The following is a 115,343-nucleotide window of genomic DNA, read 5'->3' on the forward strand; positions in this document are numbered from 1 at the left end:
GTTAATACTTTTGATCATTTTGTTTACGCTAGCCTGCCCGTTAGCGTAATGGTGGGGTTATGTTTAATCTTATTTCAATTATGCTGTCACTTTGCTGCTACGGGTTGATTATTTAAAAGCAACAATTTTTCTCATGAACAGCCGATATAAGAAGTAGCCTGTCCGAATAAGGCATCGAAAATGATATAACCAGGCAGTTGCGAGAGGAGAAACTTATGAAGTTAGTATTTGAATCAGGAAAAGGCCAATTTCGTTTTGGAGTGTTAGTTGTATGTTCTATGCTGATCCTTGCCATATCATGGCCGGCAAGCACACAAGCCAAGAGCAATGTTGCGGCGGCTTCATTTAAATTGATAGCTGCGCCCCAGTCGTTATCTCTCGTCATTGGACAGGAAACCAATCTTCCGAAAGTAAACGCCTTATATAAGGACGGCAAAATCGAGGACGTGACTGGATCCATCACGTGGCAGTCCAGTTCGGATACGTTGATTATCAACGGCGACAAGGTGAGCGGCAAATATGGAGCCACAGCAAAGCTGAAAGGTTCATACAATAATCAGACGGTTACCGTTCCCGTTCAGATCCAAGAGGATTTCGTGAGATATGAAACGGAGCCATCTTCCGTCACGTTAAGTGCAGGTTCCTCTAAGCCGATTAAAGTAACAGGTTATTACGCAAGTGGAAAAAAAGTATCGCTCACAACGAAAATAAAGTGGAGTTCTAGGAATGATCAAGTTGCGAAGGTTAGCGGCACGACGATAAAGGGAATAGCGGAAGGCAGTACGATCGTTACAGGCGTTATGGGCGAGAAAAAGTTCGAATTTCCCGTGCAAATTACGCCGAAGATTTTGAAACTAACCGTAACCCCTGCGAAGCTGGTTCTGACGCCCGGCAAGTCGGCCACATATTCCGTTCAAGCAATTTATGAAGGTGGGCGCACGGTAGATGTCTCCTCCCAGGTGACGGCGAAAGTAGACGGCAAGGGCATTCAAGAGAGCAACCGCACAGTAACGGCGACGGGGCAGTCACAGGGGCGGGCCAGCGTAAAACTGTATTATGGAGGAAAAGGCGTGTCACTTCCAGTCACCATACAGGAGAGTTTGGTGAGCATCGAAGTGCAGCCTGCCTCTCTCGTGATGGAAGCCGGTTCCTCTAAGACCATCAAAGTGATCGGCACCTATTCCAGCGGTAAAAAGGTATCGTTTGCAAGCAAGGTGACATGGTCATCTGGAAACGTGCAAATCGCCAAAGCCACAGGAGAAAGGGTAAAGGGACTGACCGAAGGTACGACGAATATCGTCGGCAGTTACGGTGACCGCACATTTGAAATCCCGGTTCAGGTCACGCCTAAGCTGCAGAGGCTAACGGTCACGGCATCCCAATCAAAGCTTGGTCTAAATCAAACGACGACTTATCAAGTACTGGTTGTGTTCAGCAATGGGAACAGCACCGATGTAACGTCGCTCGCAAAGTCCAAGTCGAATGGTAAGGCGACCGCCAATCAGGGCACGATTACGGCGGTGAGCAAAGGCAAGGCCGTCATCACGTTTACCTATGGCGGCAAAAATGTATCTCTGCGGATAACGATAGAGTAGCAGATATCAAGCAAATGGATCGCCCTAGTGCCATAGCGTGCTAGGGTTTTTCTCGTGTTAACGAGGTGTTCAGGCGGGAAATCCCCGAAGGATGATCCCGAGCATGTAAAAAATTAGTGAGATGGCATCCAACTTGTGTATAATGGATGTGAATATCGTCATATTTCTCACATGCACAGGAGGCTACACAACTTATGAAGATCATACCTTTACAACAACGCGGTATCGCTGCAAGCCGAGTGATTATGGGATGCATGCCGTTCGGTGGCGGATGGAACCGTGACCCACAGTCACGGGAAAATAAAGTCTTAGACTGCCGCTATTTTATTTAGCTATCGTGTCCCGTTAGCGTAACGAACAAGCATGTCATACTGGTTAAGCTTATCCTCTGAATAAGATAATGACCGTACCGAATAGTGATTTTGAATACACTTATATCCACCTTTGAAACGATTTATTGACCATCTTTACATTGTTCATTTCTGCCCAACTCTTTAAATCCAAGATACCTTTATCTTCATCCTTTGAATACCTAAATGCCATATTCAATGGGACGATCTTCCTCCTGTAAGGTAATATCCCAATGAGTGGTTTAAAGTACCCCTGAGTCATGATCACTTTAATATCCCTTGAATTAATTATATTCCCATTTAATATGATTTGCTCATTGGATAGGCATAACTCGGTTGGTTTCTTATAAAATGTTCTGTACAATGCGAATAACAGTACAAATAAACACATAAGAACCGGTATTAACGAAGGGTATCTTATCCCCCTATGGTCCGATAATCTCAATAAAAGAATAGAATGATTCGATATAATACATATCATGATTATAATGGTTCTAATACTTGATGGACTCTTAACTAGATGCTTTATTTCCCCCAACATTATCACCCCCTGTTCAAATTCCTTACCTTATAATAACATATATTGGAACTATCCTGCCAGTTAGTTTAATGAAGCATAGTCAGTCTACAACTTTATCTTTCGGATTAACACTTTATTTCCCCAGAACGTTTATGACCTACTTACTCCACTTAACTGCCCATTACTCTAACAACAAAAAAAGAGACATGACAAAGCATGCTCCTCAAAAATTGTGTCCCGTGATCTTAATAATGCATCCGATCTAATGTATGCAATAACATAAAAGACCTTGCTCGCACTAACACCGACAAGGTCCTTTATGTATTTCCTAAAAACGGCTCTTTATATCAGTAATTGAATCTTAATGGAGATTATATTGATTTTAGAAACGATATAGGCTTCCTTAGCTATATGCCATCGGACCTTTAAGTCTTGAAACAATTACACCTATAGAACATTAGATCCGTAGGCTCAACCACTCGTATTTTTATCGTAATTTATGAATAATTATTCATTAGTGTATTTTTATACAATAAAATGTATGAGGTTAGCTTTTCTCAATTTATGTGATCCACTTTTCGCAACTTTTGTAGATTTTTTCGCAGCTTTCACGATCCATCACAAGCAGCTTTCGCGTTCCACCGCACCGGTACTTACGAACACTTACTATACCCACAATTACTACACGTCTTACATCCTTCGATGTTAATCAATGAAGCTGTACCACACCCTGGACACAGGTCACGAGACGTTTCTTTAGAAACATGTTTATGACCATTATTGCCAATGCCTTGACTCACGATAGCTTCTGTCTCACGCGTCGCAGCAACAGGTGCTGGATCGTGGTCATGGTCTCTACCAAATCCACTTTGCACATGGGATTCTAGAGCTTTCGCTACTGCATCTGCAATGGATTCTACACGATTTACGCCGAAGCCAATCGCGCCGGAGCCACCGATACCTTTGAGATGCTTAATTAAAAGTTCAACCTTATGACCGTGGTCTCCATAACGAAGGAACAGAGAACATACGCGACCCAAGGCCTCTGCCATAGCGAATACATCGGAACCAGCCTTCCCTACATTCAGGAAGATTTCACTAGGAATCCCATCAAGATCATTTATGGTAATATACGCCATTCCGAATGGGGTATTGATCTTGTACGTTGCGCCGCGTAGAACTTGTGGACGACTCTTATACTGTTTGTCTACGACTTTGCTACCTTGTGGTTCAACAACGGTAAGGTTACCACTTAGCGATTCTAGAGCTGCTTCATCACCTGCGAAATGATCGGCTACTTGTTGTTCTACTTCCTCTTCTAGTGCCGCAACATCTTCAGCTTCTTCCTTCTTACCTGTATTCAATACTTGTACATCACGACTACCATCACGGTAGATCGTTACGCCTTTACAACCAAGATCGAATGCCATTTCATAGAGCTCTGCTGTTTCTTCTACTGTAAAGTCAGAAGGACAATTCGCTGTCTTCGAAATGGAGCTATCTACCCAACGTTGAATCGCTGCTTGTACACGAATATGATCTTTCGCAGACAGATCCATCGCAGTCACGAAGTAATCTGGCAATGGCTGACCAGGGTGTGCTTCTAGCCATTCCTGAGCAATCGGTACGAATTGTTCATCATACCCTAGACGACTTTGACGGAAGTATTTGAACGCAAAGTAAGGTTCAATTCCTGTCGAAGTCCCAACCATCGTACCCGTACTACCTGTAGGCGCTTGGGTAATTACAGTAACGTTACGCATTCCCTTATCTTTAATAGCTTCTCCCACTTCTGGGAACTCATCTGTCATGTTCCGCATAAATCCACTCTGCAAGTATTTCTCAGCATCGAATGCTGGGAAGGAACCTTTCTCACTGGCGATATCTGCTGATGCCAAATAAGATTCACGTGCAATAAAAGCATATATTTTATCTAGAAATTCTAATGACTCTGGACTACCATAACGGATGTTCAACTTAATCATTAGCTCCGCAAGCCCCATTGTGCCGAGACCTACACGACGTTCGTTCTTCTGGTTCTTCTCATTCTCTTCAAAGTGATAAGGTGTCTTACTAATGACATTATCCAAGAATCGTACCGAATAGTGAGTCGTTGTAGCTAGATCATCCCAATTCACATCATGATTCTCTTCATCATAGAACTTCGATAAATTAATCGCCGATAAATTACATACACCCCAAGCTGGTAAACCTTGTTCCCCACAAGGGTTCGTACAAATGATCGGGTTGAAATACCAGCTGTTAGACATATCATTGTAATGTTCCATGAAGACAATACCAGGTTCAGCGGATTTCCAAGCTGCCTCAATAATCGTATTCCAAATTTCACGTGCTTTTACTGTGCGATAAGGAATCACCGCGTGCCCAGACTGCTTCCATTTCTCTAGATCGCCATCCCATAACTCATCGTACTCAGGATCTGTTGTATCTGGGAATACCAATTCCCAATCTAAATCTTCCTTAACAGCCTTCATGAACCCGTTACTTATACACACCGAAAGATTAGCATTCGTCACTTGTCCCATGGTCTGCTTCACTGTAATGAAATCAAGCACATCGGGGTGCCAATCGTTGATCATCAACATTAGAGCACCACGTCGGCTGCCGCCTTGTTCGATTAGACCTGTTGTATAGCTGAATAATCCACCCCACGACACCGCACCACTTGAAGATCCATTGACTCCCTTGACAATCGATCTATGCGGACGAAGAGATGATAAGTTAATCCCAACGCCACCACCACGCGCCATAATCTCCGTCATTTCGGTCAATGTGTTCATAATGCCACCACGGCTATCTTTAGGTGAAGGAATAACATAACAATTAAATAAGGTCAGTTCTTCACTCGCACCAGCACCAGCAGCGATCCGCCCCCCGGGAACAAGCTTCCAATCATCCAATAAATAACGGAATTTGTCTTGCCATTCAGATTGAAGTTCAGGAGTAGCTTCTACGGAGGACATCGCTTTTGCTAAACGGTCCCACATCTCCTCAGGGGTTTTCTCAATATTTAATGTAAGTCGCTCAATATCAGATTCAACAAGCTCCCCACTACGTGTCATAACTGTTACAATTCTACCCTCACGTTTGACTATTTCCCCTACCTCTTTCGTAGGGAACTTAGGATCGTCCTTCGTTAGAACGAGGACTACATCGCCAACCTTGGCATGATTACTATCCGCATCTTTCCAAGCATATCTATCCAGAAATATTTTTTCACTTAAACCAACTAATCGGCTTGTACGTTGCAAATCACTCAAAAAAACACCCTCCTAGTATACTACTTCAAGAATTTAAAACCCATTTCCTAAAAACCGAAATACCCTATATATTGTGCTTACGAAAGTATACTACACTGTATCTTGTAATTCCATGTCGCTTCCGTGAAATTTAAGGCAAGAAAGCTCTTCCTTGTTAGACAACCTTTATTTATCTCCAATAATCTCTTTCTTTCAACCCCCGACTTTGAAAAAAATCTGAAAATCACTCATATACATCTAAAAGTGACAATCCAATGGCTTCTATAGTTATGAACTCTGCTACTTACGTGCATACTATTGTTTACACGATTCTAAAAGGAGGGCTGAACCTTGGATACTCCATTCAGTGAACATATGACAACAACGCAAAGCCTACCTGTTCCACTAGTCATAGACCAGAGCTGGCTTGAAAACTTAGAGAGTCGCCTTGATAAAGGGGGCCCTTGGGGAGATTGGCGATTGTTCCAACTGGCCGTACAAGGGGAAGAATCTCGTTTGGTTACAAGTTTTGATGAATTACAGTGTGTAAAATATATTCAGGATCTAACCCCGCTTCCTCATCAAATAGATACCGCTCGCAAAGTTCTATTTGAGATGTCTGGAAGAGCTATTTTGGCAGATGAGGTGGGTCTTGGTAAGACGATTGAAGCTGGACTCATTCTTAAAGAATATATCATTCGAGGACTTGTCTCTAAAGTACTTATTCTCGTTCCTGCGTCTTTGGTTCTTCAGTGGGTTCGTGAGCTAAATAGTAAATTCGGTATTTCAGCCGTTGCTCAGAAAAAAGCCTACTCATGGAGTTCAGATATCGTTGTTGCATCGATAGATACAGCGAAGAGAGATCCTCATAAGGAAATTTTGTTGGACCAAGAATACGACATGCTCATTATTGATGAGGCACATAAACTAAAAAACAAGAAAACATCAAATTATCAGTTCATTCAGAAGCTTCGCAAGAAATATTGCCTGCTTCTCACTGCAACACCCGTGCAGAATGATCTTGGTGAACTATTCAATCTAATTACGCTACTTAAGCCTGGACAGCTCGGTAAGCAAGGGGAATTCTCCTCAAACTTTGTAGTAGATAAACGTATAGCTAAGAATGAAGGGCAATTAAAGGACGAACTATCGAAGGTTATGATCCGAAATCGTCGTGGCGAAGGACCTACCATTTTTACAAAAAGAACGGTTCGTAATGTAAATCTGCAACTATCTCCTGAAGAACAAGCGCTATACGACGGTGTAACCTCTTATGTCAAAGATCAGTATCACGCAGCCGGAGGCAATCTTAGCAGTATGCTATCGTTGGTAACCCTTCAACGCGAAGTCTGTAGTAGCCGTGACGCTGTATTCGTGACGTTGGTCAATCTGACGAAGAAAATGGCTGAGGATTCTCCTCAACGGGCGAAGATTTGGGACCTTGTCTATATGATCAAAGAAATCAATGCCAATACCAAAGCTGAGAAAACGATTGAACTCATTCGTGAAATGAATGAAAAAGTCATCGTATTTACAGAATACCGTGCCACACAAGAATATTTATTACAGTACTTCCGTGCAAATGACATCTCTTGCGTACCCTATCGTGGAGGGATGAATCGAGGCAAGAAAGATTGGATGATGGATTTGTTTCGTGGTCGCATGCAAGTCATGATTGCTACGGAAGCAGGCGGCGAGGGTATTAATCTTCAATTCTGCCATAACATGATCAACTTCGACCTACCATGGAACCCCATGCGTGTAGAACAACGAATTGGAAGAATCCATCGTTTGGGCCAAAAGAATGATGTGAAGATATACAATTTATCCACCATAGGAACGATTGAAGAACATATTCTGAATCTGCTACATGAAAAAATAAATATGTTCGAGATGGTCATTGGCGGCTTGGATGTCATATTAGAACGTTTCGAAAAAAAAGAATCCTTCGAAAAAAGTTTATATAAAATCGTATTAGAGTCACAGTCGGATGAGGAAATTCGTCAGAAAGTTAACTCACTTGGACAATCATTAGATGAAGTAATGAGACAAGTAGAAGATGAAGTCGTTAGAGAGGAAGAAGCATGATATGAATATGTCCGCAGATCAAGTACAACAACATGTCATGACTTATTTGGAGGTCACCGACTGTCAAGTTATCGAGAAATCTCCCTTTCATGTTACCGTGAAGCTTTCACCACAAGCAGATAAGCAGTTAACGAATCGTCCCTATTATTGGGGATTTGTCGAACGAACGGGTGTCGATCCTGAGACCCTCTCCTATACCTTTGTATTTGATCCTGAACGTTACACGGTTCAAGATGTTCCGGCTGCCCCTGCTCCAAATGGAGCTCCTCAGGACGGCATTCTGTCACGGTATTTCGGGGTGGCACCTGTGGTTCCTCGCATAGGTCCGGGACGTATTCAACGTGAAGATGTGAATTATGGCAGTCGGAGACTCCAACAAATCTGGGACGTTGCTCGCCAAGAGGGGTCCTATGTCTATTTATTTGAGCAGCCTGGAGACTTACAGCGCCGAGCTTTATTCTCAGCCGCCTATGAACCTTGGCTTTCCGTCTGCTTCAAAGTAGAAATGACCTGCGATGTGAAGAAAGAACAACTTCATTTCATGGGAATTTCATTATTGAGTGGTCATATTACAGATGACTTTCGTGAATTATTGGTCGGGAAAACATTGAGTCCTAGACTTCCAGAGAATGTCCATATTAACCCAGCAGAATTATCAATAAGAATAGCTGCTGATCTCTTACAATCACATCTAACGTCTATGCTCAGCCATATTGACTACAAATGGGCAGATCAGGCACAGGAGCGTTTGAAAGACGAGCTTGCGATCATCGATGCCTATTATGAGAACATGATGAATGAGCCAGAAGAAGAGAAGAACGACCTTATTCGTGAACAATACAATCGTAGACGCAGTGAAATGACATGGCAATATGAGCCTAAAGTGAATGTGTCCGCCATAACCTGCGGTCTATTTCACCTGAGACCAATCCAATAGAGGTAGTATGACCTTCATCGCTAAAAGAGTGCAAAAAAAGACCTTCATATAAGTTGGTCCTCATGACAGTTTGTAACACCCTTTTCAATGCTTGTCCGTTACACTGGGATAAGTTCACAATACAGAAAGGTGGATTGTATGAAATCCTTGCCTTCAGCATCCAAGTTATTAGTTGTCCTAATCAGTTTACATTTATTAATGCCAGCAGTTCATACATCGTCTCCTGTATCCGCTGAGGGTGTTACAACAGCTGTTCTAATGAATGATAATCGATCCGAGGATTGGGCTCTTACGATGGATAAGAGTATAAGCCCTGCTCCTTCCTCCTTAAAGACTTTTTCTGAGGCTGTTGTGAAACAGCTCTCCGAACAAAAAGTATTTAGTTCTTGGACCCACTCTGAGCTTCAATATTTCCCGCTCGGTCCTGGGACGCATAGCTGGCTCGTAATGGTATCTCAGGATCAGAAGGAGCTTGGCTATCTTATTTTTACAGCAAAAAACACAAACACACAAGAATATATACTTAGCGAATATGGGACTTCCCCCTCCGTACCCTATGATTTAATGGCTCTGCACCAGACCTTGGCAGAGTTAGACATGATCTCTACATCTTCTTCTAAACATGCGCATCCCACGAATATAGAACCTCTATATGCACCTCTCCTGCCCTTATGGAAAGTATCATTTGGTCATCAGGAGACCTTGTATCTCAATGCGCTAACGATGGATGTTCTCCCTTGGGACGAGTCCCACTTAAAGAAACTCAATCAACAGACCACTGAACTTACTGATGCCCGCTTTTCTTCAAAGGATGACTCTTTCACTTCCTCACAAGTTGTATCACGCAAAGGCCAGAAAGACCCCTTAGATAATCTCATGTGGATCACAACAACACCATTATCTGTGTTTTCAGATTTAGATTTTGAGTCCTACATCAATAAACATCATTCCTTAATCTTCACTTCACCGAATCGCAATGATGATGTTGGGGGACCTTTTGCAATATCTGGTTTTCAGAAGTGGAATTCAAGTCAAGGGGAAACACATCCAATGGTTTACGCTGGTACGGGCCTCACTGGACACCGATATGTCCCTTTTTCCATCTTACTTAATAAAGGTGAATTTCATGCTTTTCCTACTGTAGCAAAATAACATCCATAGATACACGAATGGGGCTGATCCATTAGGTCTGTAACTTGACCTGATGGATCAGCCCCTTTGATTGGTTCTCTCACATTCATGTCTCTAATTTGCTCTAATTCACATGTTCTTTCAGGTTCGGATCTTCCCATTGAACCTCACGTGAGGTTCGTGTATTGCTTCTCCACAAACTCAGACTAATCGGAATCATACCGAACCATTTCGTAGACCATGGTTCTTTGAACCCCGTATGACGTTCCTGCCGCGGTGTTTCAATGTATGTCACCACTTGTTCTGTAATGTATTTCACTAATTTCAGTTCGTCTCCCATGACCGTCCATCTCCTTTTTTAATTTGAGATCAGTTATGTCTTTCTATATCTAGGTTGCGCAATTTACAGCAAAATTAAACTTCTGAACGGATGTATGAATCATTTTCCGATTTTTGCACATTCTAACATTCAGTTGCTTCAACACAATAAACGATAAATGACATAGGGAGGCACATTGCTTTCATGATTACGAAACCTTGGAAGAAATATTTACTAGTCCTAATATTAGCGCTCGGATCCTTTTGCAGTCCTCACATCAATTCAAGTCCTGTATTCGCAGACCCTATAGATTCAGAACACCCAGCCTTTCCTAAAGAAATCCTTCTCATTGACGCTGGTCATGGTGGAATTGACGGTGGAACATCTTTTCAAGAAATCCTCGAGAAAGATATCAATCTAATTATCGCCAGGAAAGTATTCCTACTCCTTAGAAGCAAAGGCTTTGAAGCTGTATTGAATCGTTCAGGTGATTATGCGCTCAGTGATGATAATCATTGGCTGAACAATTCTTCACGCCATACACGTGATCTGGCACAACGTAAGGAGTTAAGTCGTACCATTCCCACGAAGGTTGTAGTAAGCCTACATGTGAATTGGGGAAAGAGAACCAGCAATCAAGGAGCTCTCGTGCTATACCAGAATGAAGGACGTAGTTTCCTTCTTGCCAATGAGATTCAAGCGCAATTAAATCCTTTGTATGCTACCCAACATCAGCCGGTATATGGTAAACCATATTATATTCTCAACTATGTTAAAGATCCGGCTGTTATTGTGGAGATGGGCTTCCTAAGTAATGCAGAAGACCGGGCCATGTTGTGTAATCCTCGTAAGCAACTCGCGATAGCAGAAGCCATCGTGGTAGGTATTATCGGTTATTTGACGGTAACATAGGGGGAGGATTCCAACCCCATTCTTCTCTCACAAGATCACTTATTCCAACGAATTCCACACTCGACTGCATTTGTGGAATTCGAGTTCTGAGTGTCTCTGCTGTTTTCTTACCTGCTGCACTTACATGACCGATCGTGACACAATATCGATTCTTAGTTGCATACAGTTCTACCTCTTGTAATTGCTTGCTGATGTGACTGGTCGTGTGCGCATCATCTAAGAAAATATGATTCGTTACAGGAGGCATGCCCTTTTGAATTGCAAGTTGACCTACGATAGAATGATAATTAGTCTTGCTATCCACAAAAAATAATCCTCTTTCCTCACATATCGCAAGCACGATAGACATAATTCTTTTGTCGCCTGTTATTTTGGAACCCATATGATTATTCATCCCAATCGCATAAGGAATATCATCAATAGCAGCTTCCACTTTCTTGCGGACTTCCGAATCACTAAGGTCAGATGTGATGGCCCCAGGGCCAAGCCAATTGGATTTACCCGTCTTTGCCTCCATCGGCATATGAACAATCACATCATACCCCCGCTTATGAGCTAGCTCTGCATCGCGATGACTTGTAGGCAAGAATGGCATAATCGCGACTGTTAATTTAACTGGCATTTGGAACATCTCTTCCGTCCCCTTTTGCCCGTTACCAAAGTCATCAATGATTACAACCACTTTAGGTTTACCTTGCGATGATGAATCTGCGTCTACTCTCGAAGCGTCCGCATATCCTAAGTTCATGTTATAGAGCATGCTCAGACCAAGACAACCAACTGCCAATATGCGAAACTTCAGAAGATGACTACCTCTAAACCAACGACTAAATATGGTACTCATAACGATCATCCTTTCTCACTTCTGCTTTCATTGTTTGAGTAAGAGGGACTAAATATGTATGAGCACGACAAAAAAGACATGAGCGTGATGCTCCCTGTCTTGTAGTTTTCCTGTTTTTCCCTTCACATTCCTGAACATCATATATTTGATATCCGCTACAACATAACGTATCCCACTTTTGATTACAATTCTTTCACAGCGACCAACATCAATCTGTAAAGAAAATACACGCCAAGGTAAGCTCCCGTTATTAGAAACAGTGGATTCAAAAAAATAGCATGAATGTTCGTCATAAACACTGTATTATCTTTGATTATTTCATAAATCGCTAGCGCAGCAATATCACCAAATATAAAGGCACACAGCACAGATGCGACGTTGAAAAATATCCGCCACTTCATCCATATCTCTTGGATCACCAACATCGCAATGGGTACGACAATACTGCCCAGAATGATAATTAACTTCATAAAGGTTCACCTCATTATCATTCTTGACGTAATTTGGTGGATCAATACTGAGAGGGCGCGATGAATTTAATATCATGATAATGAAGTGGATATATATTCCCTTTCATTTATGACCGCGTATAATCTTGAATTTGACCAGGGGAAAGCTCCTTGAAATCTGGTAACCCGGTCAGCCCTTTCTCTGCTCCACCTGGATTGTAGAAGGCCAACAATCTCAGTGGCTCCCATCCATTATTGTGAGTCGAGTGAAAAGCGGCTGTAGGAATATGAATGATATCTCCTGCTTTTACGGGAAAAGGAGCGTCATCGTTGAGCGTCTGTATACCATCACCGGAAAGAACATAAAGGATCTCTTCGGACTCCGGATGATTATGGCGATCATGACCCTTGCCTGGCAACAATACAACCTCTCCAAACGTCACTGATGCACCTTCCGTGCGGTCAGGAGTTACGAACCACTTAATCAGACCCCAATCAAAAGAATGTGTTGGAATTGTATTTTTATCAATATTTGTCATGTGTGATTCCCTCCAATAATGGATTTGAATGTGACCATATTTGAGGTCATTGCAATCTCCGTCGGAAGGCGCTCCATACTCGATGCTCCGAAGAAACCCACAACGCCACTTGTATGCTTAAGTACGTAGGCTGCATCCTCTGCCGTAGCAATCGGACCCCCATGACAGAGGACGATGATATCTGGATTTACCGATGTCGCTACGTCATGCATAGCCTGTACACGTTGGGCTGCTTCTTCCAGTGTAATCGCCGTTTGTGCTCCAATCGTTCCGTTGGTGGTAAGCCCCATATGCGGCACGAGGATATCAGCTCCTGCTTCAGCCATTTGGATAGCCTGTGTTTCGTCAAATACATACGGTGCTGTCAGTAGATCCATTTCGTGAGCTAGCCGAATCATTTCGACTTCCAAGTCGAAACCCATGCCCGTTTCCTCCAAGTTGGCGCGGAACACACCATCAATGAGTCCCACTGTCGGGAAGTTCTGTACCCCTGCGAAACCCATTTCCTTGATTTGCTTCAAGAATACGGACATGCTTCGGAAAGGGTCTGTTCCGCATACGCCTGCCAACACAGGTGTCTTCTCAACAATAGGAAGAACCTCACTTGCCATGTCTACAACGATCGCATTCGCATCCCCATAAGGCATAAGTCCAGCAAGAGAACCTCTCCCTGCCATTCTGTAACGACCCGAGTTATAAATAATGATAAGATCCGCACCCCCGGCTTCAGCGCATTTCGCCGAAAGACCGGTTCCAGCACCAGATCCGATAATGGGACAACCTGCTGCAATTTCATTACGCATACGTTCAAGTGATTCTTGTCGAGTAACCATGTGATTCCTATCCCCCCTTGATCAATACACAATTAGTCTATCTTCTTTACACCTTTATCGGTTGACCTCCTAGCCATGACCGTCCAACGTTAGTTTAACGATCCCATCTTTTGTATTTTCTAAATCTCAATAGCTATTGCTGGGACTTTGTTTGGTAAAGCTCATGTAATCGATCAGCCATGGCTTCTGCAAATTGGGGATTATTTATATCGGCATCCACTTGAATGATTTCCACAACATTCTGATCAAGATGTTCCTTTAATGCATCGATTAGAGCATGATCAGCTTCCACATCATAGAAAAGTTGCCCTTCTGTTGCGATCAAAGAGAACCCCTTGAGTGGAATAAAAAGTGTAGTTGGACCCTTCGAAGCATTAAGTTTACGCGCGATGCTTCGACCTAATTCCGCGCACTCATCAGGCGTTATACGCATTAAAGTAATCGTTTCGTTATGTTTATAGAGCAGTCTATCTTTAAACTTCGGCGGTACCGTCTCCATTGGTCCGAAATTGACCATATCAAGCGCACCAAGCGAAACGACTTGTGGAATACCCGCTTCACCTGCTGAGCGTAGACGATCTGGCCCTGCGGAAAGCACGCCACCAACAAGCTCATCGGCCAATTCCGTCGTAGTCACATCCAGCGTTGCCGTGATGAACCCATCCTTGATCAAAGACTCCATAGACTGACCACCGGTACCGGTAGCATGAAAGACCAGAACCTCATACCCAAGTTGTTCAAGTCTTTCTCGTGCCACATTTACGGAAGGCGTCGTAACTCCAAACATGGTAGCACCGATAAGTGGCTTTCTACTTGTCAACGTCGGTACTGCCATCTTAACCATTCCCGATATCGCTCCAGCTGCATTGGTTAGAATTGTGGCTGACAACCGGTTGATTCCAGCAATGTCCACAACGGAATACATCATCGTAATATCGGTCGAACCTACATATGGACGGGTCTCGCCTGAAGCCATCGTCGATACCATCAGCTTGGGCAAACCTATTGGCAATGCTCGCATGACCTGTGTGACGAGCGCAGTACCGCCTGAGCCCCCGAGCCCCATAATTCCATCCATTCGACCCTCTTTATACAATTGTTGAACAATAATTCCGGATCCTCGCGCCATTGTCGTGATGGAGGCTCCTCGATCACCGGAGGCAATCAATTCCGATATGCTGGTGCCCGCAGCCTCAGCAACATCATGATGAGAGAAATCCGTTGTTATATGCGCTTCTCCCAACACTCCAGAGTCAACAAGAATGGTATCGACCCCGCTCTCCTGCAGACGCTCTCTGATATAATCATATTCCGTTCCTTTCGTGTCAAACGTACCGAGTAACACGATCGTAGGTTTTGTCTGGAAGTCCACATTTTCCATTTAGGATTCACTCCTGTTTCTCTTTTACTTAGGCACTCCTGTTGAACAGCCATGCACGGATGTAAGCACTTTCAAATATTGATGTCTTTAAAAAATAATCATTCAAGGATAAGAATCTGAACTCTATTAATTACTATATTGTTCTATGATTCCTAATATTCCATTTATACTGATATTTGAAGTATCTATGCACGATATCCCTTTACAGTACAAAGTATGGGAGTTTCCCTGCTAAAAACAAAAGTGCACCCCAGCAATCTAAGGGTGCACTTCCATTGAAATCTGACATTGGATAAGTTCCTGTTACTCAATCACGAGTATCTGTGGAGATGTTGTTGCTACTACTCTTGAGGAAGCCCAAGATCCAAGCCCTGCTGAAATCACAGTCACACAAGCCAAGGCAATGATCCCTTCCCAATTCAGTACCAAAGGTAATTCAGCTATGCCGTAACCAGTGAGAATACTTCCTAGTATCATAGGCAGAATATACACTCCCACAAACATACCTATGACAGCTCCGATCGTAGAAAGAACTACGATCCCCAGCGTAATAGACCATCTGATTTTAGTTGAAGTCAGTCCTATGGATTTATATATGCCGTAGGTTTTACTTTCTTTTCTGATATTAATACGACTAATACTGTATACGATAATCATTGTTACCCCAGTGAATAACAAACCCATGATACTCATTGGCAGAATTAAAGATGCAACTGCTTGTTTTACACTGCTATCCAATAACGTTTGCATCGATACTGCTAATACCGAGTCCTTATACTTCACATTCATTTCATTAACTACACGATCAGTATCTCGAATATCTTTCAATTTAATAAAAACTCCAAAATAATCGTTATAATCAGGACGATTCACCTTCACTGCATCAACCGTAATTCTTGCTGAAAGAGACTTATTAGCAATCGATTGGTATATTCCGGTAATCGTAAGCTTATGTTTGTAGCCTTCTATATAGGCTTCTACAATATCCCCTACATCTTTGTTCAGTTGTTTAGCTACCTTAATTCCAATTGAGATTTCATTTTTATAACGGGGATTCTCCCCTCTTAATGTGGTATAACCCGTCTCATCATAACTTCCATCCATAACATGTAGATTCAGATTCATGGGTTGGGACGTTAATTGATCAGAATTCAAGCTCTTTTCTGAGGAGAGAATTCCACTTACAGCCCCCAACCATCCTATACTTTTAATCCTCGAGTCAGATAATATCGCATTATCAAACTCTTCTCGATCAAACACTGATGTATTAAGTACACTTAATGAAATGTCAGATGAGTCATATCCCCACGAGGCTGATGTTTCCTTCATAGAACTGATACTATTTATTAGAATAAATCCCAGAACGAGCACTGCTGAAAGGGTACTGGCTAGAAGCGTCATTAGAATGGACGCTTTCCTATTCTTCAACATATTCCTAAACCCAATAACGACAAGGAGCGGCGCTCTATCGAAAGAATTTCTATGATTTTCTTTCGCAGCGAATCGTTTCGTCATTGTGCTATTGTCACTTTCAGACATGCCATATCGAATGGCTTGCATAGGCTCTACAAGTCGAGCTTTATTAGCATATAAAAACACACACAATACAACAACTATAAACACAATAACTCCAACAGATAAGGAAATAAGATTACCTTCCAAACTGACTTGATTCGCTGCAGTCTTCAGGGACGAAAGTGTACTTTCTATAATAACGTTAGATATGAATTGACTAGCTATTAACCCAGGAATAATCGTGACTATAGCAAGCAATACATATTGAGCTAAATAGACTCCTATCAACCGCCTTGAGGATAACCCTAATGCTTTAATCACACCAATCGTTTTATAATTGGATAAGATATCATCTGAAATCGTAAATCCAATTGTAAATAACGCCACAAGTATCATCACGATGCCTAAAAAAATCATAATAAATCCAATTATTTTATTCATAATCAGATAAAAAGCAGACATTTCGTCAAAATTAGTTTTTATATCAAGATAAGGTGTACCCATGTCATTCTCAAATTGCTCCCAATACCTTGGACTCTGACTATAATCATCAAATCTAAGCCCCATCATATACTTATCTTTACCCTGTATAGCATGAAGTTGTTCATTGTAGTCCTGATGATTCATCCATATACGTGCATTTGTGGGAAATGGACCACCATAAGGGATATCCACAATAACAGCAGATACTTTCAATTCGAAGTTTTTCTCACCTGCTGTAAATTCAAGTGTATCTCCCACTGAGATATCATACAAATAGGCAATGGCTGAGGGAACCCATACATTCCCTTTATCTGGATTCGAACTCTCAATCCCTTCTGCAAACATAAGCTCATCCACTGCATAAGGACGCGGAGATGTATCCATCATATATACACTTTTGGATGAGAGCCCTACTGATGATTTTTCTCCCTGATGCTTGGTAATTCCAGCTAAAATTTTAAACGGAATCAATTCTGATGTTGTTACCCCTGTTTGTTCACTCCACCATTGATGTACCTTTTGAGGATCATGTAGCTCATCTCCTAACTCCAACATCTCATGAGAGCCATGTGTTTTATTGTGCATGTCGGTAAACAAATTATTAGTATTCAATATAACGGTTACCGAGGTAGCTAGGAGCAATGTCGATAAGAGGATAAGTAACCCAATCAGTCCATTGTGTACCTTCTTTTTTCTTAGATTAGCAATACAAAGAGAGTAAACTGCATACATAAGACCTTACCCCTTTCCTGAGACGCAAGAGAATATGATCGCTTCTCTGTCTTGGATATGGGTATTCTCAAACTTATCAAACTCCAGCACATCCGCTATTTTTCCATCTTTTATCAATATAAGCCGGTCGGCTCTGCAAGCCGCTTTAATATCATGGGTTACCATGACTACGGATTGCCCTTTTCGATTCATATCCGTAAGAATATCTAGGACAGCCACCCCTTGATCATAATTCAGGCTTCCTGTCGGCTCATCCGCAAATATAACATCTGGAGAATTGATTAATGCTCTAGCAATTGCCGCTCGTTGTTGCTGACCACCCGAGGTCTGAGATGGTAGGCGATGCTGCTGGCCCTCGATTTCCATAGCTTTCATTAGTGAGAGCGCTTTTCGCTTCACTTCCTTCTTAGAGTGCCCGGCTATATACCCAGGCAATGAGATATTCTCACGAAAGGTCAGGTCAGGTACCAGATTAATACTTTGATAAATATATCCAATTTTATTTGCCCTGAAATCAGCTAATTGCTTCTCTTTGTAGCTGTCGATACGCTCTTCTTTGAAGTACACCTCACCAACCGTTACGGAATCAAGTCCACTTAGAAGATACAACAGCGTAGACTTCCCTGAGCCTGAATTTCCCATAATAACCGTGAAATCACCTTCATAAACTTCTAAATCCAGATTTTTGATGGCATGGAATTGTTCGCTGCCTGTGGAATACGTCTTGCAAAGGTTCGTTGCTCTAATAATCGCTTTCGTTGCCAATGGTAAGCCCTCCTGAAATAATGTCATATTCTCATTCTAAAGGGCACTTATGTATAGAATCTTATCTAAATATTAATGAAATATTACAACCACAACCTAGCATAACGGAATCCAACAATGAAATACCGTTCCTTGACCATGCACACTTTTGAAAGAAATAGTCCCTTGATGAGCTTCAACAATATGTTTACAAATGGAGAGACCTAATCCTGTTCCTTCATTCCTAGAATTGGCATTCAACTTCCCTTTGAAATAACGGTCAAAGACAAAAGGCATATCCTGTAGAAGGATCCCTTTGCCTGTATCCGCTATCGTTATTTTCAGCTGACCCAGAGAAAGCTCTATATTCACAGTAATGGAATCTCCCGCAGATGTATGTTTCAAAGCATTAGCAATGAGATTAGATAAGACCTGTTCCAAACGGTTGGCATCCGCGCGAATGAGCACATTAGGGATGTCCGGCGGTGCTATGAAAATAACTCCTGTTGTGCGAACATAATGACCCATTGGTTGGATAATTCGAAGTAACATATCCCTACTGTATTGCTCGGTAAGCATCACTGAGATCTGCCCTAGTTCTTGTAATGCATGCAGCAATAGATCCTCCGTCAATCTCGTCATCGTATCCGCATTGTTATGCATGACCTCAACATATTCCATAACCGATGCCATATCTGGACAGACCCCCTCACGTATAGCTTCAATATAAGCCTTCAGCGTTGTCAGAGGCGTCTTGATTTCATGCGAAATATTAGTAATCAGTTCTTTTTGTGCTTTCTCTTGTTCATCTCTCCGAAGGTTAAGATGCATAATTTCCAGTCTCATTTGATCAAACACAGCATAGACCTCACCGATCTCGTCCATGATTTCGTATGTGGCTCGTTGCTCATAGTTTCCTTTCAGAATAGCTTCTGAGTAATCTTTTAAGTGATGAATGGGTTGGATGATATCTCTTTTGACTTTGTTCTTAAGAAGAAACATCAACAGGCTTAGGAGAAGTAGCAACGAAGTGATCATAGTAAATAGGAATAGAGGTGTAGCGTAGGATTTCTCAGGAATGACCCTACTTGCAGACATAGCAAATATAGCATTTCCAACTTGAACTTGTGTTGCCTCGTCCACCACCGGAAAAGCGATGCTATAGGTATCCTTCTCTACTCTTGCATGATATAAATCATAGTGAAGCGACGTCTTTAAATCGATGTGTTGAATGGTTGGGTTGGGTGAGGAATTAAACATAACACTGCCATCTAGTAGGGCAAATATTACGCTTACTTGGTGATCTTGAGACATCGCTTGGAGCGTGTCTTGCAACTTGGAATCATCATAAATATTCTGATTATTTTGTTCTAGATATAGCATCATATCATTCACTTGAAGTCGTACCTGATTAATGACATATCGAGAATTATCCTGGGACTCACTTTTATAGTTATCCCAGAGCAACCCTGCCCCACAACCGATAATTAAGAGTAGACAAATAAGAACGACTTTAAACCATTTGCGAATCCAATCAGTCAAATACATATGTATCTCCAATCTTACGTGTCATTCAGCGAAGCTAAATTTGTATCCAATCCCCCATACGGTCTTAATGTACTCAGGGTTGGATGCATCAACTTCCAACTTCTCTCGTATTCTTCGAATATACACAGTTATCGTACTTTCATCTCCATACGCAGTGTAGCCCCATACAGCGTCTAATAGCTGACTTTTTGTGAATACTTGGTTTCTATGCTTGGATAGAAAAAATAGCAACTCTATTTCTTTCGCAGATAGTGAAATTTCGCTACCAGCCTTCGTTACTTTGTATCCCTTTTTATCAATGGTGATCTTTCCAAAATGTAGAATATCCTCATTCTCCGATTGCTTTGGAGGTGGAATTATCATGCTCTCAACTCTTCGTAAATTAGATTTAATTCTTGCCAGTAATTCACTTAATGAGAATGGCTTCGTCATATAATCATCCGCACCAAATCCAAGTCCAAGCACTTTATCGGTATCGCTACCTCGGGCACTAAGAATTAGAATAGGAACATTATTCTTCTCACGAATTTGACGACAGAGTTCGATGCCATCAATATCAGGAAGCATTATATCCAGAATAACGAACTCCGGATTTAAAATTCCAATCAACTGCAAGGCATCTTTACCATTGTTAGCAATGGTAGCCTCGTATCCGTTCTTGTTAATGTAGTCCTTAATAATTCGTGCAATATCTTGTTCATCTTCGATAATAAGGATTTTTCTTAGTCGGTTCATATCTATTCTCCTGGACTTATAGTAATAGTAGATTATGACTAATTCGATTCTTCTCCCTTAAACCCTTCAATAGATTTCACCAGTCAAACAACCTGATGATTATTAACTGCTTGATAAGTAAGAAGCAACAGCAGTATCGTAACAATTATTGTAAATCCTGCCCTTGCTTTGCACTACGGCCAACATCTATCCCGTCGCACAAGTGATGAGTAATACTCTAAACCTCTTGAACAAAAAAATAGGAACTGAAATTGGCTAATGAAGCCATTCAGACCCTACTGATTGTTAGGAAAAGTGCATCCAAGAGGACTCGAACCTCCTCCGTTGTTACACCACTAGAACCTGAATCTAGCGCGTCTAGCAATTCCGCCGCGACCGCTTACCCTCTCCGTTAACCCTTGGAAAAATGGAGAGCACAACGTGAGAGAACTTGAACCCACTATTTCAATAAAACCAATATCCTACATCCTACAAATCCGCATTGTCCCTGAGAATTCTATAGTAGTACTCCCCTTATTATGTACTAACTAACCAGCTAGATATGTAATACTCCTTAAACGTAATTTCCACCACTCACTTACTAGTTGGCTTCTTGCTGCTTCGAGTAATTTGTAACGACAAGACATGTACTAAATGCAATTATTGTAAGGAATATTCCGAAAACAAAGCCCATACCGCTCATAAAAGTGTCTTCACCTGAATAGGCAGGTTTAAGTGTTGCCCACAAATACACTACCACAAGCGTCAACAAAGCATAAAAACTACTCCCAACCAACCCCATCTTCATCCGATTACGTTTAGTACCTTGCCATGCATTATTAAGTATTAACCATGAATAGATACTTCCGATTACACCCAACAATATCACAATCAAAAGAACGAACGATTTTGAAAAATATATTGCTAAGTAAAGTCCAAATATCGTAAAAGTAAATAGAACCGCATTAACCAGAAACAAGAACACTCCGCCTGCCCAAGGATTTTGATACCACTTCGCATTTTGTAGTAGTTGAACTACTTTATTATCCTTAGAAATTATCTTTGAAATTGGTTTTTTATTAAATTTAAACACGATTGCACCCAGAATTGCGATTAACAAGATTATCGACATACTGTTCTGTTCTCTCCTCTCTAAACTTCATTTCTTTCTATCATCCTCTACCCTTCATTCATCCATATTAACTCATGAATAGAAATATGTGAATCTAGTACTCTCAACTGGTGAATTGTTAATATCCGTTTATACAAAAAAGGGAATTCTTACTCCTGAGAAATATTGACTGCACTTCCATACACATGTTATTATTTTCCTTACAAAGCATTGGTTTTCTAAATTTGCGGTCATGGCGGAATTGGCAGACGCGCTAGATTCAGGTTCTAGTGGTGTAACAACCGTGGAGGTTCGAGTCCTCTTGGCCGCATCATGCCGTGCAAGACAAAGAAGCCTTGAGTTATAAGGCTTCTTTTCTCTTGGTTCCATGTTGAATCCTTGAACATGATAAGAAAACTTGTCATTATACAATCAAAAAAGAACCGCCCAAATTCGGACGGCTCCTGTATCTATTTACTCAATCTCAAGATATTAAAATCCCAACTGATATCTAATAATATGCTCGTCCATTATTCGAATAGCTCAGGACGTGGCTCACTTGATAATTGATAGAAGTAATTTCGATCTAGCTTAACCACATTACGATTAGGGCGTCGAATCAGTACCTGTTCTGCATCCCATGCAACCACAATTCCTCTGATATCATTACTCGCAATGGAATCACGTACGACTCGAACCTTCTCTCCACCTACACGGAACGCATTCAATTGCTCATCACTAATCATTTCTTGCAGCACTCCCCTTGGCATGTGTCTCACAAGAAGAAACGGCTACCTCGTCCCTTAAGGGCGGGTATCCGTCTCTTCGGAAATATAAGAAGTAGAGTATCAAGTGAAACTAATACTTCCTTATATTTTAAAAAAAGGACCTAAACAGTTACATTTAGGCCATATCGTTAGATCTCTATAATGAAGAAAAAAGTAGATTATTATCCATGACTAACGTTGTGCGTGTTCTTTACTATCGTTCTTCTCGAACCAGAAATCTAACACTTTAGCTGACATCACTCGACTATTCAGATAAGCCACTTGTTTAGGGGTGAACAATTCCTTCCACGAGAAGGTGAGTTCCTCACATAAGCTCACAATGGTCAATAACTCCGACCAAGCGACATAACGTTTGTACCAAAAAAATTGAGGGTGTTCAAGCATATAGGGATATAGATCATCAAACTCTGTGTGCTTACAATCTAATGCACGTTCGAAATGATCCTTCGATGCGGCCAACTTATCAATAAAGAATTGTTCTGATACCGGTTCTTTCCCCATTGTGTTGCCTCCTCTCTCCTTCTTATACTTTATATTATAAATCATAAACAACATGCTGGAAAGTCATTGTCTGAAATTGGGCTAAGCATTGCCCAACTATTCACCAAAGGTTATGGTACCATTTGTAAGCGATTCAATCTTTACAAGTGATTCTAGAGTAATGCCTTGTTCACGTATTGTTCTTGCACCTGCTTGAAAGCATTTCTCGATCACGATTCCGAGTCCTACTAATTCAGCTCCAGAGCGTTCAATAATCTTGATCAACCCCCTAGCCGCATCTCCATTAGCAATAATATCATCGATAAATAGGACACGATCTTCACTTTTCAAATACTGACGTGATAACATGATGTCTGTCACAATTCCCTTTGTAAAAGAGGGAACGCGTTCACAGTATGCATCTTCTTCAGCAAGTAATGTTTTTTTGCGGCGTGCAAATACGAGAGGTACTCCCAGTTCATACGCAGTAGCAAAAGCGACGGCAATCCCTGAAGATTCTACCGTAAGCACTCGCGTTATACCGGATTCCTTAAATCTAGCTGCAAACTCACGTCCCATCTCCATCGTGAGTTGTGGATCCACCTGGTGATTCAATAACCCATCTAACTTCAACACCTGATCAGATAAGATAACGCCTTCTTCTATAATTCGTTGTTTTAGTAATTCCATCATATTATTTGCCCTCCTAAGCCAATCCTTTGACGTTAAAGTACCATATTTCAAGCACATACATCAAGTAATTTGGACATGTTACAGTCATGTCCTTCTCTTATCCAACATACCTTGTACTAATGCGAGTATACGTTCAAGGAGGAAAAGGATGAAAAACGCAGTCCGGATTATGCAAATTGCATTCACTTACATAGGTACTGTTGTTGGCGCAGGATTTGCCACTGGTCAGGAAATTCTCCAGTTCTTCACCCAATATGGCAAATGGGCTACGCTGACAATACTCCTATCTACCATCCTCTTTATTTGGTTAGGTACGAAAATGATGATTATCTCACGCAAAATTCGTGCCAAATCATATGAGGATCTTAACAAACATCTTTTTGGACCTAAATCAGGGGGCTACATCAGCATTATCATGCTATTCATCCTTATCGGAGTAAATAGCATCATGCTAGCGGGAGCCGGTTCTGTATTTGTCCAACACCTCAATTTACATTACCAGACAGGTCTCATCCTAACCGTTATTGCCTCGTACTTTCTACTCAATCGAGGAATGAATTCCATTATGTACATGAACAGTATTGTTGTGCCCATGATGTTGACTCTCTCACTTCTCATTATCTCCAATACATGGCAAATGCCTAATGCCGATCGATTTTTAACTTTAGCTACAGATCGTACTCTAACCATGGCATGGTTATCACCCATTCTATATACTGCGTTCAATCTCGTTATGGCTCAAGCTGTACTCGTCCCACTTGGTAGCCATACAGAGAGTATCTCAGCCATTAAATGGGGTGGCATACTAGGTGGACTCGGTGTCGGTTTTATGTTAATGGCCGCTCATTTCGCGATGGCAGCTCAAATGCCCGGAATCATGCAATATGAAATTCCAATGGGTAGCATCGCCTTTGAATTGGGCGTTATCGTACAAATGATCTACGTATTACTCATTTTCTTAGAGATATTTACGACATTTGTTGCAGACGTATACGGAGTCACCTTACAGCTACAACAACATTTACATGTTTCACCTAAATTGATCGCTATTGCCGTCATGATGTTATGTTTTCTATTCAGCCAATTTGGATTCAGTAATTTATTATCTATCCTATATCCACTGTTCGGTTTCCTTAGTTTATTATGGGTCGTCAAACTGATGGCTGTAAAGAGATAACATTTACGGTTGGATCAATGCTACGAATGTGCTTGACCACAAAGGGATGACAAGTCATCATAATAATCTGACGAGTTGAAGAGATCTCCTGAAGTAGAGATAATGCAGCAATCATTCTCTCCTCATCGAAATTGACGAAGATATCGTCAAAGAGCAACGGAACCGCTGTCTTAGTGTTCATCGTACTTGCAAGAGCAAATCGCATAGCTAGATACATTTGTTCAGCTGTGCCCCGACTTAATTTACCACTATCGATCAGACCTAAATTACGATGTTCAGCAAGAAGTTCCTTCGCACCTAATTTCATAACAATTCGGGTATAGGCCCCTTTTGTTAATCGTTCGAAATAAATAGAAGCCATCTTCAAAACTTCCGGTTGCTTCTCTTCTTCATAGATACGCCGAGTTCTGGAGATGAGTTCTGCACAAATAGACATCACAGCATAATTCGCAGTCAGTTCTTTCAGCACCGCTTTTTGCTCTTCCAGTTGCTGGAGTGCAGTATCATGAAGACATAATAACTCTAATTGATCTTTCTCCTGTAATAACCTTCCATGCTGTTGCTGTAATTCATTCCAACGAGCTTCAACCTCATTCATCTTCAACTCACAGTTATGACATGCAATTTCTAGTTCCGATTCATCCTGCGTATTCAACATATTCAGAATGTCTTCTTTACGTCGATCATCTGAGCCACTAAACATGATAATCCCTAACTGACGAATTTCAGCCGATAATTGTTCGCGACGATTGTATATTCCTCCGTATCGCAAGAAATCCTCACCACTATCCGCCTCTCCCTCCGTCATCAGTTCTTGCATGAGAATGGAGATTCGTTCTAACTCATCCGTAACAAGCTTTGCCTCTTCTTCGATTGAATCTATTCTAGAAAGCACTATATTTCGTTTACGGGCTGTTTCCTGATACTCGACCCATTCCTTCTTCTTCAGCTCGATCCACGCCACCGAAGATAAGTCCTTACGATCTGTTTCCTCCGACAATAGACTTAAACATTCTAATTCATAGTCATGACATTCCTGATACATCAGACGCTCTTTCCGACGCAGTTTATCAAGGTTGTCTATATTCTCTAAACCTTGCTCTGCAAGCCCAAACATATCGAGCACGGCTTCCGGTGAGAGATGTTCATGTAACTCACGTTCCAGTAACCAGCTCTCCCAACTTTTCTCAAGATCTTCAAAAGTACTTTCTTCCTTAGCCATACTCTCTCCAACTCGCATAAGTTCACGAGACAAGACATGTTCACGTTCTTGACAGGCTTTCTGTTCAGCATACAATTTATCCAATTTTTGCTGCCATAGTTGCCATACATCCATCATTTTACGCAACTCACGCACACTGGATTCCAACTCACCCGCATCTACAGGATTCTTCTTATACCCCTCATTTCCAGCTGCATCCAAAGGATCTGAAATGAGCAAAGACATAATCTTAGTGATACGTTCGAGCTCATTTCTTTCATCCGAAGCAAGATTTAATTCAGAGCGCTTAACATGCTGTCGTGGGAACTTCATAACCCCATTCCACAATAGAATGACATCTACCAGCAATAATAGAGAGCCAAGAGAAACTGCCGCCTTAACGGATCCCATACTCCACAATAATAGAATTGGAATGACAATCGTTAAGATTCCGCTTCCCCACAGAAGATTAAGGTATAACTTCTTCATCCGTCGTTGTACAGCTATTTCACTATCTACTTGTCCTTTAGCCGACAACCTTAGTATTCGATTCTCACGCCACCGTTCCACAGCTCCCTGAAGTTCATTCCAGAGCGTAGCCATTTCTTGTGGACTATGAGGGACCATCATAGCAAATCGGCTCCGTCCAATCTCTGTCTCTTCCTTAGTTGCCTGTTGAGCATTACGGTAATTGTCTTCTGCTATATCCATTTGTCTCCGTAGTTGATGTGTCTCTTGCGCGAGACTTTCTATTCTACGATCATAAGCCGCGAACCCCACGGCATATCGTCGGACCGATTCACGTTCACCCACTGAAGTAGAGAATTTCTGAAGTTCAGACCTTGTCCAACCCGGATTAATCTGACGCAAAATATGAGTTAACCGCGTATCCAATGCTTGCGCTTCAGCTTCAGCCTCTTGCCAATCTCTTTTTCTAACTTCATAAGATTCTCGACGATTGCTTAGACGCTCTATAACAGCACCTTGTTCCTCAAGTTGCTTATCATAAGGCAGGTTATCCAATTGTGTATGTAGTTCTTCTTTACTCCGGAACAGTTGAGTATGTCTTAGTGAGGCTGCATCCTCTTCTCCTTGAAGTGACTCCCATCTTCGCAATCCGTCCGCCGGAAATGTTGCGACTATCGGAAGAGCGGACTGTTCCAACATCGCCTCGCTCCACTTCAACCACATCGGTCTAATTTCCTTAGCCTTTCGTAGAAGTTGTAGCTGCGCCGATTGGATGTGACGCATATGCTCCTGTTGATGTAGTAACTCAACCGTTTGATTCAGAGTTAGAGCATTCACGTTATATTGTTGAAGGAATCCTCGACTTTCCGTTATTTCTCTGTCAAGTTGCTCCATTGATTGCAGCACTTTCGCTATTTCTTGAACACGACCTTTTGGCTTATAGAGTTTCTCCATATCCTGACCAAGCTTTCGCTCCGCCTGAATAATCTCGCCTCCTCCGCCAATTCCTGCATGGAATAAGTAGCTACTCATTTCATCGGATTGCAGTGTACGTATTTCCTGTAATTCACTTAGAGAAATCGCAAATAGCTGATTGAATATTTCCCGGGACATACCCCCTAGAAGCTCACGTTCCATATCCTGTTGAGTACAGTCACGGACTTGTCCATGTTCATCCATTTTGACAATCTTAAGTTTCTCCAATCGGTTTCCTGATCCGCTCCCTACTTCTCCAGATGTTGCATACCGTGAAATAGTCCATTTCGCCCCATCTTCATCAATCAACTTCAATATGCCACCATGAACTCCACCGGCGAGTGGCTCATATCTTTCCGTAGGATATGTACGACTAGGAATTCCAAAGAGCATCGCTCTAACAAATTGCATAAGCGTGCTTTTCCCCGCTTCGTTAGGTCCCATAAATACCGTAATTCCTGACTTTATCGTAATATCCTGTTCCTTCATGCGTCCAAATCCATGAATCTGAAGCCGTTCAATTCTCATCACTTTCTGCCCCCATCAGCAGCCCTTTCGAGCAGTAACACTGCGCCAAGCTCTCCAGCACGGTATAGCCACTCCTGTCTTTCTTGTTCGCTAGACTCGCTAATCATTCGTCTGATTTCTCTATTACTCATGAGTTGAGTCATTGCTGTCTCTATTAGTTCATTTCCGAACTCTCCGTCTTGCTCTGCTTGAGACTCAAGACGCATCATTTCACCTAAGAAACTGTCTTCACGCATCATGTCAGCCCGATCAATTTCAATCCCCGATTGAAGAGAAATACTTTCAGTCCACACCAATCCTCCGAAGTGCCCATTCTCTGCTCTCTCTATTTCTCTACGTCGTAGCTCCTGTTCTAGCTCGTCTGCTATATGTCCACCTTCTAGCGCACGATGTAACGAACTACGACCTGTGATAATCCATCGAACGATACTCATTTGGCCTGGGCGAAGTCGTCGAATTGTATCGACATGATCCTCAACTCGAATTATCCATTCATCCTCATTATGAATACCTTCAATCGATATCTCTTCACGAAACCAACGTACACTGTCCAATTCATGAAAGGTCATATGTAGCGAAGCATCTTCTAATACTTCCACGACATAACATCCCTTAGGCCCAGTCTCCTTCACACTTCTTCCTTGAATGTTACCTGCATAAACAATATGCGGATATTCCTGAATTACGCGACGTTGATGAATATGTCCTAACGCCCAATAATCATAACCCGATGCTTCTAACTCTTTGCGAGTGCAAGGAGAATAGGTCTCATGCGCGGGGTCTCCATCCACATTGGCATGATGAATCGCAATATGAAACAAGCTCGAATCTGGGTCTCTAAGAAACTTCATTGCCGTATTCTCCGTAACCTTGGACGTAGGATAAGAGATTCCACTTATGACGGCAACCTCTTGCTGATCCCCCCGACGTCTAGCGATATAGCTCTCAACCTCAGCTCCGAACACATGTACATGCTCTGCATTCTGTATTTGAAGCCGAGGACCATCTAAGGGATCATGATTTCCGTGGATAATATACACGTGAATTCCGTGAGTTCCTAATTCTTCGAATGCGGCTTGCAATGACAGATGAGCTCTCAACGAACTATCCGCTGCATCATATATATCGCCACTGATCAGAATAAAGTCCACTTGTTCAGCTACCGCAAGCGTCATCAAATGACGTAACGCCGAGAAGGTTGATTCTCTTAAATGCTGGCGTACAGATTCCGACAACCCTTTCATTCCAGCAAATTTGCTGTCTAGATGAAGATCAGCGGTATGAATGAAGCGAAAAGGAGTCATTATTCCTCACTCTTTCTTGAGTCGAATTGTAAATACATTTTTTTGAGTTCGTTGACCACATGAGTTAATGAATAATGGCTCTTTGCTTTCTCCCATGCAGACCGTGCTAATTCATATCGATAGGATGGATCACTAATGACTTTCTCAAGTGCTTCACTGAGTGCAACATAATCTTCTACAGGAACTAGTAATCCATTAACTCCGTCTTCTATTTGTTCAGAAATTCCCCCTACATCGCTTCCAACAAGCGCAAGGCAACTTAGAGCCGCTTCTGCAAATACCGATCCGAATGCCTCCGCTCTTGATGGCAATACGAATATATCAAAGAATGGAACGAATTCTTCCGGATGTAGTGTGTACCCATAAAATATCGTTTCATTATAAATACCTAATTCCTGAGCCAGCGCTTCCAATTCCTCACGGAATGGTCCATCACCGATAATATGCAGCACATAATCATGGCCTCGTTTTTTAAGTTCAGCACAGGCCTTAAATAGAATGTCTAATCCTTTAGCCGGAACTAGACGACAGACGCATACGAGCTGGGGCACCTCATTCTCATGAGGAACCGGCTTGAACCGCTTCTCATCAAATCCATTTGGAATGACGTTAATAAGTTCAGGGTGATCCACAAAAGATGAAATGTATCCCGCAAAAGACTGAGATACCGTTATTAATCGTTCACTTTTCAATTCTAATTCTCGATATAGGGACACTAGAAACTGATGCTCTAGTCCATTTTCTTCAATACGCTCATTGAGAACAAGCTCTCGCTCATAACTTGAGTGAATGGTTTGGATGAGTGGAACATTCGGGAACACATGCTTTAATGCAAGTCCAGCAATCGGATGATGCGCATGAATGAGATCATGTGGCTGTTGAATACGCATGCGAGTCCACCAGATATAATCTCGATAAGTCTGAATATATTTCTGTACAATATCACTCTGTGCATATTGAGTCCAGTCGAACGTATCAAAAACAATATCCTCCCGCCCTTTATTGCGAAGTCTTCTAGGAAGCCAGAACATTTCCATCTCCCAACGTGAAGAGCTGAAACGATCCTGCATATAAGGAATCATGGAAGAAACACCACCCGGCTGTTCAGGTGGAAAAAAAAGTGCTTGTAGTAATCTCATTGAGTTTCCCTCTTTCTATCATGCCTTAACTATTCATAATCTGAGGATATATGGTATATTTAGAACATATGTTTCAAATTTCAATACATAGAAAAAGTTGCATCATCTCTATACATATTAGCTGTACAAAACTCCACTTCAGGAACGAGGAATAATGATGTCATCTTCACCATGGTCCTCCCCTATCCTTCCAGGGATCGCCGCATCAATCGGTCTATACATAGTACTCATTATGACGGTAATGTGTCTCATTATGTATAGCAAACAACGCAAGAAAGCGTACCTTTATATGGTGCTTGCCTTTCTCTTTATTATGACATATGAAGGGATGAACATCCATTTTTACCTTTCACACGAAAAACCCGAATATTCCATTTGGCCTGCAAGAATGCAAGTCTTCTCCTTTCTCATTTTAAATGTCTCCGTCTATCTTCTGTATAGAAAAATGAACAAGAAGACCAATGTCATTCTTGGATTGATGTTGTTACTATTTCTTCTTCCTATCTTTTCTCCAGGCCTATCACTATTTCATATAAACTCAGGGCAGATGCTCTATCTCAGTCTTTATCAAGGGCTAATTGCTATCTTAGGTTTCTGCATGATATCTCCACGTATTGGTCAACGATATAAATATAATTTGGGCATTCTAATTATTCTAATCTGGGCTGTGATGAACCTTATTTATCGATATACCGACGATTGTGGTACCACTTTCAATTCCGTGCGATTATTTCTTCCACTGATGTATTACACCGTTATCTTTTTTATATTGTTTGAACGAATTGTAGAGCAATTACAATCCATCTATCGTTCTTCTATTACCGATGGTTTAACCAACCTTTATAACCGTAGATTTTTCATGAAGAATGTAAACCGGTATGTGGATCAAGGTCTAAAGATCTCTGTTATCTTTTGTGATATCGATAATTTCAAGAAGTTGAATGACACGCAGGGGCATGGCAAGGCTGACCAAGTGCTTCAACAGGTATCTGCCATTCTAGAAGAAGAAGTATCTGGCGTTGGCCTGACTGGTCGATATGGAGGAGAAGAACTCGTAGCGGCAATCGTAGACAAACGAGCTAAAGTTAATCAGATAGCTGAGAATGTGCGCTCACGTGTAGAACACGAGACCATCGTAACGATAAGCATTGGATATAGTAGTCTCAGAAAGAATGTAACGGCTGATGAATTGGTATCACAGGCAGATCAAGCCATGTATCGCTCCAAGACAACGGGTAAGAATAAGGTCAGTCCTTTTTATACATCTTCTTCTAAAGAACCCAAACAAGCCTCTTCTTGATTTTAAAAATGGATAATACTTGAGGGAGACAACAAAGAGGTATAAACCGCTGGTCTATCATGATTCATCTGACCGAGAACATTTCTAACAAGAAAGACAAAAAAACCTCCAGTAAGAAGAAAGTCGTTTGTTATTTCGACCTAATTTTCTAGGTATACGATTTGCGTGATTTCAGAACTTTTATTTCTGCTCGATAGCAAGAGAGCATTAGGATTTGTGGAATGCACCTTACTGTTGCTACGCAAACATTTTGGGAGTGGCCTAGATAGGGGCAGATACAACAGGAACATGGTTCATAATTAAAAGGCTATTGAAAATTACTCCAATAGCCTTTTTCTATTATGAAATTAATAAATCAATTAATGATGTAACGCTTATAAAAATTATAATAATTAAATAAGCATAAAATAAAAAAATAGCAATTTTTTTTCCTACTACAGAAAATTTATGATTAGGATAACTTTTAGATAACATGTAAGATAAGACAATCAATCCTATTCCTAATAAACTTTTTATACTTGAAAATGCTTGAAAAAGTGCTTCTAGTTGAGACAGTGATTTTGTTTGGATGGTACAAACATATAAGCCTGAAATAGAGATAACGGATGATAAACTACCCACTCCCCATGTTTGTTTAGCCTTTTCACCACTGTCTGACAAGTTCCCAACATCTACGTTAGAATCGTTAACAATCGGCTTAGCCCCACTATTACTAACCATTTATCCAACTCCTAAGATTGATGTTATTTTACTATGCTAGTTACACCTTGTTAATTCTCATTAGATGTGACAATTAAACTCCGTCATGTCGACATTCTCGTAATCAGCTAAATGAATTATCAGGAGGGACTTCTGCGTTTCCCTTTACACATTGTTCCATATATTTCCTAACTAATTTATTATTGTTTACTTTTAAAAAAAGGTCAATATAAATAAGCGCGTGACCTTGTCCGATTGTTGCTGATTAATTTACCGGTGAAATCTCCAGTTAAATAGTTATAAGAGCCCCTCAAACCCTGATTTCAAACATATCCAGAAAATAGTTCACGCAAAATAAGACTACCCCAGCCCGCTTGTTTACGGAGATAAGGTAGTCTTACTTTATTGTTACATGTCCCTCAGTGCACTTTGGCAGTTCTGCCCGAGGATTACAATTTCTCTATTATGAAAGGCAATATTTAAGCAGCGCAACATGTACTCCGTCTTCATTATTTGTTAGCGTTATTTCATCAGCAGCTGCTTTAACTTCTATTGGAGAATTATCCATAGCAATACCTTTACCTGCATAGGTAAGCATCGTAATGTCGTTATGATAATTTCCTATAGCTAGAATTTCTTCTTGCTGAATTCCTCGCTTTATTGCAAACTGTTTCAACGCATTTCCTTTCGATGCTTCTTGATCCATGAGATCAATGAAATATTCTCCGCTACGAAGCATATTAAGTTCAGAGTTCCACGTGCCAAATTCCTTATACGCCTCATCTAATTGTGCTGGTTCACCGAACATCGTAAATTTAACGATAGGATCCTTTAAGTCAGACCATTCTGGCAAATTAAAAGGTAAAGTCAAAAAGTTCTCATACATATTACGAACCTCTACCTTCAGATTCTCCACACTTTCAACGAACATTTCAAACGCTGTATTTACATCAAAATGAATATCCTTCTCCCTGCAATACTCAATATAAGGGGTTAACAACAGCGGATCCATAGAGAATTGATGAATAATTTCTCTTGTCTCAACTTTTGCAGTAGCTGCGCCATTATGGCTGATAACATATCCCATCAACCCCATTTTTTCCATAAAGGGAATTGAGTTTTGCGGACCTCGGCCCGTACATACAATAATCTCTGCCCCTTGCTTAGATACTGCCTTTACAGTCTCCATCGTCTGTTCACTGATGTCATGATCATCATTCAAAAGTGTCCCGTCTAGATCCAGTGCAATTAGTTTGTATTTCATTTCTCCATCCATCCTTTTCTATCTCTATATTTATCTACATTTATCTATTATGATTCCTTAACTAACAAGGATAACTCCTCTGGGGTCAATTCTCGATATGTCCCAATTTCTAGCGTAGGATCAAGATGGAGTTGTCCCATCTGAACTCGTTTGAGATAGATCACCTTTTTGCCTACTGCTTCAAACATCCGCTTCACCTGATGAAACTTACCTTCATGAATCGTAAGTGAAATCTTTGAAATTACCCGATCTCCATGTTCTTGGCTTAGCACTACCAACTCGCCTGGCAACGTCTTGTACCCGTCATCAAGTGTAACTCCAGCAACAAACTGCTTAACATCATCCAGCCCAACATCCCCATCCACAAATGCTTCATACGTCTTGGGTACATGTCTTCGTGGAGACAACAGGCTATGTGCAAGCTTCCCATCATTCGTTAGCAACAGTAAGCCCTCTGTGTCTTTATCTAATCTTCCCACAGGAAAGAGTTCAAACACGGCATGCGTAGGATCTATTAGATCTAGTACAGTAGCTTCCCGCTTGTCCTCCGTAGCAGACACGACTCCAGGAGGCTTGTGCAACATAAGATAGATAAACTCCTTATATTCAATTCTCTCACCATTTAGCTCAATAGTATCGTTGTAGGGATCCACGTGCAACCCTCTATCTTTCACAATGATCCCATTTACCTTAATACAGCCCTGCTTCACCATGATTTTGATATCATTTCGTGAACCATGGCCTAGATGGGCCAAAATTCTATCAATTCTTTGCGTCGTGCGTCTTCCACCACTCATCGTGATGCCCACCTCCCTCATATCTATGTCTCCTCGTCTAACCGTTCTCTTATCAAAAGACGAATTCAGACAAGATTAATTTCAAACCATAACTTCCATATTACGTCAGCAACCCGCTATGAAATCCATAGCGGGTTGTTTCATACAATATACCACAGGCAACAATGTCCACTAACGGTTATTTATCAACATGTGTCTGTCTATTCCGTGGACGATCCGGCGGCTCCGGTCCTCGACGCTGCGGAATATTAGGTATAATTGTTCTTTCGACTCGTTCTACCGCAAGTTGCAATTCTGGATCAACGATAATAATGGTTAGGTCGTAATAAGGAAACGGAGACTCCTCATATTCCTCTAATGCCTTGGCATAATGGCGGACCTGACTTACTAATGAACCCATCTCGATACCAAGTGTGAGCGATGGGTACTTCTCCAATTGATCAGCAGCACTATGCAACATCTTCCTGCCACCTATTATATTGTTATTACGGAAATGATACAGCCCTACAGCAACCTGAAGAAGACCTTTATATAGTGGATCACGATTATTATGAAGCCACAGCTCTTCTAGTACCTCATGACATTCGAAGTAGTCTTGGTCTCGATTGAAATAAATGAGATACGAGAGATATAATTCCTCATATTTCATCAGGGTTCTGACCCTTTTTTGTTAAAGCAATCAGTTGCTTCACCTCATCCAATAACAACTTCATCTCATCCATCTCATGTCTTCGCCAGATGTCATTGAATCGGTCTTGGAACCCAATAGCTTCATTAACCAGATGGTAAAAATACAACTGGTGGATAAGTGAAAGAACCTGTGTTGTAACATTGGAATCTTCCTCAAATTGCATCTGCGCTTCCAATATATCTTCACGGATACTCGACATCTCATTATCCAGTATAGATGCCGCCTCCCCTGCCTTCGTCAATCGTTTGCGAATATTATCAGGTAAGCTCTCTCGGTATTTATAACTAAGGGAATGTTCAATGGTAGCCCAGAAGTTCATCGCTAATGTACGAATTTGAATTTCGGCTAGAACAATTTTCTGTCCAAGAGCGGTTTGTACTGGATATTCAATAATCATATGAAAGCTACGATAACCACTTTCCTTATAATTCGTAATATAATCTTTTTCATACAATACTTTCAGATCTTTGCGATTACGAATATATTCAGCTACTCGCCGTATATCTTCAACGAATTGGCACATGATCCTAATTCCCGCAATATCCTCAATCCCACTCTCAAGTTGGTCCATGGGAACATTAAGGCGCTTTGCCTTATTGAGAATGCTAGATATTTTCTTGACTCTACCTGTTACAAACTCAATGGGAGCATATTCTTCACGCTTCTTCAATTCAGAACGCATCGTTTTAAACTTAACTTTAAGTTCCTCTACTGACTGTTCATATGGGAGCAAAAACATGCTCCAATCCCTGTTGTCTATCCCCATATTCTACCGAGCCTCCTGTCTGTTCACCTTCAGTTATGATCTACACCTACCGCTTCTGATATATGATTGAATCCATCCTGCTGTAGGCATTTTCTTAACTCTGCATGTATTTTCCGATTCACATCCGGCCCTTCGTAAATAAGGGCTGTATAGATTTCAACCAGACTCGCCCCTGCCTTAATTTTCTCATAGGCATCCTTACCAGTAAAAATTCCCCCTGAACCGATAATCGGTAGGCGGCCACGACTCTGTTTATAAATGCGAGATATAATTTCTGTAGATCGATTGCGTAGCGGTATGCCACTCAGTCCTCCACTTTCCTTGGCGTTGGGATGATTCAATCCTTCACGAGATAAGGTTGTATTCGTCGCAATGACTCCTGATACGCCACTTGATTCAAGAACATCTATCATAGACTCAAGTTCTATATCACTCACATCTGGAGCAATTTTTACCAATATATGCTTAGAAGCATCATGCTTAATGGACTGTTCCTTCATTTCTTCCATGATAAAGCCAAGAAGAGAAGATAGTTCACTACCATATTGCAGATTACGCAAGTCCGGTGTATTCGGTGAACTAATGTTTACAACAAAAAAATCACCATAAGGGTATAAGGTACGAATACATTTCTGATAATCCATATAAGCTTCTTCGTTTGGCGTAACTTTATTCTTCCCAATATTAATGGCCACGGGAATTCGTCGACTTTGACTTGCAGAAAGCCTCCTAGCCATAGCTTCCGCACCTTCATTATTGAAGCCCATTCGATTGATGAGTGCTTCATCTGATGGAAGTCTGAACAGACGTGGTTGATCATTCCCAGGTTGTCCCTTAGGTGTGACCGTTCCTACTTCCATAAATCCAAACCCAATCGATGAGAACCCATCTACAGCTGCCGCGTTCTTATCTAAGCCTGCTGCAAGGCCAACTGGCGTAGGGAAATGCAATCCGAACAAATCAACAGCCAAATCTGAAGTTTCTTCTACGCCCCATATACTATGCAATGCTTTAGCTGCACCTGGTATGGACCCCGCAGTATGTAATCCTCCAACGACTAGATGATGCGCCTTCTCTGCATCTATTTTAAATAATAACGGCTTAGCAATATTTCTGTATAGCACAGGTTTATCTTCAACTCCATCCACATTTTTCTCTATACTTCATTTTAGCCTTTTACGGACTAAAAAGAAAGTAATACAACCCTTTAATGTTCCACAATATCTCCAAAATAGCGCTATAGCAATTTACAAACAAACCTATTACAATTGGGATAGCCACTGAAAATGATAGAGAGAGGGTTGATCTTTATGACAGCCAAACGCAAACCACCGACACGCCATCAAAACAAACAGGAAGTAAACAAGAAAGCGGTTTTATGGGTTGGTCTCAGTGTATCTCTGATCATCGTAGTTATGATCGTCTTACTTATTGTTAACAATTAAAGCCAGCGGTAAGTTTTATGGGGGTTAGTCTGATCTTGTCTATTCTGTGTTTGATAACGTTCAGTTGGAATTAGCAAGTCAAGCGGCAAGCCCCCCTTACCAATCCGCACTTTCGTACCCATAGGGATAAGATCGAATAACTCCTCTACATCTTCCTTCAACATACGAACACAACCATTCGACTCATCCCTGCCAATACTTTCAGGTTCATCCGTTCCATGAATGGCATACCTACTATCGGATAACTGCATCCCACGGCTACCAAACTCTCCATTAGCACTCCCATTCGGGTTTACTACTTTGTCCGAAATGACAAATTCATCCTCAGGGGTCTTAGCTCCACCCAATCCCACTTTATAATTACGTAACATAATATTCCCACTAACGACAGCTAAGCGATGATTTTTTGTATCAACAATCACTTCTATAGGTTCTTTGAAATAGACATCCGCTTCTGAGGCTTGTGTAGATGATGGCGGTTCATTCCCTTTCTTCTGCTCCATATCTAAAGAATCTTTCCCTGTTGCCTTGCCAGCATAAGCTGCTCTTAACTCACCGAAATGGCTCTTCATAATCTCTGTATTTCCAGAGAGCACATTACGTGGGAATGGTTGTACCAGTTCACTAAGATTTACTGGCGCTCTACCCTCTTGTTGCGTGAAAGTTTGGATAGCTCTTGAGAGAACTAATAGATCTTCCTGCTCCTTAATCCATGCATAAGCAGAAGATTTAACCTTCGGATCTTCAGTAGGTTTACAATCACATTCATTCGGATTATAGGATTTATAAGTCACTGTCGAATCTTCATTTTTCTTAAGCGTAAAGGCAATCGGCATCATGCGTTTCCATAACAACCATTTGTCTTGTCGCTCCATCCCTAGTACAACCATGTTCACTGGTAGTGATCCCGGATGGGACAGCATATTAGATAACGTACGCGCTCTCTCCTCAGATGAGCCAGCAGCTTGGGCAGTAAATAACGGAGTGGTATCATCACCTACTTGTTTGTGAGCCACACCTGTGACTAACTCAGTTTGTTGTTCTTTATCCAGCTCCTTCACTGTAACTGCTGCACGGTCACTTGGGGCATTGATTGTTGGTGTAAAGATTAGAAGCATCATCACTAAGGTCAGTAAAATAACACGAATTTTGTTCAATCGTCTTTCTTTATCACGCGTTAACTGCAACATTCTATATTGGTAATCCACCAAAAGATCATTAGGCACCTTACTCAGTTCGAACGCTTCATATACTTCGCCCGATTGGTTGAAACAGTAATTGGCCTTGCCCTCCTGACCGTTCTTTTCATATTCCTTGCCTAATAAGTACCATCCCATCTTATTGTCAGAATGCAACTCTACATATTTTTTGAGGTATAACAAATCCTTCATTTGGACCTCCAAAAGAAATATTGTTTTATTTCTTATATCGGCAGAAATAGACAAAAAAAATAGACACCGCACACGATAAACCTACCAAGTGTGAAATGTCTATACTTATTAAGAACTTTGATTATCCCTCTTTATTAAAAGGTTCATCTGCAATCTTGATGGAATCTGTTGGGCAGCCATCACTAGCATCATCTAGATCGTCATACAAATCTTCTGGAATTGCTGTATTACCACGATTACAGTCACTCTTATAGATAACCTCAGCTATTCCTTCATCATCATAATCATAAATATCTGGTGCTGTTGCACCACAAGCTCCACATGCAATGCATGTATCTTTCTCAACCCATGTATATTTAGCCATAGTTCTCTCTTCCTCCTATATACCCATTCATTACTGTCGATAAGTAAAAGATCATTAGCCATAATATTAAACCAAAAAAAATGAATTTTCAATTGATTTAAAACATAATTCCAAATCATTTACTCATTTATGACAAATTTTCATCCTCTTTATCCCTGAAATCCATCTGCAATGAAGTCCCTCTGATCTTATGATTCCTAATTAATACAGACGGATCATCACCTAACATGCCAGCTGTCAAAACCGCATTCTCCCCGAACTTATTGCGAAGTAAATCCATGGCCTTAGTTAAAGATTCTTTTTTGGGATGCTGTTCATAATTAAATAGATCTAACTGAATCGCTGAGTCTTCCTTTGGCATAAGTTGTTGCAACGTCACACCCAATAACCGGACAGGCTTATCCCAACTCCAGTGTTCATTATATAATTGGCATGCTTTCGCATAAATATCCTCTGTATTTTCTGTCGGTGCACTGAGTGTATGTGTGCGTGTGATTGTCTTCATATCAGGTGTACGAATCGTAATCTGGATCGCACTCGCAACCATTTGCTTACGGCGAAGCCTGCGAGCCACCTGATCGCTTAGATTTAACAGAACACGGTGCACATCTTCTTTCAAATAAATATCCGAAGGAAGCGTCGTCGTATGTCCGATGGACTTACTCTGTTCACGATTCTCTAACACAGGAGAGTGATCGACCCCATTGGCTGCCTGTTTCATCCACGTACCTAGCACACCAAATGTCTGTTTCAATAGCATTTCTTCACATTTAGCCAACTGCCCTATTGTATAAATATTTAATTTCTTCAGCTTTTCTGCCGTTCTGCCACCAATGCCAAATAATTGATCACACGGCTTATCCCACAAAATCTTTGGTACATCTCGAATACGAAGAACGGTCAACCCATTAGGCTTGAACATATCTGAAGCCATCTTAGCTAGTAATTTATTCGGGGCGATACCCACGGAGCACGGAAGAGACAATTCCATATAAATTCTCTTCTGAATGATCGTGGCAATCTCCTGCGGTGTTCCAAATTGTTTGGAGCCTGTGATGTCTAAATAACATTCATCTATAGACGTTGCTTCCATACAAGGTGTATATTCGTAGGCTATTTTCATAAAAGCATTAGAATATTTACGATACGCAGTGAAGTCTGGTGGTATTACAATCAAATTAGGACATTTCTTTAATGCTTGATTCACAAGCATCCCTGTAGATATACCTAAACGTCTTGCAGCATATGAGCAAGTCACGATAATCCCTTTACGAAGTTCAACACTTCCCGCTACGGCTGTTGGCTTGCCACGATATTTATCGGGTTCTTCCGCTTCATGAACTGAGCAGTAGAAAGCATTCATATCGACATGAAGTATAACCCTGCCTTTCGCTGGATAATATTCATCGATGTTTCTCACGCTAAAACCCCTTCTTCATTATATAAATGAACTCAAGTGTCAGCATAACCCTCGTCTATCTATAGGTCAAGATCAAGACATATTACGAAATATCTAATTCTTTGTTACATTCCAGTGTAGAAGTGATATAATTATGAACTATAAAAATCACGTTAAGTAAGACTTCCAAAGGAGGGCTACCATTGTCTACATCTATTTCTATATTCGATACAACTTTACGAGACGGCACCCAAGGTGAAGGGGTCAGTTTATCAGCGGATGACAAATTAAAAATCGCCAAAAAACTAAATGATCTGGGTGTCCAATATATTGAAGGTGGTATTCCAGGAAGCAATAGTAAAGATATTGAATTCTTCAAAAGAGTTCAAACCCTAGGGCTTAGCTCAAAGATTACAGCATTTGGAAATACACGACGTAAAAATACGGAAGCATCACAAGATCGAAATTTACAATCTATTATTGATTCAGGCGCGCAGGCTGCGACCTTAGTAGGTAAGTCATGGGACTTCCATGTGTATACTGCATTGCAGACAACACTAGATGAGAACTTAGCCATGATATACGATTCCATTTCGTTTCTCAAACAGAATGGACTTGAAGTGGTATTTGACGCTGAACATTTCTTCGACGGCTACAAGAATAACCCGGAATATGCACTTGCAGTTCTTAGTAAAGCAAAAGATGCAGGCGCGGATTGGCTGACGATGTGTGATACGAATGGCGGAACTCTTCCACACGAAATTCACGATATTGTCTCTACGCTAACCTCAAATCTACCTCAAGCTAATCTGAGTATTCATACACATAACGACTGTGAACTTGCTGTAGCCAATACATTAAGCGCTATCCAAGCAGGAGCACGCCAAGTTCAAGGGACGATCAATGGGTATGGAGAACGATGCGGGAATGCTAATCTATGCTCAATCATTCCAACCCTTCAACTGAAGATGGGATATGATTGTATCGAACCCGCATCATTATCTCAACTAGCCAACACCGCTCGTTATGTGAGTGAAATAGCAAACGTCCATATGCCTGTGAATCAACCCTATGTTGGTAGTGCGGCATTTGCTCATAAGGGAGGCATTCATGTCTCCGCAATTCTTAGGGATTCACGTACCTATGAGCATATTGCACCCGAACTTGTAGGTAATAAACAGCGAATTCTTGTTTCTGAGTTAGCAGGTCAGAGCAACATTCTGTCCAAAGCTCAGGAGATGGGCCTAGAATTCGATCCAAGCAATGAGCAATCTGGGAAAGTCATTGATAAGATAAAGGACTTAGAACATCAAGGATATCAATTTGAAGCGGCAGACGCTTCATTAGAACTGATACTACGTGAAGCCAATGGAGAAATTTCTGAATTATTCAGTTTCGAATCGTTCAAGATGCTTGTTGAGAAGAGCGCAGGCAATCCAGTTATTTCTGAAGCCTTTGTTAAATTGAAGATTGACGGCCAAAGCGTATATACCGCAGCTGAAGGGAATGGACCTGTTAACGCACTCGACAATGCGCTTCGGAAGGCTCTTTCTCAATCTTTTCCAATTCTCAAGGAAATGCATCTATCTGACTATAAGGTCCGTGTCTTAGATGAAAAAGATGCAACTGCCGCTAAAGTACGTGTACTTATTGAATCTAAAAATGTGGAGAGTACATGGACTACCGTTGGAGTTTCTGGCAATGTGATTGAAGCCAGTTGGGAAGCATTAGTCGACAGTATTCGATATGCTCTTTTAGGTCAGAGCGCACAGAATGAGAAGGAACTTAATATCAATGGACAACACGGTCTAATAAATCATTAAATGTAAACAACAAAACCTCGATGGCCATAAAGTCTGGCTATCGAGGTTTTGTTGTATCTTTACGATTGAATTAACTTTTTCACTTTCTTCTCTAAATCTTTCTCCGACACCGTTCCAAGAATAATTTCCTGAATAACCCCGTGCTTATCAATCAATACATTCGTTGGAAATACAGCACCTTTATATTGATCAAATATGGTCGCCTCCGGGTCAAGCATGACTGGAAAGTCTATGTGATATTTGTTGACGAATTTCTGGGCATTTTTCTTATTATCATATTTTGTTACATTCACACCATAGATGGTAAGATCATTGTGATACTTATCAGCAATTTTAATTAATTCAGGAGCTTCTTCCTGACAGGGATCGCACCACGAAGCCCAGAAATTCACAAGAATAGCTTTCTCCTGCTTCCCACCTACTTGATACGTCTTCCCATCCAAGCCAGATGCTGTGAATGGAGGAGCTAGCTTACCCGCTTCAGGGCCCGTCTCTGTAGGAAGAGGTTTATCCATTTGAAATACAGCTTGAACCCCTGATCCTGTATTCTGAGAAATAGCTATCACTACCAGAATTAATGTTGCAATTACAATATATAAGTTACGTTTCATCTGTATCGTTTCCTTTACATTTAAGTTGTTATCTATTATTCTACCCTCTTTCTTTAAGAACTTACAATTGAATCATCTTAGTCAAAAAAAAGGACTTCTGCGTGAACGCAGAAGCCAAAGAAGAGAGAGGTACAGATTAATGACCAACCTTCAAGTAAGCGATGAGGAAATGTTATTACATGCTACAGCAGCTCGTGAACTTACAGCGCATACACTTCTTCATCTACCACACGAAGCCTGTGGGGTCTTACTGGGTACTGACGCAGCGGGTAGCATACAGATCGAGCAATTCCATCCCATCCGTAACGTAGCGCCTGACCCGCTGCATGCTTTCATGTTTCACCCTGAGGAATGGGTCAAGTTCTGTTTACAACCTGACAGACTAATAGGAATCGTACATTCCCACCCCCATTCGCAACCCTTCCCATCTCAAGATGATTTAACTAATTTGAATGGCTACGGACAATTATTCGATGCTTATTTGATCTGTTCACCTAATAAGAGTAGAACTTCCATCATCATCCAATCCTATCGCATCGTACATTCTACATCCCTTATCAATCCTGTAATCACAAATCGCTATAGTCTTCAACAAACACAATTAACGATTACTTAAGTGAGTATATAGATCCCCTAGCGTGTCTACCCTACGTTCTGAAATATCACTAAGGAATGATTTCCACAGCTTGGCTGTCATTAACGAATCACCTAATGCATGATGTCGTCCTTTAATAGGAATATCACGATCCAGCAGTAATTCATCAAGACCATATCCTCCACGTTGTGGTTCAAGCCAGCGAGCAATCATCATCGTATCGATCACACGATGTCCTAAATTAACCTTTGATGTTTTCCATAGCGCTGCATTCAAGAACGCTTTGTCGTGAGCGCTACCATGCGCTATTAACACCCTTCCCCCGACAAATGCCATAAAGTCATGTAAACCATTCATGAGCGTAGGAGCTCCATCTGTCATCTCCTGTGTGATACCCGTCAATTCGGTGATACGATCTGGAACAATCTTACGGCAGTTCACCAGTGAATAGAACTGTTCTTCTTCAACTATCTCTTCACCCACCATCCTTACAGCACCGAATGATAATATTTCATCACCATATAGATGGGCAAACCCTGTCGTTTCAAGATCGAATACAACGGTCTCAAGTTTAGTTAAAGGAACACTAAGAACCTCAGGTCTTCGTTGCTCTCTCATTAGCGAACGAATAAATGCCATATGTTGAGCGGTAGGGGCTCCCATGACGGAAGCAATAGCCGACGGCATACCTCCCTGACGAAAGGTGCTCCATAATCCATTGATACCCCGTACCGATTCCTTCATGTCTTTCTCCTTTCCGCAAAACGCAACAACCTCTGCAATGCTCTGTGTGTTCTTCTTACGACACCCAAGCTTTCTCGAAGCTCTAGCATGATCGGTTTCTTCTTAAGCTCTTGTTCAGAGATATAGTTACTGCTGATTAACAATCCATCAGATACTGTAACTGGAGTACTCACCCTAAGTTGTATAGCCATATCGAAGGCTTTTTGACAACTCTCAAGTAACATATTATTACTATCCAAAGAAATTAATTTCTCCAACCTATTCTTCGTTGTCGTTTCTTTCACATCCAGCTGCAACGCCATAAATCTCACAAAATTCACCAATGGTATGTAAACACCATATTTGATATCAAAACCACCTGCATGCTCTCCAAAACGCTCAGTCACAACTTGCCCTAAAAGATTTAATGTTGCCTTATGTCTAACTGTATTACGCAATATTGCATATTGCAGTTCAGGAACTTCTTTAAACCCTCGATAGAACAGGTCTTTGAATGCTTCCGCCAATCTTTGATCTCCGGCAATATGACGCATATCTGCGGCAATTATCAAATAACGAATCGGCTCCCAACCCATATCTCTTTGCCATTCAGATATGGTTGCTCCCCATTCCTTCAAGGACTTTCTCCAGAGCGGTTCTGAGCACATCACCTTCCCCAGACATTTGTCATATCCTAAATACGCCAATTGGTCGCAAAGACGCTTTGTAAATCGTTCAAAGTATTGTTCTTTATGTTCATTAAACAAATCACTTATGATAAGTCCATTATCTTGATCACTCCACAATGTGGATTCCATACGTCCTGCGCTACCGAACACGATAAAGGAATATGGAACAGGAGGCGGACCATAGCCCGCTTCCTTCATTTCCTTCTCACAGATGTCCAAAGCCTTAGTAGTTAATAAATCATGCATGTGGTTAACAAGAGTCATCCACTCTGAGATCGACAGCGTAAGTCGTAATGGTTGCAAGTGAGTCTGACATTCCACACGTCGTTCCTTTAATTGGTTCCAGGAGCTTGCAACTGCAATTCCTGAAAAGTCCATATTACAATCCGCTAAATTCATCGATTTCATGCTGCCCCCTCTCTTGCCGAGCATTCTGGTGTCCACCTCAACCAGAATGTCAGAATCTCATGTCCCCTTAATTAACAGGGGGAGTCGATTTATGAAGACGGGATAAAGCTTCAGCATCCGTAAGTAACTTCATTTGTTCTGGGTATCCATAGGTTCCATGTTCGCTAATATCCAAACCCATCATCTCTTCTTCTTCAGTTACACGAAGTCCCATGGTAACTTTCATAGCACCAAGAATTATGAATGAGATCACCAGTACAAATACGAAGGTACCCGCTACACCCAGAGCTTGAATTCCTAATTGATGTATTCCACCACCATAGAATAATCCCGCTTGACCTACCCCAGTCGTTTCAGCTAATTCAGGTGTTGCAAACAGTCCTGTTGAGAGAGCTCCCCAGACACCCGCAATACCATGAACAGATACAGCATAGATTGGATCATCCAATCCAGCACGTTCTAACCATTGACCAGCCAAGAAAGCGACCGTACCGGCAACCGCACCGATGACAACAGCGGCCCACGGTTCAACGAAGGCACAAGAACCTGTTATAGCAACAAGAGCAGCAAGTACACCATTTAACATACTTGGAATATCTCCTTTTCCAAATACCATCCAAGAGATCGCAAGTGCTGCTAATGCACCACCCGCAGCCGCAATATTCGTTGTAAGTGATACATATCCGAAGAAATCACCTAATCCCGATAGTCCACTACCTGGGTTAAAGCCAAACCAACCAATCCAGAGAATAACAACACCGAGTACAGTATATACTTGATTATGTCCTGGAATAACGTTCGGTTTACCATCTTTATTATACTTTCCTAGACGAGGCTTCAATAAGAAGGTTGCTACAAGCGCTGCTGTTGCACCTGTCAAATGAACTACAGTAGACCCAGCATAATCTTGCATACCTAATTGCCCAAGCCATCCGCCACCCCAAACCCAGTGAGCAACGGCAGGATAGATCACAACCATGAACAATGTTCCAAATATAATGTAAACACTCAGTTTGGCACGTTCTGCCATACCTCCTGAGGCAATTGCTAACGAGATCGCTGCGAATGATAATTGAAATAAGAACTTAACTGTTAATGATACGTCTGAGAAGGCTAGGGAATCAAATGAACTTGCCATGTTCCCTCCACTTAAGAAGAAACCGGTTTGACCAATAATGCCATTACCATTTCCAAATCCTAGACCGAATCCAACAGCCCAGAAAACGATGACGGAAATCCCTAAAGTTAATACCGTCTTACCAGCAACGTGACCCGCATTCTTCATACGAACCGTTCCTGCTTCTAATAAAACAAACCCAGCTTGCATAAAAAATACAAGCATGACAGCTAGAAAGACGAAAACCGAGTTAATACCTGCTTGCAATTGCAAATTTGTAGCACCATCATCTGCAAAAGCACTTAACGGAAAAACCAATAGAGCCAGCATCCCCAAAGCAATCCCTAACATTCTCTTTTTCATCTTCATCACTCCTTTTATGTTATATATTCTTACACTAGTTAAAATGTTAATGTCATTATAAGCAATGAGGTTAACTTTTGACAACATTTTTTCATAAATAACCAAATAACTAACAATTAGAGTCACTAAATATAACATTGGATATCTTTGTAAAAGTAAGACGTTTGACTGTATGGTTATCCTTCGAGTATCATATTTTAAATAGTTAATATTAAGTGATTCATCATTAAATGGATAAGTTGTCTTATTGATTCATATTTATGTAAGTGGGGTGATTCGCATTGGGGATATGACGTTGTACAAAATTGGAGAATTAGCTAAAGTTGCTGGTGTCAGCGAGAGAACGATCGATTATTACACAAAATTGGGATTAATAGTTCCTGAAAGTCGAACAGAGAAAAACTACCGCCTTTATAGCTATGAAACCTCTGCCCGTCTGGTGCGTATTAATCTACTAAAACAAGAGAAGTATACTTTGGAGGAAATAAAGGAAAAGCTAGACAAGTGGAACATGATCACAGAGGAAGCACAAGTTTCAGACAAACTGACCCATCTAGAACTTCATATGTTGCAGTTAGAGAAGGAAGTTAGGGAACTCAGCCCTTTAATTGAACAAATGAAACCAGGGCAGGCTAGACGCATGCTGACGCAATTACTCCCTCAGGGAGCAGCTGTTATAGAAGCATTAAAGATCTTGCTCAATCATGGACCATTAATGTAAATCTTTTCGCACAATTCAAGGTATAACTATTACTAGGAGGTAAGGAAATGAACTCTAATTCCATGTTTATTCTCATCATTATTGCATTCATATTCTCACTATGGGCACAATTTCGCGTTAAGGGCACATTTAAAAAATGGGCTCAAGTAGAAAATCATAATGGACTAACCGGCTATGAAGCTGCTCGACGTATGTTAGACGCAAACGGCCTGCAACACATCCCAATTGAGCCAGTAAGAGGATCACTAACCGATCATTACGATCCTATTCATAAAGTCGTTCGTTTATCGGAACCCGTGTACTACGAAAGTACAATTTCAGCCGTTTCTGTAGCCTGTCATGAGATCGGCCATGCTATTCAACACAAAGAAAACTATCCGATGCTAGTTATGCGACACCGTATGTTCCCAGTTGTTAACTTCGCTTCAGGAGTAGCGCCATTCTTACTCATTGCAGGTATTTTATTTTCTTTCACTAATCTACTCGGCCTAGGAATCATCTTCTTCTCCGCTGCGGTAGCTTTCCAACTCGTAACATTACCAGTTGAATTCAATGCCAGCAGTCGTGCACGTAACATTATGGTGGAGCAAGGCTTCATAACAAATGACGAAGAACGTGGCGTCGCTAAAGTATTGAATGCCGCTGCACTCACGTACGTAGCTGCTGCACTCATCTCCATTCTCGAATTGATTCGTTATGTCATGATGTTCAATAACAGTCGTGATTAATATTTCCGAAACAGTATAAACAAGTATAGCAATACAACGAAAAGAACCCCGATCGGTTAAGTACCGAACGGGGTTTTGTTATTTATGCTCATAAGTTCGAAATAATTAAGTAAAAAATTGCGAAATGCTTGAGCAACTAACGGCAACTTATCATCTGATCTATGAATCAATCCAATCGTTCGCGTGACTCTTGGTTCGGATATTCTAACACGTGCAGGTTGAAGTGGATTACTTTGGAAGAATGCCATTTCAGGTAAAAGACTGACGCCCATCCCCGCTGCGACTAACCCTCGAATTGTATCGGTTTCCTCTCCCTCAAAGGCGATTTGAGGAGTGAACCCCGCTTCAAGACAGGCTTGCCAGACAATCGGGCGTAAGGAATACCCCTTACTAAACAAAATGAATTTATCTGCGCTCAGTTGATCTAACGTAATAGATTCTTCCTGCGCGAGTGCATGATTCGGAGGCAGAATAGCATACATTTCTTCAGTCAGCACCACATCACCTTCTACTTGATCATGCCCCTCCGGAAAAGGAGAGATGAAGGCCAGATCAACTTCAGCAGATACAACATCCCGAATCAGTGAAGGATACATCCCCTGCTTAAACCGGAATTTCACATTCGGGTAGCGCTTTCTAAATTCAGCAACAACCGTTGGAATCAAGTGAATGCCGAGACTATGAGGAAATCCAATTCGAATCTCTCCTCGCTCAGGATCCAGAAATTCATGAACTTCAGCAACCGCTTTGTCTAGATCCTTCATAAGACTCTCTACCCGCTTACAGAACAGATGACCTACCGGTGTTAATTGTAGATTCCTTCCTTTTTGCATAAATAAATCAACGCCTAGTTCCTGTTCCAATTGATGTATCTGCCTACTTACGGCAGACTGGGCTACATGAAGCTCTTCGGCTGCTTGGGTTACATGCTCTTTCTGTGCTACTTTCATGAAATAGTGCAACTGTCTCAGTTCCACGCGGGTGATCGCTCCAATCTAGAATGTATGATCAAATCCTTAATTTATCGTCGCTTACCTATCAACCTAATGATGAGTCCATATACAAAGAATCCACCAATTAAACCACCGAAATGAGCCATCCAATTCACATTTGCCACAATGACTGAGGATATAATCCCAAACACTAGCATAGCATACAACGTCTTACGAGAGGATTCATCTAATAATTTTTGTTGGAATACAGCGATGTATAAGTACGCACCGTATATCCCATAGATCGCGCCTGAAGCCCCTACCGATATAACCATCCTATCCATTTGAATATTATAAGCAGATGATAGTACATTCCCCACAATACCACTCAAGAGGTACAGCAAAGTGTATTTCCATGAACCCATGAGCCGTTCTAGAGGCGGAGCAAATACTAGTAATCCGAAACAATTAAATAATAAATGATCAAATCCACTATGAAGGAACATAGCTGTCACATACCTCCAGCTTTCTCCTTCATTAATCAACGCACCAAATCTATAGAGCGTTTCATTATTTGCAGATCCACCATTAAACATTAATATCAAGAACATGATGATGTTTATTAATAGTAACAATGACGTTACAGGATACAATCTCAAATAACTTTTCCAATTCTCAGTTCGGATAAATATCATAAGAACCTTCCTTTACTCTATACTAACAACATCAGTATTGGTAATGTTATTCCAAAAAGATTATAATTACCATGACAGTCTTTACTAAATCTAAATTATTCAAGGAGGAAAATCACAATGGCACAAGAACGTACTGGTATTGCAACTTTCAAAAGTAACCCTATTACATTGATTGGACCAAAACTGAAAGCAGGTGATTCCGCTCCTGATTTCACTGTTAGCAAAAACTTACTTGAAGACGTATCCTTAAAGGATTACGCTGGTAAAATTAAATTGATCAGTGTCGTCCCTTCCCTAGATACAGGCGTTTGTGATACACAAACACGTCGTTTCAACGAAGAAGCTGATAAGCTAGGCGATGATGTTATCATCCTTACCGTTAGTATGGATCTTCCATTTGCACAAGCACGTTGGTGTGGTGCAGCTGGTGTGGAACGTGTCATTACATTATCTGACCACAAGTCATCCTCTTTCGGAGAAGCCTACGGCGTATTAATTAAGGAATTCCGCCTTGATATGCGCTCGATCTTTGTAATCGACAAAGACGATAAGATCACTTACGTGGAATATCTCAGCGAAATGACTGAACATCCAAACTATGAAAATGCTGTAGCTGCAGTTAAATCCTTACTGTAATTTATGCTTAAAAAAGCGGGAGAAAGAGCTAATCCTTCTCTCGCTTTTTTAAAAAAATAATTCGAATCCTTACTCAAATGATTTATATTTAGCCAACTTCTTATCTAGTGCTGCAAACAAATGAATAATAATTCGATAATTAGCTCCTAGATCACCCAACGAACCTCTTGATGCAGAATATATATCCACTGCACTGCGAACAGGACCGGTCGAAAGAACAGACACTGTAATGTCTACCGTACGCCCAAAGGAAGTCTTCTTCTCAAGAATAATTTCCCCAACCGATGGAACTTCATGTAGAACTTTGTAACCCGGAATTTTTTTCAGCGTGGACGAGACTTCCTCCCATGCTTTGTCTTTCGATAAATTGTAATAGCGCGTTTTCATTTCAGGATCTTTTACTCTGTCTCCCGTTCCTTCTTGACTACGTATGATCCCCACTAGAACTCTCTTTAACGACAAGACCTTTCCCCCTTTAAAATAACCATCAATACATAATAGTTTAACATTGAACTCCTCAGAACAAAAGAGGTTGGCCCATATAATCTCATAGTCTCAACAAAAAAAGCACTCCAGCATCGATGTTATATCGACAGTGGAATGCTTTAACATTACAATCCATTAGATAAGAAAAGAAAAGAATCCCGCTTATGCCGTTCGGTCAAATTGTCTTCTGAACCTGCAGTAGCAGGTGGGTGATCGCAGAAATGCTTTTGAAGTCCCCATGTCATATAGACAGGGCGTTTCAGCTACGCTCCTTATAGATCTCCCTAGACATCATCATTGGTTCAAAATAACGATTAACCGTGTCGAACATCGCAGGATTTGTTACTATTATAATCCTAACGATTAGAAATGTAAACTCAAATGAAGTTATTTAACAACTCCAATTTCTTACAACTAAATTACTATTTCTAATTTTTAGTTGAAGCAGTTTCTTCTAAAGAAGATGAGTCGGCTAATGCTTTCTCTTCTTCTAAAAGTCTTAACCTTTCTGCTTTCTCTTGCATTTTGAGGAATGACCCATAGAAGTTAAAGAACGACCACATCGCCATTAATGTTATGATGAAGAATATAATTAATACAGGATATAGTGACGTTATATACAATAACAGCCCACAACCCGCTACAGTAGCAACCATTTTCATAGGACGAATTAGCGTTAGTAGAATTGCATTTTTTATGATTAAGAATATACTCATATGATAATGGACAACCATAGAGAAGAAATTAAACAAAGAAACAAACAGCATTATAAGTAATACGAGCATCACTCCACCCACAAGTTGTAGGTTATCCATAGTCATATACACCTTATAATCAACAAACATAATTACAAATAATAACGTATAGAAGATCCCACCAATCATGGACTGTTTGTAATTATCCTTATATCCTTTAAAAAAGGTACGAAAAATAGGTACATCTGTATCACCCATAATCCACTTCCGTACAGTAGCAAATAAAGCTGAAATAGCAGGAAACAATGTAAACGGTGCCAAAATACCCATAGCCCAATTTAATAATAATTGATCATTTGCCGTCGCATCTGTTTGATATAACAAAAATTTGAGTAATAACATAAATAGAAATGGCGAAGAACAGATCACCCATAATATGTTACTGTACGCTATTCGCGTAACCCATTCCGTTAATTTATAAAGTCCTCCCATTGCGCCTCTAAATTCCAAGACCTCTCCTCCTCTGTAAACATGCATGTACATAATAATATACCGTATTTGCTGTATACAATGCCAGTCTATAATTTTGATACTATGTAATCCGATACTTTTTACATAAAGAAAAGACGAAGTGTAGATACACTTCGTCTTTTAGTTGTATTGATACTATTCGAAAGAACTGTCAGGACGTTTCGCCGGACGGCTACTGCTACTAGTGCTGCTACTTGGGCGTGGTTTGTTCGTACGTGCTGAAGAATCACGACCAGCTCCGCCATCTTTGTTGTAACTGCTCTTACCTGCGTATCCACCACGACTTCCTCCGCCACTACTATCACGATCACGACGATAGTTGCTACCGCCTGTGCTTGATCCAGAAGTGCTGCCGTTACGTGAACCGTAGCTGCCTGAAGGTTTGCGACCACTGCGAATGTCTGGTTTACGACGTTTAGCACGCATTGGATCTTCTGGTGTCAAATGGATATCACTATCCTTTTTCTCACCTGTCAGCAATTTCATCGCTGCAGTTAACAATTGAACTGAATCATATTGTTCCAACAACTGGATAGCAATTCCCTTGTACTCGTTCAACTCACCCTTTTCCAACGTTTCAAGCAATCTTTCAGCTGTAATACGTTGTTTACCTTCAATAGCCTCAGCCATCGTCGGAAGTGGTTTACGTGTAATACGGTGACGAGTAACACGCTCGATAAAGTGGAAATGATCCATTTCACGTGGAGTTACGAACGACCAAGCCGTACCTTCTTTACCTGCACGACCTGTACGACCAATACGGTGTACATAGCTCTCAGGATCTTGAGGTAGATCGAAGTTGATAACATGTGTTACACCAGAAACATCAAGCCCACGAGCGGCTACATCCGTTGCAACTAGTACATCAATACTTCCATCGCGGAATTTACGCATAACTGCATCACGTTGATTCTGTGACAAATCTCCGTGTAGTCCATCAGCTGAATATCCACGTTTCTGCAAAGCTTCAGACAATTCATCTACACGACGTTTAGTACGTCCAAATACGATGGCAAGATCTGGCGATTCCATGTCAATAAGACGGCTAAGTGCTTCGAATTTTTGACGTTCTGGAACTTCAATGTAAGCTTGATCAATCAGAGGAGCACTTACATGCTTAGGAATAACCGATACATGTTCAGGGTTATTCAAGAACTGATGTGCAAGCTTCTGGATGTTTGCTGGCATCGTTGCGGAGAACAACATAGTCTGACGTTCTTCTGGTACCAACTTCAGAATGGATTGAATATCTTCCATGAAGCCCATATCAAGCATTTCGTCTGCTTCATCTAATACAACTGTTTGAACATCAGTCAAACGGATCGTTTTGCGGTTAATATGATCCAAAAGACGTCCAGGTGTACCAATGATAACCTGAGGTTTGTTTTTAAGGGATCGAATCTGACGGCTAATATCTTGACCACCATAAATAGCCAATGAACGAATTCCTTTGAAACGAGAAAGCTTACCGATTTCTTCTGCTACTTGGATAGCAAGCTCACGAGTCGGGGTCATGATCAAAGCCATAATTCTGTCTTCTTCTTTGCTGATTTTAGAAATCAACGGCAAACCAAATGCTGCTGTTTTACCAGTACCTGTCTGCGCTTGACCGATCAAATCTCTTCCTGACATAGCGATAGGAATAGCTTGGTCTTGAATTGGCGTGGATTCTTCAAATCCTAGCTCCGTAATCGCCTGGAGGATCTTAGGCTCCAAGCCAAATTCTGCAAATGTTTTCAAATATATTCATGCTCCTTCTATATAGTGGACATACCACATTCTTGTCAGTGGACATTCCACATTCTTCTCTGTATTCTTAAGTAGCGGCATACGTGTATAGGGTAGCCATACATGCCGTAAAATATTGCATGAACAAAAGTTCATAGCGTTATCCGGATTTTTTTAAACCATCTAAATGACTATTCGGTTATTATTAAGCCGAAATAATGCAAAAATAATACTATTGTACAACCCTACTCAAGAACATCCAATACATTATATCACAAAACAAATTATATTTACTACTAAGTTACTCTGAATAAAAAAATATTTAGTTACAACAAGAATTACTACAACATTAAAGGTGGGTTTATTTTGTTAAAAGATGTTTGGAATGCATTAGCTGTGATACTCGGCGCCGCTATCATAGCATGTGGCTTTAATTTATTTCTTATTCCACACCAACTGCTGAGTGGCGGTGTTTCTGGTGTATCCTTACTAATTAGTTATTTCAGTGATTTCAGTCTTAGTGCTATGTACTTCATTATCAATATCCCTATTCTTCTTGCTGGTTGGTTCAAATTGGGGAAACGATTCATTAGTCTCAGTATACTCTCTGTCGTTGCAACCACATGGTTTCTAACACTTATTCCAGTTAAACTAATCATAACGGATTTTCTTCTCGCTAGTGTGTTTGGAGGAGTACTCGTTGGAATAGGTAGTGGAATTTCCTTCCGTGTAGGTGGATCTTCAGGAGGATTTGACATCATCGGCTCATTGATTACACGTTATCGTGATTTTCCTGTAGGAAATATTATCGTTGTCATGAATGGCTTGGTTATTCTTGCGGCAGGATACTTAAATAACAATTGGAATATCGCCTTAGCCTCCATGGCTTCAATATACATTACTGGAAGGGTACTAGATCTTATACATATCAGTCACATTAAAGTAACGGTGTACATTGTGACCAATAAGACGGATGACCTGCTTGCTGAACTACTTCAAATTCCACGTGGTGTTACCAAAATCAAAACAGAAGGCGCTTATTCCCATGAGCCCAGAGATATGTTGATGACGGTCACGACACAATATGAGCTAGCAGAACTTAAACGAATCATTAAAAAAACGGACCCCCATGCCTTCGTCAATATTGTGGAAACGGTAGGCATTATGGGATCATTCCGCAGGAGATGATTTTTGATAAACAAAGTGTTATGTCCTCAATTATGTGGTATATTATAGATGCGCTATTTCCGTTACAAAGAGGTTTCCGATTCATCCTTAATGCCCATGCACGAAAGATTTTTCCTATTCGCTACTCAAGAACTTTTGACGGTAAAGAATTTAAAGGAGAAAGGGTGATTTTTGTGGAAATGGAATCGGTAACACTGTCTCAGATTGTTAAGCGCTGGTATCCTGATATGATGCCTTTCTTAAAACAAAAAGAACTTAACTCCCTTATCATGTTACGTGACGGACTAAGTATTCTTGAACCGCAGGACGCCATGGAGATTATCCAAATTAGTATTTGTGAACATCAGAACCTTGCTCATCTTCATTAAAGAGAAGTAAGCTTGATTACCATGCCGTCTCCTCCCCAATTCTGGCGGAATAGACGGCATTTTATATGCACCGGATTGTTTAATTTCTTTCATTTAGGGTTACAAACAACAATCAGATTATTTGAAATTCGGATTGTTACAAAGCTGTTGTTTTTAGATGCTATTGCTTCTATATAATCATACAATGAGAGCGCATACGCTATAGGGGAGAGAGAATATGAATATCATTTGGGCATTAATGCTATTAGTATTGGGAAATACGTCAGGACAGCCAACAGACAATCCAGGCACGATCAGCACGTTGCAATCATCTATTCATTCGGTAATGACTAATGCGCAAGGCAAAGACTCACAAACGACATTGGGTACTGTGGACGCAGACCAACCTCCTGTCAAAGTAGACCCTCAAACAGATGCACCTATCGTTAAAGGGATTTATGTCACAGCTCATAGTGCTGGAGGATCACGGATGACCGAGTTACTGAATCTTATTGATTCAACAGAACTTAATGCAATGGTTATTGATCTTAAGGATGATGCTGGATACATAACGTACAAGTCCGATAATCCAATTCTTCAAAAACTGGGTAAAACGCAACCTTACATTGGAAATATCGGATTACTAATGGAGCGTCTACAAAAACATAATGTATACCCCATTGCACGAATTGTTGTATTTAAAGACACTATCCTAGCTACCAAGAATCCCAAACTGTCATTTGTTAAAAAGGATGGAACGTTGTGGAAGAATGGAAATGGCGACGGGTTTGTGAATCCTTATAGTAAGGAAGTATGGGATTACAATATTGAACTCGCTAAAGAAGCTGCCAAACTTGGTTTCAAGGAAATCCAATTTGACTATGTTCGGTTTCCAGAAGGATTTGAGAAGCGAGCGGATTCAATGACATATGTTAAAAATGAAAAATCTCGTGTCGATATTGTTACTGAATTCGTTCAATATGCACGCAAAGAGTTGGCTCCACTTGGACTTCGCGTATCCGTCGATATCTTCGGATACGCTGCATCCGTTCCAGCTGCTGAAGGCATTGGACAAGATATGGTCAAAATTTCTGAGAATGTAGATGTTATTGCTCCTATGGTATATCCAAGTCATTACTCTACAGGTTGGTTTGGAGCGACAAATCCAGATAAAGAACCTTATGCAGTAATCAAAGGTTCTATGGTCGACACTCACAAAAAACTAGATCCACTTGGTGAGCAGAAACCTATCATACGTCCTTGGATTCAAGATTTCACCGCCAGTTGGCTAGGTAGTGGACACTACACGAAATATGGTAAAAATGAAGTAGAAGAACAAATCCGTGCGATGAAAGATATGAAAGTGGATGAGTATCTACTCTGGAATGCTAATAATCGGTACAGTAAGGGTGTTACTTACAAATAATTAATCATAATATAATTAGGCCACAAAAGGCCCGGTTAAATACCGGGCCTTTTGCATATGAGATGCTATCGGTCATCATATGGGTAATTAAGAAAGGGATACGAATGAAACCTACAACAACAATCCGAGAAAAATTTAAACAATTTCTAGTTATCTTATTTCCTATTCTTATTACACAAATCACGTTATCAGCGATAACTTTTTTCGATACAAACATGTCTGGTAAGTCAAGCTCCATTGATCTTGCAGGGGTTGCCATAGGGTCTAGCCTTTGGGTTCCCATCCAAGTAGGACTTAGTGGAATTCTAATGGGACTCACCCCCATCGTGTCACAGTTAATTGGAAATAACCAAAAAAATAAAGTCTCTTATCAGGTCATACAAGCACTTTGGCTTTCTCTTCTTCTCGCAATAATGGTTCTAATCATCGGAGGATTCGTTATATCTCCAATTCTAGATATCATGAATTTGGATTCTAATGTGCGGCAGATTGCTTTCCAATTCCTACTAGGTATTTCCATCGGAATTATTCCTTTGTTTGGATACATGGTGCTACGTAGCTTAATTGATGCACTCGGCGAAACACGAACATCCATGACGATAACACTCCTCTCCCTGCCTATTAACGTCACCCTTAATTATTTATTAATCTTCGGTAAGTTCGGTTTCCCACGTCTTGGTGGAGCTGGTGCCGGCATCGCCTCAGGTATAACGTACTGGTGCATTTTCTTAACTGCTATTTGGTTTATTCAACGTCGACAACAATTTGCCGGTTTGGGTATATTTCAGAAATTTCATAAGATTTCCTTAAATGCATGGAAAGATCTACTTAAGATCGGCGTACCCATCGGTTTTTCCATCTTTTTCGAAACAGCCGTTTTTGCTGCAGTAACCTTGCTAATGAGTCAATTTAACACCGCTACCATCGCAGCACATCAAGCAGCTTTGAACTTTGCCACAACACTATATATGATTCCTTTGAGTATCTGTATGAGCCTTACGATATTAGTGGGATTCGAAAAGGGCGCTGGACGTATTAAAGATGCAAGACAGTACGCATTCCTTGGGATAGGTAGTGCTATTACCCTTTCACTCCTAACGGCCGTTGTACTTATCTTCGCTAGTAGACAAGTAGCGTTCCTCTATTCAGATGAAAATCACATCATTGAACTCATTCAGCATTTTCTAGTATATGCTATTTTCTTCCAAATATCCGATGCTATTGCAACGCCAATTCAAGGCGTGCTGCGTGGGTATAAAGATGTAACTCCGGCATTTATCATTGCTTTCATATCCTTTTGGGTTATTGGACTTCCTGTAGGTTATTTGTTAGCTAATTTCACTACACTCGGAGCGGATGGGTATTGGATCGGATTAATTACCGGATTAGCCATAGGGGCGATCCTTCTTCTTAGACGTCTCGTATATATTCAGAAACGCTATGGCATAGTACATGATAACCATCCCCAATTCTAGCCGCTGACTTCAGTAATTGTTAGAACCAAGAAGAAGAACCAACTACACCGTCTCTTAAGGATGGGGTAGCCGTCTCTTGGAAATAGCAAGAAGTAGAGTATCAAGTGAAACTTATACTTTCTTGTAATCAAAAAAAGTAGGTCAAGGAAATTATCCTTGACCTACTTTTTTTGAAACTACCCGAGAAAGTTGCTTAGAAAACACGTTTGGAAAAGCCTTGTATTATAAACAAAAAGCTAGACTATTGAGATAGGCGTGCTGCTAGTTCATACAATTCCACATTAAATTCTTTCTTACTGTTAACGACCTTGTCAATATCCGTAAGAACTAATTCATTTCTAATAATTCCGCAAGCTTTATCCGATTCTCCTGAAATAAGCATACGTACTGCGAAATCACCCAAACGACTTGCAAGATTTCTATCTGCCGGGGTTGGGGTACCTCCACGTTGAATGTGACCCAGTACTGTAACTCTCGGTTCCAACGTTGCGCAGCGCTCAACTAGTTGTTTCGCTACATCTTCACCAGTACCTGCTCCTTCAGCAACGATAACAATACTATGACGTTTACCATGCGCGAAATTCTGCTCCATGCGTTCTGCAATTTCGTCCATATCGAACGGTACCTCAGGTACAATAATCGTCTCTGCTCCGGAAGCAAGACCTGCGTATAACGCGATATCGCCACAATGTCTACCCATAACTTCTACAATGGATGAACGTTCATGAGATGACATGGTATCTCTTAGTTTATTAATCGCATCCACAACAATACTTACGGATGTATCGAAACCTATTGTGAAATCTGTATAAGAAATATCGTTATCAATGGTACCAGGAAGTGCCATTGTGTTAATTCCCAACTTACTTAACTTATTAGCACCGTGATAAGAACCGTCTCCACCGATGACCACTAGACCATCGATGCCACGTTTGCGTAGAATATCCGCTCCCTTTTGCTGACCTTCAGGGGTCATAAATTCTTTACATCGTGCAGACTGAAGTACAGTTCCTCCACGTTGAATGATGTCACCTACGCTTCTTAGATCCATAGAGAATATATCATCATTGAGAAGTCCTTGATACCCTCGTTGAATACCATATACCTCTAAGCCATAATATAATCCACTACGAACAACCGCGCGTACAGCTGCATTCATTCCTTGAGAATCTCCACCACTTGTTAATACTGCTATTTTTTTTATTGTCATGATTTCTTTCTCCTCCTATTTTATTACTTATAGTTGCTTATACAAACGTTTACGAATCCAGCGACTATTCATGAAGAAGAATATCCTGGTAAGCGGACTTCCTTTCATCAATTGCCTTGATGCTAAAACAACTTCCTGTTGCTCGCTAACTTTGGGATCGGATAAATAGATAGCCAATAGACCCTCAATAATCATACGATGAAAAGGAGTTGACGGGATTGTAGTAACGTCCTTTCTTGCAGACGCTACAATAAGGGTGATTCTTTCTAGCATCATTTCTGTATCCTTGTAATAGTTACAGAAATTAAGATCCCCACCTGACCGATCCTCTTCCTGATCAATTAAGTAATCCAACATGATATGCAGACAGCACACATGAGGAAAATAAGATGTATGAATGGAAGCTGCTCCATCATCGGACAATCCGGCATCAGTTGCAGCAAGAAACAGCATAAAAACAGCTAATGTAGACCCCGTAGCAGCAGCGAATTCCTGCCATTCCAAATGAGGAGTTCGGTGTTTATGCAATGACCACCAATTCAGAAGAGCTTCTTCTCTGAGATCTGGATGGATATGCTTGTACACTTGTAAGTCGGTATATAGACTTACTAGATCTCTTATATAGGGTAAGGCGGCCGTATAACCCGGAAGAAGTCGAATGCAGCTCTGAGCAGTCTGTACTAGGTCAGATAAGTAACCACCATCATTCAATTCCTTGTGCAAAGCATAATAATCATGTTGCAACGCATCAGGATCAATAGCATCTAACATGGCCTGATGTAACATTCTGAAATCCTCAGCGTCCATCGATGTACTACGGTCACATAAGTTATCAAGATAATCACTAATCGTCTGATAAGACACAATGAGACGTATTAATACATTTCTATCCGGCGAATCAATTGTTGCATAAACAGCACCACCCTGACAATGAAACTGTTTCGTATCAATGCTGGAGAGTGCCTGCATACGGAGCTCAGGATCAGGTATTTGGCTTGCTAACTTGCGCCAAGCGCTTAGTTCCTTCCGTACATCAGGCAAAATATGCTTATATACACGACTCATTAGACTCAATGGATTACGAGGAACTTGGTTTAGGCGTTGCTCATTCTCTTTCAATGACGGTGCCTCCGCATGATTGTCTAATTATTTCCTAATTCAAATCATCATTATTATAATATGTACCATCATTTTGTACAAATAAACAAAGTCACTATCCGACATTTTATTATTTAGATTCAGAAGTTTGTCGAAATCTAGTAAATCACATCCATATTTCATTAACTATGATATACTATCGACCCTATTCCGATACGTACAATACCGAAAGAATCATAGGTAGTCGCAAAAAATGCACTATCCCTTGGGCTTATACCAAGGTCAGTGCATTTTTTATGATGGTAAGACAAGATGGTTACCCAATTCGTTCAATCTCTGCTTCACTAATCTCAAAGTTAGTATATACATCTTGAACATCATCATTATCTTCAAAAAGATCCATCATACGTAGCAATTTCTCTGCATTCTCGCCTTCCACTTCGATCGTGTTCTGCGGAATCCAACGTACTTCAGAGCTACTGAATACAAGTTTAGCTTCTTCCAAAACACTTTTGATCGCTTCGAATTCATGAGGATGAGTTATGACTTCAAAAGACTCTTCGTTCGTAATGACATCATCAGCACCAGCTTCAATCGCTTGTAACATGAGTGTATCTTCATCCAAATCTTCATACTTCTCACGATCGATAACAAGCATACCCTTCTGATCGAACATGTAAGATACGCAACCAGACTCGCCCATGTTACCACCACGCTTATTAAAAATCGATCTTACATCCGCAGCTGTACGATTGCGATTATCTGTCAGACATTTCACCATGATAGCTACGCCACCGGGACCGTAACCTTCATAATAGATTTCGTCATATTCTACGTTCTCACCATTGCCTGCCGCTTTCTTTATAGCACGTTCAATGTTATCAACTGGCATATTAATCTGACGTGCATTAGCGATGGCTGTCTTCAAACCAAAGTTCGCATCAGGATTAGGTCCACCTTTACGAGCTTGCACATAGATTTCGCGACCAAGCTTCACGAATTTATTATTCTTAGCCTGATCTGCTTTCCCTTTGCGATCTTTAAACAATTTAAACTTCATAACGGTAGCGCTCCCTATAAAATTGTATGTTTCATCCCTTCTAGTGTATCATTTCGTTGTTGAATCGGTCAAAGGCATTACAGACACAACTTACATCAAAGTAACCAAGTAGAAATATAAGGAATAGAGTATCAAGTGAAACTTATACTTGCTTATATTTAAAAAAAGCACAATCCTCACTCAAGAGAATTGCGCCTAAATGTATGTTTAAATTCTTAAATACGGAGCTGTTTCTTATAATTTGACTACGTTAGCTGCTTGGGGTCCACGATTACCTTCCACGACTTCGAATTCAACCGCTTGACCTTCATCTAACGTCTTGAATCCCTCTCCTTGAATGGCAGAAAAATGAACAAATACATCTTCGCCACCTTCAACATGAATAAAACCATACCCCTTTTCCGCATTAAACCATTTAACCGTTCCCTTCAAATGAACAACCTCCTAAAAATACCGCCATTACAGCGACTTTCAAATATAACATGACATGAATTTCACCAATGCAACGCAAGCCAATATCTTCATATCTCCGTTTTTATTTGCTTTTATAAGTGTGTCTGCGTTATCATTTTATCAAAAGAGCAAACGGAGATATGTGCATATGATTAAAAAACATGAAATATACAAAAAAGACAATTGGAATATGATGACCATCGAAGTTCAAGGAAAATACCTCGTTCTTCGTGAAATCTCTGATCAATGGGGAGAAGAAACTCAGACGTTTCTTAGTCGGCCCGCGCTAATGCATTGGGCAAACAATAGGTTTCCTAAAGAAGAATTTATTGATAAAGAAGATGAATGGCGCGAGTTAATGGCTGCCTTCAAAGGAGTATAATCACTCATGGATGCTAATAGCACTCTCATCTTTATCATCTTAGCTTTTGCTTTAGGTGGTGTTCTAATCATGGGTAAGAACTCCATCCCGCCTTCTTTGAAGCGTTGGATGGCTCTTACCGCCATCGTTATGATCCTCATTGCCTTTATCTTAATCCTATTCAGCTTTCTAAACATGGGTTCCTAAGTTTGATGAGAGAATAATAATAATTTTGTGTAGGACTGGATATAATATGGGTTGATTGTATATGTAAAGGAGGTACAACTCTGGTGATCTTAACCAAGACTGTATCACTCATCATCGCCCTTAGTATTGTGTCCAGTCCTTATTCTCTACCTATCAAAGCCTCAGCCGGAACCCAACCTTTACTCACACAACAATTAAGGAGGATTCCCATGGATCAATTATTGAAACGCTCAGAAGTATCCAAGGACAATCAATGGAACCTGCAAGATTTATTTAAAGACCAATCGGCTTGGGACAACACATACAAAGAAGTTCTGAAGAAAATTTCCAAAGCAACTGACTTTCAAGGTAAATTAGATACGGTTCAATCTGTGAAGGAATGTTTTACGCTAGACGATGATATTTCCTCCGATGTTGAACGTCTTTACGTATATGCCCATATGCATCTTGATGAGGATACAACTAACCCTACATACCAAGCACTAACTGAAAAAGGAAAGAAATTAAGCGTTGACGCAGGTGAAGCATTGTCGTTCGTAACACCTGAACTTCTAGCTCTTCCAGATGATAAATTAGACGCTTTCATCGCTGATCCAGTCTTAAGTGACTATAAATTTACACTTCAAGAAATGAAACGTGAGAAGGCTCATGTTCTCTCGAAGACAGAAGAAGCCCTACTTGCACAAGTAGGTAATTTATCTCAAGCACCACAAACCATCTTTGGTATGCTCAACAATGCCGATATGAAGTTCCCTAAGATTAAAGATGAGAATGGCAAAGAAGTTGAGCTAACTCATGGTAGTTATATTAAGTACCTAGAAAGTCCTAATCGTGAAGTTCGTAGTCGTGCATTCAAAGCGGTATATGAAACTTATGGCAAACAAAAAAACACGATTGCTGCAACGTTAAGTGCAAACGTAAATAAAAATATTTTCTACTCACGTGTTCGTAAGTATCCTTCTGTTCTTGAAATGTCTCTATACGGCGACAACATTCAGAAAGAAGTCTATACCAATCTAATTGATACCATTCATGAGAGCTTACCTTTACTACATCGCTACATGAAACTACGCAAAAAACTTTTAGGCGTTGATGAATTACATATGTACGATCTCTTCGCTCCACTTGTGGATGAATACAAAATGGACATCACCTATGAAGAAGCTAAGAAGACCATTAAAGAAGGCTTACAACCACTTGGAGAAGATTATCTAAGTGCGCTACAGGAAGGTTACGATAACGGATGGATTGATGTATACGAGAATGAAGGTAAACGAACTGGTGCTTATAGCTGGGGCGCTTATGGTACTCATCCTTATGTGCTATTGAACCACAATGAAAATCTTAATAGTATGTTCACGTTAGCTCATGAAATGGGTCACGCGTTACATTCTTACTATTCAGATAATGCGTTGAAATATCGTGATGCTCAATACACTATTTTCTTAGCGGAAGTGGCATCAACTACGAATGAAGCACTGTTGATGGATTACTTATTGAAGAAATCAACGGATCCTAAAGAAAAAATGTATCTACTAACCTACTATGCTGACCAATTCCGCACAACTGTATTTAGACAAACCATGTTTGCAGAGTTCGAGAAACTCATACATGAACATGCAGAGCAAGGTGATTCCCTAACTCCTCAAGCACTCTCCGATATCTACTATGATCTGAATGTTAAATATCATGGTTCAGATATGGCAGTGGATAAAGAGATCGCTATGGAATGGGCTCGTATTCCTCACTTCTATAACAGTTTCTATGTATACAAATATGCTACCGGCTTCTCAGCAGCGACTAGCTTCTCTAAACAAATCCTTGAAGAAGGCCAGCCAGCCGTTGATCGTTACCTTGGATTCCTAAAAAGTGGAGGTAGTGACTACTCCATCAACATTCTGAGTAAAGCAGGTGTGGATATGTCCTCACCACAACCTATTCGAGAAGCTATGAGCGTATTCGGAGAATTGATTACACAGATGGAGCAATTAACCAAATAATATTACAAGTAGAAACGGCTGTACGGTCCTTTTTCAAAGACGGCGCCCGTTTCATCGGAAATATAAGGAATAGAGTATCAAGTGAAACTTATACTTTCTGATATTTTGAACATTGTTATAAAATCCCTTGTCCATTTGGTCAAGGGATTTTATACTATCATTGAAGCCTATGCATCCGATGCAAGTTTTTTACAACGGACTGATTGGAAGCGACGCTACAAAAAACGTTTAGGAGGTGCCTATATGAAAATACAATGGTCATTAATTGCTGGACTTGTTTTTGCTCTATTAACAGCCTTATTCGCTGTCATTAATGTGAATCCCGTCGAGGTTAATTTTTATTTCAATGTGATCAGTCTTCCCCTTATTCTACTAATAATAGGATGTACGCTCATCGGAGGAATCATCGTCGGTTCATACGGAATTTACAGACAGTATAAGTTACAAAAAGAAATTAAACGTTTGTCTAATGAACTTAATCATGTTATGAAAGAAACTGGATATTCACAGTCTCCTATCCATGCAACAACCACCCATGAAGATCTTAAGGAGGAACCATCCCTTGTCAATCCAACCGAATGAGAATTACATACTGAGCTTTCTTCAGAAATTACTAAATACACCTAGTCCGAGTGGATTCACTGCTCAAGTTATGAAACATATTGAAGAAGAAGCCACAGCCCTTGAAGTGCCTCTTACATGGAATCATAAAGGTGGGGCTATATTAACCGTCCAAGGTCATGATAATAGCCATACGATAGGACTGAGCGGCCATGTTGACACGTTAGGCGCAATGGTTCGTGCTATCAAGTCTGAAGGCACACTTCGTCTTACGTTGGTTGGTGGATTCATGCTACAGGCTATTGAGAACGAATACTGTACGATACATACACGTAGCGGTAAAACCTATACTGGAACTATCTTAAGTACCCATCCTTCTGTACATGTCTACAGTGATGCTCGTGATTTCAAACGACAAGAGAATCATATGGAAGTTCGTATTGATGAACTTGTAGAATCGAAAGATGATGTGTTGAAATTAGGCATTTCTGTAGGTGACTTCGTATCATTCGATCCTAGGAGTATTATCACGGACAGTGGATACATTAAATCTCGTCATCTCGATGACAAAGCTAGTGTAGCAGCTCTATTCGGTCTCCTTGAATCCATGAAACGTGAGAACTGGAAACCACGTACAACAGTAAAAATTCTCATCTCCAATTATGAAGAGGTTGGGCATGGAGCGGCGTCCATTCCAGACGATATCGTTGAAATGATTGCGGTCGATATGGGCTGTATCGGTGATGATCTGAGTTGTAAAGAAACCGATGTATCCATTTGTGCGAAAGACTCTTCAGGTCCTTACGACTATGAAATGACAAGCCGTCTTATTGCGTTAGCCGAATCAGAGAACATTCCATATGCTGTCGACGTGTATCCGCATTATGGATCTGATGCCTCTGCAGCACTCGGCGCTGGCAACAATATCCGTGCTGCTCTGATCGGTCCAGGTGTTCATGCTTCTCATGCCATGGAGCGCACACATAAACAAGCCATCCTCAATACAACCAAGTTGCTTGCAGCGTACATAAAGTAATGAGGATTTAAGTTGCTTGGACATCTTTTTCGTATGACACAAACAAAAGGGACTATACCATTACGTCAGATTACGACGTAATGGTATAGTCCCTCTTTGTTGCATTTATTTAAGATTTCTCTTTACATTTTGTCTGCTAATTCATTTAGATACGTCCAACGCTCCATTAGATGTTCGAGCTCTTGTTGCGCTTCCTGTAGCTTAAGCATAAGCTCCTGAAGACGAGCAGAATCACTATAGGAATTTTCCATCTGAGTGTTTAGAGCCACTATATTCTGTTCAGCTGCCTGAATTAGGCTATCAATCTGATCAAATTCTCGTTGTTCTTTGAAGCTGAACTTGACTTTTTCGGTTGATGAGACCGGTTTAACAGGCTCTTTGGGTTCAGGAGTAGGTTTGGATACAGGTTCAGAAGGTTGATCTACACGTTTACGATCCGATCCTTTGGTAACATTCTTACTCATCCATTCCTCATACTCACTATATGAACCAACATGAACTCTAAGAACTCCGTTCCCTTCAAAAGCAACAATCTTATCTACCGTACGGTCTAGGAAGTACCGATCATGCGACACTGTAAATACGACACCAGGGAACTCGTCTAAATATTGTTCCAAGACCGCTAGTGTCTGGATATCAAGATCATTCGTCGGTTCATCAAGAAGAAGAACGTTAGGTGCTCCCATGAGTACTCTTAGTAAGTATAGACGTCTCTTCTCACCACCAGATAACTTCGCGATCGGTGTCCATTGAAGAACTGGAGGGAACAGAAAGCGTTCTAACATGGCTCCCGCAGTAATGGTACTTCCATCTGACGTAGTGATGATTTCCGCCACTTCTTTGATGTATTCAATAACACGTTGTTTCTCATTCATCTCTTGATGCTCTTGTGTGAAGTAACCAATCTTCACTGTGGAACCCAGACTAATCTCTCCTCCATCCGGTTCGAGTCTACCGGCTATAAGATTAAGTAGCGTTGACTTCCCGCTTCCGTTTGGACCCACAATTCCTACTCTATCTTCTGGAACAGCAATATAAGTAAGATCCTTAATAAGAGTGACATCATTATTGGTTTTGTGTAAATGATCAATCTCTAGAATTTTGCGACCGAGACGGCTCGAAGCTACAGACATATCCATCGATCCTGCGCGTTGTACAACTTGCTGATCTTTTAGCTCTTCATAGCGATCAATCCTTGCCTTTTGTTTGGTAGATCTCGCTTTGGGTCCCTTACGCATCCAAGCAAGCTCTGAGCGAAGTAGATTCTGCCTCTTGTGCTCTGTAGAAGCCTCTCTATCTTCACGATCTGCTTTCAATTCCAAGAAAGCTGAATAATTGGCTTGATATCGAAATAACCGTCCATAATCAAGCTCCAACATAACATTGGCAACGCGATCAAGGAAATACCGGTCATGGGTAATCATAAGTAATGCACCACGACGCTTCTGTAAATATTGCTCTAACCATGCCACCGAATCCGTATCAATATGGTTCGTAGGCTCATCCAGAATCAATAACTCGCAGGGTTGAATCAGGGCGTTAGCCAATGCTACACGCTTCCGTTGTCCACCAGACAGCGTTCCCATCAGGGCTTCAAACTGTGTAAGTCCGAGTTTATTCAGAATGATCTTCGCTTCACTTTCAAGATTCCAAGCCTGTAGAGCATCCATCTCTTGATTTAGATCCAACAACCGTTCGAGAACTTCTTCATTTGAAGGATCAAGATCTAATAAATCCATCGTTTCTGTATAGTCACGCACGACTTTCATTTGCGGATCATTACCTTGGAATACTTGCTGTAAAACGGTCATTTCCGGATCATAATCAGGATTCTGCGCTAGTGTCCTGATTCTAACACCATTCCCACTAGAGATTTGGCCTTCATCTGGCTTTTCTAAACCTGCTATAATACGTAAGAACGTTGATTTCCCCGTTCCATTCACACCAACAATACCAATCTTATCCTGATCTTCCATACCGAAGGAAGCATCTTTAAACAGTACCTTTTCCCCATAACTTTTACTTATATGTTCTACAGTCAATATATTCATCTCTATTTTTCCCTACTAACTTATCATATTTGAATGACAATCATTCGATGTTCTAGATCACCCTCGAATCATTCCATTTCATTGTAACACTTATTATCAGCCTATTATAATCCCACATATATACCAATTACACAAGCAACCACGCCGCCAACGACAGAACTCCACATATTGACGGCATCGTTATTCATTCTGAGCCAACCTCGAATTTGTACGGTAGGTTGATCACAATGATGTACTACTTCTACCTCTTTACCACATACAGGACACTTATACATCACTTGAATGGATGCTCCTAGCAATGAATCTGTAAAGGCTCCTACGAGTCCTGCGACAAGCCCGATTAGTACCCATATCAGAAGTGCAGACCATTGAATGTCTTCCCATGAGCCAGATAAGCTTCCCAATATCCATGCAAGCCCCCCAATCATGGCTCCACCTGCAGCCGCAGCAACGCTTCCTAAGAGGGATACACCACCCGATGTTCCAACTGTCAATACCTTACCATTCAATACTGAACGTGGAGGCTTGGTACTTAAGCTCCCTATCTCCGTAGCCCATGTGTCTGCAGTCACCGTTGCCATAATACCTATGAATAAGTATGACCATTCAGGATGAGGCCAGATACCATTCAGAACACACAACAACATACCCAATCCGCCATTTGCTAATACTTGTCCAGCATCTCGCCGCCCAGTCTTCGCATAGGATTTCTCCGCCTCAGCCTTAACACTTTGACGGAACTTGGATATCACAGAAGAGGAGACAAAGAATGCAAGTAAAATACCGAACCAGAACAAGCTGCCTGCCGCAAAATAAATGGTCCCCATGATCGTAGCTGCAGTTGCACCTGACAACGAGAGGGACTTCTTCCTGTAAGCTGCAGTTGATACCATTAATGCGCAGAGACTACCCACAATCCACATCATACGTTATTTAATGAGACAGCTGCCAAGCTGTCTATCTCCCCACAAGAGCTCGAATTCGTCCCCCGAAGATACAGGTCCAACACCTGCTGGTGTACCCGTAAAGATCAAATCACCTTTACCCAATCCGTAATGCAAGCCTATGTAATCTACAATCTCTTGCAGTGAGAAGATCATGTCGCTCGCATTACCGCGCTGTACTTCCACTTTATTCTTAATAACCATGAAATCTTGTTCACTCAGTTTTTCCGTCCCTGGAAAAGTAACGAATGGCGTAAGTGGTGCAGATGATCTAAACCCTTTAGCCGCTGTCCATGGATAACCTTTTTCCTTAATGACCTGCTGAACATCACGTAACGTGAAATCAATGCCTAATGCCATGACATCAACTAACTCATTTATAGAAACCCCTTGTTCATAATCCCGAGCAATGAGAATAACAATTTCCCCTTCATAATGCACTTCACCTTGATCTTTCGGCAATGCAATGACACTCTGATCAAGCGGAATCACGGCATGAGAAGGTTTCATGAATATCATCGGTTCTTGCGGTACAGCATTACCAAGTTCTGCTGCATGTAATCTGTAATTACGCCCAACGCAATAGACATTACGAATCATAGAATCCATGAGTATATCATTCCTTATTTTATAAATTTCCATTACCAAAATGAATGTTTACGTTCTAGGAAAGTTGCGCCCCATACATCTGGACGGTTGGTACAAATCATAATCTCCGAATTCATGTTCGCCAGACGTTTCATACCCGTAGCATCATCCACAGTCCACGCCATGACTGTAATTCCTTGAGAGACGAGTGTCGAAGTCAGTGTTGAATCTAAGTGAGAAGCTCCAATCGATAGGAAGGAGCATTTTAGTTCTTTAAGTCGCTCTAGTAAATCCAGAGGTCTAGCATCAATGATTAGTCCTGTTGCGAAATTAGAATTTAGTTCTTTCACTTTTCTTAGTGCATCACTGTCAAATGAAGTCAGGATCACATCATTCTCCATACGATAATATAGAATTCGCTCCATAACAGCTTGCTCTAGACCAGGGTACATATCCCCCTTCGTTTTAAGCTCAATGTTAAGGCGAAGTCTCCCACAACTAGACTTAAGAACATCATCCAGAGTAGGAATCCTTTCTCCTTTAAAAACACGGCCCTTCCAGCTCCCCGCATCCAATTGCTGAAGTTGTGCCCATGTATGATCCTTCACTAACCCCTTGCCGTTCGTGGTCCGATTAAGAGTGAAGTCATGAATGACAACGGGTATGCCATCCATCGATAGTTGTGTATCTATCTCAACCCACGGCACAAAAGGCTCTTTCATCGCCATTTGTATCGCTGCTATGGTATTCTCAGGTGCTTTGTACGAAAACCCTCTATGGGCTACGCATAAATTATTCACAAATCTTCAACCTCCTTAAGGTTAGACGAAATCATGATTTAGGTTTGATGACCGTACCGTCTTTATTTATGGTCACACCACCAATAGACAATTTCTGTATTTCCTTAAATAGTTTTTGACCTTCCTCATCTGACATCGGCACTGGTTGACCTATTTCAGCGTGGAAAGGAATAAGTTTTATCTTGCATTCTCCCTTCGGCGTACAGGTAGTTGCGAAGACAGCCGTCTTCCAAGTCGATGGAGTTGCGGATTTAGTGAATATGAAATTACCCGTACTATAAGCAATCCACTTACCTTTGTATTGTTCAAGGCCTTGAAGTACATGAGGATGAGATCCAATGACAAGGTCCGCACCAGCATCTACAAATTTATGAGCAAGCTGCGTCTGATTCGCATTCGGATTCAACGCTCGTTCTGCTCCCCAATGTGCCATAACGATGACGATATCTGCATTCTTGCGAGCCTTGGCAATGGATTGTAGAGCCGCAGTAGGATCATATGCTGAAGCTACACCCGGTCTCCCTTTTACAGCAAACCAATCGGTATCTGGTACAACACGACTAACGGCCACAAGCGCAATCTTTACACCTTGACGTGTGAAATATTCCGGAGCATATGCTTCATCCGCGTTTTTACCCGCACCCGCATACTGAAGTTTACTCTCTTCCAAGTGTTTCAACGTATCCAGGAGTCCAGGAACGCCTTGATCCAGGATATGATTATTAGCAAGACCTACCGCATCCATTCCCGCCTTCTTCAGGGCATCTAACGCCTTAGGTGATGACTTGAATACATATTGTTTATTAGTGGCTCCTACTCCCGCTATCGTTACTGGTGTTTCTAGGTTTGCAATCGTTAAGTCATCTTTTTGAAAAATGTCTCCTAAATGTTTGAAGGGATAATCATACCCTTCCTTCTTCAGTTTACCCTCTACTTTACCGGAGAATATCATGTCCCCAGCAAAGTGAAAATTAAGGATTGTATCTGCGTTTGCTAAAATCTCGTTAGGGTCATTCGATTCATCCGTTTTACCGGCGAATTTGGGTTCTTCAGATATTTTGTGTTCATCCATTACATCGGAATCTTTAGGTGCTTTAAGTTTAACGGTTTCTGTTTCCTTAGGTGTTTCTGTTTCCTTTGTTGCATCCTTAGTTGGATCATTCGTTATAGGTTGATCCTTCTCTAAAGTTACCGTAGGTGAACTATCCGTATCGAGATTAGGACTATCAGCTGTAGGTGGAAGCTCTGAGGAAGTATTAGTTGATGATTCCAAAGGTTGAGCCGATTTAGTATCTTGGGTTATTAACCAGAAATAAGAAATTGACATCACAATCATCGTAACCAGAAATAAATTAAGTAGCACCCATGACTTACTTAAGCGCCTCTTCTTCACTCTTCTTGTAGCTTTACCTTTATTAGAACGTGGTGGGTACATTATTCACTCCTTCTTAAAACTTAAAAATGTTCAAACCATATCGCTATTCATTATATCAGGTTCAGCTAAACAAATAGAACCCCCGAAATATTTCGGGAGTCCCCATTTGGATGCATTCATTGATCTTAAAGATAAGATCTTTAGAGTTATGATACATTGCCTTTTTCTAAGGCTGCCAGTACCTCGGCACGAAGGGTCTCCATATAGAGAGGGTCACTGTTCAGCGAATCAATACGCATTAAACGCATATCTAGTTCCTTCGAGATGGCTTGAGCCTCAATATCCAGATCGTACAACACTTCCAAATGGTCTGATACGAAGCCTACAGGCGCAACAAGTACATTCTCGATCTGTTCTACACTAAGTTCTTGCAGTGTATCCAGAATGTCAGGTCCTAGCCATGGCTCAGCCGTCCGCCCAGCACTTTGCCAAGAGAACTGCCACGAAGTAACTCCTGTCGCCTCAGCAATCGCACGAGAGGTCTCCAGTAATTGCTCTGGATAAGGATCTCCCATCTCGATGATCCGTTTAGGTAGACTATGCGCACTGAATAATACCCTTACATCCTCACGAATAGCTCCCGCTTCCTCGAATTGATCCAGCTTAGCACTTACACGCTCGCTAAGTGCCTGAATCAACTTAGGATGGAGATGATAACTTTCTACAAAGGACATATCTAGACCGAGTTCCGTTGCTTTCTCTTGTGCACGTTTGATGTAGCCACCAACGCTCATGATGGAATAATGCGGTGCCAGTACGATTCCTACAGCACGCTTAATACCATCCTTGGTCATTTGCTCCACACCGTCTTCGATGAATGGTGAAGCATGCTTTAACCCTTGATAACATACAAACTCGATCCCCGATTGGTCTTGATTTCGGTTAAGAGCTGCTTGTAGTTCAGTTACCTGTAGGTTCGTATTCTCGCGTAAGGGAAACACTCCGCCAACAATAGCTTCATAACGATCCGTTAAATCCTGGAGCTGCTCCTGCGTTGGAGCCTTGCCTCTGCGGATATGCGTATAATAAGCTTCAATGCCTTCTAGGCTTTCCGGTGTTCCGTATGACATAACCAACACGCCAACTTTAGATTTCACGAGCTAACCACCTCTGAGTCAGTATAGGTTTACATAAATTTATCTTTAAGATTTCAACTTGGAAGCTGAATATTCATGAACATATTCTGTCAATTCCCGCAGCTTATCAAGTGATGCTTCAGGGAATAACCCATGTCCTAGATTGAAAATAAATCCAGGCTCTTGAATACCATCATCAATGATTTCTTTCGCATATTGTTTAATAACATCTATAGGCGCAGTCAAAATAAATGGATCCAAATTTCCTTGCATAGCAAATCGACCACCTGTTCTTCTACGTCCTTCTGAGATCGATAATCTCCAATCCAGACCAATCACATCAGATTGCAAGTTACTAAGCCCGGGTAAGAGTTCTCCAGAACTTACACCTGGAAAATAAATTTTGGGTACATTCAAATCCGAAAGTTCGGCAAAGATACGAGTAACCGTTGGAAGCACAAACTTCTCGAAATCCTTCGGAGCAAGTGCACCTACCCAACTGTCGAATAGTTGAATTGCTTTGCCACCATTGGCAACATGAGATCGCACATAGGTAATGACCATATCACCAAGCTTGTCCATTAAAGAGAACCAAAGATGCGGCTCGCTATACATCATGGTCTTCGTAAGAATATAGTTCCTGGACGGGCGACCTTCAATCAAATAACTAGCAATCGTGAAAGGTGCTCCTGCAAAAGTGATAAGCGGAACATTCAGCTCTTTATCTAGAATACGGATCGTCTCCAAAATGTGACTCAGATCCTTATCCACATCGATCGGGCGGAGACGTTCAATATCTGCAGCAGAACGAATCGGATTATCGATCACCGGTCCTATGTTCTTGACGATATCGAAATCAATGCCAAGGGAAGCTACAGGATTCATAATATCAGAGTAAAGAATAGCTGCATCCACACCTAGCTTATGTACGGGCATCATCGTGATTTGAGCTGCAAGCTCGGGTTGACGACATATTTCGAGTAAACTATATTTTTCTTTGATTTTACGGTATTCAGGATCATAACGACCCGCTTGTCTCATATACCAGACGGGTACATGTTTAACATCCTGTTTAAAGCAAGCGCGTATAAAAGTATCATTGTAGGTCATTCATTAGCCTCCAGTATAGTAAGATTTCCATTAATATATTATGCCCTTTTTAAAAGTAAGTAACAACTATAACACCGTAAGATGTCATGGCAATACTATGACATTCCTATCATTTGAGATAATCCCTCGTATGTTATACTGAAATATTGTTCTTAATGAGGGGTGTAATGGCAGCTTAGAAGGGACGTGCATCGCATTTGAAAACTTGGAAAGTAAACCTTATTGTACTTTGGATTGGCCAATTCCTCATTAATGCTGGAATGACTATGATTACACCATTCTTAGCTTTATATCTCGCCAAAGATTTAGGAGTACAGGACGAGCATGCAATTGGCATATGGGCTGGACTCATTTTCGCTGCGAACTTCTTGACATCATTTTTATTCCAACCCCTTTGGGGTAAGCTTGCAGACCGATATGGACGTAAAATTATGTTATTACGGTCCGGTTTTGGTATGGCCATTGTCATCGTACTTATGGGGTTTGCAAGAAATCCGTGGGAATTATTGTTGCTCCGTCTATTGAACGGTACCATATCAGGGTTCAATCCAGCCGCAATCTCACTCGTATCAGGTACCACACCTAAAGATCGTATAGGATTTGCCATGGGAATGATGCAATCTGGTGTTGTAGCTGGCACCATTCTTGGGCCTCTAATTGGTGGTATTCTCGCCGATATCATAGGGTTCCGTCCTATTTTCTATATTACAGGGGTTCTAATACTTCTCGCTTCTTTCCTTGCACTATTCTTAGTCAAAGAAACCTTTGATCGCAAAGAAGCATCGCAAATCCCTCAAGTATCGGTCATCCAAGGTTTTAAAGATCTAGCACACATTCCTCAATTGCCAGCCCTATTTGCCGTGACATTCCTCTTACAATTCGCCATGGTGAGTCCAATGTCATTGCTTCCGCTGTATGTACAAAAGCTTCATACCTCTTCGGGAGACATTGCTTTTTGGGCAGGTGTAGTTATAGCTGTAACAGGAGTCTCTAATATGATTTCTTCACCCTTGCTTGGTAAGTTAAGTGATAAATTAGGTGCCCATCGAATCCTTACGTATGCCTTAATTGGTACCTCACTTACACTAATTCCTCAAGCCTTTGTACATAATGTTTGGCAACTCATCATTGTTCGATTCCTAATGGGTATCTTTATGGGGGGCTTATTACCGAGCGTCAATGCTCTCATCCGTTCCTATACACCCGATGGTATGGAGAGCAGATCGTTTGGATTTAACAGCAGTACGCTCGCCCTCGGTAGTATGATGGGTGCCGCTGTTGGAGGACTATTATCTGGTATTATCGGAATCGAAGGTTTATTTATCATCTCAGGCTGCTTGATGCTGTTGAACATGTTATGGGTAAGACTAAAGCTATATGCTCGTATCGATGAACACCGTACATTTCGCTAAATATAAGGAGTGTCAAAAAAGAGACTGATCCCTCAGGTCGATTTAGACCTTGGAATAGCCCCTTGATATCACTACGATTACTATTATGATCAATTAACCTGTTACTTCACCCATGAGATGGACAATCCATCGTAGTCTGGAAGTAATGTGCTTACCAGTCGATCATCGGTGGCAACTTTCTCATTGAAATGACGCATTCCGAGTACCGCTGGTCCATTCTTCTCCGAGTTCAAGGTGCGTCCACGCAAGAAGCAGTTATCCCCTACAATCAATGATCCAGGCTTGGATAACGCAATAGCATATTCTAAATACAATGGGTAGTTCTCTTTGTCAGCATCAATAAAAAAGAAATCAAACGTTCTACCTGCTTGCTTGAGTTCTTCTAGACTGTCGAGTGCCTGCCCAATCATATAATCTACTTGGGAACCGAAGCCTGCGGATTCCAGATTCCCCTTCGCAAGCTTCGCATACTCTTCCTTTAACTCTAAAGAGAGTAGTTGTCCATCCGCTGGAAGGCCCTTAGCAATGCAAATGCCGCTATAACCACCGAGTGCTCCTATTTCAAGAGCACTCTGCGCACGGGCTGTCTGAACAAGTAATGTTAGAAGCCTGCCATATGCAGGAGCCACTGACACTTCTGGCATTCCCTGCTCGATAATACTTTTTTTCACTTGCTGTAATTGCTCATCTTCTTCATACAATTGGTTAACATATTCATCAGGGGTTAGATTCAACGCCGTTTCCTCCTTAAGACTAACTTTCCATATAAGCCTATTTGTTTTATAATAAATGTTTGGTTGTACGTTCAAGTGTTACTAAGTCATTATTGTATGTGTTTTGTCGGTAATCGGCAAGACTGCTTTAAATTTATAGGTCTCTAAGTGCTGCCGTGTTGCAGTACAGATGGCCGGATGGAGTTGAATTGTATACCGTGGCTAACTTGCAACTTATTGCTACCGCACCAATGGGCTTAGAGTCAATCGTGGCTCGCGAATTGAAAGAACTAGGTTACCATGATATGACGGTCGAGAATGGACGTGTCATCTTTAGTGGGGACTTAATCGATATATGTCGTTGTAATTTATGGCTTCGTACCTCGGACCGTATTTTGATATTGATGGGCGAATTCCCTGCCACCACTTTTGACGAATTGTTCGAAGGTGTCAAAGCTTTACCCTGGCAGGATGTGATTCCTCAGAATGGTGAATTTCCAGTTGAGGGACGTTCTCTTAAGTCACAACTGAGTAGCGTTCCGGCATGTCAAAGTATCGTTAAGAAAGCGATCGTAGACAAATTAAATCAGACTTACCATACTGAATGGTTCCCTGAAGATGGACCACGTTATGTCGTTGAGGTTATTATGTTAAATGATACTGCCTTGATCACGCTTGATACAACCGGCTCTGGTCTTCATAAGCGTGGGTATCGTAAGCTCGTAACCGAAGCTCCATTGAAGGAGACGATGGCTGCGGCACTTATCCAATTAAGCCGTTGGAATCCTAATAGACCTTTCTACGATCCATGTTGCGGTTCGGGTACACTCTTAGTTGAGGCAGCGATGATTGGATGGAACATTGCTCCTGGACTACGTCGTACCTTTAACTCGGAAGAATGGCCTATCATCCCTGAGCATCTATGGACTGAAGCAAGGGAAGAAGCATTTGATTCCGTTCGCGATGATGTTCCTTTGCAGATTTCCGGAAGTGATATCGATCCAGCAGCAATTGAAGTTGCTCAAGCCGCAGTAAACGCCGCTGGATTTGCCAAAGATATTAAGTTAGAAGTTCTACCGATCAGCAAAGCAAGACCTCAAGGAGATTTCGGTTGTATGATTACCAACCCTCCTTATGGAGAGCGTTTAAGTGAAATAACGGAGGTAGAGCAACTTATTCGTGATTTAAAGAGACTAACTGTAAGTCTACCTTCTTGGTCATTTTTCGCGATTAGTTCCACTAAACGTTTCGAAACCATCTTCAACAAGAAAGCTGACAAACGTCGCAAATTATACAACGGAACCATCGAATGTCAGTACTATCAATACCTTGGACCCCTTCCACCTCGTGGCCGTGGGGAATCACAGTTACACATTGAATAACCATCAATTTCCCGCTTGAACAATAGGAGCGAATTCAGTAATTCTACTGAATTCGCTCCTATTGTATGTTAAAGTCTATATCCTTGTCATCCTTCTCAGTTGAAAACGAACAATGGAGTGATATGATAGAAAAAGCCTATCATTTTTACATTCCGTTAACAAAAAGGGGAGACTATTCGTGTATTTCCAAAGAGGAAGCACCCTCGGTAATAGTAGCTGGAGCCAACACAACAAGCTTCGTTTGTTCCGATACATCAGTTATTCGTTATTTATTGTTCTGATACTTTGCAAAATAACTCTGATCGATCATCGCCTTAACATTCCTTATATCGATCTAAGTTTTCTGGATTATATCATTGCCACAGGATCAATCATGATCGTGTCATTCTGGGCATTATGGCTACCACGCCGAGGCTATCTCGTATCGCTTATGCTATTGAATCTCTTTCTAACGGCAATCATGTATTCAGATCTGGTTTATTATCGGTATTTCGGAGACTTTATTACAATCCCTGTTCTTCTTCAGACTGGGCAAATCAGTTCGTTAGGGGAAAGCATACAGTCGCTTTTAGAATGGAATGATCTATACTTCTTCATTGATTGGGTAATCATCTTCGCTTATGTCATCATGAAGTTCGTCCAACGACTTAGAAGAAATACCAGTTGGCATATTCACCAGACACATTCAACCCACCGCAGAAGTGACAAACTTATCCGCCGATTCATTACAGGACTTCTAATATTAGCAATTGGCTCCGTTCTCACCTTCGCTCCCATTAAATACTATAGTGAAACTTGGGCCAAAGGAGTATTGGAAAGCAATTGGTGGAACATCACTCTCTACAATGTCACAGGCTTACTCGGATTTCATGGCTACGACATTTATCGGTATGCACAAGATCATCTAGGACCCAAACCTACCCTTCCTCAAGAAGAAATGGATGCTATCAAGAATTTATTTCAACACAAGAGCGATCAAAGATCCGTACAGAACGAATCGTTCGGAAAGTACAAGAACAGTAATGTCGTTGTCGTTCAAGTTGAAGCCTTCATGAATTTTATGATCGGTAAAAGCATCAATGGTGAAGAAATCACTCCGAACTTCAACAAGCTAATGAAAGAAAGTATGTATTTCAGCAATTATTATCACCAGACAGGACAAGGAAGAACATCTGATGCAGACTTTAGTTCTCACAGTTCACTGCATCCGCTGCCTTCTGGTTCTGTATTCGTTCGTTATCCCGAACATAAGTACGATATGTTACCAACGATCTTGAAGGATCACGGATATTCGCCAAACGTATTCCACGCGTACGATAGTAGCTTTTGGAATCGGACCATCATGTATAACCATATGGGATATAACCGCTTTTTTAGCAAAAAAGACTATACGCTCGATGAGGTACTCGGCTGGTCACTTAGTGACAACTCATTCTTCAAACAATCCTTAAATGAGATGAAATCGATCAAGCAGCCTTTCTATTCTTTCCTTATTACACTTTCCAGCCATCATCCCTATACGATCCCCAAAGACAAACAAGAATTAGATGTGGGTGAATTCAGTGATACTATATTCGGAGATTATCTACAATCGATCCATTATGTTGATGATGCACTTGGGAACTTTACTGAACAGATGAAAGAACAGGGGCTTTGGGATAATACCATCCTTGTTGTATATGGAGATCACGATAATTCAATTAAAGACAAGCCCTATTACGAACAATTTCTAGGTAAAAAGTTGAATGATCTCGATATGGAGCAAATTATGAATCAAGTTCCTTTACTGATTCATCTACCCGATGGCAGCCGAGCAGGAGAATATTCTGAAGCTTCTGGACAACTCGATATGACGCCATCTCTCCTCCATCTGCTTGGAATTTCAACGGATTCCTATCACATGTTAGGTAACAATCTATTCGTTGAAGATGATCGGTTTGTAGTTCTTCGTTCCGGGGCTTTCTCAGACAGAAAGGTATTCTATATTCCATCCCCAAATGGCATATTCGAGAACGGTAGTTGCTATGATCTCAACTCACGTGTTACGACTACTGTCAGTAGCTGCCGTGTCGGCTTTGATCAAGCCAAGTTTCAACTCAGCAGCTCTGATCAAGTTATTCAATATGATTTGCTAAGTAAACTGAATGAGAAATAGTGCTCGATGACGGATTGTCCTTCTGATCTCTGTTGCTTCTTCAGAACAGTTTCGACTCTGAAGCTTAGTTACAGTACATGAAAAAACCTCCACAAATGAGTATTAATCATTGTGGAGGTTTTTAACATTTGTAAACACTTAGTCATTTACCTCTGAAACGTTAACTGCTGCTAGCCTACTTTTCTCTTCGACAAGCCAAGCTTCCGTTTGTTCAGCAGCTAGTTCATTCTCACTGCCTTGAAGGGCCTGAACAGCATGCTCCGCGTGAGCCAAGGAATTCTGCGCTTGATCCACCAATTGCTCTGTTGGATGGCTTACAGCTTGCGTTATCGACTGATGGAGCCGATCTACGGCGTTATTCGCTTGGGAAATGGGTGTGTTCGTTTGCATACTAGAAAAATCACGTTTAGACATTCACATGCTCCCCCTTTTAGTACATATTCCTTATCAGTCACCATCATTAGCTTGGTTTTAACAGAAAGGAACTATGCACTAAAGAGAAACATCATCATTTACCATTTGTCTACTTAATGAACGGAGCCGCTTTAGCTAGTACCTCATCTTCTGTCGGTGCACTTATATAACGTCCATTAATATAGATAAATGCTCTTTTTCCGCAAGGACCACAGTAAGATTTACACACGACCTGAATTTCAGCGTCAGGTGCCATCTTTTGAAGCTTAGGTACAATACTTTTGAGCCGTATATGCTTACATTTGTCACATACGCGTATATCGTTTGCCATAGTCATTCCAACCTTCTTTACTATTCTAACCTTAGTGGTCTCCGTGATTACCCTTAGATGGATTCGTTATAACAAACCCTTCCTCAGGAAGGTACAAATAATCAATTTTCACACCATCAAGTAATGGCTCGTTAGTATTCAAGATCACATCAATATCTTTATCTGTCGACACAACTTCATCGTTCTCCGTTGCCACATCTAAATCCAAACCGTAATGTGCATGGTCTCCATGAGCGTGCGTGATGAGTACACGAATTTTCAATTCTTTATTGTCTTCTTTACTTAGTTCTTTAGATAATACTTTCGCCGCGTTACGAGTAATTTTACATTTCATCTGCTACATCTCCTAATAGATGTGATGGCTAATTCCTTTATTTATTGTAAAGAAACAGAACCAAATTGACAAGACATGACATGACTTGTCCTTATTTATGTGAAGAAACAACTAACTGTTGTGGAATCGATACATCTATAGGGTTGGATACTTCCGTTGTACCCGTGTTGTGAACCATCCCATCAATAACATCGTTACTCCGATATCATCTATAGGTAGACCAGGTAATAAATCAAAAGGAAAAATCCAATAAAAAATCACAGGCACTAAAAATAACAACTTGTCTATTAACTTAACTTGTGATGACATCACATATCTCCGTACGTTATTAAACATGAGAGACCAATGCTTAAATGATAGTAGTCTTCTACGTTTCATGATTCCTACCTCCATTATTAGACCTATGAAAAAGAGGAAGCAACCGCTAGATGGAATAGAATCTTGCTCAAGCGGTCGGCCCCCTCTAGTATATAATACGACTTGATGTTGAAAATGTTTCATAATGTTTTCAAAAGCCCATCAATTCCCCGACAATTAACCCTACTTCCAGACTCATATTTCGATAATCCTGAATTGGAAGAGGATTCACACCGTGACCTATTTCCACGGTAAATCCTGGCCGTTTGAAATGTTGAATGAACCAATCTTTGTATCCCGCATCACTACCCTGTAATTTCACAGAACGATATCCGCTTACTTGTGCTAACCTTTGACTCCATTTCTCGCTCACTTCAGGTTCATAGTCACGATAATTCCAATATATTTCTTGGCCTTGGCTGTGTAGTGAAATGACACTATCAGGGGATATATCTAATGTAAAAGCAGCAAGCGCTCTAGATTCCGGTTCACTCAATGGACTTGTACCTGCATAATCGCGGGGGGAAGGGAGTTTCTTACCTCTGCGATTCACTTCCTCTTCCCAATGTGCAGGAAACTGATCACCTAGGTCTACTCCTCGAATATTTGCTTTCCAATGTTTGAAATCTCTACGGTAGCTATTGTATTCCATTAGTTCAGTACAAAAAGGGTTATCGTACGTAATGCCTTCTTGAACCAATTCTACACCGTCTGGATTAGCCATAGGTAGCACCCATAGGGTGCAATTGGCGAACCACTCTTGTGGATTATACCCATTCCACATTTGCTGATTGTGATAAGCCTCTGCGTATTCCTCCACGAATCGCATCAAGCATAACGTTGTGATCCATTCATTGGCATGAATGGATGCATTCACATGTATTACCCTCTTACCCGTACCTATTTTTAATATTTCAAGTGATTTACCCATCACACTTTCACCAATCGAATGTGCCTCAATAAACTTATATTTACCCAATAACTCTTTAATATGCTTCATCATATCCTTGTATCCGTATTCACCTTGAGGCTCAACAACAGCCATCCTTTCCGATGAAGGAAGTACAAGAATGCGTCCAATCGGAAACCGATCACGTGAGATACCAGGATTAAATCCTTCTAGCGCCTGTTCTGTAATTGAAAATTGTTCCAATACACGATCGAGTGTATCCCCTATTTGTATTGCATATCTCCGTCGAGGTGTTGAAGGAATAAATAAAATCTGTCCAGGAATAAGGTAGGGTTGATCTGTTGCCCAAGGATTGGCATTCACAATATTCTCTGGTTTAAGGCCTCTTGCAGTCGCGATGCGCTGAAGTGTATCTCCTTGACGAACGATATATTCTAGCATACATACCATCCTTTCTTTATGACTTGGTGTGAGCCACAAACAACAAAGATTTGGTGGTTAGATTGTATGCCTATACCTTTGTCCTACATTCGTAATCACGAAATAATTATTTGGTTCTACATGATATGGATATGGTAAAGACCGAAGTTCAATTGAACTTCGGTCTAGTCTACTCACGAACATGACTTTCTTAATTCTTCCTTTATTCTTCAAACGTAGACACTTGCCAGACTACAGGAGTCCGCCGTATCTGTTCGCCTAACCATTCATTCGCAATCTTCTTAAATATTTCGCCATCACCACTACAGAAAAATTGATGCACTGGGCTTTCATCACTCTTCGCAAGTTGGCCCTTCTCGTATAATATCGTACTAATTTCCCGCGCTGTCTCATCTGCCGAACTAATGAGCTTCACCTTATCTCCCATGACTTCTTGAATGGAATCCATGAGAAAAGGATAGTGTGTACACCCGAGGATAAGACAGTCTATTGAGGTATCACGGATGTTCTCGAGCGACCGCTCCACTATATTCCTCGTCTCTGCTGCTCGAAATAATCCTTGCTCAACAAGTGGTACAAGGAGTGGACAAGCTTCACTTATCACATTCACATATGGAGAGAGTTCTTTTAACGCAGCTGTATAGGCTCCGCTTCCAATCGTACCAACCGTCCCTATGACACCAACGTCCCCCGTCTTCGTTGCACTGATCGCAGCACGAGCACCTGGATGAATGACACCAATAACAGGTATAGTTAACTTTTCCGAAATATATGTGAGTGCTGCTGCCGTTGCAGTATTACAAGCGATAACAATCATCTTAGGTTCGAATTGGATAAGATAGTCTACGATTTGTTCTGTGAATACTCTGACTTGATCCGATGACCTTGGTCCATATGGCGTACGGGCAGTATCTCCAAAATATATAATTTTCTCTCGCGGAAGCTGTCTCATCACTTCTTTAGCTACCGTTAGCCCCCCTACACCTGAGTCTAATATTGCAATTGCATGTTGCACAAACACACCGCTTCTTTCTGTATCGAATTCTGTTTCCTACTTTGCTACCATATGTCAGTGAATATTATAACGTACCTTAAATTTTAACCCAATTCATTTCGACCTTCAAGAAAAGGTTCTATTCTGCTTGCGGATTCACTTATTGGTGCTTCCGTTTCGTGTAAATACAAGTGAAAATACCCGCTTTATTTTATGGAGTACTTTCCTTCAATCTGGACACTCTATATCATAATTGTGCATAAAACCAATTCATCGATGATTTAACATGGAGTGTGACGAAAAAATGACTACATCTAACATAAACGGATACTCGATGCATTATATCGATCGCGGAAAAGGAACCGCCATCCTCTTTATTCACCCTCCGGTACTTACAAGCTTAAATTTCATATACCAAATCCAAGGACTGTCGCCTCATTTTCGAACCATTGCTATCGACATCAGAGGACACGGCAAAAGTCAGCCTTCCGAACAAGCGGTTACTTATCCTTTAATTGTTGAGGATATCAAACAGTTGATAGACCAGTTAAGCATCGAAAAAATATTCTTGTGCGGTTATTCTACTGGGGGTTCGGTTGTGCTTGAGTTTCTCTTGACTTATCCAGATCGGGCATGGGGAGGTATCGTCATCGGCGGAATGTCGGAAGTGAACGAAAGGCGTCTAAGAAACAAAATATCCTTAGGTATTGGTTTCTCTAAAATCGGAGCAGTAGGCACGATCGCGTTGTCCAATGCTTGGTCGCAAACTAAAAATCTTTCATTATTCAGAGAGTTATTCAACGATGCAAAAAAAGGAAATGCCAGAAATGCGGAACAGTATTACCGATATAGCTTGAATTATAATTGTACATCGCAACTTCGGGATATCCATCTTCCCGTCCTGCTCATTTATGGGGAAAAGGACAAGCACTTCCATCCTTACGCTCAAATGCTGCATCAGCGATTACCGAAGAATGAGCTGATTTTCATTAAAAAAGTCGATCACCGGATTCCAACGAAAGCCCCTGGACCATTGAACGAACGGATCGAGCAATTCGTACGCCGCTTCAGCCACTGACCGCCGCCAGATGAATGTCCGACGTGGAGATCCATTTATCGCATCCAAGTGAGCGACTAATTCTATAAGAAGATGAGTCCATGTCTTGAGCAAGGAAGTAACGGGAAGGTATTAAAAGGCGAAGCAAATACGCGAAGCTCACGATAGTAATCATTCAATCTAATACAACAGTGTCACAAGTAATAAATATGTTTCGTTAACACACTAAAGCCCCGCAGGATAATCACCGGCGGGGCCTTACCTTATACATCATAAAATAAGAGGTGCCTTTATAGTAGGCGATGAACCTTAAATGGAGATTATATTGAGGTTAGAAGTAGATAAAAGCTACATTATCTATATATTATTCTGCTATTCACCTATTTTTAGATTCTTAATTATATAGAAATCAAAGAAGACCACTTTGGCGCTATGAACTGTGATCATATAGGCTTTAAACGGTACAGTAACTTTTGATGTACTCATACGGCAGTATTTCTGCGGGTAGTCGCTTCTGATTAATCCAAAAGCTACCCAAATTGCTTAATGAGTTTTCTTGAAATTTTGATTTAATAATAAACATCACAAGAAAAAGACCTCCTTATAAAAAGGCGGCCTACATGGAGCATACAATTTCATCGTTTATATATTCGTTACTTCCACATCACCTTTTTTACAATACCCAATCTCTTTAGTCCTTCTGTGCCAACCCATCCTCCCGCGCTTGCTAAGACGACATTATGAAATAGTTTCATAGCGATTGAATAAGTCATCGCTCCAATTATTATTTCCATAATAAAGAACCGTTTTATATCCGAGAAGGTTATTACATAAATTTTAAACTCATAATTATTAAGCATTGGTTTCATTGTTCACCTCTATAGCGTTTATGTAACCAATATGCTTCTGTTAGATTGTCTGATTCCTACTTCACTCGATGGATTCACACCTCTTAAGCCATATCATCCGGAAATTTTTCTAAAAAATCGAAATCCATTGCAGTACCGGACAAAGTAATATCGAAACCGTTATTGTCATCTATCCTTGCAACCATGATGTTCATCTCCTCATGGATATGAATACCCGTAATCAGCACCCGCTCGGTATTACCTGTCTTAAACACATTTATCCTCACCTACCTCGACATCACAATTCGACATCAGAAAGGATTTGCCTTCTTAACACACTTCAGCGCCTGCTTACTACAAAATTGTTTCGTCCCGGTCCATTCGCCCCACATACAGCCTTTGCACTTATTCGGCTGCTTATATTCGGGTGGATCCTTAATTTGCTTTTTGATCATCATTGATCCTCCGTTTTAAAGTGACCATCTGGCCTTCGCTCATAGGAATTTGATCGAGCTTCTTATTCAGAGATGGTGCGTCTTGTAGAGAAGTGTCCTCGCTGTGGTCTTCAGAGCCTTACACACGTCGCTGATCTTCCTGCTATTATCGTCATCCAGTAAATAGGCAAGTAATCGTTGCACTTTCTTTGTGATCCCATACGGGTCTGTCAAAATCTGAGCAACCTCAGTACAAGTCATTTCAACCTCTTCCAAGATCACTGTTTTCACCTTTCTAAATAAAAATGAACATTAAAAAAGCCGCTCCATAAGGAACGACTTCGTTTAATATGTACGATTTCCAATTTTTTATTACGATATTCGATAATTTCGTTACGTTTCTAAAGAATTGCTTCCGTAACATGCAGCAAAAACGCTTTGCTCTTTTCTTTAAAGGCAATAAGTTTTTTAAGTGCTGACTAATCCTGAGAAAAACCAAAAAACTTGCTAAGTGGTATTACGTTATATTCCTGATATCCTTTAATTCGTAATAAACCATTTAAAGCAACATCATAATCATTCTCTTTTTTAAAGAGAACCGTTACATTACAATGTGCTAATGCAACATGATCTGCAAGATGTTCGGCAATTTGGTAAAATATCTTTTCGTCAATCTCTTCTAAATCATAAGAAGAATACACGTAAGCTGTTATGTGGTTTTCCTTTCTGTCCTCTCCAATTCCATCTTCCAGCCAAGGAAAATCATCATCGGTACTTGGACGATGTTCATCAACAAGGATGATCCGGCATTCCTTATCATTAAACTTAATATCCCATGCCTCCAAATCCTTTAATCTTATAATTCTTTGTAATCCACTTAAAAAACCAATATCCATATAACATTCCTTTCGAAAAACGGAATTAAAGTTGCTGTATACTTTCCCCAACATCAAACCCAATATTTTCCGTTAAGTATTACATATAGATAAATATTGGTATATAGTATTTAATTACTTGGTTTATGTATTTTCTATTTCGACAAACAATATCGCAATCTTCAATATTGGTAGAACGATTTTGTTAAGGCAATCCAATAAAAGGATGCCCCTAAGCAACTCTTCGAAGATTATCATGATAAAGATTTTTTATTTTCGCTACGATGACGGTTATCCATTTAACACACACACGTTACAGAAAAGATGCAACAAAATGCGGAGGATAAAATCAATAATCATTATGCGGACATCAACTCATTGGAGAAAATGTGATTGTTTCGTGATTTTATAATAAATAAGAGACTCCAAATGGAGTCTCTTATCCTTGATACATCAATGTTTTTTAGTTCTCCGAGCTTAAGTTAACTAGATCAAATGCATCTAACTCTGGATCCTCTTGTATGGATGAAACTTCAACCTTCTTATCTAATATTTCATTCTTACCATGCCGCCATGATTGAATATCTTGAACAATATCACTGGCTTTAGTCTTCACGATTCCATATATATTGGCACTCTGCTCACCAGCCACACTCACCAGCTCTTGCGTCTTACTACTTACCTGACGTGTTTTGTCTACAATATCCTTACGCAATTCCGTTCCTTGTTTCGGTGCTAATAGTAATGCTGTAACCGACCCAACGACACTACCTACTAAAGCCCCCCATAAGAAGCCTTTGTTATTATCATTCATCGTTCATCTCTCCTTCTTCCTTAGCTTTAGACTCGCTGTCTTGATAGAGCATCTTGTATGGCTCTTATCATAAGAACGGGCGAATGCCTATTTGTTAATTGCATTATAGTCAGAAGGAGCATGTCTTGACACTCGGGACAACGTAAAAATGATTCTTTCACTTATGATAGGTTGTTAAGTTGATTCGCATCATGAGCATTAAGATCCAGAACGACACGTGGCGGAACAACTAATGCATGTTGGTGCTCACATAAATAAGCCTTATTAGAAGATGTTCCGATGGATTCTCCATCATGAATAATATCACCCTGATCATATAAGTATTTGGATATCACGAGTAAATCACGTCCTACTCCACTAGGATCCAAATCATAGAAGTGACATTGTAAATCTGGAATACCTAATGCAGATAATCCAAGTGTATCCATAATCATTTCCTTTTCTTTACCTGTACTATACAGACGAAGATTTACGGCACCATACAACTTCTCACCTTGCTCAACAGCTTTCAAATAAGCATTGGGTTCAACTAGTTTATCACTAGTATGCCAGAATATGGCCTTGCAAGGTGTACATTCTAGAATGGCTTGTACTACCCCTAGTATGAGTTCGAAACGTTCCTTATAGGGTAGTTCTTCCGCAAATAGATCATGGACACGAACACTATATTTACAATTACTTATCGTTGCGCTTGCATTCTGCCAATGAAAAGATTGCTGAAGTGCGCTATCGAAACGATTGGTTTCTTGAATGTTATGTGGTTCGTAAATGCAGCTTTGAGCGGTCACAACATCTCCATCATCATAAGTAACTTTATGATTCAGATGGAAAAAGATCAAAGGCTGTGACTCAACGGCTTCCAGTTCAAAAGAAGTAGGTCCATGTTTGGCTGCGTCTGAAACTTTAACAGCCCCAGTGTAGGTTTCCATAGCCGTAAGAAGTTTCTCACTTGATAAATTGGGTAGTTCTTCATATAAGAATTCAACTGTATATAGTGGCTCAAATCCAGAAACTTCACTGTCATTTATTTCTTCTTGATTTTCGTTCATGTTTTCTTCAGAGGTCATACATTAACGCGCTCCTTTATGATCGTACAGCACCCAATTCCTGATTCAAATACCCTCTTACAGAAGAGGCGAATTCATTCAGAATGGCTGGAAGTACGCTTGTGAGAGGGTGAAGAGACGATCGATCCCATTCGTAATAACTCTGTACCAATGGTTTGCGAAGCTGGACTAACTGAACCAAGGAAGCATGTATTGTGCTATTAAACACTTTTTCCTGATGCGTAATATCAAGAATATCTTCATAACTGCTAGCATCACGCATGATAAATCCATCAATAAGATAGCTACCGATATCCGTTACGACCTCGATGGCTAAATGTAAAGCTCTCTCTTGCACAAACCCCAAGATGAGACCTCCATCCCATTCTTCTGTTACTGTGTGCAAACCCGCTACAATATCAGGAATCGCATGTAATCGTCTCTCGATCTGTTCTCTATTGACATAGTACACAGCTTTACCCCCATTAAATATGTGTTAACGGTCATGTTCTTTTATTTTATAACTCATAGTCTACTGCGATAGAACTTTCCTTAAACTCGTTCATATGTTTGATGACTTCTTGATGTACTGGATGAACTTGATAGGCTTGAAGATCTTCTAACGATTGTACTTCTGTGAGGAGAGATATATCATATGATCGTTCCGAACGAATAACATCTATCCCAACTTCCAAAGATATAAGCTGAGGTATTCTACCTTCCATATCGCGTAGTACATTTGCCATCCTAAGAACACTTTCCGGAGAACTATCCTTTAATTTAAAGAATACAATATGTTTTATCATCGAATACCCCTGTCTTCTTAATTAATATAGGTTCACCAAAAATATAACATACCACATGCTATTGGGAAAGAAGCTTGTCATCTAAGAATTGTCTTTGTCATCATCTTGATTTTCCTTATTCTTCAGGATTTTAATAATTCGTGTTACTTTATTAGGGAGCGGTAAGCCCAAGCGACCGTAATTCTCGGTTATAGATATCAACTCATTCGCCATGTAGAAGTAGATAGCTCCGCTTTTTACAACACCCAAATCCTGACCCAGTATGATGTCGATCTGATGAGCTAGAAGGATGACAAGGAACATTAAAGCTTTCCGAGTTATACCCCAGAACCCAATTTTACTATTAAGCCCAGTTTTATCCTTAATGGCTGCTAATACTCCTGTGATATAATCGATAATAATAATGACTAGGAAAATATTCAGTAAGTCACTCCAACCTCCAAAGGTAAATGCAAGCACAACGCCAGCAAAACCACTTGCACTTTGTAGTACTAGTATGTTCATTTCCACCACTCCTCCCTAAAAAACATCTCATGCTGTATCATATGAAGAGTATTCCTAGGTTGGGAAGCCGTTTGTCATTGATTTACTAGATTTATAGAGTCATTTGAGTTGATTTATGCGATAGGTCTGTTTTACTATTGATACTTCCTCTATAAATAGAGTAAAATTTATAATAAAAAAAAATATCGGAGGAAATATGCCTACACAACCAGAAAAACATTCAATCCAGGCGTGGTCCCTGATCAATCGCAAGTATTTAGGAAAAGGCGTTCGTGTCAAACGTTTCCGTAAACCAACACGTTGCCAAATACGTAATCGTGTTCTACTCGCAATATTAATGGCTAATGACATCAAGCTGTCTTATTTGGCTGAGAAGCTCTCTGTTTCATCAAGAAGTGTAAGTGCTTGGGTATATGAAGGAAGGGTTCCCGGCAAGAAAAACATGGAAAAAGTATGTGAGTACTTGGGATATCCTCGACATATTCTATTTAATGAAGCTCTCCTTGAGAAAAGTCCCATCATCTGCCAGCCTGAACGTTCCAGATTTATGCGCAGAACGCTGACTCGTTCTCCTGTGAGCAACAAGATACTAACAGGACTTTGCATGGTTCATGACCTATCCGTAAGTGATGTGAGTGAATGGATTAGCGTTCATCCTGGCACTTTCCGTAAGTGGTTACATCAAGGAGCATTACCATCATTGACATTCCAAGAAAAAACAGAAGACTTCTTCCGCATTCCTAAAACCATCCTCTTCGCAGACGTCGTGTTGAAGGATAAATCCCTTTAACACGGCTGCGCCGTCCTTCTCTAAGGGCGGCACCCGTTTCAGCAGGAATATAAGGAATAGAGTATCAATCAAAGTGAAACTTATACTGTCTTATATTTTAAATATCTAAACAAATAACCTCTGAATACCCTTAATGGAATATGGTATTCAGAGGTTTTTCAAGTATATCCATAAAGATACTGCAATTTCATAAAAGCTGTGCTAACATTACTCATTGTTTAGAGTATTCAAAGCAAAAATTATACATACATAAGAAGGAGTACTATGACACACACAAAACACCAAGAATTCAATCTCCTCAAGTTAACTTGGCCGATATTTCTAGAACTGTTCTTATTCATGCTCATGGGTAGCGTAGATACATTTATGATCAGTTCTGTGTCTGACAATGCTGTATCCGGCGTTGGTGCAGCGAATCAGATCATTTCCATTGCTATTCTGGTACTTAGTGTGATTGGAAATGGTGCAGCCATTGTTATATCCCAATTTCTCGGATCAAGGAAGCCACTTGAGGCTGCTCAAGTAACAGGGAATTCAATCACACTCAATCTGTTAATAGGATTTATTCTAAGTGCCGTACTACTGCTCTTTGGTGGAAGTTTATTGTCTGCGCTAAATGTGAAAGGTGATATGTACCTTTATGCACAGTCGTATCTGAACATTGTCGGAGGTTTTATTTTCTTACAGGCATTAATAAATGCATTGGCAGCAACCATCCGTACACACGGCTTTACTAAACAGACGATGATCGTCTCATTGCTGATGAACCTCATTCATGTCGTAGGTAATTATGCGTTAATCTTTGGTCACTTTGGCCTTCCTGCGTTAGGTGTCCAAGGTGCAGCCATTTCTACAGTAGTAAGTCGATTTATCTGCCTTATCTTATTCTTTCTACTGCTTAATAGAATTATGGATGTGCGTGTAAAGTGGTCCTATTACATTCGTCTTTCCAAACAACATGTGCAAAAAATACTCAAAATCGGCATCCCGTCCGGTTTTGAACAAATTACCTATCAGTCCTGCCAGCTCGTATTTACACTCTATGTAACCTATTTGGGCGCTGAAGCTATGGCTACCCGCCAGTATGCGGTAAATATCTCTAGCTATATCTTTTTATTCAGTTTAGCCGTGTCCATGGGGACCTCCATTATCGTTGGGCACCTCGTTGGTGCAAAACGGACAGAGGAAGCATATAGGCGTGTATTTACAAGCGTCAAATGGGCACTGCTAGTTACGGTCATTATCGATGGGATAATCATCTTCTTCCGCGTACCACTATTTGGCCTCTTTACGAATAACGAGAGTATTATCATGATGGGCGCCCAAGTGATTCTGCTCAGCATCTTCCTAGAGACTGGGAGAACGTGTAATCTGGTCATTATCAACTCATTGCGTGCATCTGGCGATGCTAAGTTCCCCGTGTACATGGGCCTGATTTCGATGGTCTGCATGAGCTTACCGCTCGGTTATGTGTTAGTGTTCCAACTTCATCTTGGCCTTGCTGGGGTGTGGATCGCCATCTCCTGCGACGAATGGCTACGAGCCATCATTATGTTCTTCCGCTGGAAGAGCAGAGCTTGGGAAAAGCATGGACTCATTCAACACGAGACTGTGGAGAGTAACGATTCTACCGTAGCGACTGTGAATTAATTAACTTTAGCGATTTAGCCTACGGTTAAATGATAACTCTATAACAAAAGAGACGAAATCCTTATTAAAGGTTTCGTCTCTTTTGTATATGCAGCAGCATCATCCAAACCGACCTGATATATATTCTTGTGTATTTGGATTCGTTGGATTGGTAAAAATGATATCTGTCTTATCATATTCCATAACGCTTCCTAAATAGAAATATGCTGAATAATCAGATATTCTTGCAGCCTGCTGCATGTTATGTGTAACAATAACCACACTTAATTCTTTCTTCAATTCTACAATTAATTCTTCTACCTTCGCAGTGGACACAGGATCAAGTGCAGATGCTGGTTCATCCAGTAACAGAATACGAGGACTAACGGATAATGCCCGCGCAATACATAGACGTTGTTGTTGACCTCCAGATAGTGATAAAGCAGATTGCTTCAAACGATCCTTCACTTCATCCCACAATGCCGCTTTCCTTAAGCTGCTTTCAACGATTTCATCTAATTTCTTTCTATCCTTAATCCCGTGATATTTCGGTCCAAAAGCAATATTATCATAAATTGATTTATAAAAAGGATTCGGACGCTGCCATACCATCCCTATCTTTTGTCTTAATTCAATCACGTCGGTGCCTGGCGCATTGATATCTTGACCATCAATCCATATTTGCCCGGTAATTCTGGAGCCTTCGATATTATCATTCATGCGGTTCAACGAGCGTAGGAATGTGGATTTACCACATCCAGAAGGACCGATCAAAGCCGTAACACTTTGTTCGGGGAAATTCATATCTATATTCTTTACAGCTTCATATTTTCCATAAAAAACACTTAAGTTCTCCGTTCGAAAGGTAGATTGCATCATTAAGTCCCCCCTATTCCACTACTTTAGATGCTGTGAAAGCTCGATATAATACTCTTCCTAGCCATCTAGCTGATAAATTAAAGATAAGTACTAGGATTACCAATACAGCTGAAGCTCCGGCGGCAATCGCCATTGCATCTGGTGCAAGACCTTCACTATTAATTTTCCAGATATGAACGGCCAATGTCTCGGCTGGACGGAATGGATTAATCGGTGACGTAGGACTGAGTGGATTCCAATTCGTGAAGTCTAGTCTTGGTGTAGACATTCCTGCCGTAAACAGAAGCGCTGCAGCTTCTCCAAATACTCTACCTGCGGCGAGGACGGTCCCTGTCACAAGATTAGGTATAGCGACTGGCAATAGTATTGACACTATAATTTTCCACTTCGATAGACCCAAGGCAAGACCTGCCTCTTTCTGTTCCTTTGGAACCCCTCGAAAAGCTTGTTCCGTGATACGTACCATGAGCGGAAGATTGAAAATCGTCAGCACAAGTGCACCCGAGAATAGTGAGAATCCGAATCCAAATGTATTTACGATAAGTAACAAACCAAACAAACCAACTACGATGGAAGGAAAAGAAGAAAGCACCTCAACCACGAGTCGAATTCCGCTAGTAATCTTCCCTGGCTTCGCATATTCCGCCATATATATACCCGCTCCCAGACCAAGTGGAATGGTAATAATGAGCGTTAGAACGAGTAAGAAGAGTGAGTTAAATAATTGTGGTCCAATCCCACCACCTGCTCTGATCGTCTGAGGAACAGAAGTTAGGAACGACCAACTAATATGACTAAGTCCCCGAAATAGGATAAACCCTAACAATCCCAGTAATACGGCAACAATAATTGAGGCAAAAGTTACGATAACGCCTGTGGCAATCTTATCTGCTGTTCTTGGTTTCATAACTGATGTCTCCTTTCCAAGAGCCTAACAACAATGACGAATATGAAGGTCATAACCATGAGTGCAAGAGCCATGCTCCATAGCGCATTATTTTGGACAGATCCCATAACCGTATTTCCCATATTCAACGTAATGACACTCGTAAGTGTGGATGCTGATTCAAATAAGGAACGAGGTACATGTGGCGCATTACCTATAACCATTTGAACGGCTAACGCCTCACCAAATGCACGCGCCATTCCTAGGACTACCCCAGTCAATAAAGAGGGCATAACCGTTGGTATAATCACGCTGTAGATCGTCTGCCATCTTGTAGCACCTAACGCATAAGAAGACTCCTTCAATCCTTTAGGAAGTGAACTAAGTGCGTCACTTGCAATACTCGTGATCGTCGGTAGAATCATAACCGAAAGTACGAGTGAACCTGCTGCAATCCCGATTCCTTGACCAGGAAATACATCACGAAATAATGGTACAATAACGCTTAATCCCACGAAACCATACACGACCGAAGGAATTCCTGCTAATAGTTCAATAACAGGTTGCAAAAGTCTCTTTCCCCAAGATGGAACGATTTCGTTCATGAAAAGCGCAGCACATATGCTTAATGGACTTGCAATGAGAGCAGCTAATAGTGACGTGGCAAAGGAACCCACAATAAACGGAAGTGCCCCAAATACAGGGTTATCGCCATTGGGATCCCACTTCGTACCAAATAAGAAATCACCCACATTAACGCCATCTTTAATAAAGGTTGTAAGTCCCTTGGATGCTACGAAATACATCATAGAAACGATAACAATCACTAAGAGAGATACACAAAAGGTTGTATAAATTCGTCCAATCCAATCTTCCAAATGATGCTTCTTGATGAGGACAGGCGATCCATTATTTGATTTCATAATTGTCCTACTTTCTTAAAGTGAAAATAGAGGCAGATGAATCCGCCTCTTTTTTGAGTATTTGGTGGTCATAACTCTTTATCATTCAATTATTTCTTTGTCACATTTCCGTCTACGTCACGTGTTACTTGCATTTGGGATGCTGGAATATATCCTAGTTCAACGACATCTTCATTTTGAACCTCATCGGAAACCATGTAATCCAAGAATGCTTTTACGACTTCATTTGGTTCACCTTTTGTGTACATATGCTCATAAGCCCATACTGGATATTCCCCAGTGATTACATTTTCCACTTTCGCTTCAACACCATCGTACTTAATAGATTTAATGGAATCGTCTAGGTAAGAGAAGGCAAGGTAACCAATCGCACCTGGTGTTTCACCAACAAGTTTTCTAACCGTACCTGATGATTCTTCTAGAATAGCACCTGACAAATCTTCAACCTTCGTACCTAATGCATATTTCTCAAAAGTACTACGTGTTCCTGAACTACTTGGACGGTTTACGATAACAATCTTCTGATCAATCCCGCCAACTTCTTTCCAGTTCGTTACTTTACCAGTGAAAATGTCTACCATTTGTTGCTTCGTTAATGTATCCACACCTGTATCTTTATTAGACACAATGGACATCGCAACGACTGCTACTTGATGATCAATGAGTTCTTTTGCTTTGTCAGCATCTGCATCTTTCAATTTCTCTTCTGCAAATACATCCGAGTTACCGATATCCGCCTGTCCACCTGACACTTGTGTGAGACCTGTTCCACTTCCGCCACCTTGAACCTGTACTTGAACCCCTGCATATTTAGAATCAGCCATAAATTTCTGTCCAACTTGCTCCACCAATGGCTGTAATGCCGTTGATCCAACTGCAAGAATAGAACCACTTAAAGCTTTATTAGTATCTGTCGAATTACTCGCACCTTTATTTTCCCCATTGTTTCCGCAAGCAGCTAATGTAAGTACTAGTGCTAGCGCACCCATTAAAAGTACTGGTTTTTTCAATTTCATTTTTTATTCTCTCCTCCTAATATCTCTGTGTTTTTCGCGTCGCAGTAACTCTCTGTGTTTCTTACTTACAAATCTATTTTAATTCTCGAACATTTTTGCAAAATCGTTAGTTTGTAAACTTAAAAATAAATATCGCCATATAAACTTTATATAGTTATAGATTTTATCTATAATGAATTAATAACATACAAACAAAAAGGCGGGGTTACCAATCAACATTTTAAAATTAATGATCCTTGTGTACATAGAGAAATATAAAAAAGTCACCGATGTTGCAAAAGAACTCAATATGAAGCAGCCTTCCGTAACCTTTCATATGAAGAGTCTTGAAGAAGAAATGGGGACCGTGCTTTTTGAATCCAAAAGGGGCCGAATGATTCTAACTGAAGCAGGAAAGGCACTCTATCCCTATGCCTTAAAGATAACCGGACTTGCCGCTGAGGCAAAAAAGGTCGTTCGCGATTATACAACATTAGATAAAGGGTCGCTACATATCGGGGCTGACTGCATTACTGGTACTTATCTTTTGCCAGAGTTAATAAGTCTATTCTCAGATAAGTATCCTGGAACACGACTTCAATTGACGATTAAACCTACCCATACGATTCATCAAATGCTCGTTAATCAAGATATCGATGTTGCATTCTGTCAATCCAAACAAAGCCGTCAGGGGATATTTGATGGATTTCAACATGAAGAGCTCTGGGTGGATGACTTGGTTGTCATCTTTGGCCCTACGCACCCTTTTACCAAACTTGAACATCTTAGTCCCCAACTCATCGCCAAACAATTCTTCATTCAGCATGCGGAAGGATCTTTTATCAAGGAATTCTCCCTAGCGTGGTCAAATATAAATGTCGTCCATCTATGGGAACGAATTCAGATGGATTCACCCGAAGCCGTGAAACTAGCTGTAGCGCACAATGATCATATTTCCTTTTTCACACGAAAAGGTATTCAACAGGAACTTGCTCAAGGTCATCTCATGTGTTTACCCATTCCCGAACAAACAAAGTCCACATTAACCTCATATATGGCCTATTCAGCTGATTCATCCCAATCTTCTTTGCGGAGTGAGTTTGTGGCGTTTATTAAAGATCAGATGTAATTGCCATGCAAAGTAATGTAACTCGCTAAGGCTACCTATTTAGGAATCGGAGGCATTATTGAGAGTATATTCTCTCTAGATTCAGTGATTTGGATAGAAGTGATTGGTAATATTTATTACAGAACACCAAAAAGCTGACCCTAAAACACAGATCCAGCTTTTTGGTTCCATTTTTAATTTAATATCTTAAATTACTTTCCCTTCTTCTCTAACATAGTCAGAATTATGGCAACCGCTTCAGCTCTTGTCGCTGTCTGATTCGGTGCAAAGTGATTCTGACCAATACCCTTGACAATACCTTTCTCTACCGCTGCTGCAATATACGGTACTGCCCATGCCGGAACATCCTTAGCATCCGCAAAGGATAATGTGGCTTTGGTATCCACTGTGATCCCCAGAGAGCGTACAACCATAACCGTTAATTCTGCACGGCTCAGCTTCTGCATTGGACGGAAAGTACCGTCATCATAACCGCTAATAATGCCTAATGATACCGCTTGTTGAACGAAGGACTTGCCCCACGCTGGAATTTTAGTTGAATCTTTAAAGCTTGTAGTCGTTCCGCTGTTCGGCAATTGTAAAGCGCGAGCCAGCATTGTCATGAATTCTATACGATTAACTTTCTGATTAGGTCGGAATGTGTTATCCGGATAACCATCCACGAAATTAGATTCAGCGGCTTTCTGAATGACAGCAGCTGCCCAATGACTTCCTATATCCTTAAAGTTCACGTTCGCTTTTGTTCCATTGTTGTTTCCACTATTCCCATTTTGGGAGTCTTCACCCGTACTTGTATTACCTCCGACCGTTCCGCTAGTGTTACTACCTCCTGTATTACCAGGATTCCCTGTGTTTCCGCTACTACCATTGTTACCAGTATTTCCGTTACCTCCTGTGTTACCATTTCCATTATCAGTACTTGTCTTCTTAACAATTCCGAATTGCTCAATAATGAAAGGCTCCGCATTATTCTTGTTCTGATCAATCTCATAAGAAACGGCTGTCAGTTTGTCTCCATCGACAGTAATGCCCACAAAGTTCTGAACTTGACCACGCTTAGGACGTTTGTTATCACTCGGATCCGGACCGTATGGAGCTGCATGACTCTCATCAGCTACCTCAAAGAGATTATAATAAGCGTCTCCAAGCTCAGGCTTTTGATTCTTGTAATATACCTTCGCCCCCGCTGTAGCAGGAATGAGATAAATCGAACCATCTGGATTTACGGTGTATTCAACCTTTTTACCGTTAAGAGTTTCAGTAATCTTCTCAGGTATTGCTGCTGTACCATTAGCTTTAATCGGCTTAGTACGTGCATAAATGTGATCGTGACCCTGAACTACAAAGTCTATGCCTAGCTGCGCCATAATTGGAGCAATTCTCGTTCTTACACCATTGGTGCCCTTAATGTCTTTATCCGTAGCATGGTTGGATGTGGTGTATGGACCTTTATGAATATTGACAATGATCCATTTATAACCGGCTGCCTTAGCTGCTTTTACATCTGATTTGAGCCATTCTACTTGATCCTTACTAAAATTAGCGTATTCATCCGAGTCTTCATTACTGTTCAATACTACGAAGTGCGCGTTGCTGTAATTATAGGAGTAATAAGCACCGGTTACTGTTGCAGACCCTGGCGCTTCCTTGATATTGAAATGCTCATAGAATGCATTTGCTTCATCCTCATGGTTACCCGCAGATGGAACAATTGTAGTGTTCAGTAGACTATCCTGCGAGTTACCCAGAAGCCAATCCCATTGAACCTCTTTCGTTCCTGTATCTACAATATCTCCATTGTGAACTACGAATTTAGCATCAGGTACTGTAGTCAGAGCCTTAGCTAGTGTTTGTCCAGATAGAATAGCCTCGTCTTCTGATTTCGCCTGAGTATCAGCTAAATCTATAAATGTAAATTTACCGGATGCAGACGCTGTTTGGAAAGTACCTGTTGCACTCCAAATACCAAGTGCTTCGTCACCTACTCTGAAGAAGTAAGTGGTATCTGGCTGTAGCCCAGTGGCTTCTGCCTTATGCACCAACTGATCCTTCGCATTCGTAGAGATGGAAGAACGTCCAGTAAATTTCGTTGCCTTATTATAATCTGGCGTTCCATCTGTCTTCTTAACTACTTGCAAGTCATTCCCCATAGAAGCCAGTGGTGTGTACCATGTGAATCCTTTAGAACTAACAGAGTCACCATTGAACGTCACGGTCACTTTGCTAATCGAAGCATTCGATGCAGTCGAGACAATGACAGCTTCTGAGTTCGTTCTGCCGCTAACAGCTTTTATGACGAACTGATAGGTTTTACTTGGATCGACATTATCCAGCGTGTAACTGTAAGAATTTACTCCCGCTTGATTAGGAACATTTACATTCCAATTTGCTGCTACCAAATCATTCTTCTCATAAATTCTATAACCGGATACCGCAGAGTTTGATGCCGGTGCATCCCACGTTAACGTTAATTTACCATCTGCCGTTTTATTTACTTGTGCCTGTTGGACAGGATTGGATACCTCATTTGACTTGACGATAGTATACTGATCATAGAGGTCTGTCGTTCCCGATGTCGTCGTTGTGTATGTCTCGAAGGATAACTCATCGTCAGTCACAGTTACGCCCGTAAACATTTCCTTACCCGGCTGAGCATATTTAGCAGCAAATGGGAATGGTCCTTTGCCGACATTATATCTCTTGTTTCCTGCTGCATTGGTAATCAGATACAGTGTTCCTTTAGGATTTGTTACTATCCCGTTAGCGTCAAGCGTGTCTGTCTGAACCTCATTGTTATACATTTGGTAACTTCTTGCGAAGGTATGATCATGACCACCAACAACCATATCAATTCCAAGTTCATCAAACACCTTCGTTAATTCTGCTCTATAAAAGAGAACATCCTTGTCATCCGAATGATTAGCAACAGAATAAGGGGATTTATGTAGGAAGACTACCTTCCACTTCTTATCTGTCTTAGCAACTTCACTACGAAGCCACTCTACTTGTTTATTATAGATTTCTACAATTTCTGCTGTTGGACTTGCACCATAGTACTCTGTATTAAGCACCATGAAATGTGCTGAACCGTAATCTAAAGAATATACCGATCCATCTGGTTTAGCACCTGTGTTCGAAACATTTGGCAAATTAAAGTGTGAAGTAAAGTTACTGAAGTTCTTACTTTCATGGTTACCTACTACAGGAACCATTGGCGTTTGCGTCAATATATCCTTCGCTTTATTAAAAAACCATGACCATTGCTCTTCTATATCACCATTATCCACCAAATCTCCAGCATTCAGAATGAATTTAGTGGCTGGGAACTTGCTCATTCCTTCTTGAAGTGTATGATTCCAAATCTCAAAATCGCTTTCTGAGGTTCCTTGCGAATCAGTTGTATATAGGAATTGGAATGCGTTATTGCCAGAGCTTTCCGTTTTAAAAGTACCCACAGTACTCCAATTATCAGCTTGGCCATCCCCAGCACGGTAAGCATATGCAGTCCCAGGCTGTAAGCCATCAGCGATTACCTTATGGCTGGTCACAACAATCGGTTTATTGGATGATTTATCTGCCTTTGTCTTAAACACACTGATCGTATCTGAAGTACCATCATACGATTGAATCCCTGTAGTTGGAAATTCACCGTTAATCAATCTAGAAGCATCAACCACTTCCAACTTAGTACCTTTTACAGACTCCGGTGCATACCAAGAAAATGCCATACTGGTTTGTGGATTCCCATTAAAGGTCAATGCTATGGAATCAGGTTTCCCTATTCCCGGAACCCCTGGATCTGGTTCGTCTGCTAAAGGATAGGCTATGAGATTCATATCAAAGTAGAGATCCGAGCTACTATCGTTATTTTGGTGAACCTCAGCAGCAAGTATATTATTTCCATCCTTGAGATTGGCTTTTAATATAGTTGTAAGATCAACTGCTGAATAAATAACCGGGCTACTTTTATTACTAGTACTTTTGGTAAAGAAGTTTATTTCTCCTTCAGGCATACCGGCACGGTAAATTTCATTACCATTCAAATAGAGCACAGCTCCATCATCAACACCCAATGTAGCCATAATTCGGTCGTAACTGACCACCTGAGCCAAATCTACATTCAGATTCGTTCGGAAATATGTAGTACGGTATTTAGTCTTACTATTAGATCCGTATTGTACGGTTGTATTCAAACCTCCAAATTCTGAAGTACTAACTCCTTTTCCGTCATCCTTATATCCCAAAGGAGCCGAACCTATTTCCCAACTTGTATCATCATATACGGCACGCCATACTGTCATTTGATCTGTACCATGATCTAGATATTTCCACATGGAGTTCTTTTCTAATAAAGGCATTGGAACATTGGGTAGAACCGATTTGAGCTGAGGCGAACCCTCGTCTGTGTTCTGTGCCGCAAATGCTGGTGTTCCTGTAGCGATAAGACTTAATACCATGATTAGGGCAAGAGTGGTAGAAACTATCTGTCTAACTAACTTATTCATTAGGTATCTCCCTTATATATATTATGATTACACCTACACCAAATCATAATAACAAAGGATTGTTTTCGTAATGTTTGAATCAAGGTGAATATATGTAAACTCACTTTAAAACTTGAATCCCATTGCTCGTAACCTAGCAACAATTCAAACATCCAATGCTAAAATCACGGAGAACTCACCTGCATCACTTGTGTAGCTCAAATCATAATGATGATATCGAAGTTGTTCCTCTGCCACTGTAAAACTGACTTCTTTACATTCCCCAGCCTGAAGCAGAACTTTGGCGTTGTTGTGATCTGAAGAAAGAGGAGTCTGCCGTTTTGTGACCTACACTTGCATCTGGATCATTACAGAGTTGAAGGTGGTCTTGGTGATCTTCCACTATTTCTCTTAAATAGTTCAGCTTCTCTTTAACGAAGTTTACGAAACTTCGTTAAAGAACTCGGATTGATGACGCCATCTTCTGGCGCCATATCTAAAAAGTATTTGAAAGACATGTCATTTTGATCGTTCCACGATGATATCCACATCTGATACATCGAAAATGGATTTCAACAATAAATATTTGAACATACGAATAGGTGGCACTGCATTGCGACCGTTATCGAGGCAATATTTATTCTGTAATTCTTCTTGAACAAAGGAAGAATCTACGAGGTCATTGATTTTGACGTAGCATATTATCTTTAGGCATGACTATATCGTAAATGGCTATGTATGGACTTAGAGTAAGAGATTTGCCCATAAATGAACAATCGCATACAGACAACAAACAGGTGGTGCACAAGATCCATAAAATGGTTTCTTGGGCACCCCCTGTTGTTGGAGTAAGATAGACGTAAGTGAATGAGGACGCTTCGTGAACGGAGCGTTGCATTAAATAATGCAGGATGTCCTGAAGAACTGTCTAGGCAAAGGAAAAGCTGGAACCTATAAAGTAGCCAATTGAAACAAAGAGCAGTGACCAGGTCAGAGCACCTGTAATGGATACAAGTACATATTTTTTAAAGGGCATGGCACTGATGCCGGAAATATAACTCGCAACATGTCTGACCCCCGGAATAAAATAGGCAAATAAAACCGTCCAAATTCCAAAACGCGAAAACCATCCCTTAACTCTGGCAAACCTCTTCGGGGTAAGTCCAATCCACTTGCCGTATTTATTCACTACTGGTTGTCCCAGTCGCAAACCGATGGAGTAGCTGATGATCATTCCTGTTATGGAGCCTAAACAGCCGATCAGTACCGAAAGTGAAAAATTCAGAACCATAACGGAGGACAAATACCCTACCAACAACATTAAAGCCTCGTCAGGTACGGGAAGTCCAAGAATACCAAGAGCCAAAAGAGCAAAAATTGCTAAATAGCCGTACTGTGAAATTAACTCCGTGATCCAAGACATTGATAGCTCACTTCCTGTTGATGTTTTTTTTGAACGATGGGAATGGAATACGGCTGATCATCATTACGGACAGCAGTCCCATTAATACTAATATGAATTCCGGTTTCATCCGTTCATCCAGCAAAGAGATCATCGAAAGAATCACTCCTGCAGCTGTAATAGGCATCCCTACGAAACTCCTGGAGGGAGCTGATATATTAAATCTGGCCAACCGCAGTGCGCCGCAGATCAAGAAGGCAACCGCAGCCACGGAACCTAGCCACGGAACCTAGCCACGGAACATTTTCCAGCTTATACAACAAAATCAGGAACGTCGGAGCCAAACCAAACGATATGATATCTGCCAGTGAGTCCAATTGCTTACCGAATTCACTGGTACAATGCAGCCATCGGGCCAGCAAACCGTCCATTACATCACATACGGCAGCCAGCAATATCATTATTAATGCCAGACTATATCGTTCTTGAATCGTGAAGAGCAGAGATAATGATCCAACTCCTAAGTTTGCCAAGGTAAACATTGAAGGCAGCCAGTTCCATTTCATGCCGTCTCACTCCTTTCCCTACAGTATGTATATTTGTGTTTAGCCTTCAAATCTAACACGAAAACTGACGCCCTCCTCCACATTATCCACTGCATAGCGACAGCCGTGCATATCTAATATTCGCTTCGAAATGGAAGGCCCCAGTCCAGTTCCACGCATCATTCGACTCCGGGAAGGCTCAGCCCTGTAGAACCGCTCCCAGATCTGCTCATTCATTAGCAGGAATACCATCACTTGCGGGTGCTTCTCTTTTTAGAAAGTGAATCAGCCTGTCCGTTACCTTTTCCGTTAGTCCTCCGGATTGAGATGTTGCCCCGGGTTGCCGTCTCCTGTCTGGACATATTGGTCAAGCTTCTTCACCCGGTCCCAATCTTCATCCATCACCAGATTCGTAAAACCCAGCTTGCTGGCTGCAAGAATGACTCGAATCCACTGTTTGCTCAAGTGTTCTGATTCTCCTTAAGATGAAGATTCATCTCATCTGTTTTTCCATTTCTCTTGACTCACTTCAGTATGGCAAAGGCATTGTCATACTGGGTAGTGTTCTTTTGTCATCTCTTTATTTGCCAGCTAAACTTTCAACCATACGACGCGTATAACCGTCGATCATCTTTACCAGGCCATTACCTAGATAAGGAACGATCCATATAAGTGCTGCACCTGCAAGCATGATGAGGAGTAAGGCACCGAACGTTTTGATTTCAATCCCACAAAATTCAAAAAATCTAACGGGTACAAGATGGACGCTAACAGGAAGATAAGGGGTGCCACATAGAAAAGAGTGGCACAAATGATACTGACAAGTCCGATAACGAATTTCAGCAGCAAGAAAATTACTTTCCAATTACTCGCATCCAACAGGTCAACTTTAACCTGTTCCCATAAGCCTTCTTCCGCTCTTGTCCGGCTTGAAATCGGGTCAATGGAGATATCTGTGTAGACTTTGGCTTGGCTCCGTTCGTACTGCACAAACACGCTGGTGGAACGCAAAATATAATAGAGGATCGGAAGCCCTACTAAAGTGAAAGCCATACCCCCAATGTGATGCCAACCAAATAAAAACAAAAGTAAAACAGCCCTGTCGCAAAAGTAAGCAGCAAAAAGCAAAAGTTTCTCATGTGTTTTTGTTTCTTTGATAGCTTTTTTATTATAAAAACCCATATATGTACAGTGTATTTCTAGGTTCTCGAGTGCTATCAATTTGTCATAAAAGATAGGATACTCAATAGACGATTGTGTTAGGGTTTCTCCGAAGATTTCTATGTCACCACAGGTCGGCTTAACCAGATTAAGTAACAACTTCATCACTGTTGTCTTCCCTGACCCCTTCGGACCTAGGAATCCGTAAATCTATCCTTGGCTGACGCTCATACTTACATCAGATACGGCTTCTTTCCCTTGAAATGCTTTGGTTAGAAGGCTCGTTCTTATGATATTACTTATTTATTTGACTCCTTCAACTGTTATTATCTATAGATTAGAGCATAGCCTTTTCTTTTTCCTTTCTTAATTCTTAAGAAAATCTTACGATCGCTGTTGCCCTCGGACTTCTTCAGTAATCAATAGTAGCTCGTGGAAGTTTTACGGTAAAGATTGTCTTTTCAAAAGGTTTACTATGAAATGGATTTCCCCACCTAATTGTTCTACCCATCTTTTCGTTATCGTGAGACCCAGCCCGCTTCCCTGAAATAATTTATTCCTTGAGTCTTCGAGCGTGTACATTCTTTCAAAAACATGATCATGTGTTGCTCACTAATTCCTTTCCCTTGATCCCACACATCAATATATACATAGGCTTCGTCACTTCTTAACGTGTAATACCAATGACTTTACCATCGGCTCCGTATGAGATCGCGTTATCTATTAAGTTATTCCAAGGCAGAGATCCACTTTCACTCTAGCAGAAAGCTCTATCATAGAGAATGGCTTGGGAATATAGTCATCCGCCCCGAAACCAAGTCCTAATGCTTTGTCCGCTTCAACATCTTTAGCAGATACAATCAGAATCGGAATCGGAATCAGACTCTTCTCTCTAATTATTCTTAAGAAGTCTATTCCACTTAACTTAGCCTTAATTACCTTTAGCAATTTGTCTACGACATACTGCATTCCGACAATACCGATCTTGATATACATGTTGTATCACCTTTCCCTGTTGTTCGAACTATAGTATACGTTTTCTCCCAGTTACCGGCAATATTTAAGCCATAGCACAGAAATGCACCCCCTAGAACTAGTCATTGGATTAACCTGAGGGGGTTTCCAATGTCTATTCTAAGGGGTGCACTTCTGATTGTGATGCTTAGCCTATATAGATTTCCACAATGTTCGTCCCCGCTGAACGCACACGATCGAACTCTTCACGATCAATCCGTAATCCACCGGTGCGGTAACGATTCGCCGTTGCCTCTGTGGCAACATCCTGACCATTTACACGAACACAATTTTCACCACTATTTAAATGATACACAAACTGTACTGGTGCTCCGGCATATTCGAAATCAAAACGTAGACCATCTAGCGATTGCGGTAGCACCGGATCAATGATCAAGTTCCCTGCCTCTTGGCGGATACCCAGAGCGTTAGAGATCAATTGATTCATATAGATCCCAGGTCCACTAGAATAAATCTTCCAGCCACCTTTCACAGGTACCTCTCCGCTACGTAATTCATCAAATCTCTCTTGCGCTTCATAACGCGTATTAAATTTACCATCAGAGCTACTGAAATACGCATTACTTTGACGAAGTTCAGCATTAGGAACAACATCTTTCAGCCCAATTGGATTGATTCGCGCAAGCCCGCTCCATACTTCATCTTCTTTACCGAGTTTAGCCATGGCTTCCACATAACGAATATGAGCATGCACATATTGCAGTCCAACCTCACGTCCGAAGTTCGAAGCTTGTTCAGCACGTTTAAAGTGGGTGCTCACGCCTCCATCATATTGTGCAGGACGGTTCATTAACCTTACCCCGTCTGGACAAAACAATTGTTCACGAATGATGTCATAATGCGATGCTGCTTGTTCAGGGGTCAATAGTTCACTAATCATGCTTCGTGTCATCGGTAACAAACGATATTGTATACCTGTCTCCGCATCACTTGGGTGAACCATCAATTTCACCTGTTCAGGATTCTCCATATACAAGAAACCTGGGATAACTTCAGTTTGCAGCATGTATTTGTTGAAATCACTTTGGATTCCATCAGCCAGACTCCGTAAACTTGCGGCTGAAGTTGAATCAAAAGCTTCCATCACGCGCGAGAATTGATTCAACGTCTGATACGTTAGCGCTACTGTCCAACTACTTACCATATACTGCTTCAACTGAGCATTAGCCGGCTGTAAAGTATCGTCCCAATCGCCATCTCCATATGAAGATAAGTGCGTACCATGTAGAAAATGATTCTTGATATAATCAATTTCCTTATAAGCATGCTCTAATACTGTCGCCGTCTTAGTTGTGAAATCAAAGCTATGTTTACTTGTATAGGGAACTTGCTGTTCCAGTATGCTATAATCACGAGTCACATTCAAATAATCGCCAAGTACTTTCAGCGGCCATACGATGATGTCGCCATGGCTCTCTTCTTGTTGAATCTTCGTATATTTATCGAACATGAACCATTGAGGCCAATTGCCGTCATCTTCGAACTGATGAGAATATATGGTTAATACTGTCTCACGTACCTGCTCATATTTCTGAGTTGCCATGAAATATTCGACAGGTCCCTGACAGACATCACGTGTTCCCCATGCAGCTCCACCATATTGCTCAAGACCATGCGGTACGGAATAGTGAACAAGCATATTATGCGTGTACCACCATGCGAGTCCGTTCACCTTAAACAGATCTGCTTCATCCCCATTACCTGATGACAAATGGAATCCATTCATCACAGAACGGAAGAATTCCCGATAACGCTCAATTTCTTCCGTAGCCTGTCGCTCCACTAATGGTAATTCCCCACCATTCAGTAGTCCTTGAAAGGTCATCGTCCATTCACTGCTTGCATCTAACGCAAGCACAGTCAGCGAGGCTTCTCCAGGTACAACATGACTAACGAGCTTACGCTCATCTGAAACTGTCATGCTCGCCCCTGTAATATGAATCCGATACTCCAAGTCCGGATAAATATCAGCGCTTAAACATGCCGTGTCTGCATGAAATGACAGATATTCGCCATGGTCACGCATATGAGAAGAAACCTCATATTCATTGACATTCATCGTAATCTGATTACTCACTAGGAAACGATAGGATATACCACGTTCTGAACGTACATTCAATCGAACTTCTGGTGAATCTACTGACGTGAAGTTAGTAATAATCAATAGATCTTCTTTCGTTTTATAATACCAACGTACGTAGTTGAAACCCATCTCGAATAGTGATGGCATCGTCAGTAGTCGATATGTACCCTCTATCTCTATATAGATCCGCTGACCTGATGTTTTGGGTACATTCAGTGCGTTTCTCGCATTTGTCGTCATTTTATTAAAATTGGTATTCCCTACAACAACCTGAGAGTTAAAGATCCCATACATATACGAAGTTGTTGTGATAACCGGATTCTCAAGACTCACATTATTGCCACTCATCAGAATATGTCCGTGAGGACGCTCCACTCTTAGCTCTTTTTCCTTCAGAACCACATGATCATAACCTTCTGTGAAAAAAGCGAGTAAGTCATCCCCTTCCATTTCCTCTTGCTGGCGATTAGGGAATAAACGATTTATTTCTGCCTCACTCATAACCTCCGTATGCAACGGCGTTCCTATGGAAGGTAATAGGGATACCTGATCCAGAAGTTCTCCTCCCTCAAAACTCAGCGTCTCAACAGCCTTACGTGCCTGTGATACTTCTTCACTGAACTCTAATGTAGAAATCGCTGCAGGGTGGTCTTCTTTACATAATCCGTAGAATACGAACCTAGCTTCTCCATCTAGCTGAATACGTTCAGACTGTAATGCTGTATACGCGAATTCATATTGATAGACTTCATTAGCTAGTGTATCTTCTATTAAACAAGCCGGTTCATTCGTTTCTTTGTATGACAATCCATAGAATTGAAAGCCATCTGTTGAATAGGATACCGACTTCGTTAAAGAACCCTGCTGGATGTATGGGAATGCTCCGCCTTGCGGCTGATTCTGGCGGGAGCATACGACGTATCCATTACGCTCGTCTTCAAATACCGTATGATCAATATATTGAGATAAATAAGCCTCGTTACTACGAACAGTACCTGGATCAGCAATCCCAATATCTTGTCCATAAATCAAGTCAACTTCTCTTTGATGCCCCTCGACCTTAACATCCCAGAACCATATACCCTGCTCCGTAGGCGTAAACATCACTTGATAACGGACAGATTCAACGATGCCTTCAAATACAACCCGATTATCAAATTTACGGACAAGACTCTGAGATCGAACTCCGAGTAACGGATAAGCTTTAATTCCCTCTTCATGATGTAACCGTAGATAGATATTATTCATTGATCCATCGATTGAATTGGATAACCATTGATTGATCATCGTTCTACCACTCGTCGCTTGAAACAAATCTCCACTTGGCAAGAATCTAAACGTCAGACTTCCCGCTTCCAAAGTAAACAGTTCGTCATTCTTCCATCCCATGTCTTCTCACTCCTACTTTCTCTGTAAGGTTCATTAGGTCCTATGTTGTTATTCTTATTTATTTCAAAAGACGAAATCTGCGCTCTACCACGTCTCGACTATTCGACCCTACAAACACGGCGAACTCACCTGCATCACTTGTATAGCTCAAATCGTAATGATGATATCGAAGTTGCTCCTCTGTCACTGTAAAACTGACTTCTTTACATTCCCCAGCCTGAAGCAGAACTTTGGAGTAAGCCTTCAACTCCTTCATCGGTCTAACAACCTCTCCCGTGATATCACGAACATAGAGTTGTACGACTTCTTCTCCTGCCTTATAGCCTGTGTTCGTGATCGTCGTTGTGATCTGTAGTGGACGGTCTGACGTCATTTCCTCTGCTGAGAGCACCATTTCACCGTATTTAAATTCCGTATAACTTAATCCGTAACCAAATGGAAATAAAGGTTCATTCGGGATATCTAAAAATTGTGATGCGTAGCGATTATCTGGTTCTGATTCCTTCTTCGGACGACCTGTATTGTAGTGGTTATAATATACAGGTATTTGTCCCACTGCCTGTGGGAACGACATCGATAGACGTCCTGAAGGATTCACATCACCATATAAAATATCCGTGATCGCACTAGCTCCCTCACTTCCTGGGAACCAAGCTTCCAGAACAGCATCTACTTGATCATGGACACCGCGAAGATCTAACGGACGTCCGTTAAATAAGACAACTACCATAGGCTTGTTCAACGTTTGTAAGTGAGCAATGAGTTGAAGCTGGGCTTCCGGTAAAGTAATATCTGAACGACTTCCACCTTCTCCGCTCATAGGTGAGCTTTCTCCCAGAGCAAGAACGATAACATCCGAATGAGAAGCAATGTCCAATGCTTCTTGCATTTGCTCCTCTGTCATCGCATCAATCCCTGAACCCTCTGTAACGAATACATTAGAAGAAGTGATCTTCTCCTGAATTGCCTTATCCAGAGGCATAATATCCTCTTCCGCACCTAGCCACGACCATGGACCTAGAATATCTTTGCTCTGCGCAAACGGACCAATTAAAGCGACACGTTGCTCTGGTTGAAGTGGAAGAACACCTGTATTTTTAAGAAGAACACATGATTTGGATGCAAGTTCACGTGAGACAGCTCTATGCTCATCACAGAATACGATCTCTTCTTCAGCCAATGGATCTGCCCCACGTAACGGATTCTCGAATAGCCCCAACTTGTTCTTCAAATTCAATATACGAAGTACAGCTTCGTCAATGAGAGACTCATCCACCTTGCCGCTTCTTACGAGTTCTGGTAGATACTTAACATAACATGAGGTCATCATCTCAATATCAACGCCTGCTTGAACGGCTAAGTACGCCGCTTGCTCTTCATCTTCTGCAACCCCATGAGCAATGAGCTCAATCACTGCGCCCCAGTCCGAAATAAGTACCCCATCAAATCCCCACTCCGTACGTAATAAATCACGCATCAAAGCTCGATTTCCTGTAGCGGGGGAACCATGGACCGTATTAAAGGATGTCATTACGAGCTCACAGCCCTCATCCAAAGCAGCCTTATAGGAAGGTAAATAATACTCTCTTAATTGTCGCTCGGATAGATCAACCGTGTTATATTCACGTCCGGCTTCTCCAGCACCATATGCTGCAAAATGCTTCACACAAGCAGCCACACGGTTGACATCACTTGTTAAATCGTCCCCTTGGAATCCACGGACAAATGAACGCGCAAATAAACTATTAAGGTACGGGTCTTCCCCTGTTGATTCCATCACACGTCCCCAACGTGGATCGCGAACTAAATCAACCATCGGTGCAAACGTTACATGAAGACCAGATACTGCGGCTTCCTTAGCAGCAATGATGGCACTTTGTTCTGCCAGTTCCTGATCCCAAGAACATCCTATAGCTAAAGGTATTGGAAAAATAGTCTTGTACCCATGGATAATATCCGCCATGAATAACATCGGAATGCCTAATCTATCATTCTTCAAATGGGTTTGTTGCACTTGAATTACTTTAGCTGCCCCGCCAAGTCCTAATGCAGAACCGACTTGATCCACCGTTTCTTCAGAAATTCCAAGCGATTCCATCGGTCCAGTAATCTGACCATCCTCTTCCGATCCTACGAAATAAGACACGACCAATTGCAGCATCTGTGCTATTTTCTCTTCGAGCGTCATCTTTTCTAGTAGCACCGTCAGTTGTTTGTTATCCATTTAAGCATTTCCTCCATAAAAGTTCTTCTGTTTCCCGATTATCCTATCGGTAGCCAATCCAATACACGCTGAATTTGGGGGTCCCAGTAATCCCAATCATGCTCACCAGGGCCTTCGTCATACGTCACTTCTATACCCAAATCTAATGCATATTTTCTAAAGGTCTGATTATCTGCGTACAGAAAGTCTTCCGTTCCACAGCATTGATATAACATAGGCTTATCCCCGTCATATGCCTTCAATTTATCCAATAAATAGAACAGATCATTTGTGCTCCCCTTCAACTCTGCCACATCACCAAAAATAGCGATCAATTCATGGGGTTGAAAATTGTTAGCACCGTTCATACGACTGACAATATCTAATCCGCCAGATAGACTTGCAGCAGCCGCATACCTTTCTGGGAAGGAAAGCGCAAGTTTCAATGCGCCATACCCCCCCATAGACATGCCTGCTACAAAAGTATCTTCCCTACGCTCTGAAACAGGAAATAAAGCACGTACAATCTCGGGTAATTCTTCACTTAAAAATGTAAAGTAAGGTGACCCATACTTCATATCTGTATAGTAGCTGCGTCCTACACTCGGCATAACCACAACGATTCCTTTATTCTCAGCATATCTTTCGATGAAAGAATGCCTTATCCAATCTGTATGATCCGCACTCAATCCATGTAACAGATATAGGACAGGAAGTTTTGCAGAACCACTTGCCTGAATCGCAGCATTTTGAGGAATAATCACATGGATACCCATAGATAAATTGATTGCTTCTGAATAGAACTGACATTGAATCACAGCCAATTCATGTCACCTCCTGCTCAACTGAACTTCAAGTTTGAGTATTATTCTTTTACCGCACCAACAACAATCCCTGTCACGAAAAAACGTTGCAGGAAAGGATACACTAACAATATTGGCAAGGCACTGATAAAGATCTGAGAAGCTCGAATCGTTCGTTGAGATAAACTTGCAACGACAGCCGCATCTAGCGACGACATATCTGCCTTAACGATAATCGTTTGCATGAAACTCGCAAGTGGCAGCTTCGCAGAATCTTTCATATAGATAATCCCGTCAAAATATGCGTTCCAATGTCCTACCATGATGAATAACGAAACCGTCGCAATAACTGGCATGGAGAGTGGTAAATAAATACTAAAGAACGTTCGGAATTGACCCGCTCCATCGATAAAAGCAGCTTCCTCGAGATCTTTAGGCACACCGCGGAAGAAATTCAGAAGCAGAATAATGTTAAAGACCGCAACTAACCCTGGAAGGATAAGTGCCATTAAGGAATTCATCAATCCAAGCTTAAGAATAAGGATGTAGCCCGGAATCAACCCACCGGTGAACAGCATCGTAAAGACAAAATACCAAAGATAGATGTTGCGTGCACGAAAGACACGGGTTTCTTTGGAGAGCGCATAAGCGGCAATGGTGTTAACGACCAACGCAAGTCCTGTTCCAAGTATTGTTCGTTGTACAGATACCCACAAGGAAGTCAGGAAACTGCTGTTAGCAAACGTTTGTGCATAGGCTTCCAATGTGAATCCAATCGGCCAAAATGTAACCAAGCCAGCATTAGCAGGCGCGGCTGAGCTCATGGATACCATCAGTAAGTGATACAAGGGTAACAAGCAAAGAACGGACAGCGTAGCTAAAAATACATTGTTGCATATGCTGAATATTCTATAAGACAGTGTTTTATGGTACATAAGTAGTCATCCTTTCTAGAATATTCGATACCCGGCAAATTTATAGGCGAGACGATAAGAGATAACGATTAAGATTAAGCTAATGACAGATTTGATTAGACTGACCGCAGTTGCAAAGCTGAACTGCCCGCTAAGAAGACCTTCTCTGTACACGAATGTATCAATAATATCTCCTTGTTGATAAACCAAAGGACTATACAAGTTGAATACCTGATCGAAGTTCGCATTCAACACATTACCTAATGCTAAGGTTGCGATAACGATAGCGATGGGTATAAGGGAAGGGATCGTAATATGCATCGTCTGCTTCCAACGGGTAGCTCCATCGACCTCGGCTGCTTCGTATAGCGATGGATTAATACCAGAGAGTGCTGCCAGAAAGATGATTGTATTGAACCCGAATTCTTTCCAGACATCACTAAAGATAATGGTAAATCGGAACCAATTACCGTCTCCTAAAAAGAAAATCGGCTTTATACCGAACACATTTGAAATAAACTGGTTGACGATCCCCGTCTGGGCGAGCATATCAATTAGAATTCCTGAAAGGGTTACCCATGAAAGAAAATGTGGCAAGTAGACAAGCGTTTGAATGGTTCTTTTGAGCGCCATCTTCCTTACCTCATTCAATAATAATGCGAAAAGGAATGGAATAATTAAATTCATGATCATCTTCGAACAAGCAAAAAACAAGGTATTCCACGCTATTTGCATGAAATAGTCATTTTCAAACATGTATCTAAAATGTTTCAGGCCGACCCACGGAGAATCGACTATGCCTAATGCGGGTTTATAATCTTTAAATGCCATAATGATACCTGTCATAGGAATATAAGAAAAAATAAATACTAAAATGGCCGCTGGTAATACCATAAAATGCAGCATCCATGGTTGCTTATAAGTTCTTTTTCTTTTTATACTTCGGGTAGTTTCAAGGTTCACCGGCTGTACAGTTTTCGCTTCCATAGCTCTCTCCCCTTTAAAAATTATTTTGTATGTCATAAGAATCTCTGATATATATAGTATCAAGCATGTCTTCGAACTGACTATATAACATTATTAGGATTGATATGGTTTTGTTAGGGGATATCAGTCAGGAGGAAAAATTATGCAATTACAGAGAGGTATTACTTTTCTTAAAGAAAAGGCTCGAACCAGGTTTAGTCTATTTGCCAAAATGAACGGTTTAATTATAGTATTATTTATACCCATCATTATCGTGTATACGTATTCAAATAACGTCACGTATGATGTTGTAAGTAAAGAGTTGCAGATGTCTAACACCAAACAACTCACATTTTTATCTAGTCAAATTGATTCGCGAATTAATCAAATGATGGATTTCAGTCATATTTTCTCCAAAGATCCGAATGTTCGGAAGTTCAACGGTCTAAACATCTGGGAAGACCGTTATGACCGCATGCAGACCCGATACGTGATTCAGGAAAAAATGGTCCTCCAAGC

At 41.0% G+C, this 115,343-nt stretch carries 112 protein-coding genes, 2 tRNA genes, 1 other RNA gene and 4 pseudogenes (1 of these 119 running past the window's edge); 32 read left to right on the plus strand and 87 right to left on the minus strand.

All coding sequences use genetic code 11. From position 1 onward, the window contains the following. Window positions 1-215: 215 nt before the first annotated feature. Together PGLA_RS25340 and PGLA_RS28690 are read left to right on the plus strand one after the other, a co-directional pair. Window positions 216-1,595 (plus strand): Ig-like domain-containing protein, encoded by a 1,380-nt coding sequence (locus PGLA_RS25340; RefSeq protein WP_068537994.1) that lies wholly within the window; start codon window positions 216-218, stop codon window positions 1,593-1,595. Between the two features lie 121 nt (window positions 1,596-1,716). Further along, on the plus strand, window positions 1,717-1,878 hold the full coding sequence (locus PGLA_RS28690) for a hypothetical protein (protein ID WP_211269627.1): 162 nt from the start codon (window positions 1,717-1,719) through the stop codon (window positions 1,876-1,878). A gap of 1,240 nt (window positions 1,879-3,118) precedes the next feature. On the opposite strand, the gene PGLA_RS25350 is transcribed toward PGLA_RS28690, so the two are convergent. Beyond that, window positions 3,119-5,746 (minus strand): adenosylcobalamin-dependent ribonucleoside-diphosphate reductase, encoded by a 2,628-nt coding sequence (locus PGLA_RS25350; RefSeq protein ID WP_068537996.1) that lies wholly within the window; start codon window positions 5,744-5,746, stop codon window positions 3,119-3,121. Between the two features lie 354 nt (window positions 5,747-6,100). Here PGLA_RS25350 and PGLA_RS25355 point away from each other — a divergent pair, with 354 nt between their 5' ends. The 3 genes from PGLA_RS25355 to PGLA_RS25365 all read left to right on the plus strand — a co-directional run bounded on the left by PGLA_RS25355 (window position 6,101) and on the right by PGLA_RS25365 (window position 9,902). Further along, a complete protein-coding gene (locus tag PGLA_RS25355; protein ID WP_068538179.1) occupies window positions 6,101-7,813 on the plus strand; it encodes a DEAD/DEAH box helicase in 1,713 nt (570 codons plus the stop codon). A 1-nt stretch (window position 7,814) separates the two neighbouring features. Next, complete coding sequence (locus tag PGLA_RS25360; protein ID WP_068537997.1) at window positions 7,815-8,750, plus strand: YqhG family protein; 936 nt, start codon at window positions 7,815-7,817, stop codon at window positions 8,748-8,750. 138 nt (window positions 8,751-8,888) lie between these two features. Continuing rightward, complete coding sequence (locus tag PGLA_RS25365) at window positions 8,889-9,902, plus strand: hypothetical protein (RefSeq protein ID WP_068537998.1); 1,014 nt, start codon at window positions 8,889-8,891, stop codon at window positions 9,900-9,902. A 103-nt stretch (window positions 9,903-10,005) separates the two neighbouring features. Here PGLA_RS25365 and PGLA_RS25370 read toward each other — a convergent pair whose 3' ends face one another. Further along, entirely contained in the window at window positions 10,006-10,221 is a 216-nt protein-coding gene (locus tag PGLA_RS25370) for a YqzE family protein (protein ID WP_068537999.1), read from the minus strand. A gap of 183 nt (window positions 10,222-10,404) precedes the next feature. On the opposite strand from PGLA_RS25370, the gene PGLA_RS25375 reads away from it, so the two are divergent. Further along, window positions 10,405-11,112, plus strand: a complete 708-nt coding sequence (locus PGLA_RS25375) for an N-acetylmuramoyl-L-alanine amidase (RefSeq protein WP_068538000.1) — start codon at window positions 10,405-10,407, stop codon at window positions 11,110-11,112. Here the strand turns inward: PGLA_RS25375 and PGLA_RS25380 are convergent. From PGLA_RS25380 to PGLA_RS25430, 11 genes are all read right to left on the minus strand, one after another. Continuing rightward, window positions 11,087-11,956: a divergent polysaccharide deacetylase family protein gene (locus PGLA_RS25380; protein ID WP_068538001.1), complete on the minus strand. Its 870-nt coding sequence runs from the start codon at window positions 11,954-11,956 to the stop codon at window positions 11,087-11,089. The two genes, PGLA_RS25375 and PGLA_RS25380, sit on opposite strands and share 26 nt — an antisense overlap. A gap of 182 nt (window positions 11,957-12,138) precedes the next feature. Further along, complete coding sequence (locus PGLA_RS25385; protein WP_068538002.1) at window positions 12,139-12,426, minus strand: transposase; 288 nt, start codon at window positions 12,424-12,426, stop codon at window positions 12,139-12,141. Window positions 12,427-12,533: 107 nt separating this feature from the next. Beyond that, entirely contained in the window at window positions 12,534-12,944 is a 411-nt protein-coding gene (locus PGLA_RS25390) for a cupin domain-containing protein (RefSeq protein ID WP_068538003.1), read from the minus strand. Next, window positions 12,941-13,777: a phosphoenolpyruvate hydrolase family protein gene (locus PGLA_RS25395; RefSeq protein WP_068538004.1), complete on the minus strand. Its 837-nt coding sequence runs from the start codon at window positions 13,775-13,777 to the stop codon at window positions 12,941-12,943. The genes PGLA_RS25390 and PGLA_RS25395 overlap by 4 nt, the downstream gene beginning before the upstream one ends. 133 nt (window positions 13,778-13,910) lie before the next feature. Beyond that, window positions 13,911-15,158 carry a Tm-1-like ATP-binding domain-containing protein gene (locus PGLA_RS25400; protein ID WP_068538005.1) on the minus strand — a complete coding sequence of 416 codons (1,248 nt, stop codon included), beginning with the start codon at window positions 15,156-15,158 and terminating at the stop codon, window positions 13,911-13,913. A 303-nt stretch (window positions 15,159-15,461) separates the two neighbouring features. Further along, window positions 15,462-17,888, minus strand: coding sequence for an ABC transporter permease (locus PGLA_RS25405; RefSeq protein WP_068538006.1), 2,427 nt, complete (start codon window positions 17,886-17,888; stop codon window positions 15,462-15,464). 6 nt (window positions 17,889-17,894) lie between these two features. Then, complete coding sequence (locus tag PGLA_RS25410; RefSeq protein WP_211269628.1) at window positions 17,895-18,653, minus strand: ABC transporter ATP-binding protein; 759 nt, start codon at window positions 18,651-18,653, stop codon at window positions 17,895-17,897. A gap of 96 nt (window positions 18,654-18,749) precedes the next feature. After that, window positions 18,750-20,174: a sensor histidine kinase gene (locus PGLA_RS25415; protein WP_245700352.1), complete on the minus strand. Its 1,425-nt coding sequence runs from the start codon at window positions 20,172-20,174 to the stop codon at window positions 18,750-18,752. Window positions 20,175-20,201: 27 nt separating this feature from the next. Beyond that, window positions 20,202-20,915: a response regulator transcription factor gene (locus tag PGLA_RS25420; RefSeq protein WP_068538009.1), complete on the minus strand. Its 714-nt coding sequence runs from the start codon at window positions 20,913-20,915 to the stop codon at window positions 20,202-20,204. Between the two features lie 295 nt (window positions 20,916-21,210). Then, window positions 21,211-21,288 (minus strand) — tRNA-Leu (locus tag PGLA_RS25425). A 207-nt stretch (window positions 21,289-21,495) separates the two neighbouring features. Then, entirely contained in the window at window positions 21,496-22,026 is a 531-nt protein-coding gene (locus tag PGLA_RS25430) for a hypothetical protein (protein ID WP_068538010.1), read from the minus strand. Between the two features lie 226 nt (window positions 22,027-22,252). On the opposite strand from PGLA_RS25430, the gene PGLA_RS25435 reads away from it, so the two are divergent. Then, a tRNA-Leu gene (locus tag PGLA_RS25435) sits at window positions 22,253-22,336 on the plus strand. A gap of 199 nt (window positions 22,337-22,535) precedes the next feature. Here PGLA_RS25435 and PGLA_RS25440 read toward each other — a convergent pair. From PGLA_RS25440 to PGLA_RS25450, 3 genes are all read right to left on the minus strand, one after another. Then, window positions 22,536-22,751 (minus strand): hypothetical protein, encoded by a 216-nt coding sequence (locus PGLA_RS25440; protein ID WP_068538011.1) that lies wholly within the window; start codon window positions 22,749-22,751, stop codon window positions 22,536-22,538. Window positions 22,752-22,964: 213 nt separating this feature from the next. Continuing rightward, window positions 22,965-23,294, minus strand: a complete 330-nt coding sequence (locus tag PGLA_RS25445) for a hypothetical protein (protein WP_068538012.1) — start codon at window positions 23,292-23,294, stop codon at window positions 22,965-22,967. Window positions 23,295-23,390: 96 nt separating this feature from the next. After that, window positions 23,391-23,963, minus strand: coding sequence for a xanthine phosphoribosyltransferase (locus tag PGLA_RS25450; protein ID WP_068538180.1), 573 nt, complete (start codon window positions 23,961-23,963; stop codon window positions 23,391-23,393). A 151-nt stretch (window positions 23,964-24,114) separates the two neighbouring features. On the opposite strand from PGLA_RS25450, the gene PGLA_RS25455 reads away from it, so the two are divergent. Then, window positions 24,115-25,143, plus strand: coding sequence for a YkvI family membrane protein (locus PGLA_RS25455; protein ID WP_068538013.1), 1,029 nt, complete (start codon window positions 24,115-24,117; stop codon window positions 25,141-25,143). Here PGLA_RS25455 and PGLA_RS25460 read toward each other — a convergent pair. Genes PGLA_RS25460 through PGLA_RS25470 form a run of 3 tightly spaced genes read right to left on the minus strand, consistent with a single transcriptional unit; the run spans window position 25,118 to window position 30,758 of the window. After that, window positions 25,118-28,315: an AAA family ATPase gene (locus PGLA_RS25460; RefSeq protein WP_068538014.1), complete on the minus strand. Its 3,198-nt coding sequence runs from the start codon at window positions 28,313-28,315 to the stop codon at window positions 25,118-25,120. The two genes, PGLA_RS25455 and PGLA_RS25460, sit on opposite strands and share 26 nt — an antisense overlap. Further along, on the minus strand, window positions 28,315-29,619 hold the full coding sequence (locus tag PGLA_RS25465) for a metallophosphoesterase family protein (protein WP_068538015.1): 1,305 nt from the start codon (window positions 29,617-29,619) through the stop codon (window positions 28,315-28,317). Before PGLA_RS25465 ends, PGLA_RS25460 begins: the two co-directional genes overlap by 1 nt. Continuing rightward, on the minus strand, window positions 29,619-30,758 hold the full coding sequence (locus PGLA_RS25470; RefSeq protein WP_068538016.1) for a glycosyltransferase family 4 protein: 1,140 nt from the start codon (window positions 30,756-30,758) through the stop codon (window positions 29,619-29,621). The genes PGLA_RS25465 and PGLA_RS25470 overlap by 1 nt, the downstream gene beginning before the upstream one ends. Window positions 30,759-30,912: 154 nt before the next feature. On the opposite strand from PGLA_RS25470, the gene PGLA_RS25475 reads away from it, so the two are divergent. Beyond that, the gene (locus tag PGLA_RS25475) at window positions 30,913-32,058 is read left to right on the plus strand and encodes a diguanylate cyclase (protein WP_068538017.1); all 1,146 of its coding nucleotides are present in this window, start codon (window positions 30,913-30,915) and stop codon (window positions 32,056-32,058) included. Between the two features lie 339 nt (window positions 32,059-32,397). On the opposite strand, the gene PGLA_RS25480 is transcribed toward PGLA_RS25475, so the two are convergent. The 6 genes from PGLA_RS25480 to PGLA_RS25505 all read right to left on the minus strand — a co-directional run bounded on the left by PGLA_RS25480 (window position 32,398) and on the right by PGLA_RS25505 (window position 37,399). Continuing rightward, window positions 32,398-32,778: a hypothetical protein gene (locus PGLA_RS25480; protein WP_068538018.1), complete on the minus strand. Its 381-nt coding sequence runs from the start codon at window positions 32,776-32,778 to the stop codon at window positions 32,398-32,400. 442 nt (window positions 32,779-33,220) lie between these two features. Next, complete coding sequence (locus PGLA_RS25485; RefSeq protein WP_068538181.1) at window positions 33,221-34,021, minus strand: Cof-type HAD-IIB family hydrolase; 801 nt, start codon at window positions 34,019-34,021, stop codon at window positions 33,221-33,223. 47 nt (window positions 34,022-34,068) lie between these two features. Beyond that, window positions 34,069-34,818: a pseudouridine synthase gene (locus tag PGLA_RS25490; RefSeq protein WP_068538182.1), complete on the minus strand. Its 750-nt coding sequence runs from the start codon at window positions 34,816-34,818 to the stop codon at window positions 34,069-34,071. Window positions 34,819-34,996: 178 nt separating this feature from the next. Next, window positions 34,997-35,467, minus strand: a complete 471-nt coding sequence (locus tag PGLA_RS25495) for a DUF309 domain-containing protein (protein WP_068538019.1) — start codon at window positions 35,465-35,467, stop codon at window positions 34,997-34,999. Continuing rightward, window positions 35,457-36,269 carry a GTP diphosphokinase gene (yjbM, locus tag PGLA_RS25500; RefSeq protein WP_068538183.1) on the minus strand — a complete coding sequence of 271 codons (813 nt, stop codon included), beginning with the start codon at window positions 36,267-36,269 and terminating at the stop codon, window positions 35,457-35,459. The genes PGLA_RS25495 and yjbM overlap by 11 nt, the downstream gene beginning before the upstream one ends. 35 nt (window positions 36,270-36,304) lie before the next feature. After that, entirely contained in the window at window positions 36,305-37,399 is a 1,095-nt protein-coding gene (locus tag PGLA_RS25505) for a quinone-dependent dihydroorotate dehydrogenase (protein ID WP_068538184.1), read from the minus strand. 186 nt (window positions 37,400-37,585) lie between these two features. On the opposite strand from PGLA_RS25505, the gene PGLA_RS29510 reads away from it, so the two are divergent. After that, the gene (locus PGLA_RS29510) at window positions 37,586-37,720 is read left to right on the plus strand and encodes a hypothetical protein (protein ID WP_281197474.1); all 135 of its coding nucleotides are present in this window, start codon (window positions 37,586-37,588) and stop codon (window positions 37,718-37,720) included. On the opposite strand, the gene PGLA_RS25510 is transcribed toward PGLA_RS29510, so the two are convergent. From PGLA_RS25510 to PGLA_RS25520, 3 genes are all read right to left on the minus strand, one after another. After that, complete coding sequence (locus PGLA_RS25510) at window positions 37,717-39,111, minus strand: L,D-transpeptidase (protein WP_068538020.1); 1,395 nt, start codon at window positions 39,109-39,111, stop codon at window positions 37,717-37,719. The genes PGLA_RS29510 and PGLA_RS25510 overlap by 4 nt on opposite strands. Before the next feature lie 121 nt (window positions 39,112-39,232). After that, on the minus strand, window positions 39,233-39,475 hold the full coding sequence (locus PGLA_RS25515) for a ferredoxin (protein ID WP_068538021.1): 243 nt from the start codon (window positions 39,473-39,475) through the stop codon (window positions 39,233-39,235). A 127-nt stretch (window positions 39,476-39,602) separates the two neighbouring features. Then, a complete protein-coding gene (locus tag PGLA_RS25520; protein WP_068538022.1) occupies window positions 39,603-40,895 on the minus strand; it encodes a DNA polymerase IV in 1,293 nt (430 codons plus the stop codon). Between the two features lie 182 nt (window positions 40,896-41,077). On the opposite strand from PGLA_RS25520, the gene cimA reads away from it, so the two are divergent. Next, the gene (gene cimA / locus PGLA_RS25525) at window positions 41,078-42,697 is read left to right on the plus strand and encodes a citramalate synthase (protein WP_068538023.1); all 1,620 of its coding nucleotides are present in this window, start codon (window positions 41,078-41,080) and stop codon (window positions 42,695-42,697) included. Between the two features lie 59 nt (window positions 42,698-42,756). On the opposite strand, the gene PGLA_RS25530 is transcribed toward cimA, so the two are convergent. Further along, complete coding sequence (locus PGLA_RS25530; RefSeq protein WP_068538024.1) at window positions 42,757-43,308, minus strand: TlpA family protein disulfide reductase; 552 nt, start codon at window positions 43,306-43,308, stop codon at window positions 42,757-42,759. A 139-nt stretch (window positions 43,309-43,447) separates the two neighbouring features. On the opposite strand from PGLA_RS25530, the gene PGLA_RS25535 reads away from it, so the two are divergent. Next, window positions 43,448-43,924: a M67 family metallopeptidase gene (locus tag PGLA_RS25535; protein WP_068538025.1), complete on the plus strand. Its 477-nt coding sequence runs from the start codon at window positions 43,448-43,450 to the stop codon at window positions 43,922-43,924. Here PGLA_RS25535 and PGLA_RS25540 read toward each other — a convergent pair. The 3 genes from PGLA_RS25540 to PGLA_RS25550 all read right to left on the minus strand — a co-directional run bounded on the left by PGLA_RS25540 (window position 43,910) and on the right by PGLA_RS25550 (window position 47,203). Next, window positions 43,910-44,647 (minus strand): exonuclease domain-containing protein, encoded by a 738-nt coding sequence (locus PGLA_RS25540; RefSeq protein WP_068538026.1) that lies wholly within the window; start codon window positions 44,645-44,647, stop codon window positions 43,910-43,912. The genes PGLA_RS25535 and PGLA_RS25540 overlap by 15 nt on opposite strands. After that, entirely contained in the window at window positions 44,644-45,723 is a 1,080-nt protein-coding gene (locus PGLA_RS25545) for a DUF294 nucleotidyltransferase-like domain-containing protein (protein WP_068538185.1), read from the minus strand. The genes PGLA_RS25540 and PGLA_RS25545 overlap by 4 nt, the downstream gene beginning before the upstream one ends. Before the next feature lie 67 nt (window positions 45,724-45,790). After that, on the minus strand, window positions 45,791-47,203 hold the full coding sequence (locus tag PGLA_RS25550; protein ID WP_068538027.1) for an ammonium transporter: 1,413 nt from the start codon (window positions 47,201-47,203) through the stop codon (window positions 45,791-45,793). Between the two features lie 289 nt (window positions 47,204-47,492). On the opposite strand from PGLA_RS25550, the gene PGLA_RS25555 reads away from it, so the two are divergent. After that, a complete protein-coding gene (locus PGLA_RS25555) occupies window positions 47,493-47,924 on the plus strand; it encodes a MerR family transcriptional regulator (protein ID WP_068538186.1) in 432 nt (143 codons plus the stop codon). A 47-nt stretch (window positions 47,925-47,971) separates the two neighbouring features. Further along, window positions 47,972-48,652 (plus strand): zinc metallopeptidase, encoded by a 681-nt coding sequence (locus PGLA_RS25560; protein WP_068538028.1) that lies wholly within the window; start codon window positions 47,972-47,974, stop codon window positions 48,650-48,652. Window positions 48,653-48,708: 56 nt separating this feature from the next. Here the strand turns inward: PGLA_RS25560 and gltC are convergent, their stop codons facing one another. Together gltC and PGLA_RS25570 are read right to left on the minus strand one after the other, a co-directional pair. Continuing rightward, complete coding sequence (gene gltC / locus PGLA_RS25565; protein ID WP_068538029.1) at window positions 48,709-49,629, minus strand: glutamate biosynthesis transcriptional regulator GltC; 921 nt, start codon at window positions 49,627-49,629, stop codon at window positions 48,709-48,711. 44 nt (window positions 49,630-49,673) lie between these two features. Further along, on the minus strand, window positions 49,674-50,279 hold the full coding sequence (locus PGLA_RS25570) for a rhomboid family intramembrane serine protease (protein ID WP_068538030.1): 606 nt from the start codon (window positions 50,277-50,279) through the stop codon (window positions 49,674-49,676). Window positions 50,280-50,396: 117 nt separating this feature from the next. Between PGLA_RS25570 and tpx the strand changes: the two genes are divergently transcribed. Continuing rightward, window positions 50,397-50,915: a thiol peroxidase gene (tpx, locus tag PGLA_RS25575; RefSeq protein WP_068538031.1), complete on the plus strand. Its 519-nt coding sequence runs from the start codon at window positions 50,397-50,399 to the stop codon at window positions 50,913-50,915. 69 nt (window positions 50,916-50,984) lie between these two features. Here tpx and PGLA_RS25580 read toward each other — a convergent pair whose 3' ends face one another. The 4 genes from PGLA_RS25580 to cshA all read right to left on the minus strand — a co-directional run bounded on the left by PGLA_RS25580 (window position 50,985) and on the right by cshA (window position 54,367). Further along, window positions 50,985-51,377 (minus strand): DUF1499 domain-containing protein, encoded by a 393-nt coding sequence (locus PGLA_RS25580; protein ID WP_068538032.1) that lies wholly within the window; start codon window positions 51,375-51,377, stop codon window positions 50,985-50,987. Between the two features lie 175 nt (window positions 51,378-51,552). After that, window positions 51,553-51,743, minus strand: a non-coding RNA gene (gene ssrS, locus PGLA_RS25585) — 6S RNA. A gap of 86 nt (window positions 51,744-51,829) precedes the next feature. Next, window positions 51,830-52,606, minus strand: a complete 777-nt coding sequence (locus tag PGLA_RS25590; RefSeq protein ID WP_068538033.1) for a YesL family protein — start codon at window positions 52,604-52,606, stop codon at window positions 51,830-51,832. A gap of 156 nt (window positions 52,607-52,762) precedes the next feature. Next, window positions 52,763-54,367 (minus strand): degradosome RNA helicase CshA, encoded by a 1,605-nt coding sequence (gene cshA, locus PGLA_RS25595; protein ID WP_068538034.1) that lies wholly within the window; start codon window positions 54,365-54,367, stop codon window positions 52,763-52,765. Window positions 54,368-54,721: 354 nt separating this feature from the next. Between cshA and PGLA_RS25600 the strand changes: the two genes are divergently transcribed. From PGLA_RS25600 to PGLA_RS25615, 4 genes are all read left to right on the plus strand, one after another. Continuing rightward, a complete protein-coding gene (locus tag PGLA_RS25600; RefSeq protein WP_068538035.1) occupies window positions 54,722-55,543 on the plus strand; it encodes a YitT family protein in 822 nt (273 codons plus the stop codon). A gap of 179 nt (window positions 55,544-55,722) precedes the next feature. Beyond that, window positions 55,723-55,911, plus strand: coding sequence for a hypothetical protein (locus PGLA_RS25605; RefSeq protein WP_211269631.1), 189 nt, complete (start codon window positions 55,723-55,725; stop codon window positions 55,909-55,911). Between the two features lie 217 nt (window positions 55,912-56,128). Next, window positions 56,129-57,316, plus strand: a complete 1,188-nt coding sequence (locus PGLA_RS25610; RefSeq protein WP_068538036.1) for a putative glycoside hydrolase — start codon at window positions 56,129-56,131, stop codon at window positions 57,314-57,316. Between the two features lie 104 nt (window positions 57,317-57,420). Further along, on the plus strand, window positions 57,421-58,791 hold the full coding sequence (locus PGLA_RS25615) for an MATE family efflux transporter (RefSeq protein WP_068538037.1): 1,371 nt from the start codon (window positions 57,421-57,423) through the stop codon (window positions 58,789-58,791). Window positions 58,792-59,032: 241 nt separating this feature from the next. Here PGLA_RS25615 and pfkA read toward each other — a convergent pair whose 3' ends face one another. From pfkA to PGLA_RS25635, 4 genes are all read right to left on the minus strand, one after another. Beyond that, complete coding sequence (gene pfkA, locus PGLA_RS25620; RefSeq protein ID WP_145939679.1) at window positions 59,033-60,004, minus strand: 6-phosphofructokinase; 972 nt, start codon at window positions 60,002-60,004, stop codon at window positions 59,033-59,035. 24 nt (window positions 60,005-60,028) lie between these two features. Next, complete coding sequence (locus PGLA_RS25625; protein WP_068538188.1) at window positions 60,029-61,066, minus strand: tetraprenyl-beta-curcumene synthase family protein; 1,038 nt, start codon at window positions 61,064-61,066, stop codon at window positions 60,029-60,031. Between the two features lie 349 nt (window positions 61,067-61,415). Continuing rightward, window positions 61,416-62,159, minus strand: coding sequence for a YebC/PmpR family DNA-binding transcriptional regulator (locus PGLA_RS25630; protein WP_068538039.1), 744 nt, complete (start codon window positions 62,157-62,159; stop codon window positions 61,416-61,418). 234 nt (window positions 62,160-62,393) lie between these two features. Then, entirely contained in the window at window positions 62,394-62,591 is a 198-nt protein-coding gene (locus PGLA_RS25635) for a cold shock domain-containing protein (RefSeq protein ID WP_068538040.1), read from the minus strand. 169 nt (window positions 62,592-62,760) lie between these two features. Between PGLA_RS25635 and PGLA_RS25640 the strand changes: the two genes are divergently transcribed. From PGLA_RS25640 to PGLA_RS25660, 5 genes are all read left to right on the plus strand, one after another. Beyond that, entirely contained in the window at window positions 62,761-62,994 is a 234-nt protein-coding gene (locus PGLA_RS25640) for a hypothetical protein (protein ID WP_068538041.1), read from the plus strand. 6 nt (window positions 62,995-63,000) lie between these two features. After that, entirely contained in the window at window positions 63,001-63,180 is a 180-nt protein-coding gene (locus PGLA_RS25645) for a hypothetical protein (RefSeq protein ID WP_068538042.1), read from the plus strand. A 209-nt stretch (window positions 63,181-63,389) separates the two neighbouring features. Then, window positions 63,390-65,180: an oligoendopeptidase F gene (pepF, locus tag PGLA_RS25650; RefSeq protein WP_068538043.1), complete on the plus strand. Its 1,791-nt coding sequence runs from the start codon at window positions 63,390-63,392 to the stop codon at window positions 65,178-65,180. 243 nt (window positions 65,181-65,423) lie between these two features. Then, window positions 65,424-65,762: a LapA family protein gene (locus PGLA_RS25655; protein ID WP_068538044.1), complete on the plus strand. Its 339-nt coding sequence runs from the start codon at window positions 65,424-65,426 to the stop codon at window positions 65,760-65,762. Next, entirely contained in the window at window positions 65,743-66,777 is a 1,035-nt protein-coding gene (locus tag PGLA_RS25660) for a M42 family metallopeptidase (RefSeq protein ID WP_068538045.1), read from the plus strand. Before PGLA_RS25655 ends, PGLA_RS25660 begins: the two co-directional genes overlap by 20 nt. A 122-nt stretch (window positions 66,778-66,899) precedes the next feature. Here the strand turns inward: PGLA_RS25660 and PGLA_RS25665 are convergent, their stop codons facing one another. From PGLA_RS25665 to hemE, 7 genes are all read right to left on the minus strand, one after another. Next, window positions 66,900-68,828: an ABC-F family ATP-binding cassette domain-containing protein gene (locus PGLA_RS25665; protein WP_068538046.1), complete on the minus strand. Its 1,929-nt coding sequence runs from the start codon at window positions 68,826-68,828 to the stop codon at window positions 66,900-66,902. A gap of 104 nt (window positions 68,829-68,932) precedes the next feature. After that, window positions 68,933-69,754, minus strand: coding sequence for a DUF92 domain-containing protein (locus PGLA_RS25670; protein ID WP_068538047.1), 822 nt, complete (start codon window positions 69,752-69,754; stop codon window positions 68,933-68,935). Window positions 69,755-69,757: 3 nt separating this feature from the next. Further along, entirely contained in the window at window positions 69,758-70,381 is a 624-nt protein-coding gene (locus PGLA_RS25675) for a fumarylacetoacetate hydrolase family protein (RefSeq protein WP_068538048.1), read from the minus strand. Window positions 70,382-70,413: 32 nt separating this feature from the next. Continuing rightward, entirely contained in the window at window positions 70,414-71,160 is a 747-nt protein-coding gene (locus PGLA_RS25680; RefSeq protein WP_068538049.1) for a glycerophosphodiester phosphodiesterase, read from the minus strand. Window positions 71,161-71,191: 31 nt separating this feature from the next. Continuing rightward, window positions 71,192-72,595 carry a CapA family protein gene (locus PGLA_RS25685; protein WP_068538050.1) on the minus strand — a complete coding sequence of 468 codons (1,404 nt, stop codon included), beginning with the start codon at window positions 72,593-72,595 and terminating at the stop codon, window positions 71,192-71,194. Between the two features lie 146 nt (window positions 72,596-72,741). Next, window positions 72,742-73,692 (minus strand): ferrochelatase, encoded by a 951-nt coding sequence (gene hemH, locus PGLA_RS25690; RefSeq protein ID WP_068538051.1) that lies wholly within the window; start codon window positions 73,690-73,692, stop codon window positions 72,742-72,744. A gap of 45 nt (window positions 73,693-73,737) precedes the next feature. Beyond that, window positions 73,738-74,781, minus strand: a complete 1,044-nt coding sequence (gene hemE, locus PGLA_RS25695) for a uroporphyrinogen decarboxylase (protein ID WP_068538052.1) — start codon at window positions 74,779-74,781, stop codon at window positions 73,738-73,740. Between the two features lie 197 nt (window positions 74,782-74,978). Between hemE and PGLA_RS25700 the strand changes: the two genes are divergently transcribed. Next, window positions 74,979-76,193 carry an MFS transporter gene (locus PGLA_RS25700; protein WP_068538053.1) on the plus strand — a complete coding sequence of 405 codons (1,215 nt, stop codon included), beginning with the start codon at window positions 74,979-74,981 and terminating at the stop codon, window positions 76,191-76,193. A gap of 101 nt (window positions 76,194-76,294) precedes the next feature. Here PGLA_RS25700 and PGLA_RS25705 read toward each other — a convergent pair whose 3' ends face one another. Further along, entirely contained in the window at window positions 76,295-76,927 is a 633-nt protein-coding gene (locus tag PGLA_RS25705) for an O-methyltransferase (protein WP_068538054.1), read from the minus strand. 197 nt (window positions 76,928-77,124) lie between these two features. On the opposite strand from PGLA_RS25705, the gene PGLA_RS25710 reads away from it, so the two are divergent. Together PGLA_RS25710 and PGLA_RS25715 are read left to right on the plus strand one after the other, a co-directional pair. Next, window positions 77,125-78,288, plus strand: a complete 1,164-nt coding sequence (locus tag PGLA_RS25710) for a THUMP domain-containing class I SAM-dependent RNA methyltransferase (protein ID WP_145939690.1) — start codon at window positions 77,125-77,127, stop codon at window positions 78,286-78,288. A gap of 178 nt (window positions 78,289-78,466) precedes the next feature. Continuing rightward, on the plus strand, window positions 78,467-80,443 hold the full coding sequence (locus PGLA_RS25715) for an LTA synthase family protein (protein WP_068538055.1): 1,977 nt from the start codon (window positions 78,467-78,469) through the stop codon (window positions 80,441-80,443). A 138-nt stretch (window positions 80,444-80,581) separates the two neighbouring features. Here PGLA_RS25715 and PGLA_RS25720 read toward each other — a convergent pair whose 3' ends face one another. From PGLA_RS25720 to racE, 6 genes are all read right to left on the minus strand, one after another. Next, entirely contained in the window at window positions 80,582-80,857 is a 276-nt protein-coding gene (locus tag PGLA_RS25720; RefSeq protein WP_068538056.1) for a hypothetical protein, read from the minus strand. A 109-nt stretch (window positions 80,858-80,966) separates the two neighbouring features. Then, the gene (locus PGLA_RS25725) at window positions 80,967-81,188 is read right to left on the minus strand and encodes a YuzB family protein (RefSeq protein WP_068538190.1); all 222 of its coding nucleotides are present in this window, start codon (window positions 81,186-81,188) and stop codon (window positions 80,967-80,969) included. A 31-nt stretch (window positions 81,189-81,219) separates the two neighbouring features. Beyond that, window positions 81,220-81,522 carry a heme biosynthesis protein HemY gene (locus tag PGLA_RS25730; protein WP_068538057.1) on the minus strand — a complete coding sequence of 101 codons (303 nt, stop codon included), beginning with the start codon at window positions 81,520-81,522 and terminating at the stop codon, window positions 81,220-81,222. Window positions 81,523-81,657: 135 nt separating this feature from the next. Beyond that, complete coding sequence (locus PGLA_RS25735) at window positions 81,658-81,900, minus strand: hypothetical protein (RefSeq protein ID WP_068538058.1); 243 nt, start codon at window positions 81,898-81,900, stop codon at window positions 81,658-81,660. 130 nt (window positions 81,901-82,030) lie between these two features. Further along, window positions 82,031-83,230 carry a M14 family metallopeptidase gene (locus tag PGLA_RS25740; RefSeq protein ID WP_068538059.1) on the minus strand — a complete coding sequence of 400 codons (1,200 nt, stop codon included), beginning with the start codon at window positions 83,228-83,230 and terminating at the stop codon, window positions 82,031-82,033. Window positions 83,231-83,432: 202 nt separating this feature from the next. Further along, on the minus strand, window positions 83,433-84,245 hold the full coding sequence (racE, locus tag PGLA_RS25745) for a glutamate racemase (RefSeq protein WP_068538060.1): 813 nt from the start codon (window positions 84,243-84,245) through the stop codon (window positions 83,433-83,435). Between the two features lie 283 nt (window positions 84,246-84,528). Here racE and PGLA_RS25750 point away from each other — a divergent pair, with 283 nt between their 5' ends. After that, window positions 84,529-85,302 carry an alpha/beta fold hydrolase gene (locus tag PGLA_RS25750; protein ID WP_068538061.1) on the plus strand — a complete coding sequence of 258 codons (774 nt, stop codon included), beginning with the start codon at window positions 84,529-84,531 and terminating at the stop codon, window positions 85,300-85,302. A gap of 433 nt (window positions 85,303-85,735) precedes the next feature. Here the strand turns inward: PGLA_RS25750 and PGLA_RS29515 are convergent, their stop codons facing one another. The 10 genes from PGLA_RS29515 to PGLA_RS25785 all read right to left on the minus strand — a co-directional run bounded on the left by PGLA_RS29515 (window position 85,736) and on the right by PGLA_RS25785 (window position 90,608). Continuing rightward, window positions 85,736-85,867, minus strand: coding sequence for a hypothetical protein (locus tag PGLA_RS29515; protein ID WP_281197478.1), 132 nt, complete (start codon window positions 85,865-85,867; stop codon window positions 85,736-85,738). Between the two features lie 67 nt (window positions 85,868-85,934). Then, window positions 85,935-86,150, minus strand: a complete 216-nt coding sequence (locus PGLA_RS25755; RefSeq protein ID WP_068538062.1) for a hypothetical protein — start codon at window positions 86,148-86,150, stop codon at window positions 85,935-85,937. Between the two features lie 83 nt (window positions 86,151-86,233). Further along, entirely contained in the window at window positions 86,234-86,404 is a 171-nt protein-coding gene (locus tag PGLA_RS28295) for a hypothetical protein (protein ID WP_211269633.1), read from the minus strand. A gap of 246 nt (window positions 86,405-86,650) precedes the next feature. Continuing rightward, on the minus strand, window positions 86,651-86,854 hold the full coding sequence (locus tag PGLA_RS28300; protein ID WP_161488000.1) for a hypothetical protein: 204 nt from the start codon (window positions 86,852-86,854) through the stop codon (window positions 86,651-86,653). Between the two features lie 188 nt (window positions 86,855-87,042). Next, window positions 87,043-87,459, minus strand: coding sequence for a hypothetical protein (locus tag PGLA_RS25760; RefSeq protein WP_068538063.1), 417 nt, complete (start codon window positions 87,457-87,459; stop codon window positions 87,043-87,045). A 442-nt stretch (window positions 87,460-87,901) separates the two neighbouring features. Continuing rightward, window positions 87,902-88,252: a YtxH domain-containing protein gene (locus PGLA_RS25765; RefSeq protein ID WP_068538064.1), complete on the minus strand. Its 351-nt coding sequence runs from the start codon at window positions 88,250-88,252 to the stop codon at window positions 87,902-87,904. Between the two features lie 161 nt (window positions 88,253-88,413). After that, complete coding sequence (locus PGLA_RS25770) at window positions 88,414-89,301, minus strand: DUF4261 domain-containing protein (protein WP_211269630.1); 888 nt, start codon at window positions 89,299-89,301, stop codon at window positions 88,414-88,416. A 34-nt stretch (window positions 89,302-89,335) separates the two neighbouring features. Then, the gene (locus PGLA_RS25775; protein ID WP_068538066.1) at window positions 89,336-89,770 is read right to left on the minus strand and encodes a DUF86 domain-containing protein; all 435 of its coding nucleotides are present in this window, start codon (window positions 89,768-89,770) and stop codon (window positions 89,336-89,338) included. 46 nt (window positions 89,771-89,816) lie between these two features. Next, on the minus strand, window positions 89,817-90,104 hold the full coding sequence (locus PGLA_RS25780; RefSeq protein WP_068538067.1) for a Dabb family protein: 288 nt from the start codon (window positions 90,102-90,104) through the stop codon (window positions 89,817-89,819). Between the two features lie 81 nt (window positions 90,105-90,185). After that, on the minus strand, window positions 90,186-90,608 hold the full coding sequence (locus PGLA_RS25785; protein WP_068538068.1) for a phage holin family protein: 423 nt from the start codon (window positions 90,606-90,608) through the stop codon (window positions 90,186-90,188). Window positions 90,609-90,804: 196 nt separating this feature from the next. Here PGLA_RS25785 and PGLA_RS25790 point away from each other — a divergent pair, with 196 nt between their 5' ends. Beyond that, entirely contained in the window at window positions 90,805-91,398 is a 594-nt protein-coding gene (locus PGLA_RS25790; protein ID WP_068538069.1) for a helix-turn-helix domain-containing protein, read from the plus strand. 264 nt (window positions 91,399-91,662) lie between these two features. Next, window positions 91,663-93,048: an MATE family efflux transporter gene (locus PGLA_RS25795; protein WP_068538070.1), complete on the plus strand. Its 1,386-nt coding sequence runs from the start codon at window positions 91,663-91,665 to the stop codon at window positions 93,046-93,048. 99 nt (window positions 93,049-93,147) lie between these two features. On the opposite strand, the gene pstB is transcribed toward PGLA_RS25795, so the two are convergent. The 4 genes from pstB to PGLA_RS25815 form a co-directional block, all read right to left on the minus strand. After that, entirely contained in the window at window positions 93,148-93,903 is a 756-nt protein-coding gene (gene pstB, locus PGLA_RS25800; RefSeq protein WP_068538191.1) for a phosphate ABC transporter ATP-binding protein PstB, read from the minus strand. Window positions 93,904-93,916: 13 nt separating this feature from the next. Further along, window positions 93,917-94,813, minus strand: a complete 897-nt coding sequence (gene pstA / locus PGLA_RS25805) for a phosphate ABC transporter permease PstA (RefSeq protein WP_068538071.1) — start codon at window positions 94,811-94,813, stop codon at window positions 93,917-93,919. After that, complete coding sequence (gene pstC, locus PGLA_RS25810) at window positions 94,810-95,715, minus strand: phosphate ABC transporter permease subunit PstC (protein WP_068538072.1); 906 nt, start codon at window positions 95,713-95,715, stop codon at window positions 94,810-94,812. Before pstC ends, pstA begins: the two co-directional genes overlap by 4 nt. Window positions 95,716-95,804: 89 nt before the next feature. Further along, entirely contained in the window at window positions 95,805-96,731 is a 927-nt protein-coding gene (locus PGLA_RS25815) for a phosphate ABC transporter substrate-binding protein (protein ID WP_068538073.1), read from the minus strand. A 229-nt stretch (window positions 96,732-96,960) separates the two neighbouring features. Between PGLA_RS25815 and PGLA_RS25820 the strand changes: the two genes are divergently transcribed. After that, a complete protein-coding gene (locus tag PGLA_RS25820; RefSeq protein ID WP_068538074.1) occupies window positions 96,961-97,839 on the plus strand; it encodes a LysR family transcriptional regulator in 879 nt (292 codons plus the stop codon). 191 nt (window positions 97,840-98,030) lie between these two features. Here the strand turns inward: PGLA_RS25820 and PGLA_RS27215 are convergent, their stop codons facing one another. The 17 genes and pseudogenes from PGLA_RS27215 to PGLA_RS25870 all read right to left on the minus strand — a co-directional run bounded on the left by PGLA_RS27215 (window position 98,031) and on the right by PGLA_RS25870 (window position 114,845). Continuing rightward, window positions 98,031-102,344 (minus strand): S-layer homology domain-containing protein, encoded by a 4,314-nt coding sequence (locus tag PGLA_RS27215; RefSeq protein ID WP_084411510.1) that lies wholly within the window; start codon window positions 102,342-102,344, stop codon window positions 98,031-98,033. Between the two features lie 144 nt (window positions 102,345-102,488). Continuing rightward, entirely contained in the window at window positions 102,489-102,620 is a 132-nt protein-coding gene (locus PGLA_RS29905) for a hypothetical protein (RefSeq protein ID WP_425415424.1), read from the minus strand. Between the two features lie 137 nt (window positions 102,621-102,757). Further along, window positions 102,758-103,089 (minus strand): annotated as a pseudogene (locus tag PGLA_RS27220) (transposase); the annotation flags it as partial. A gap of 162 nt (window positions 103,090-103,251) precedes the next feature. Then, a complete protein-coding gene (locus PGLA_RS25830; RefSeq protein WP_068538075.1) occupies window positions 103,252-103,746 on the minus strand; it encodes a DedA family protein in 495 nt (164 codons plus the stop codon). A gap of 7 nt (window positions 103,747-103,753) precedes the next feature. Then, window positions 103,754-103,912 carry a hypothetical protein gene (locus PGLA_RS29305; RefSeq protein WP_245700357.1) on the minus strand — a complete coding sequence of 53 codons (159 nt, stop codon included), beginning with the start codon at window positions 103,910-103,912 and terminating at the stop codon, window positions 103,754-103,756. Window positions 103,913-103,943: 31 nt separating this feature from the next. Beyond that, the gene (locus PGLA_RS29310) at window positions 103,944-104,291 is read right to left on the minus strand and encodes a CDP-alcohol phosphatidyltransferase family protein (protein WP_245700360.1); all 348 of its coding nucleotides are present in this window, start codon (window positions 104,289-104,291) and stop codon (window positions 103,944-103,946) included. A 39-nt stretch (window positions 104,292-104,330) separates the two neighbouring features. Continuing rightward, window positions 104,331-104,507: an ATP-binding protein gene (locus PGLA_RS27740; RefSeq protein WP_161488001.1), complete on the minus strand. Its 177-nt coding sequence runs from the start codon at window positions 104,505-104,507 to the stop codon at window positions 104,331-104,333. 72 nt (window positions 104,508-104,579) lie between these two features. After that, the gene (locus PGLA_RS27745; RefSeq protein ID WP_145939682.1) at window positions 104,580-104,735 is read right to left on the minus strand and encodes an erythromycin esterase family protein; all 156 of its coding nucleotides are present in this window, start codon (window positions 104,733-104,735) and stop codon (window positions 104,580-104,582) included. A 183-nt stretch (window positions 104,736-104,918) separates the two neighbouring features. Next, complete coding sequence (locus PGLA_RS29315; protein WP_425415425.1) at window positions 104,919-105,398, minus strand: sensor domain-containing protein; 480 nt, start codon at window positions 105,396-105,398, stop codon at window positions 104,919-104,921. A 21-nt stretch (window positions 105,399-105,419) separates the two neighbouring features. Continuing rightward, window positions 105,420-105,734: pseudogene (locus PGLA_RS28305) on the minus strand (ATP-binding cassette domain-containing protein); the annotation flags it as partial. Window positions 105,735-105,843: 109 nt separating this feature from the next. Continuing rightward, window positions 105,844-106,164 (minus strand): annotated as a pseudogene (locus PGLA_RS27225) (ATP-binding protein); the annotation flags it as partial. A gap of 17 nt (window positions 106,165-106,181) precedes the next feature. Then, a pseudogene (locus PGLA_RS25845) lies at window positions 106,182-106,358 on the minus strand (response regulator); the annotation flags it as partial. 235 nt (window positions 106,359-106,593) lie between these two features. Then, window positions 106,594-109,938: a GH36-type glycosyl hydrolase domain-containing protein gene (locus PGLA_RS25850; protein ID WP_068538077.1), complete on the minus strand. Its 3,345-nt coding sequence runs from the start codon at window positions 109,936-109,938 to the stop codon at window positions 106,594-106,596. Between the two features lie 58 nt (window positions 109,939-109,996). After that, complete coding sequence (bglX, locus tag PGLA_RS25855) at window positions 109,997-112,162, minus strand: beta-glucosidase BglX (protein WP_068538078.1); 2,166 nt, start codon at window positions 112,160-112,162, stop codon at window positions 109,997-109,999. A gap of 38 nt (window positions 112,163-112,200) precedes the next feature. Then, on the minus strand, window positions 112,201-112,965 hold the full coding sequence (locus PGLA_RS25860) for an alpha/beta hydrolase (RefSeq protein ID WP_068538079.1): 765 nt from the start codon (window positions 112,963-112,965) through the stop codon (window positions 112,201-112,203). Window positions 112,966-113,006: 41 nt separating this feature from the next. After that, window positions 113,007-113,879, minus strand: a complete 873-nt coding sequence (locus tag PGLA_RS25865; protein WP_068538080.1) for a carbohydrate ABC transporter permease — start codon at window positions 113,877-113,879, stop codon at window positions 113,007-113,009. A gap of 15 nt (window positions 113,880-113,894) precedes the next feature. Further along, window positions 113,895-114,845: an ABC transporter permease gene (locus tag PGLA_RS25870; protein ID WP_068538081.1), complete on the minus strand. Its 951-nt coding sequence runs from the start codon at window positions 114,843-114,845 to the stop codon at window positions 113,895-113,897. A gap of 142 nt (window positions 114,846-114,987) precedes the next feature. Here PGLA_RS25870 and PGLA_RS25875 point away from each other — a divergent pair, with 142 nt between their 5' ends. Then, a protein-coding gene (locus tag PGLA_RS25875) for a sensor histidine kinase (protein WP_068538082.1) crosses the window boundary here: on the plus strand, window positions 114,988-115,343 show its start. It continues 1,414 nt past the right edge of the window; only the first 356 of its 1,770 coding nucleotides appear in the window; its start codon is at window positions 114,988-114,990; its stop codon lies off the right edge, out of view.

Origin of the sequence: Paenibacillus glacialis (assembly GCF_001637205.1) — a bacterium.
Lineage (GTDB): Bacteria > Bacillota > Bacilli > Paenibacillales > Paenibacillaceae > Paenibacillus_AQ > Paenibacillus_AQ glacialis.

Bases quoted from the DNA above. Each gene is read 5' to 3' on its own strand.
- PGLA_RS25340 (WP_068537994.1), top strand. From the start codon at position 216: ATGAAGTTAGTATTTGAATCAGGAAAAGGCCAATTTCGTTTTGGAGTG.
- PGLA_RS28690 (WP_211269627.1), top strand. From the start codon at position 1,717: ATGGCATCCAACTTGTGTATAATGGATGTGAATATCGTCATATTTCTC.
- PGLA_RS25355 (WP_068538179.1), top strand. From the start codon at position 6,101: ATGACAACAACGCAAAGCCTACCTGTTCCACTAGTCATAGACCAGAGC.
- PGLA_RS25360 (WP_068537997.1), top strand. From the start codon at position 7,815: ATGAATATGTCCGCAGATCAAGTACAACAACATGTCATGACTTATTTG.
- PGLA_RS25365 (WP_068537998.1), top strand. From the start codon at position 8,889: ATGAAATCCTTGCCTTCAGCATCCAAGTTATTAGTTGTCCTAATCAGT.
- PGLA_RS25370 (WP_068537999.1), bottom strand. From the start codon at position 10,221: ATGGGAGACGAACTGAAATTAGTGAAATACATTACAGAACAAGTGGTG.
- PGLA_RS25375 (WP_068538000.1), top strand. From the start codon at position 10,405: ATGATTACGAAACCTTGGAAGAAATATTTACTAGTCCTAATATTAGCG.
- PGLA_RS25380 (WP_068538001.1), bottom strand. From the start codon at position 11,956: ATGAGTACCATATTTAGTCGTTGGTTTAGAGGTAGTCATCTTCTGAAG.
- PGLA_RS25385 (WP_068538002.1), bottom strand. From the start codon at position 12,426: ATGAAGTTAATTATCATTCTGGGCAGTATTGTCGTACCCATTGCGATG.
- PGLA_RS25390 (WP_068538003.1), bottom strand. From the start codon at position 12,944: ATGACAAATATTGATAAAAATACAATTCCAACACATTCTTTTGATTGG.
- PGLA_RS25395 (WP_068538004.1), bottom strand. From the start codon at position 13,777: ATGGTTACTCGACAAGAATCACTTGAACGTATGCGTAATGAAATTGCA.
- PGLA_RS25400 (WP_068538005.1), bottom strand. From the start codon at position 15,158: ATGGAAAATGTGGACTTCCAGACAAAACCTACGATCGTGTTACTCGGT.
- PGLA_RS25405 (WP_068538006.1), bottom strand. From the start codon at position 17,888: ATGTATGCAGTTTACTCTCTTTGTATTGCTAATCTAAGAAAAAAGAAG.
- PGLA_RS25420 (WP_068538009.1), bottom strand. From the start codon at position 20,915: ATGAACCGACTAAGAAAAATCCTTATTATCGAAGATGAACAAGATATT.
- PGLA_RS25430 (WP_068538010.1), bottom strand. From the start codon at position 22,026: ATGTCGATAATCTTGTTAATCGCAATTCTGGGTGCAATCGTGTTTAAA.
- PGLA_RS25440 (WP_068538011.1), bottom strand. From the start codon at position 22,751: ATGATTAGTGATGAGCAATTGAATGCGTTCCGTGTAGGTGGAGAGAAG.
- PGLA_RS25445 (WP_068538012.1), bottom strand. From the start codon at position 23,294: ATGGGGAAAGAACCGGTATCAGAACAATTCTTTATTGATAAGTTGGCC.
- PGLA_RS25450 (WP_068538180.1), bottom strand. From the start codon at position 23,963: ATGGAATTACTAAAACAACGAATTATAGAAGAAGGCGTTATCTTATCT.
- PGLA_RS25455 (WP_068538013.1), top strand. From the start codon at position 24,115: ATGAAAAACGCAGTCCGGATTATGCAAATTGCATTCACTTACATAGGT.
- PGLA_RS25460 (WP_068538014.1), bottom strand. From the start codon at position 28,315: ATGAGAATTGAACGGCTTCAGATTCATGGATTTGGACGCATGAAGGAA.
- PGLA_RS25465 (WP_068538015.1), bottom strand. From the start codon at position 29,619: ATGACTCCTTTTCGCTTCATTCATACCGCTGATCTTCATCTAGACAGC.
- PGLA_RS25470 (WP_068538016.1), bottom strand. From the start codon at position 30,758: ATGAGATTACTACAAGCACTTTTTTTTCCACCTGAACAGCCGGGTGGT.
- PGLA_RS25475 (WP_068538017.1), top strand. From the start codon at position 30,913: ATGATGTCATCTTCACCATGGTCCTCCCCTATCCTTCCAGGGATCGCC.
- PGLA_RS25480 (WP_068538018.1), bottom strand. From the start codon at position 32,778: ATGGTTAGTAATAGTGGGGCTAAGCCGATTGTTAACGATTCTAACGTA.
- PGLA_RS25485 (WP_068538181.1), bottom strand. From the start codon at position 34,021: ATGAAATACAAACTAATTGCACTGGATCTAGACGGGACACTTTTGAAT.
- PGLA_RS25490 (WP_068538182.1), bottom strand. From the start codon at position 34,818: ATGAGTGGTGGAAGACGCACGACGCAAAGAATTGATAGAATTTTGGCC.
- PGLA_RS25495 (WP_068538019.1), bottom strand. From the start codon at position 35,467: ATGAAATATGAGGAATTATATCTCTCGTATCTCATTTATTTCAATCGA.
- PGLA_RS29510 (WP_281197474.1), top strand. From the start codon at position 37,586: ATGACAGCCAAACGCAAACCACCGACACGCCATCAAAACAAACAGGAA.
- PGLA_RS25510 (WP_068538020.1), bottom strand. From the start codon at position 39,111: ATGAAGGATTTGTTATACCTCAAAAAATATGTAGAGTTGCATTCTGAC.
- PGLA_RS25515 (WP_068538021.1), bottom strand. From the start codon at position 39,475: ATGGCTAAATATACATGGGTTGAGAAAGATACATGCATTGCATGTGGA.
- PGLA_RS25530 (WP_068538024.1), bottom strand. From the start codon at position 43,308: ATGAAACGTAACTTATATATTGTAATTGCAACATTAATTCTGGTAGTG.
- PGLA_RS25535 (WP_068538025.1), top strand. From the start codon at position 43,448: ATGACCAACCTTCAAGTAAGCGATGAGGAAATGTTATTACATGCTACA.
- PGLA_RS25540 (WP_068538026.1), bottom strand. From the start codon at position 44,647: ATGAAGGAATCGGTACGGGGTATCAATGGATTATGGAGCACCTTTCGT.
- PGLA_RS25545 (WP_068538185.1), bottom strand. From the start codon at position 45,723: ATGAAATCGATGAATTTAGCGGATTGTAATATGGACTTTTCAGGAATT.
- PGLA_RS25550 (WP_068538027.1), bottom strand. From the start codon at position 47,203: ATGAAAAAGAGAATGTTAGGGATTGCTTTGGGGATGCTGGCTCTATTG.
- PGLA_RS25555 (WP_068538186.1), top strand. From the start codon at position 47,493: ATGACGTTGTACAAAATTGGAGAATTAGCTAAAGTTGCTGGTGTCAGC.
- PGLA_RS25560 (WP_068538028.1), top strand. From the start codon at position 47,972: ATGAACTCTAATTCCATGTTTATTCTCATCATTATTGCATTCATATTC.
- PGLA_RS25570 (WP_068538030.1), bottom strand. From the start codon at position 50,279: ATGATATTTATCCGAACTGAGAATTGGAAAAGTTATTTGAGATTGTAT.
- tpx (WP_068538031.1), top strand. From the start codon at position 50,397: ATGGCACAAGAACGTACTGGTATTGCAACTTTCAAAAGTAACCCTATT.
- PGLA_RS25605 (WP_211269631.1), top strand. From the start codon at position 55,723: ATGGAATCGGTAACACTGTCTCAGATTGTTAAGCGCTGGTATCCTGAT.
- PGLA_RS25610 (WP_068538036.1), top strand. From the start codon at position 56,129: ATGAATATCATTTGGGCATTAATGCTATTAGTATTGGGAAATACGTCA.
- PGLA_RS25615 (WP_068538037.1), top strand. From the start codon at position 57,421: ATGAAACCTACAACAACAATCCGAGAAAAATTTAAACAATTTCTAGTT.
- PGLA_RS25625 (WP_068538188.1), bottom strand. From the start codon at position 61,066: ATGAGTCGTGTATATAAGCATATTTTGCCTGATGTACGGAAGGAACTA.
- PGLA_RS25630 (WP_068538039.1), bottom strand. From the start codon at position 62,159: ATGAAGTTTAAATTGTTTAAAGATCGCAAAGGGAAAGCAGATCAGGCT.
- PGLA_RS25640 (WP_068538041.1), top strand. From the start codon at position 62,761: ATGATTAAAAAACATGAAATATACAAAAAAGACAATTGGAATATGATG.
- PGLA_RS25645 (WP_068538042.1), top strand. From the start codon at position 63,001: ATGGATGCTAATAGCACTCTCATCTTTATCATCTTAGCTTTTGCTTTA.
- pepF (WP_068538043.1), top strand. From the start codon at position 63,390: ATGGATCAATTATTGAAACGCTCAGAAGTATCCAAGGACAATCAATGG.
- PGLA_RS25655 (WP_068538044.1), top strand. From the start codon at position 65,424: ATGAAAATACAATGGTCATTAATTGCTGGACTTGTTTTTGCTCTATTA.
- PGLA_RS25665 (WP_068538046.1), bottom strand. From the start codon at position 68,828: ATGAATATATTGACTGTAGAACATATAAGTAAAAGTTATGGGGAAAAG.
- PGLA_RS25670 (WP_068538047.1), bottom strand. From the start codon at position 69,754: ATGATGTGGATTGTGGGTAGTCTCTGCGCATTAATGGTATCAACTGCA.
- PGLA_RS25675 (WP_068538048.1), bottom strand. From the start codon at position 70,381: ATGGATTCTATGATTCGTAATGTCTATTGCGTTGGGCGTAATTACAGA.
- PGLA_RS25685 (WP_068538050.1), bottom strand. From the start codon at position 72,595: ATGTACCCACCACGTTCTAATAAAGGTAAAGCTACAAGAAGAGTGAAG.
- hemE (WP_068538052.1), bottom strand. From the start codon at position 74,781: ATGACCTACAATGATACTTTTATACGCGCTTGCTTTAAACAGGATGTT.
- PGLA_RS25720 (WP_068538056.1), bottom strand. From the start codon at position 80,857: ATGTCTAAACGTGATTTTTCTAGTATGCAAACGAACACACCCATTTCC.
- PGLA_RS25725 (WP_068538190.1), bottom strand. From the start codon at position 81,188: ATGGCAAACGATATACGCGTATGTGACAAATGTAAGCATATACGGCTC.
- PGLA_RS25730 (WP_068538057.1), bottom strand. From the start codon at position 81,522: ATGAAATGTAAAATTACTCGTAACGCGGCGAAAGTATTATCTAAAGAA.
- PGLA_RS25735 (WP_068538058.1), bottom strand. From the start codon at position 81,900: ATGAAACGTAGAAGACTACTATCATTTAAGCATTGGTCTCTCATGTTT.
- PGLA_RS25740 (WP_068538059.1), bottom strand. From the start codon at position 83,230: ATGCTAGAATATATCGTTCGTCAAGGAGATACACTTCAGCGCATCGCG.
- PGLA_RS25750 (WP_068538061.1), top strand. From the start codon at position 84,529: ATGACTACATCTAACATAAACGGATACTCGATGCATTATATCGATCGC.
- PGLA_RS25755 (WP_068538062.1), bottom strand. From the start codon at position 86,150: ATGAAACCAATGCTTAATAATTATGAGTTTAAAATTTATGTAATAACC.
- PGLA_RS25760 (WP_068538063.1), bottom strand. From the start codon at position 87,459: ATGGATATTGGTTTTTTAAGTGGATTACAAAGAATTATAAGATTAAAG.
- PGLA_RS25765 (WP_068538064.1), bottom strand. From the start codon at position 88,252: ATGAATGATAATAACAAAGGCTTCTTATGGGGGGCTTTAGTAGGTAGT.
- PGLA_RS25770 (WP_211269630.1), bottom strand. From the start codon at position 89,301: ATGAACGAAAATCAAGAAGAAATAAATGACAGTGAAGTTTCTGGATTT.
- PGLA_RS25780 (WP_068538067.1), bottom strand. From the start codon at position 90,104: ATGATAAAACATATTGTATTCTTTAAATTAAAGGATAGTTCTCCGGAA.
- PGLA_RS25785 (WP_068538068.1), bottom strand. From the start codon at position 90,608: ATGAACATACTAGTACTACAAAGTGCAAGTGGTTTTGCTGGCGTTGTG.
- PGLA_RS25790 (WP_068538069.1), top strand. From the start codon at position 90,805: ATGCCTACACAACCAGAAAAACATTCAATCCAGGCGTGGTCCCTGATC.
- PGLA_RS25795 (WP_068538070.1), top strand. From the start codon at position 91,663: ATGACACACACAAAACACCAAGAATTCAATCTCCTCAAGTTAACTTGG.
- pstB (WP_068538191.1), bottom strand. From the start codon at position 93,903: ATGCAATCTACCTTTCGAACGGAGAACTTAAGTGTTTTTTATGGAAAA.
- pstA (WP_068538071.1), bottom strand. From the start codon at position 94,813: ATGAAACCAAGAACAGCAGATAAGATTGCCACAGGCGTTATCGTAACT.
- pstC (WP_068538072.1), bottom strand. From the start codon at position 95,715: ATGAAATCAAATAATGGATCGCCTGTCCTCATCAAGAAGCATCATTTG.
- PGLA_RS25815 (WP_068538073.1), bottom strand. From the start codon at position 96,731: ATGAAATTGAAAAAACCAGTACTTTTAATGGGTGCGCTAGCACTAGTA.
- PGLA_RS25820 (WP_068538074.1), top strand. From the start codon at position 96,961: ATGATCCTTGTGTACATAGAGAAATATAAAAAAGTCACCGATGTTGCA.
- PGLA_RS27215 (WP_084411510.1), bottom strand. From the start codon at position 102,344: ATGAATAAGTTAGTTAGACAGATAGTTTCTACCACTCTTGCCCTAATC.
- PGLA_RS25830 (WP_068538075.1), bottom strand. From the start codon at position 103,746: ATGTCTTGGATCACGGAGTTAATTTCACAGTACGGCTATTTAGCAATT.
- PGLA_RS29305 (WP_245700357.1), bottom strand. From the start codon at position 103,912: ATGCCTATTACAGCTGCAGGAGTGATTCTTTCGATGATCTCTTTGCTG.
- PGLA_RS29310 (WP_245700360.1), bottom strand. From the start codon at position 104,291: ATGAAATGGAACTGGCTGCCTTCAATGTTTACCTTGGCAAACTTAGGA.
- PGLA_RS27740 (WP_161488001.1), bottom strand. From the start codon at position 104,507: ATGAATGAGCAGATCTGGGAGCGGTTCTACAGGGCTGAGCCTTCCCGG.
- PGLA_RS25850 (WP_068538077.1), bottom strand. From the start codon at position 109,938: ATGGGATGGAAGAATGACGAACTGTTTACTTTGGAAGCGGGAAGTCTG.
- bglX (WP_068538078.1), bottom strand. From the start codon at position 112,162: ATGGATAACAAACAACTGACGGTGCTACTAGAAAAGATGACGCTCGAA.
- PGLA_RS25865 (WP_068538080.1), bottom strand. From the start codon at position 113,879: ATGTACCATAAAACACTGTCTTATAGAATATTCAGCATATGCAACAAT.
- PGLA_RS25870 (WP_068538081.1), bottom strand. From the start codon at position 114,845: ATGGAAGCGAAAACTGTACAGCCGGTGAACCTTGAAACTACCCGAAGT.